We start from the raw sequence: 114,021 nt of genomic DNA, 5'->3' as shown, positions 1-114,021 counted from the left end.
CGCACCCATGTCCAGCCACCGATCGCTCAGGAGGACGTCCTTCCCGTGCGCGAGTCCACGTTCGCCGAGGAAGCTCACATAGATGAGGTCGGCGTCGGCGTCGGTGAAGTTCTGATCGGTGACGGTGAACGAACCTTCCGAGCGCTGCGGCTCCGGACGTTGCACACCGATCGACGCCAGGATCTGCCCCGCGAAGCTGTCGGTGCCGGCGATCATCTCCGACTCGCCGGTGAACCGGACGAGTGACACCTGACTGTGCGCCGCGTCCATCCGGCGCCCGGTGCGTCGGGTCTCCGTGTCGAACTCCTCGAGCAGGCGCGCGCCGCTCGATGATCTGCCCAGCGCGTCCGCGACCGCCGTGAACTCCGACCGCCAGTCCCCGTCGCCGGAGATGGTCACGGCGCGGGTCTCGCCGAACGCCCCGGCCGACGCGGCGGAGCGTGGGGTGGAGAGAACGATGTCGGGAGCGGCCTCGGCCGCAGCTGCCGGGTCCGGCGTCGTCCCGATGGTCGGTACCGCGGCGAGCTGGGGCCCGAGGTAGGCGGGCACCGAGCCGGCGTCGGCGGCGACCGCGACCACTTTGGGTCCGATGCCGAGCGCGCAGATCGCGTCGAGCAGGGCGGGGTCGGTCACCACGATGCGCGCGACGTCGGACTGTCCGGGATCGGGTGCCGTCGGCGCCAGGCACGTGCGCGCCGGGTCCCGGTCGGCATTGACGATGTTCACCTCGGCGACGCGTGTGGTCACCGTGGAGATGGGGGAGCCGTCGGGGGTCGTCAGCGGTTGCTCGCCTGCGCACCCCGCCAGCGCGGCGAACGCCACGACCGATGCGACGGCACCTGCCGCCCGCCTTGCCCGCCGAGGGTTCGGGAGCCGGCGCCGGGCCGCCGGAACAGGGGTCACGCCGCTGCGTTGCACGCGATCACGCTAGCACCGGCGGCAGCGATGACCGCGCCGGGCGGGCAGCCCGCGGCGGCCACCGCTCGACGCCTCCCGCGAGCCCGTGCGCGTCGGTCCCCGCGAGGGTACTGAACTGCGGATTCATCGCAGTTCGCGAACCAATTACGACGGATCGTAGGACCCATGCGGCCACCGCCGGTATGAGGGTTTAGGATCAGTTACCAGCGCTCGTTTTGTTCATGTGGCGACCGTGGGGAAGTGGCAGGTGACCAGCCCCGGCGGTTGCGCAACGAGGAGGATCTGTGACCGCGGTTGACCAGCCCACCACGCAAGTGGCTCCAGAGCGTCCCTTTCCGGAGCGCTATCAGCCCAAGGGTTCGTTCATCTACAAGCTGATCACCACCACCGATCACAAGCTGATCGGCATGATGTACATCACCGCCTGCTTCGCCTTCTTCCTGATCGGCGGACTGATGGCGCTGCTGATGCGTGGCGAGCTCGCTCACCCGGGCATGCAGTTCCTGTCGACCGAGCAGTTCAACCAGCTGTTCACCATGCACGGCACGGTGATGCTGCTGTTCTACGCGACCCCGATCGTCATCGGCTTCGCCAACTTCGTACTCCCGCTGCAGATCGGATCGCCCGACGTCGCGTTCCCGCGGCTCAACGCATTCGGTTTCTGGCTGTTCGTCTTCGGCGCGTCCGTCGCACTGGCCGGGTTCCTGACCCCGGGCGGCGCCGCCGACTTCGGCTGGACGGCCTACACCCCGCTGACCGACGGCATCCACTCGCCCGGCATCGGCGCCGACCTCTGGATCATGGGTCTCGGCGTCTCCGGCCTCGGCACCATCCTCGGCGCCGTGAACATGGTGACGACGGTGGTCTGTCTGCGCGCCCCCGGCATGACCATGTTCCGGATGCCGATCTTCACCTGGAACATCCTGGTGACCAGCATCCTGATCCTGCTGGCGTTCCCGCTGCTGACCGCCGCGCTGATGGGTCTGGAGGTCGACCGGCAGTTCGGTGCCCACCTCTACGATCCCGCCAATGGCGGTGTGATCTTGTGGCAGCACCTGTTCTGGTTCTTCGGCCACCCCGAGGTCTACATCATCGCGCTGCCGTTCTTCGGCATCGTCTCCGAGGTGTTCCCGGTGTTCGCCCGTAAACCGATCTTCGGGTACTCCGGCCTCGTGTACGCGACGATGGCGATCGCCGCATTGTCTGTCGCGGTGTGGGCGCACCACATGTACGTGACCGGTGCCGTGCTGTTGCCCTTCTTCTCGTTCATGACCTTCCTCATCGCCGTACCGACCGGTGTGAAGTTCTTCAACTGGGTGGGAACGATGTGGAAGGGGAACATGACGTTCGAGACGCCGATGTTGTTCTCCGTCGGCTTCATCGTCACCTTCCTGTTCGGTGGCCTGACCGGTGTCCTGCTGGCCAGCCCGCCGCTGGACTTCCACCTGTCCGACAGCTACTTCGTGGTCGCGCACTTCCACTACGTGCTCTTCGGCACCATCGTGTTCGCCACCTACGCCGGCATCTACTTCTGGTTCCCCAAGATGACCGGACGCATGCTCGACGAACGGCTCGGCAAGATCCACTTCTGGCTGACGTTCATCGGCTTCCACACCACGTTCCTGGTGCAGCACTGGCTGGGCAACGAGGGCATGCCGCGTCGCTACGCCGACTACCTGCCGTCCGACGGGTTCACCACGCTGAACATCGTCTCCACGGTCGGTGCGTTCATCCTCGGCCTGTCGACGCTGCCGTTCCTGTGGAACGTCTTCCGCAGCTACCGCTACGGCGAGGTCGTGACCGTCGACGATCCGTGGGGCTTCGGCAACTCCCTGGAGTGGGCCACCAGCTGCCCGCCGCCGCGGCACAACTTCACCGAACTGCCCCGCATCCGCTCGGAGCGACCGGCGTTCGAGCTGCACTATCCGCACATGATCGAACGGATGCGTGCCGAGGCGCACGTGGGAGCCGGTCACAACTCGGGCAAGGACCGCCACATGGAAGACGCGCGGCGTAGTCCATTGACGGTCGGTGACCACGAGGGTTCGCCGGATCCGGATCCACGCTGACGCGCACGCACTCCGCGAAACACGTGGTCAACGAATCGAGCGACACCACAGTTCTGATCACCGTCACCGGGCCGGATAAACCCGGCGTCACCTCGGTGCTGATGGGTGCGCTGGCGGGCCAGCGCGTCAGTCTCCTCGACGTCGAGCAGGTGGTGATCCGCGGGCGACTCACCCTCGGGGTGCTGGTGTCCGCCTCGGGCGACGCGGAAGAACTGCAGGACGTCGTCGAACAGGCGATGGCATCGATAGGGATCGACGTGATCGTCGAGGTCGGTGCCGCGAGCGCCGGCCGCCGACCGTCCAGCCACGCGGTGGTGGTGCTCGGCAGTCCCGTGACCGCCCGCGCCTTCCGTGCCCTCGCTGGCCAGTTGGCGGGCCAGGGAGTCAACATCGACTCCATCCGCGGTGTCGCCGACTACCCGCTCACCGGGCTGGAACTGATGGTCAGTGTCGGCCGCGACGACGTTGCCGCCGACGCCGCGCTGCGGAAGGGGCTGGCCGTGGTGGCCGCCGACCACAGCGTGGACATCGCGGTGGAGCGGGGCGGACTGGCCAGGCGGGCCAAGCGGGTCATCGTCTTCGACGTCGACTCCACGCTGATCCAGGGCGAGGTCATCGAGATGCTCGCGGCCCGGGCCGGCCGTGAAGCCGAGGTCGCCGCGGTGACCGAGGCAGCAATGCGTGGCGAACTCGATTTCGCCGAATCGCTGAACCAGCGGGTGGCCGTGCTCGCCGGGCTGGATGCCGGGGTGCTCGACGACGTGGCGAGTTCGCTGCAACTGACACCGGGCGCACGCACCACCATCCGCACCCTGCATCGTCTCGGCTATCACTGTGGTGTCGTGTCCGGCGGCTTCCGGCAGGTGATCGACGGACTGGCGCACGAACTCGAACTCGACTTCGTCCGCGCCAACACCCTCGAGGTCGTCGACGGCAAACTGACCGGCCGGGTCGTCGGCGACGTCGTGGACCGGGCGGGGAAGGCAAAGGCGTTGCGTGCCTTCGCCGATCAGGTCGGCGTCCCGATGGAGCAGACCATCGCGGTCGGTGACGGCGCCAACGACATCGACATGCTCAGCGTCGCCGGGCTCGGCATCGCCTTCAACGCCAAGCCCGCCCTGCGCGAGGTCGCCGACGCAGCGCTGAGCCACCCGTTCCTCGACGCGGTCCTGTTCATCCTCGGTGTCACGCGTGACGAGATCGAGGCCGCCGACGCCGCGGACGGGGTGATGCGGCGAGTGCCGCTCAGCTGAAATGTCGCGTTCGTTCTAGTGTCCCGCGGTGGTAAGCGACGATGATCGGTGGATCAGATCGCACCGAGAGGACTCGACCGATGACCACTTCCACACCTGTCGCCAGCCTGGCGATGATGACACTCGATTGTGCTGACGCCCGTGTCTCGGCCGAGTTCTGGTCGGCCGTGCTGGGGTGGGAGATCGTCGGGGCCGGCGACGGCTACGCGATGCTCAAAGGACCCGAGGGAGCCGCGCTGGGCTTCGGGTCGGTTCCCGGCCACCGACCACCGGCATGGCCGAACGCGAACGGGTCCAAGCAGTTCCACTTCGATCTGGCGGTCGACGACCTCGCGGCCGCGGAAGGCCGCTGCGTCGAACTCGGCGCGACGGTACCGTCGGAGCAGCCGGGGGAGACCTGGCGGGTGCTGCTCGATCCGGCGGGGCACCCGTTCTGCCTGACGAAGGCCGAGAACTGGGGGTGATGCGATGTGACCGGCCGGTCACCTCATCCGATCGACGGTTTCTCCGGGGCGGCCGACGCCGACCTAGACACCGACGCCCAGCGGACGTTCGAGGATGCGTACCGGCGCCTGGTCGCCTATCGCGGTGGTGGCGGCGATCCCGCGGATCCCGGTGACGTGCTGGCGATGCAGATGGTGATCCGGATCGAGAAGTCACAGCCACCCGCGCGGGCGGACGCGTTGACCGCTGCAGCCCGTGCGGTCGCGCTGCTCTGTCTCGACGATCGCGCGGGCGGCGCAGGGCCGTGGGTGTCGGACCTGGACGCGTGGTGCGGGGCCCGCATCCGCAAGATCGCCCGCCGTGCGCGGGGCGCGCAGTGGGCTGCGGCGCAGGAGGTCTGGGGTCTGACCGTCGACACCGGCTCGGCGCAGGCACGTGCACTGGTGCCCGGCCGCGTCGGCGACGTCGACCGTCGGATCGCCCGGCTGCAGATCGGCGGTACGGACCTCGACGGTTCCCTGTCGACCCAGGCGCCCGACGGTGGTGTCTGTCTCTGGGTGAATCCGGATCTGCCGATGACGGTGGGCAAGGCCGCCGCCCAGGTGGGTCACGCCTCGATGCTGGCGGTGAAGTCGATGACTCTCGAGCAGGCGTGGGAATGGCGTTCTGCCGGTTGTCCTCTCGTTGTCCGCGAAGCGTCGGGGCCGCGATGGGTGGATCTCGTGAAGGCGGACGCCCGGGGCGCGGCTATCGCCGTGCGCGACGCCGGGTTCACCGAGATCGCTCCGGGCTCGGTCACGGTGATCGCCGAGGTGACGGACAGATGACCGACGACCGGCTCCCGGACTGGGCGCGTGACCTCCACCTGACGCCGCACCCGGAGGGCGGTTGGTACTCGGAGACCTGGCGGAGCGCCGTGACGATACCCGGGGCAGCGCTGCCGCCGGACTTCTCCGGCGATCGTGTCGCCGCCACCGCGATCTACTTCCTGTTATTGCCCGGCGAGCAGTCGGCGTGGCACACCGTGCGAGGCGCCGAACTGTGGCTGTTCCATCGTGGCGCCCCGGTCATGCTCGAACTCGGCGGCGACGGACCGGAACCTCGAGCGCCCGCGGCGGTGACAGTCGGCCCCGACGTGGAGGCCGGTCACCGACCGCAGGCCCTGGTACCGCCGAAGACGTGGCAGCGAGCGCGACCTGCCGGAGACGAACCGTCACTGGTCAGCTGCATCGTCGCCCCCGGCTTCGACTTCGCCGACTTCCGCCTCGCGCCTGAGGTGGGGACTCACGGCCGTCACACCGGTTGACGGGCCACCGCCGCGAGCGCGGGCGCGGGAAACCGCACAACGCCATCGGTTCCCGCGAAGACCGCCAGTTCGCGCGCGGCCGCCCGCAGCAGGTGCTCGTACTGGTCGTCGTCGATCAGATCCCCGAGGGTCCAGCCCTTGACATCGGTCCGGACCCAGGCCTCGACCGACGGGAAACAGGCCTCTCCGTCGAGCCGGACGATCTCCACCTCGGAGAACGCGTCCGCGAGTTCGTCGCGGAGCAGCTCAGGTGTGCCGATCACGAAGGGCGCAAGGAGTGCATCGGCCTGCACGTCGCCGAACAGCCGGCGCACCAGTGTCGCCATCGCGTCGTAGCCCGGGTTCTCCGCCACCTGCGCCCACGTGAGGATGCCGAGGGTGCCGCCCGGACGGAGAACCCGGGCCATCTGTGCCACCGCCCGCCGACGGTCGGTGCAGAACATCAACACGAACTGACTCACCACCCGGTCGAACGAGTCGTCGGCGAACGGAAGGTCTTCTGCGACACCGGCATGGAGCAAGGCCCCGGGGCACATGCGCCCCGCGACGGCCCGCATCCCGTCGTTCGGATCGAGGGCCGCAACCGACCCCACGGCGCCGACCCATGCCAGCGCCTCGCGGGTCAGCGCGCCGGTGCCGCAGCCCACGTCCAATACCTGCTCGCCCCGGCGTACCCCCGTCTTGTCCAGGAGTCGTGGTGGCCACTGGTCGAACAGCGCGGGCACGAAGAACTCCTCGTAGATCTCGGCGGCGGCATCACCGATCTGACCGGTACGGGCCTTGCTCATGGGACCAGCGTCCCCCTCGAACACCGCAGACCCAAGACCGAGAATCGAACTCCGGCACCCCTCGGGCTTGCCTGCACCCGCATCGCCTCGCGACGATGGAGGGGTGCGCAGCTACGGCCAGTACTGTCCGATCGCGCGGGCGTCCGAGATCCTCGCGGAGCGCTGGACGCCGCTGGTCATCCGCAATGTGATGATGGGCGCCGACACCTTCACCGACATCGCGCACGGTGTCCCGCAGATGTCGCGGTCGGTACTGGCCACCCGGCTCGCACAACTCGAACGGTTCGGCGTGCTGGCCCGAACACCGAAACAGGTGGGACGGGGATCGACGTATACGTTGACCGACGCCGGCCGCGACCTCGCGACGGTACTCGACGAGTTCGGGCGGTGGGGAGAGCGTTGGGTGGAGATCGGTCCGGAGATGACCGATCCCGGGTTCGCGTTGTGGGCCTGGTGCCACGCCCAGCTCGACACCACACAGTTGCCCCGTGCGCGCACCGTGGTCGCGTTCTGCTTCCCCGACCAGCCGATGGGAAATCGCTACTACTGGTTGCTCGTCGACGCCGGTGATGCGGAAGTGTGTTACTCCGACCCCGGAGGGGATCCGGCCGCCGAGGTAATCGCCGACTCGGCGGCGTTCATCGCCTGGCACCGTGGGCAGTTGCCGTGGTCACGCGCACTGTCGACCGGGCGGATTCGGGTCATGGGGGACCGGTCGGTGACGGCTGTTCTCCCGAGGTGGAACCGGCGTACCGACGTGCCGTTCAGTCCGCAGACGACAGCGACCGCGCCGGCGCGATGAGACCCAGGGTGTTCAGCCACACGTCCCGGTCGGGTGCGATCGACGCGACGATCAGCTCGTCCGCCTGCGCATGCCCGGCGAACCACTGGAGATAGTCGTCGACCTGAGTCGGTGTCCCGATCCCCGCGTAGGTCATCATCGCGTCGATCTGGCGGCCCTGCGGCATGTCCAGGATCATGTCGGCCTCCTCGTCGGTGAAGCGACGATCACGGGCGAACAGTGCATTGACCCGAGCGCGCTTGGCCTTGCGGAGTTGCTCCTGCGCGACCTCCTCGTCGTCGTCGGCGATGGCGCACACACCTGCGATCACATACGGGGAATCCAGCTGCTGTGACGGCTGGAACTCCCTGCGGTACAGCGCAACAGCTTCTTCCAGGGCCTGCGGGGCGAAGTGCGAGGCAAACGCGTAGGGCAGTCCGAGTGCCGCGGCCAGCTGGGCGCCGAACAAGGACGAGCCGAGGATGTAGAGCGGGATGTCGGTGCCCGCTCCGGGGGTCGCGCTGACACCCTCGACGCGCGATGCGCCACGCAGGTAACCCTGGAGTTCGAGCACGTCGGAGGGGAATCGATCCGCCGACGCCATCGTCCGGCGCAGGGCCGCGAAGGTGTTCTGGTCGCCGCCGGGTGCCCGGCCGAGGCCGAGGTCGATCCGGCCCGGGTGCAACTCGGCGAGGGTGCCGAACTGTTCGGCGATGGCCAGCGGCGAGTGATTGGGCAGCATCACCCCGCCGGCACCGAGCCGGATGGAGTCGGTGTGGGCGGCGACGTGGGCGATCAGCACCGCCGGAGCCGCCGACGCGATGCTCGACATGTTGTGGTGCTCGGCGTACCAGATGCGCCGGTAACCCCACTTCTCGGCATGCTGCGCCATGTCGACGCTCGCGGCGAAGCTCTCGCCGACCGTCTCGCCGGAACCGACCTGCGCCAGATCGAGAATGGACAACTCAACACTCATGTTCTCCTCAAGGCGCGTGGTGCGCAGCGTATTCCCTTCTCCCTGAGCACGTGTCGTCCCGGTTGGCGCGCGGGCCCGCTTCGTGGTGCACGATAGGGGGGTGACGAACGCGAGTGATCCGGCCGGTGCAGACGAGTACGAATCCGATCCCGACCTCCTGGTCGACTTCCGCGACGTCACGCTCGTGCGTGGGGGGAACACCCTGGTGGGCCCCGTGTCCTGGCAGGTCGAACTCGACGAACGCTGGGTGGTCATCGGACCGAACGGCGCCGGCAAGACGTCCTTGATGCGGCTGGCATCGGCGCAGGAGCATCCGACGGCAGGCGCCGCGTTCATCCTCAACGAACGCCTGGGCAAGGTCGAGGTGCGGGAACTCTCCACGCGGATCGGGGTGGCGAGTTCGGCGCTCGTGGAGCGGGTGCCGCCGGACGAGATCGTCACCGACGTGGTGATCTCGGCCGGATACTCGGTGATGGGACGCTGGCGGGAGAGTTACGACGAGGTCGACCGCGAGCAGGCGGTCGACTCGCTGGAGTCGATGGGTGCCGAGCATCTCGCCGACCGGACCTTCGGCACCCTGTCGGAGGGTGAACGCAAGCGGGTGATGGTGGCGCGGGCCCTGATGACCGATCCCGAACTGCTCCTGCTCGACGAGCCGGCCGCCGGCCTCGACCTCGGCGGTCGCGAGGAACTCGTCGACCGGCTCGGTCGCCTCGCCACGGACCCGGAGTCGCCGGCGATGGTGCTGGTGACCCATCACGTCGAGGAGATCCCGGACGGCTTCACCCACGCGATGCTGCTGTCCGAGGGTGAGGTGGTCGCGCAAGGGCTGCTCGACGACGTGCTGACCAGCGAGAACCTGTCGACGGCGTTCCGGCAGCGGATCACCCTCAGCCGGCCGGGCGGTCGGTACTTCGCCCGACGGGTGCGACGGCCGGGTGGGCATCGCCGCGCAGCGGGGTGACCGACGAGCGTTACCCTCGGTGGGATCGCCGTCGGACAGGAGACCCATGAGCACATCGCAGACCGAGCCCGCCCCGCTGCGCGACGCGGCCACCGTGGTGCTGGTCCGGGACACGCCCGACGGGATCGAGGTGTTCTTGCAGCGCCGGGTGCGTCAGATGGCGTTCGCCGGTGGTGTCACGGTGTTTCCCGGCGGCGGGGTCGACCGGCGCGACGCCGACGCCGACATCGCCTGGACCGGGCCGCCTCCCGCCTGGTGGGCCGAGGCCTTCCACACCGACGAGCACACCGCGCAGGCGCTCGTTTGTGCCGCGGTGCGCGAGACCTTCGAGGAATGCGGCGTCCTGCTGGCCACCCGATCGGACGGTTCGTTCCCGGACCCGGGCGTCTACACGACCGAGCGTGACCAACTCGTCGACAAGTCGTTGTCCTTCGCGCGGTTCCTGCGTGACGCCGGCTTGAGTCTGCGGGCAGATCTGTTGCGCCCGTTGGCGCACTGGATCACCCCGATCTTCGAGAAGCGCCGCTACGACACCCGGTTCTTCCTCGCCGCCCTGCCGGACGGGCAGGCCGCCGACGACAAGACCACCGAAGCCGAGGTGGCCCGCTGGGACACACCGGCGGCAGCCCTGGAGGCCTGGGCCGCCGACCAGCACGCGCTGCTCCCGCCCACGTGGTCGCAGTTGACTCATCTCGCCGACTTCGACACCGCCGCCGCGGCGCTGGCGGCCGAACGCCACGTCGAGACGATCGAACCCTCCGTGACGCCCGGAGCGGGCCTCGCGGGACTCAAGTTCGACGGATCGGATCGATACTTCGCCGTCATCGCCGACCGTGAGGTTCCCGGTCTGAGTCGTTGAGCGGTCTGAGTCGTTGCTCGTCTTTCGGTCTGTGGCGTCGAGCACCGAACGTCAACGCGGTGACGAATCCAGGTGCGCGAGGACTCCGGCCGCGGCCGCGCGGCCCGCGAAGAGCATGACGATGTCGCGAATCGGGGCTTCGACGGGCCGCCCCGCTCCGAACTCGAGGTCGGCGTCGGTGGCGATGAAACGTACGCCCTCGTGGTCGCGCCGGGGACGAAACGGAAATCGCATCGACCACAGTCGCTGCGCGACCGCGCCTGCCGCGTCGGATGGCATCGGCCGGCTGATCCCCACGGGGACCGCGATGTCCTGACCGTGGATCAGTACATCGAGCAGCGGTTCCATCTCGGTGGTGCCCAGCGCGTGACGTCGCGACCCGACCATGGCGCGGAGCTTGTCGGCGGCTTCGCGCGCCGGGGTCGGGTCGTCGACCGCACAGCGATGCACCATGGTGTTGAACCGAAATCCCGAACGCGCCATCGCACCCAGCACGCGCGTCGGCGGCATGTGCGCCTGTGTCAGGTGAACCGCGACGTCGCGCACCGACCAACCGACACACAGTGATCCGGTGGCGAACTGGTCATCGGTGAGGGTGTCGAGGAGATCGGCGACGTCGAGTCGTTGCTCGTCCACGTGGCGCCAGATCGTGTCGGAATCCATGGCGTGCCTCCGTGTGCTCGGCGTGGCGACGCCAGTCTGCGTGGCGGCCGACCGGCCCGACCCGATTGGTCAGGATAGCTGACTATTTTAGTCAGGGAGACGTACTAAAGTCAACGAGATGACCGACGATCAGCCGCCGACCGGGGTCCTGATGTTCATCGCGCATCGGGCCACAGAGCAGCGGGTGATGTCGCGGATGGCCGAGGTGGGCGCCGGTGACATCACGCTCGCGCAGGCGCGACTCCTGCAGCGTCTGGCGCCCGAGCCGATGCGGCTGACCGACCTGGCCGAACAGACCGGCGTCACCAAGCAGACGGCCGGCGGGCTCGTCGACCAGCTGGAGGCGGCCGGGTATCTGCGGCGGGTGCCCGATCCGTCCGACGGCCGAGCACGGCTGGTGACGTTGAGCGATCGCGCGGTCGCGTTGTGCGCCCTGGCCGCGCGCGAGGTCGAGGTCGTGGAATCGGAGTGGCGGGAGTACTTGGGCGCGAGTCGGTTCGACGACATGCGTGCGGCCCTGATCAGCTTGCGCGAGATCACTGATCCATATCGATGACGTCCTCGGCGTCCTCGGCGTCCTCCGCGCCGATGTCGTCGCGATCGGCCCAGTCCAGCAACGTGTCCAGGCGGTAGGCGACATCGTCGATCTCCGCGTGCAGATCACCGACCTCGGCGAACCGGGCGGGCATCGTCGCGATGGTGAAATCGTCCGGTGCGATGTCGTCGATCTCGGACCACCGGATGGGTGCGGACACCGTGCCACGCGGATTGCCCCGGACCGAGTACGCCGACGCCATGGTGTGGTCGCGGGTGTTCTGGTTGTAGTCGACGAACACGGCTGCCGGATCTCGGTCCTTGCGCCACCACGTGGTGGTGACGTCGTCAGGCGCGCGACGTTCGACCTCGCGGGCGAACGCATGCGCCGCGCGGCGCACCTGGGGGAATCCCCACTCGGGTTCGATCCGGACGTAGATGTGCAGGCCGCGGCCACCGGAGGTCTTCGGGAAGCCGCGGATACCGAGTTCGTCGAGGACCTCGTCGACCACGTGCGCGACGCGCTGGATGCGCGAGAACGGGCAGTCGGGCATCGGATCGAGGTCGATGCGCCACTCGTCGGGTGACTCCGGATCGTCGCGGCGGGAGTTCCAGGGATGGAACTCGACGGTCGACATCTGGACCGCCCAGATCACACTGCCGAGTTCGGTGACACACAGTTCGTCGGCGGTCCGGCCGAAGCGTGGGAACCACAGTTCGACGGTCTCGAGCCAGTCCGGCGCCCCCGCCGGGATGCGCTTCTGGTGCACCTTCTTCCCGTCGACACCCTTGGGAAAGCGATGCAACATGCACGGCCGGTCGCGCAGCGCGCGGACGATCCCGTCACCGACCGCCAGGTAGTACTCGGCGAGGTCGCGTTTGGTCTCGCCGCGTTCGGAGAAGTAGACGCGGTCGGGACTGGACAGTCGGATCGCTCGATCGCCGACCTGCAGTTCGATCGGCTCACCCGCATCGTTCGAGGCCTGGGCCATGCCACAACTGTATGGCCTGGACAGCCGGGCGGGCCGGGCAAACGGTAGCCTTCGCACCATGGCTGAGTTCGTCACGCTCGAGACATCCGATGATCATCCCGGGGTCGGCACGATCCTGCTGAACCGCCCGCCGATGAACGCGCTGAACCGGCAGGTGCAGACCGAGCTGGCTGCCGCGGCCGACGAGGCGACCGTGCGCGACGACATCAAGGCCGTCGTGATCTACGGCGGCCCGAAGGTGCTGGCCGCGGGTGCCGACATCAAAGAGATGAACGACATGACCTACGCCGAGATGAGCAAGGTCGCAGGCCGGCTGCAGTCGGCGCTCGGCGCCATCTCGGAGATTCCCAAGCCGACCGTCGCCGCGATCACGGGCTACGCGCTCGGCGGCGGGCTCGAGGTCGCCCTGGGTGCCGACCGACGCATCGCCGGCGACAACGCGAAACTGGGTGTGCCCGAGATCCTGCTCGGTGTCATCCCCGGCGGTGGCGGCACGCAGCGTCTCGCCCGGCTGGTGGGTCCGGCGAAGGCGAAGGACCTGATCTTCACCGGGCGTTTCGTCGCTGCAGCCGAGGCGCTGGAGATCGGGCTCGTCGACGAGGTCGTCGCACCCGACGACGTCTACGACACGGCGGTCGCCTGGGCCGACCAGTTCGCCAACGCGGCGTCGATCGCGCTGGCGGCCGGCAAGAAAGCCGTCGATCAGGGTCTCGGTGTGGACCTCGCCACCGGCCTCAAGATCGAGGAACAGCTGTTCGCCGCCCTGTTCGCCACCGAGGATCGGGCGATCGGCATGACGTCGTTCGTCGAGAACGGACCCGGCAAGGCGCAGTTCACCGGCAAGTGAACGCACGCCATCGCCCAGTACCGACCATCAGGAAGTAGCCGCAGATGACGACGAACATGACTCCGGGTAACACGACACCGGGTGACACGACGCCGGGAAGCGATCCCGAACCCAACCCGCATGCCACCGAAGAGCAGGTGAAGGCGGCGTTGGCGGACTCCAAGCTGGCGCAGGTGCTGTACCACGACTGGGAGGCCGAGACCTATGACGACAAATGGTCGATCTCCTATGACGAGCGCTGCATCGACTACGCCCGTGGTCGTTTCGACGCCGTCGCCGCCGATCAGCCGCTCCCGTACGAGCGTGCGATGGAACTCGGTTGCGGCACCGGCTTCTTCCTGCTGAACCTCATGCAGTCGGGCGTCGCGAAGAAGGGGTCGGTCACCGATCTGTCGCCGGGCATGGTGAAGGTCGCGCTCCGCAACGCCGAGAATCTCGGACTCGATGTCGACGGTCGCGTCGCCGACGCCGAGAAGATCCCATACGACGACAACACCTTCGACCTGGTCGTCGGACATGCTGTGCTGCACCATATCCCGGACGTCGAGCAGGCGCTGCGCGAGGTGCTCCGCGTGCTCAAGCCGGGCGGACGTTTCGTGTTCGCCGGCGAGCCGACCACGATCGGCGACTTCTATGCACGGTGGATGAGCCGGGCGACCTGGGCGGCGACGACCAAGGTCACCAAGGTCGGCCCGTTGCAGTCCTGGCGGCGGCCGCAGGAGGAACTCGACGAGTCGTCGCGGGCGGCGGCATTGGAGGCCGTTGTCGACATCCACACCTTCGATCCCGCAGAACTGGAGCGGATGGCGCGCAGTGCCGGCGCCACCCAGGTGGGGACTGCGACAGAGGAACTCGCCGCCGCCATGCTCGGATGGCCGGTGCGGACCTTCGAGGCGGCCGTCCCGCCCGAGAAGCTCGGGTGGGGCTGGGCGATGTTCGCGTTCAACGGCTGGAAGCGGCTGTCCTGGCTCGACGAGAAGGTGCTGCGGAAAGTGGTGCCGCCCAAGTTCTTCTACAACGCGATCGTCACCGGGATCAAGCCGGGCGCCTGAGGATGAAACGAACCCCACGTGCGGTGCGCACGTGGGGTTCGGTTGGGCGAGTTCAGTTCTCGACGGGGTTGAACGTCGAGGTCGCGACCGGGATGCCGAGTACCGAGTTGATGGCCTTGTACCCGTCGTCGGTCTTGATCAGCGTGATCCGGCTGACCGGTTCGATGTCGGCGTACCCACCGGTCGGGGTGTCGACCAGCGTCAGCGGTGTCCCGGCTGAGCCGATGAGCAAATCTCCCTCGACCCGGTATTCCCCGCAACGCTCCTCCACGGAGCTCCCATAGCGGGTCTGGATGCAGAGGTTGTATGTCCCGTCCTCGACCTCGGCGTGGGCATGCCCCGCCCCGGCGGCGAGTCCGGCTCCGGCGCATCCGGCGCCGATCAATAGTGCGATCGCTGTTCTCTTCACAGCCCGAGATATTGCCTTAGGCTAACCTAACTCGTCAACTCGTCGACTGTGCGCTACTTTCCTTCGACTGTGCCCTGTATCTGGTCGACTGGGCGTCGAATGTGGTCGAGTGGGTGCCGAATGTGGTCGAGTGGGTGTGCGTCGGTTCGCGCGCGTCGAGATCGTGAGCCTGTCGTCGACGTCGTGGCGCCCAGTCAACGAGAATCAGCGCCCAGTCGACGGGATACGGGACCCAGTCGACGGGATCGGTGACGCATGAGCAAGATGGACCGCGATGGGATACCGATTCACGCTCGACGACGTCACCTTCCTGCGGACTCCGCAGGGGCTCGACGCGCTCGACGACGCGGCGCGGCTGGACTTCAGCGCGTCGTCGATACTCGCCGACATCGGCCACGTCCGGAGCCGATGCGCGCCGCACGACGGTGCGGTGGTCGAGACGATCCTCTGTCGTCGTCGTGGGCGAGCGAAACTCCGTGCGGCCGACGACATGCTGTTCACCGACGACGCGCTGCAGCAGGCCACGCCGTCGGCTGTGGCGCGGCGCCGGGCCGAGGAGATCAGCGCACGTCTCCCGGGCGCCGTCGTCCACGACCTCACCTGCTCGATCGGCGCCGAGCTGATGGAACTGTCTCGCCAGGAGGGAATTTCGGGCGTCATCGGCAGCGACGTGGATCGGGTGCGGCTCGCGATGGCCCGGCACAACACCGCACTCGACGGAGGTCGGGCGACGTTGCTGGCCGCCGACGCACTCACGTCCACGTCGAGCGCCGACATCGTCCTCGCCGACCCCGGGCGCCGGGCGGGATCGTCACGAGTGTTCCGCCTCGATCAGCTGACGCCGCCCCTCCTCGATCTCCTCGACGTGTGCTCCGGTCGGCCCGCAGCGGTGAAATGCGCTCCGGGACTGGACTATCGGATGTTCCGTGATACTTACGGGTTCGTCGGACAAGTGCAGATCACCTCGCTCGACGGGGCGGTTCGCGAGGCCTGTCTGTGGACCGAACGCGACGGCGAGCCGGCACAGCGCGCGACGGTCCTGCGCACCGACGCCGACGGCTCGGTCCGGTCCTTCGATGTCACCGACCACGAGCCCGACGATGTCGCCGTCGGCGAGGTCGGGGAGTGGATCATCGACCCGGACGGTGCCATCGTCCGCGCCGGGCTGGTCCGCAACTTTGCCCACCGGCACGGGTTGTGGCAACTCGATCCGCGGATCGCCTACCTCACCGGCGACACGGTGCCGCCCGGTGAGCGGGGGTTTCGCGTCCTCGAGGTCGCCGGTGTCGCCGACAAGGAGTTGCGCAAGCGTCTGACCGCGCTGGACTGCGGTTCGCTGGAGATCTTGGTCCGGGGCCTGGACATCGATCCCGATCGGCTCCGGAAACGCCTGAAACCCAAGGGCTCACGTCCGCTCGCGCTGGTCCTGACCAGGATCGGCCGCAAGGGGGTCGCCCTGATCTGCGAACCCGGGGTCCGGGTGCCGTAGCGCCCGGGATCCCCCGGCGGGCCGGCGTCAAGGTGGCCTTGACAGGAACGTGTTGTCAATGCATCCTTTACACATGACCGAGGTGGACGATCTGGCGAACCAGGTGCAGCAGTTCGCGCGCAGCATCGCCGCCGGGGGTGCCGACTCCCGCGACGCCGCATTGACGAAGGTGTACGACGCCCTGCAACTCGGGCGGCGGGCCGAGGAGTTGCTCAGCGCGACGGCACGCCACGCACGAGAGTGGGGCTGCACGTGGCAGGAGATCGGCGACGTCGTCGGCACCACGCGACAGGCGGCGTTCCAACGCTTCGGCAAACCCATCGACCCGAGAACAGGAGAACCGATGACCAGAACACCGATCCCCAGCGCCGAGATCATGGCCGACGATCTGCTGGACAAGTTGCGGACAGGACAATGGTCAACTGTCGCATCGAGATTCAACCCGACGATGGCGCGTGCGCTCGACGACTCCGGCCTTGCCGATGCGTGGGCCTCGGTGATCGCCCTCGGTGGTGAGGTCGAGTCCAGCGGCACGCCGTTCGTACGACTGCACGGGCTGCACACGGTGGTCGACGTGCCGATCGAGCAGGAGGCGGGAGCGACCACGATGCGGGTCGCCTACGACACCGACGGCCTGATCGCCGGACTGTTCCTGCTCACGCCGGAGGCCGCGCAGGAACCCCTGTGAGGCGGCTACCTGCTCTCGATCGCTTCTCTGCTGTCGAAGAAGTACACCTTGCCGATGTTGGTCGCGGTGGCGACCTGCCCGGACGGTGAGACGGCGACACCGGTGGCGAAGCCGACGGACTCCGGCAGCGGCAACGTCCGCGTGGTCGCGCCGTCCTCGGTCGACACCTCGGTGAGCGACAACGTGTCCGCCCCGGCGTCGCGCACCACCGTCCACGCGGTTCCGGCGTCGGTGAGGGTGGAGAGGCTGACGACCGCGAGATCGTCGCGCTGCCACACCTGTTCGGCGCGGTCACCGGCATCGCGCAGCAAGGTCAGCGGCGCGCCGAGAACCCCGGTCGGGATGATCAGCCCGTCCGGTGACACGCTCATCGTCGCGAATCCGTGCCCGCCGTTGTCGTAGGTCCATCGGGTGTCGCCCGACTCGGCGTCCAGCGCCACGATCTGGCCGAGACGGGTGAACGCGTACACCGTCGAACCGTCCGCGGACAAGGTCGGCGCACCGATCACGCCTCCGGGCAGATCGGCGTGCCAGATCTCACGCATCGTGCGGTTTCCGTCGTCCGCCGCGTAACTCATCGCCCGGACCTGTGACGCGATCGCGCCCTGCGGCCAGAAATTCAGGAAGAACCGCTCGTTGTCGACGTCGACCGCGGGCGGGGCCGGGATCGCGCAGCGTGGGCCGTTGGTCACACACTCGCCGAACCCGAAGGTCGGGTCGTCGGGGTTCGCGTCGGCGCGCAGCCGGACCTCGGGGGCGGTGAATTCGCTGGTCTGTGAGTTCAGCAGCAGCAGCTGTCCCTGCGTGGTCGCCACGAGCACCTCACCGGGAGCAGCGAACTTCGCCGACAGCGGGACGCCGATCACCGGCATCCGCCAACGGATCGCCCCACCGGCGTTGAACGCCAGGAACATCGTCTCCTCGCCGACGTAGGGCTGATCGAACTGGTCCACGAGCATCGCGTTGACCTCGATGCCGGGACGCATCCGTTTGCAGAAGTTCTTGCGGCCGTTGCGCGGGTCGAGGACCAGCAGGTTACATCCGTTCGCGGGGTTCGACGTGACACCCACGTTGGCGTTCCCGGAGATCGTGACCGGCGCCGTGACGGGTCCACCCGTCGGGCGCGTCCAGCTCAGCTCGAGGTCGTCGGGCACCGTGGGATAGGCGAAGTTCGAGTTGGCGGCGTTGCCGCCGAAGCTCGACCAGCCCGCGCTCGCCACCGAACGGACGTCGACCTGGCCGTCCGAGCAGGCGGCCACCAGTACGGCCAGCACACTCAGCAGAACTGTCGCGGGCAGTCGACGGCGGGTTCCTCGTCGCCGGCCTGCTGCAGCCATCGGCGCTCCTGTTCTGGTCGCGGTGCACCCCGTCGGTCGACGTGCCAGTCTCAGAGCCTAACGTGGGGGCGAATTCGACTCGATTAGGGTTTGTCGTCATGACCACGATGTGGAACGCCTCGTACCGCTCCCGATGGCGTGCGGGCCGTCGACGCGATCCGGCGCAGGCCCGGTTCCTCACCCGTGACTCGCTGCGGTGGGTACTGCGCAATCGGGCATACACCCCGTGGTATCTGGTGCGTTATTACCGGCTGGCCCGATTCCGGATGGCGAACCCGCACATCGTGTTGCGTGGCATGGTCTTCCTCGGACGCAACGTCGAGATCCACGCGACGCCGCAGATGTCGCGGCTCGAGATCGGCCGGTGGGTCCACATCGGCGACGGGAACTCGATCCGCTGTCACGAGGGCAGCCTGCGGATCGGCGACAAGACCGTGTTCGGGTGCAACAACGTCGTGAACTCCTACCTCGACCTCGAGATCGGCGGATCGACGCTCGTCGCCGACTGGTGCTACATCTGCGACTTCGACCACAAGATGGACGACATCACGCTGCCGATCAAGGACCAGGGCATCGTCAAGGGGCCCGTGCGCATCGGCCCGGACACCTGGATCGCGGCCAAGGTGTCGGTGTTGCGCAACACGATCGTCGGACGCGGCTGCGTGCTCGGCTCGCATGCGGTGGTGCGTGGCGTGATCCCGGATTACTCGATCGCGGTGGGCGCACCCGCCCGGGTCGTCAAGAACCGCAAGGACGACTGGGCGCACAACGCGGAAGAGCGCGCCGAACTCGAACGTGCCCTCGCCGACATCGAGCGCAAGAAGGCCGAATCGCGCAGGGGCACCGGGCCGCGCGAACCCTGACTCGCGCGATCCCCGGTCAGCGGGTCGCCGCGGCGGCGACTCCCTCGCTCGGTTGTACGACGACGAATCCCGGACCGTGGAACGCCAGTTGGAACGACTCGCCCGAACCGCGGCCGATGAGGGATCCCATCTTGAAATCGTTCTTGACCCCCGGGGTGAGGTTGGCCGACCAGCACACGGCCGCCTGGGGGTCGACGAAGGTGGGTTGCACCGAGCAGTCCAGGATCATCGGCGGGCCGTCGCTGGCGATCCCGACGGTGCCCTGGCCGGACAGGGTCAGGTTGAACAGCCCGCCGGCGAGCATCCCGGCGTTGCCGATCGAGGTGATCTTCCAGTCGAGCGAGGCGTCGAAGGCCAGCAGGCTGGCCGTGTTGATGGTGATCGCGTCGCCTTCCAGGTCGATCGTGAACACGTCGCTGTTGGCCTTGGCGAAGAACACCTCACCCTGCCCGCGGACCCGCATCAACTGGCCGCCCTCGTTGGTGACCGCCTTCTTCAGGAAGTTCGAGACCGAGCCGGAGCCTTCGTGGGCGAAGTCGAACTGCCCCTGATAGGCGACCATCGCCCCCTTCGCCGCGAGGGCTTCGGGACCGAATCCGACGCGCAGCATCTTGCTCGACTGCATCGTCCACCGCGCGGAGCTCTGCTTCTCCTGGTTGACCTGATCGAAGATGGGGCTGCGCACAACGTCTCCTCTGCTCGGCTTCCGGCCTGTTCGGTTTCTGGCCTGTTCGGTTTCTCGGGCGCTACACCGATTGTGCCGGATCCCGCTCGGGCAACGGGCGTTCCGGAATCTGCGGTCGGCCGACGGGATGACGGACCCGCCGTTTGGCAGCGAGGTACACGGCCGCGGTGCGGTCGGCGACCTCCGTCCACGAGAAGTCGACCGTGAGTCGCTCCCGGGCGCGTCGGGCGCGGACGGCGGCGGCCGCCGGGTCGCCCAGTCCGGTTCGGACGGCGTCGGCGAGTCCGGCGACGTCGCCGGGGGAGAAGGTGAGGCCGGTCGTCGGGTCGGACACCGCCTCACCGAGGCCGCCCGCGGTGGACACGATCAGCGGGATGCCGGTCGCGGCCGCTTCCAGTGCGACGATGCCGAAGGGTTCGTAGCGGCTGGGGAGCACGATCGCGTCGCAGCGATGCATGAGCGCCACCAGGTCGTCGTGGCCGAGGGCGCCGAGGAACCGGACGGATTTCGCGACCCGATGGCGGCGGGCCTCGTCGAGCAACCACTCCTGCTGGGTGCCGTCACCCGCGATGGTGAGCGTCGTTCCGGGGTGGCTGCGGCGGATGCGTGGGAGGGCGGCGATCAGATCCTGGATGCCCTTCTCGTACTCGAGCCGGCCGGCGAACAGCAGTTCGGGTGGTCGGCCCGATCTCGCGGGGCGGGGGGCGAACGGCCACGTGCGGATGTCGATGCCGTTGTGGATGACCGACACGTCGGAGATCTCCGGGCCGAAGAGCTGGGTGACCTCGTCGCGCATCGATGCCGAACACGTGATGAGCGAATCGGATTCGTGCGCCAGCCACCATTCCACCGAGTGCACCTGCCGGTTGGTGGGACCGCTGACCCAGCCGCTGTGCCGGCCTGCCTCGGTGGCGTGGATGGTGGACACGAGGGGTACGTCGAAGAACTCCGCGAGTGCGATCGCCGGGTGGGCGACGAGCCAGTCGTGGGCGTGGACCACATCGGGTTCCCACGGCGGCCCCGATGCCGGGTCACGTTGTCCGCCCAATGATCTCAGCGCCGACCGGATCAACGAGTGGCCCATCGCCAGTGTCCATGCCATCATGTCGCGGCCGAACTCGAACTCGGGTGGATCCTCGGCGGCGGCGATGATCCGGACGCCCTCGCGCCGCGTGTCCGTGGTCGGATGGCTGACAGCGTCGGTACCCGTCGCCCGCCGGGTGAGGACGACGATGTCGTGGCCCTGCGCGGCGAGTTCGGTGGTCAGGTGATGGACGTGTCGGCCCAGGCCGCCGACCACCACCGGTGGGTACTCCCACGAGACGATCAGCACCCTCATCAGCCATCCCCCATCGCGCTCAACTGCCGGTGTCGCTCGGTAGGGCGGCGGTGTGGAGCCGCCGCGCGTCCAGACCTGCGAACAGGTTGTCGGCCTGTGACCAGTTGTGGGCCAGCCTCTCGGCCGGTCCCACCCGACCGCGCAGTGCAGCGTCGCAGATCTCGCGGGTCGCATGCGCATGTTTGTGCGCACGCTCGACAGCGTAGTGCGCCGCGGTGTCCTTGGAGACCATGAACGGCCAGTCCGACGACACCGTCAGGAGTGTTTCCCGGACGATCTGGTCGGCGACGCGATTGCGCCCGCCGCGATATCCGCTGGGGTGGCGCGGACCGGCCGGTTCGATCAGTTTGTTGACCGCCTCGAGCGCCGTCTCGGTGACCTCGGCGTTCAGCCGCACCAGGTGCTCGACCTGCGGCCCGTTCCAGACCCGCCAGTCCTTGCCGGAACCCCACGACGACGCGGGGAGGTCGACAGGGGAGCCGACGTACCCGTCGCGCCGGGCGGTTGCGAGTGTTCCGACGCGGATCCCGGCCTCGGGCAGCCGGCGCAGCACCCGCTCCAGCCATATCGGACCCTCGTGCCACCAGTGGCCGAACAACTCGGTGTCGAACGCGGCCACCACGAGTGCCGGCCGGCCGATCCGCTCCGACTCGCCGACGAGTCGTCGTCGCACGTGGTCGACGAAATCGTCCACGTGCCTGTCGATCACGCGGTCCGCGCGCTCCGGGTCATAGGGCTTCTTGTCCGCCGACGAGACGGATCGGCCGGTGACGCGTGCCGGTTTGAGGCCGGTGAGGTGGTCGTAGGTGTGGAAATCGCGGTACATCGGGTGCCCCGGGTAGCCGGACTTCGGAGACCACACCCGGTAGCTGATGGTCAGATCCCGCCCGAACGCGACGACATCGGTGTCGCCGACCGGTCGGCCGAGCGCGGTGTCGCCGCGCAGTGTCGGGCCGTCGACCATGAAGTGCTCGACGCCGTTCGTCGCATAGTCGAGTTCCATCCCCGGCGCGAAAGCGCACTCGGGTGCCCAGATGCCCGTCGGCTTTCGCGCCCACCGGTCCCGAGCGTCGGCGAGGCCTTCGCGCAGGGAGAACTGCCGCAGCCTCGGGTCGAGCAGGGGCGCGAACGGGTGGGCGAGCGGACCGCCCAGGATCTCCATCACCCCGTCCGACGCGAGGCTCCGGATCTGCGGGCTCGCGCCGTGACGCCAATGCATCTCGAAGTCGGCGATCGCCGCCGCCGCGTTCCGGAACTCACGAACTCCCAGCTCGCGGCGCGTCGGGTCCGGCGCGGCAGCCGCGTCGGTCGCGCGAAGCTGCCAGTCCGCGAGCCATTCGTACATCGACGCGGCGCAGTGGGGGTCGTCGAGTTGGGCGGCCAGCACGGGGGTGACCCCGAGGGAGAGCTGATCTTTGGCGCCGTCCTCGGCGAGGCGCCGCAGCATCGCGACGACGCGGAGATACGAGTCGGCCCACGATTGGTAGAGCCACTCTTCGCCGACCGGCCACCGCCCGTGGTTGGCCAGCCACGGCAGATGGGAGTGCAGGACGATGGTGAACTGGCCGGGCACCGTCGGTGTCGGGGTGTTCACGGTCGGCGGGCGAAGGTGAGGAGGTCCAGGCTCGCGTCGATGTCGGTGTCCGCCTCCTGTGCGTCACGGATCTCGAAGTCGCCGACCGCGATTCGGGCCACATCGGCGGCGAGGTCGGTCGGCCACGGTTCACCGGCGAGGGCTCGCACGATCTGCGCGTCGATGATCGATCCGCCCCACTTGGCATCGAGCGCCTGCAGGCTCTCGGCGTGGTAGATGCCGCACGTCGATTCCACGTGCAACCCGCCGTCGGTGAGCAGCTCGCTCAGCTCGCCGGCGTCGAGTTCACGCGTGTGGAAGGGGTTGAGCGGGGTGTCGCGGCCAGGCGAGAAGGTGATGCGGTTGGGCGTCGAGATCAGGAGCCTGCCGCCGGGGCGCATTACGCGTCGGCATTCGGCGATGAATCCTGATTGATCCCAGAGGTGTTCGATCACCTGAAAATTCACGACCACGTCCACCGATTCGTCCTCGAGCGGGAGATCGATGAGGTTGGCCCGGTGCACGATCAGCTCCGGATAGCGGCGACGGGTGTGCTCCACCGCCGACTCGTCGTAGTCCACGCAGACGACCGACCGCGCCACCTCGGCGAGCATCGCGGCACCGTATCCCTCACCCGAGCCGGCCTCGAGTACCTCCCGCCCGGCACACCGGTCGAGAATGTGGGCGTAGGCGACCTCGTGGCGGCGGAACCAGTAGTTCTCCTCCGGAAGTCCGGGGACGGTTCGTTCGCCGGTCAGCGCCAGGGTCTCGTGGGACTCGGTCATCCCCACGACAGTAGTGGGTCGGGTCGGACGCCGATCCGCGATGTTCGCGCGGACCGCTCGTCGCCGGCGACCGCGACGATCGATCGGCGTGCCCGTTATGTGAGGTAGTCGATGTTCAGAGCCGACCGAGCAAGCGCTAAAGTAGGGGAGACCGAATCCAACTTACTGGGCAGTAAGGTGGGAGAAACCGACGCAGGAGGTCGACGCAGACCCATGACAAACATTGTCGTTCTGATCAAGCAGGTTCCTGACACGTGGTCCGAGCGCAAGCTGACCGAGGGTGACTACACCCTGGACCGCGAGGCCGCCGACGCCGTTCTCGACGAGATCAACGAGCGCGCGGTCGAGGAGGCCCTGAAGATCAAGGAGGCCGAGGGCGGCGAGGTCACCGTGCTGACCGCCGGGCCCGAGCGGGCCACCGAGGCCATCCGCAAGGCGCTGTCGATGGGCGCCGACAAGGCCATCCACATCAAGGACGACCAGATGCACGGCTCCGACGCCGTTCAGACCGCCTACGTGCTCGCCCGCGCGCTGGGCACGGTCGAGGGCGTCGAGCTGGTGATCGCCGGCAACGAGGCCACCGACGGCCGCGTCGGCGCGATCCCGGCGATGATCGCCGAGTACCTGGAACTCCCGCACCTCACCCATCTGCGCAAGCTGACACTGGAGGGCGAGACCCTCAAGGGCGAGCGCGAGACCGACGACGGCATCTTCCACATCGAGGCGCAGCTGCCGGCCATCGTGAGCGTCAACGAGAAGATCAACGAGCCGCGCTTCCCGTCCTTCAAGGGCATCATGGCCGCGAAGAAGAAGGAAGTTCAGGTCGTCACCCTGGCCGAGATCGACGTCGAGGCCAGTGACGTGGGCCTCGAGAACGCCGGCAGCCAGGTGACCTCCTCGGCGCCCAAGCCGCCGAAGACCGCAGGTGAGCGTGTCAGCGACGAGGGCGACGGCGGTACCAAGGTCGCCGAGTACCTGGTCTCGCAGAAGATCATCTAGTCCGCGGGCACTGACTGACCACTGGCGAAGATAGACATTCAGGAGATAGAAGAACATGGCTGAAGTACTTGTGCTCACCGAACAGGACGCCGAAGGCGCCCTGAAGAAGGTCACCAGCGAACTGATCACCGCCGCCCGCGCTCTCGGCACCCCGTCGGCGGTCGTCGTCGGCAAGCCGGGAACTGCCGACGGCATCATCGACGGCCTCAAGGAGGCCGGCGCGGAGAAGATCTACGTCGCCGAGTCCGACGACGCCGGGTCCTACCTGGTCACTCCCCAGGTCGACGTGCTGTCGTCGATCGCCGAGCAGGCCTCGCCGGCCGGAATCCTGGTCGCCGCGACCGCCGACGGCAAGGAGATCGCGGGCCGTCTGGGCGTGCGTCTCGGCTCGGGCGTGCTCGCCGACGTCGTCGACGTCCAGGAGGGTGGGGTCGGCATCCACTCCATCTTCGGTGGCGCCTTCACCGTCGATGCCCAGGCCAAGGGCGACGTCCCGATCTTCTCGGTGCGACCGGGTGGCGTCGAGGCGGCTCCCCAGGCCGGCGCCGGCGAGCGCGTCGACGTCGAGGTCCCGGCCGCGGCCGAGGGTGCGGTGAAGATCACCAAGGTCGAGCCGAACGTCGGTGGCGACCGCCCCGAACTCACCGAGGCGTCGATCGTCGTGTCCGGTGGGCGTGGCGTCGGCAGCGCCGACAAGTTCTCCGTCGTCGAGGAACTCGCCGACTCGCTGGGCGCGGCCGTCGGTGCCTCCCGCGCGGCGGTCGACTCCGGCTACTACCCGGGCCAGTTCCAGGTCGGCCAGACCGGCAAGACCGTGTCGCCGCAGCTCTACGTGGCGCTCGGCATCTCCGGTGCCATCCAGCACCGCGCCGGCATGCAGACCTCGAAGACGATCGTCGCCGTCAACAAGGACGAAGAGGCGCCGATCTTCGAGATCGCCGACTACGGCGTCGTCGGCGACCTGTTCAACGTCGCACCGCAGCTGACCGAAGAGGTCAAGAAGCGCAAGTGACACGCGCCTGATCACCACCGATGACCCCGGGTGTCTCGCGACACCCGGGGTCATCGGCGTCTGCGGGGGCGGTGCGGCGATCACCGACGTTCACCGCATGAGAACCGACACGTCACGTCGTCGTGGCTGTCGTGTCGAGCTGGGCAGATGTCATCGGGGCATGACAGTCACCGCCCTCGCCACACCGGGATACGCGCCGCCCACGGTCCCACCCGCGGTGGCGCGGCCTCTGGCTCCGGCTCCCGATCCGCTGCCGGCGGCGGAGCATCTCGCAGATCCGCCACAGCACCCCTGGTATCCCCGCAGCGGTTGCGACAGCCGTTGTCGAGCGGCCGACGACGTTGCGAGCACGTGGCGAGCGTCCGCGCTCGTGGCCCGGCGGGCGATCGGCCTGCTGGCGACGGTCGCGTTCATCGCCCTTTCCGGGCCGCTCGTCGCGGTGATGCCGCGGGTGGCCCGTCGTCGGTATCTGGGCCGGATGGCGCGTGCTCTGCTGGCCTCTGTGGGGCTCCGGGTCCGCATCGAGGATCGGCGACCGTTCGCCGGCAGCACACGCGGACTCATCGTCGCCAACCACATCTCGTTCCTCGACATCTTCGCGCTGGCGGTGGTCAGCCCGGCCCACATGGTGGCAAAGGACGACGTCGCCACGATGCCGGTCATCTCGGGCCTGGCGCGACGCCTCGGCGTCATCACGATCGACCGTTCGGCACTGCGCGCACTCCCCGGAACCGTCGAGCGCGCGGTGGCCCGCCTGCATCAGGACAGTTCGGTCGCGGTGTTCCCCGAGGGCACCACCTGGTGCGGTCGCGACGCAGGCCGATTCCGGCCGGCGTTCTTCCAGGCGGCCATCGACGCCGGCGTCCCGGTCATCCCGGTCCGGCTGACGTTCACCGCGGCGGACGGATCCGTGTCCGCCGCACCGAGTCTGATCGGCGACGACTCGCCGTTGGACACCTTGCGGCGGGTGATGGGCGCGCGCGGGCTGACCCTGCACATCAGGGTGCACGAGGTGCAGCTCCCCGATGTCGACCGGCGCGAGCTGGCCGCCCGCTGTGAACAGCTGGTCGCGGCCTGACCGAGCGTGCACGGGACTGCAGCACAGACCTGAGACACTTTCGGCGCCGCGTTTCATCGCCCGGGATATCTCATATATGTTGTGAGGGACCGAGCAATCGCTCGGCGGCGAGATCCGATCCACAGGAGGCGTCCCCGACATGACCACCGCACACGGCCTGTCCCGGACCGAGGCCAAGGCCAGGTTCGCTGAGTTGCGCGCTGCCACCGGCCGCGTCGACGACGCCGAACTCGATGCCGTCTGGGCGGCGCTGGAGACATTGCGGCCCGAGGAGATGTTCGGCCCGTGGAAGGGCGGCGAGTTCACCACCGGTCATCCGGTGAACGGGATGCTGGAGAAGGCCGGCTGGTACGGCAAGACCTTCACCTCGCGCAGCGATGTCCAGCCGCTCGTGTGCCGGGGCGAGGACGGAAAACTGTTCTCCGACAAGAAGCTCGGCAAAGGCGAGGCGAGCCTGTGGGCCATCGAGTTCCGGGGTGAGGTCACCGCCTCGATGGTCTACGACGGGCAACCGGTCATCGACCACTTCAAGCGGGTGGACGACACGACCGTGATGGGCATCATGAACGGCAAGGGCGGCGTTGTCGACGGCCGCCACCTGTACTTCTACCTCGAACGGGTCTGACGCCCGTGCAGATCGACGCCGCCGTCGTCACCGCGCCGGGCGGTCCCTTCGAGGTGCAGGGCGTCGAGATCGACGAGCCCCGCGCGGGCGAGGTGCTCGTCAGGATGCGGGCGGTCGGCATCTGCCACACCGATCTCGGTATGAAGGCGACCTGGTCGAAGCGACGGCTACCGCAGGTGTTCGGGCATGAGGGGGCCGGCGTGGTCGAGGCGGTCGGGGACGGTGTCACCGGGCTCTCGCCGGGGCAGTCGGTCTGCCTGACGTTCCGCAGCTGTGGGCGGTGCGGCCAGTGCGGCTCCGGCCACCCCGCGTACTGCACCTCGGGCCTCAACACCGCGGGTCGATCCGACGGCACACCGACGCTCACGCGTGACGGCGCCCCGGTGTTCGGCGGTTTCTTCGGACAATCCAGCTTCGCCACCTTCGCACTTGCCCACGCGGACAATGCGATCCCGATTCCTGCCGAGCTGGCTCCGGCGATGGCCGCGCCGCTGGGGTGTGGCGTGCAGACCGGTTACGGGACCGTCACCCGCGTGCTCCGGCCGGCACCCGGCTCGACCATGACCGTCTACGGCGCCGGCAGCGTGGGACTCTGCGCGGTGTCGGCGGCGGTGCGGGCGGGCGCAGCCGTGGTGGCCGTCGATCCGATCGCTGCTCGACGTGAGCTGGCGATGAAGTTCGGCGCGGTCGGCGCGGTCGATCCGACGGCCGTCGACGACGTGGCCCGGGCGGTGTGCGGCGTCCACGGGCGAGGCACCGATCACGCCATCGACACGACGGCCCGCCAGGACGTGTTCGCCGCGGCCGTCGACGCCGCCGAACCGCGCGGCGACATCGCGCTCGTCGGCATCGGACGCACTCTCGAGTTCGACGTCATGCGCGTCCTGTACAAGGGTCTGTCGATCCACGGCGTGATCGAGGGCGACGTGGTCCCGCGTGAGACCATTCCCGAACTCGCTTCGCTCTACCTTGCCGGTGGGCTTCCCCTGGACGATCTGGTGACCGTCTACCCGTTCGCCGACATCGAGCGGGCCGCGGCCGATTCGCTCGCCGGCACCGCGATCAAGCCGGTTCTGGTGTTCGACGACTGACCCGCGCTGCGACCGGTCGGCGTGTCGATCGTGTCACCGCGCGACGCGCGGGAATTGGTAGGCCGTCGGTGCGCGTTTATCCTTGCAAAGACATGTCCACGCCCTCCCGAGCCCCGATCTACCTCGACCACGCCGCGTCGACGGCCATGCTGCCGGACGCCGTCGAGGCGATGACCGCTGTCTTCGCCCAGCCGGGAAACGCCTCGTCGTTGCACGGTTCCGGGCGTTGGGCCCGGCGTCGGCTCGAGGAGGCGCGTGAGTCCGTGGCCGCGTCGGTCGGCGCACGCCCCTCCGAGGTCATCTTCACCGGCGGTGGCACCGAGTCCGACAACCTCGCCCTGAAGGGGATCTACTGTGCGCGCCGCCGAGCCGACGCGCGCAGAAGGCGGGTGATCGTCTCCGCGGTAGAACACCACGCGATCCTCGATCCGGCGATCTGGCTGGCCGATGCCGACGACGCCGAACTCGTGATCGCGCCGGTCGATGAACAGGGCTTCGTGTCGCCGTCCTGGCTTCGCGCGGAACTCGCCGAGCACGCCAACGACACGGCCGTGATCTCGGTGATGTGGGCGAACAACGAGGTCGGGACCATCCAGCCGATCACCGAACTCGCGGCCATCGGCGCCGAGTTCGGGGTCCCGGTCCATTCGGATGCCATCCAGGCCGTCGGGCACATCCCGGTCGACTTCGGCGCGAGCGGACTGTCCGCACTGAGTCTCGCGGCCCACAAGTTCGGCGGTCCGCAAGGCGTCGGCGCACTGTTGTTGCGCCGCGACGTCGACTGCGTACCGCTGCTGCACGGCGGTGGTCACGAACGCGACGTGCGGTCGGGGACACAGGATGTCGCAGGCGCGGCGGGTATGGCGGCAGCCCTGCGCTGGTCGATCGACCACATGGACGCCAATCTCGACGCGGTGACCGCGCTGCGCGAACAGCTCTTCGCCGCCCTCCTCGCCGTCGGTGGCACCACGGCCAACGGGCCGCGCGACGCCCGCCGGTTGCCGGGCAACGTGCACGTCTCGTTCGATGGATGCGAGGGTGATTCGCTGCTCATGCTGCTCGACGCCAACGGCGTCGAATGCTCGACCGGTTCCGCGTGTACCGCGGGCGTCGCGCAGGCCAGTCACGTGTTGTTGGCGATGGGCCTCGACGTCCCGACCGCCCGCGGATCGCTGAGATTCTCGCTCGCACCGACCTCGACGACGGCCGACGTCGAGGCGGTCGCCGATGTCATCGGTCAGATCGTCGATCGGGCTCGTGCCGCGGGCCTGGTCTCGTCACCGAGTGGGGAGGTGCGCTGATGCGGGTACTCGCAGCGATGAGCGGGGGCGTCGACTCCTCGGTCGCGGCCGCCCGGGCCGTGGACGCCGGACATGATGTGGTGGGCGTGCACCTGGCGCTGTCGACAGCGCCGGGAGCGCTGCGCAGCGGATCACGAGGGTGCTGCTCGCGGGAGGATGCCTCGGATGCCCGGCGTGTGGCCGACGTGCTCGGCATCCCGTTCTACGTCTGGGATTTCGCGGACCGTTTCAAGGACGACGTCATCGACGAGTTCGTCGACGCCTACGCCGCCGGGCAGACCCCGAATCCTTGTTTGACCTGCAACGAGAAGATCAAGTTCGCCGCGCTCGCGCAGAAGGCCGTCGCGCTCGGTTTCGACGCGCTCGCCACCGGGCACTACGCGCGTCTCACCGACGGTGAACTGCGCCGCGCGGTCGACGAGGACAAGGACCAGTCCTACGTGCTGGCCGTCCTCACCGCCGAACAGCTCGGCCGGGCGATGTTCCCGGTGGGCGACACCCCGAAGGGTGAGATCCGGGAGGAGGCGGCCCGACGCGGTCTGGCCGTCGCGGAGAAGCCCGATTCCCATGACATCTGCTTCATCCCGACCGGCGACACCCGCGCGTTCCTCGGTGCCCGCATCGGCATCCGACCGGGAGCCGTCGTCGACGCCGACACCGGGGATCGGCTCGCCGATCACGAAGGCGTGCACGGATTCACCATCGGCCAGCGCAAGGGCCTCGGCATCGAGGCCCCGGCCGCCGACGGCCGGCCGCGCTACGTGACCGACATCGATCCCGCATCGGGCACCGTGACGGTCGGCTCCGCGGCCCACCTCGATGTCTGGTCGATCACCGCGCACCGCGCGGTCTGGACGTCCGGCGAGGTGCCCGATGGGCCAGTGGACGCGATGGTGCAGGTCCGGGCCCACGGCGGCCTGGCGCCGGCGCGTGCGACACCGGTGACCCGCGACGGTGAGCCGATGATCGAGATCGCCCTGGCCGAACCGCTGACAGGTGTGGCCCGCGGTCAGGCGGCAGTGCTCTACGCGCCCGACGCACGACACGGAGACCTGGTGCTCGGGTCCGGTCGGATCGCCACGACGGATTCCGATCCCGCCACCGGTGTGCCGGGAATGCGGGCCTCGGCAGGCTCCCACCAGTGACCCGCGCCGACGTCGCCGACGGTGCCCTGGTCACCGGCGGTACCGGGACGGGTGTCGGCTCCATGCCCGGCACCGACCCGCGTGAGGCGGCGGCCGTGGTCAACGGCGAGCTCGACCTCGCGCATCTCGTGGAACTGCCGGCGCGCGGCATCGGCGCCGACATGGTCGGACGGATGGCGGCGATCCTCGTCGATCTGCCGATGGACGCCGACACCTGGGGATATCGCCTCGCGGCCCGTGGCTCGGGCGCCGCCCGCCGCGCCCGCGACATGCTGCGGGTCGACCTCGACGCCGTTGAAGAGCTCTGGGACAGAGCTGGTTTCGTCGGAACCTCGCGACCCTTCAAGATCCAGGTGGCCGGGCCATTCACCTTGTCGGCGTCGGTCGAACTGCCGACCGGGCACAAAGTGCTCCGGGACCGCGGCGCCGTGCGCGACGTCGTCGCCTCGACCGCCGAGGGCATCGGAGAACTGGTGGCCGACGTGACCCGCCGGCTCGGTGCCGAGGTCATCGTCCAGATCGACGAACCGATGATCGGCCAGGTGATCGACGGGACCGTGCCGCCGCTGACCCGCTTCGACACCATCCCCGCCGTGCCGGTCGCCGAGGTCGCCGACGCTCTGCGCGGACTCGTCGAGCAGGTCGGGCGCCCCGCCCTCGTGCACAGTTGTGCGCCGGTGCGGTGGGACCTGATCCAGCGCCTGCGGGGTGTCGGGTGGTCGCTCGACCTGAGCACGACGACGACGGAGGACCTCGACGGCCTCGGGAATCTGCTGGACCGCGGCGACCTGCTCGTGGCGGGTGTGGTCCCCGCGGTCGCCGCCGATCGCCGAGTGCGCGCCGAGTCGGTGGCGCAGCGGTTGGCGGGCTTGATCGACCGCATCGGACTCGATCGGAAAGTGTTGTCGCAGAGCGTCATCGTCAGCCCCACGTGTGGGCTCGCCGGAGCAGACCCCGGATGGGCGAAGGCCGCTCTGGCGGTCTGTGCGGCGGCCGGGGAACTGCTCGGCACCGACCCCGACGCGCTCTGAGCGGGCCGATTCGGGAATCGCCTACTGAGCTTCGAGTTTCGCGATCGACTTCTTGGGTGCGATCTGCCGATAACTCGCGTCGAGCAACTCCGACACCTCGGTCCAGTCGGTGTCGTCGTCGAGCAGGATGCCCAGCCAGCCGTACGCCCCGAGGTAGGCGGGCAGATAGAACCGGGAATCCGCGAGCAGCGCCTCCCGCTCCGATGTGTCCGGGATGAAGAGCAGCGACTGGTCGTGGCGGTCCTGGCTGCCCTTGACGCTGCCCCCGTAGTTGCCGAACATCTTGCCGCAGCGGAATGTCGGCCGCCCGTGCGCGACGACCTCGGTGGTATCGGGCAGGGCCAGCGCGATCTCGCGGACCCGCAGCAGATAGGGGTCGTCGTCGGAGAACATGATCGGGTGCGGCATGCGGGGGCCTCGCTCGGTCGTGATCGGATTCAGAAGTCCGCGCTGACAGTTCGTCGGCGGCGGATCACCGCCCATACAACCCCCGCGATCAGCACCGTGTAAAGGACGATCGTGATCGGGCTGCTGATCAGCACCATCGGATCGTTGCCGGAGTTGACCATGGCGTCGCGCAGCGAGTACTCCGCCAGCGGCCCGAGGATGACGGCGATGAGCACCGGGGCGATCGGGACGTCGTAGCGTCGCATCACGAATCCGAGCAGGCCCAGCGCCAGCATGATCAACAGGTCGGTGACGCTCGACGCCGCCACGTACACGCCGAAGGCCGCCAGCAGGGCGATGCCGGCGTACAGGTAGGCCTTGGGCACCTTGAGGAGGTTCGCCCACAGCGGGGCCATCGGCAGGTTCAGGATCAGCAGCACGACCATCGCGATGAACAGGCTGGCCAGCAATGCCCACACGATCTCCCCGTTGCGTTCGAACAGCAGCGGCCCGGGCTGCATGCCGTACTGGCGGAACGCGATCAGCAGTACCGCAGCGGTGGCCGAGGTCGGCAGACCCAAGGCGAGCAGAGCACCCATCGCCGTGCCCGCGGTCGCGTTGCCGGCCGCCTCCGGCCCCGCCACGCCCTCGATGGCGCCCTTGCCGAACTGTGAGTCCTTGCGCCTGCGCGCCAGGGTGCGCTCGGCGCCGTAGGACAGGAAGGTCGGTACTTCGGCGCCGCCGGCGGGTATCACGCCGAACGGCACACCGAAGCCGGTCCCGCGCAGCCAGGCGGGAAGCGCCTGACGGAACTCCCCGCGACTGAGGAAGGGCCGGCCGCCGCTGGAGAGCAGTTGGGCCTCATCGGGTCGACCGATGCGCGAGGCCTGGTAGATCACCTCGCCCAGGGCGAGCAACGCGACGGTGATCACGACGATGTCGATCCCGTCGAAGAGTGTGCGGACACCGAAGGTGAGCCGCTCGGTACCGGTCGGCTGGTCGATGCCGACCATGGCGATGGCCAGACCGATCGCCAGTCCCGCGAGGCCGCGAACCGCCGAGTCCGACACCACGGTCGAGATCGCCACGAACGCGAAGACGGCGAGCGCGAAGAACTCGGCCGGGCCGAACCTGGTCGCCGCATCCGCCATGGCGGGCGCGAAGAACACGACCAGCACGGTCGCGAGGATGCCTCCGAGAAACGCTCCGATCGCGGCGGTCGCAAGCGCTTGCGGGGCCCGCCCCGACCGGGCCATCCGGTGGCCCTCCAACGACGACGCGATCGCCGTACTGTTCCCCGGCGTGTTCATCAGGATGCCGGCGATGGAGTCGCCGAACAGGCCACCGAAATAGACGCCGGCGAACATCGCGAGGGCGCCCAACGGATTCAGGCTCGCGGTCAACGGCAGCAGCAGCGCGACCGCCATCGCCGACCCGAGCCCGGGCAGCACGCCGACAGCCGTCCCCAGCAGCGCGCCGACGAGGACGAACAGCAAGTTGTTGAGCGTGAAGACGTCGCCGAAGCCGGTGATCAGATTGCTCAGTTGATCCATGGCGTGCTCACCCCAGGATGCCCGGTGGGATGTAGATCCCCAGCAGACCGCTGAACGCCAGTTGGATCACCGAGGCGATACCGAGTCCGCCGAGCACGCTCGCGATGTGGTTGCGGGCACCCAGGCCGACAGCGACGATGGCGAACAGAAGGGTCCCCGAGATCAGCCACCCGATCGGCTCCAGTATCAGGATGAACAGCAGGACGCCACCGACGACGATGACGACCGACCGCCAGTTGCTGGCCTCTGCCGGTGCGTGCCCGTGATCGAGGATCAGATCGGCCTCGTCGCCGGGGTCGGCCGACTGCGGCCGAGGCGTCGGCCGGAACACGGAGACGGCCATGAGGATCGCCACCACGTAGCAGAGCCCAGCGACGATCCACGGGAATGCCTTGGCCCCGAACAGTCCGCCGTCGCCTGCCTCGTCCATCGTGACGATCCCGGCGATCACCACCGTGCCGACCAGGACGAGCACGGCCGGAATGATCAGTTCTCCGTAGTCGCGCCGCGGTGATGCGCTCGGGGTCGCGGTGCCTGAGTCGCCGGTCATACCAACCCCAACTCCTTTGTCAGATCGGTGATCCGTTGCTGTTCGGCGTCGATGAACTCCGCGAACACCTCGCCCTGGGCGAAGCTCTCCACCCAGCGATTGATCTCGATCGCCTCCTGCCAGCTCTCGGTCTTGATCATCTCCTCGACGATCGCGATGAGTTCGCTGCGCTCGGCGTTGCTGATCCCCGGGGGTGCGACGAATCCGCGCCAGTTCACCAGGTCGACCTGCGGATACCCGAGGTCGATCATCGTCGGGACATCCACTCCCGGTAGGGGTTCCGGTGCGACGACGGCCAGCGCACGCAATCGTCCACCGTCGATGAGGTCGCGGAAGTCGTTGTAGCCGCTGATCCCGACGTTGACGGTGCCGGCCGCCGTCGAGGTGAGCGACAGGGTGAGCTCACCGCCGCCACTGTGCGGGGTGTACACGAGGTCGTTGGGGGCGAGTCCGACCGCCTGCGCCAACTGGGCGGCCACGAGATGGTCGATGCCGCCGGCTGAGCCGCCGCCGATCGGGATCGCTGCCGGGTCGCGACGCCACGCCTCGATGAAATCGTCGAGAGTCTCGTACGGCGACGAATCGGGTACCGCGATGACCTCGAAATCCTCTGCCAGGCGGGTGATCGCGGTGGTGTCGTCGAGGGTGGTGGAGCTGCCGGCCTGGGCGATCCCGCCCAGCATCACCGTTCCCGTGACCATGAGTGTCTGGCCGTCTCCCTCCAGCCCCACGAGCTGCGACAGGCCGATCGTGCCACCGGCGCCGGGGATGTTGACCACGTTGACGGTGTTGACGATGCCGTCGCTGCGCAGCGCCTGCTGGGATTCTCGTGCGACCAGATCCCACCCACCGCCGACGGCAGCCGGGGCGATCAGGGTCAGCTTCGAGCGCGCACCACCCTCGCCCGACGCCCCGCGGGCCTCGATCACCGCCAGCGTGGCCACGATGACGACGATCACCACGCCCACCGCCTGCAGGGCCCGCCGTCGCGTGGCCGTCGACCCGGAAGTCACCAGCACCACCAACCTCTTGTTCCGCCCACCCGTCCGCCGATCCTGTCACAAGTGTGATGCTTGTCACATCCGCTTCGTCGCATTACTGTGAGCCGCGTGACGATCGGCGTGGCGTTCAGCAGAACCCCGGCCGGTCGTGCCGCATTGCGGGTCGCTGCCCGCGAGGCGTCGATCCACCACACGGAGCTGGTGGTGCTCAACGTGACCGACACCGCGGAGCATGCCGAGGACCGTTCCGCGACAGCGATTGTCGAAGACGAGGTCTCCCGGCAGCTCGCGGCGGGAACGGCTCCGGCGCCCGACTGGAGGGTGGTCAACGAGGCGACTCTCGGGAATCTCGCGGACGTGATCGTGGATCTGGCCACACGCGTCGACGCCGAGTTCCTGGTCATCGGCAGCAAGGAGCGTTCGGCGGTGGGCAAGTTGGTGATGGGTTCGACGGTGCGCCAAGTGGTGATGAAGGCGCCGATGCCGGTGCTGGTGGTGAAAACCTGAGCCGGACTTGTGTGGTGGACGATCACACGATCTGTCGGGAGCCTTCGATACCCTCATGACGTGGCAGAACCAGGTGACGTATCGGATGTGAGCAGCGAGCTGCGCGAGAAGTGGACCGCGCTGGCCGAGGAGATCCGCGACCACCAGTTCCGCTATTACGTCAAGGACGCGCCGATCATCACCGACGGCGAGTTCGACCGGCTGCTGCGCGAGCTGCAGGAGTTGGAGGACGCCCACCCCGAACTCGCGACGCCGGATTCCCCGACGAAGCTGGTCGGTGGCGGGTTCTCGACCGCCTTCACCCCGGTCGACCACCTCGAGCGGATGCTGTCCCTGGACAACGTGTTCGACGCCGACGAGATGCGCGCCTGGGTCGACCGTGTCCATGTCGAGACCGGCCCGGAGGCCGACTTCCTGTGCGAGCTCAAGATCGACGGCGTGGCGCTCTCGCTGGTCTACACCGACGGCACTCTCACCCGCGCGGTCACCCGCGGAGACGGGCGTACCGGGGAGGACGTCACCCTCAACGCGCGCACCATCGACGACGTCCCGCAACGGTTGACCGAGAACGCCGACTTCCCGATACCCCATGAGCTCGAGGTCCGCGGCGAGGTCTTCTTCCGGGTCGAGGATTTCGAGGCACTCAACGCCTCCCTCGTCGCCGACGGCAAGCCCCCGTTCGCCAATCCCCGGAACTCCGCGGCCGGATCATTGCGTCAGAAGAATCCGCAGGTGACCGCTCGCCGTCGGCTCCGGATGATCTGTCACGGCATCGGCCACACCGAGGGGTGGCGACCGAAGTCGCTGCACGACGCCTACCTCGCCCTCGGTGCCTGGGGACTTCCGGTGTCCGACCACACCACCAAAGTGGGCGGCGCGCAAGAGATCCTGGACAAGGTCGGGTACTGGGGCGAGCATCGGCACGACGTCGAACACGAGATCGACGGCATCGTGGTGAAGCTCGACGACGTCACGCTGCAGCGGCGCCTGGGCTCCACGTCTCGTGCGCCCCGCTGGGCCATCGCCTACAAGTATCCGCCGGAAGAGGCGACCACCGAGCTCCTCGACATCAAGGTCGGCGTCGGGAGAACCGGTCGCGTCACGCCGTTCGCGTTCATGGAGCCGGTCCTCGTCGCGGGTTCGACGGTGTCGCGGGCGACCCTGCACAACGAATCCGAGGTCCGCCGCAAGGGCGTGCTGATCGGTGACACCGTCACCATCCGCAAGGCCGGCGATGTCATCCCCGAGGTCCTCGGCCCAGTCGTGGATGTCCGTGACGGCAGCGAGCGCGAGTTCGTGATGCCGACGCACTGCCCGGAATGCGGCACCTCGCTGCGACCCGAGAAGGACAGCGACGCCGACATCCGTTGCCCCAACGCGCAATCCTGCCCGGCGCAGCTCCGTGAACGACTCTTCCACCTCGCCGGCCGCGGTTCGTTCGACATCGAGGCGCTCGGCTACGAGGCCGCCACCGCGTTGTTGACGTCGGGTGTGCTGACCAACGAGGGGGACCTGTTCTCGCTCACGGCCGACGATCTGACCACGACCGACCTGTTCCGCACGAAGGCGGGTGCCCTGTCCGCCAACGGGAAACGGCTGCTGGCCAATCTCGAAGGTGCCAAGAAGGTTCCGTTGTGGCGGGTGCTCGTCGGACTGTCCATCCGACACGTCGGGCCGACCGCGGCGCGTGCGCTCGCAACAGAATTCGGCTCGCTACAGGCCATCGAGGACGCGACAGCCGAAGAGCTCGCCGAGGTCGAGGGACTCGGGATGACCCTCGCACAGAGCATCCGGGACTGGTTCACCGTCGATTGGCATCGGGATGTCGTCGAGAAGTGGCGTGCCGCCGGGGTTTCCATGGAGGACGAGCGGGACGAATCAATCGCCCGGACACTGGAGGGCAAGACCGTCGTGGTGACCGGCTCATTGCAGGACTTCTCCCGCGACGGCGCCAAGGAGGCGATCCTGCAGCGCGGCGGCAAGGCGTCGGGGTCTGTCTCGAAGAAAACCGACTACGTCGTCGTCGGCGACTCACCGGGCACCAAGGCCGCCAAGGCCGAGCAGTTGGGGGTGCCGATCCTCGACGAGGACGGATTCAAACAGCTGCTGGAGACCGGCGAGGCGACCACGGGGGCCTGACCCAGACGGGGCCTGACGAGGCGGATGAATGACTCAGCTGTCCGCGCGCAACACCGTGCTGACGATTCCGGCGAGATAGCCCAGGCGCGCGATCTCCGACGGGCGGAAGTCGGGCCCGCCGATGCGACCGAGCAGAACCGCCTTCGCGCCGTCGCCCAGTGGTGCGGCCGCCAGTCGGGTGTCCATGTCCTGCCACGCCTCGGGCACCCACGCAGCCGTTTCGTCGAGCTGGGTGGCGCGTCCGATCGGCAGCCAGTCCGCCCGGGTGAGCGGGGTCTCCGGGGCGCCGGAACTGCCGAACAGCTGCAGCACGCCACCGCTGGCGCTGGTGATGACCATCGCCCACGACACCCGCAGAACGCGCGGCGCGTTGTCCACCAGCACCTGGAGCCGGTCGTTGTCGGCCGTGGCCACCTGGTCCACCAGCTCCAGCTCGCGGTGGGTGTCCAGCACCCCGGCGTACGGGCGGATCGAGTCGACCCGAACACCCTTCAGCTTCTCGGCCGCGGTGATGAGGCCGTCGGGTAGGGAACCGGGTGCGATGTCGACCACCAGATCGTCGACCGCATAGCCCTCACCACGTTCGACGACCTCCAGGGAGAGGATGTCGGCGCCGACCGAGCCGAGCTGGACGGCGAGCAGACCGAGGCTGCCCGGTCGATCCTCGAGGTAGACGCGCAGCAGGTACGACACGCGGGCCATTGTCGCACTGCGCTGTGACCGTCGTGTGACGAGAGGGTCGCGGATGGAGCCGGGGTGCCGATCGGTTGCCGCGATACTGCTGGTGGCCGTGATCCCGGCCGACTACGGTGATCGGCGTGACCGGAACACCGCCGCTGCACGGACTGCACCACGCCGCACTGACGGTGAGCGAACTGGACGTGTCGATCGAGTGGTACGCGCGAGTCCTCGGGTTCGCCGAGGTGGCACGCTGGACGGCCGGCGGGCTGGACAAGGCGCTCCTCAACCGGCCCGACACGCCGCCGATCAGCCTTGTCGCCCACAATGATTCGGCTGTGAAGGGGACGTTCGACGAGCATCGGGCAGGTCTGGACCACCTGTCGTTCGCCGTCGCCGACCTCGCCGAACTCCAGTTGTGGGTCGCCGTTCTGGACCAACACTCGATCCCGCACGGCGAGATCGTCGAGGGCCGGACCGGGTCGCTCGTGGCATTCCGCGATCCCGACGACATCGCGCTGGAGTTCTACACCCTCGTCTGATCTCCGCGATCGAGATGCGCCACTTCCATCCGCTGATCGAGTAGCCGCGGGCGACCCCACCCCCGCTGATTGAGTAGCCGCGGGCGAGCTTGCGAGTCCGCGGCGTATCGAGATCTCGGTGACGGAGGTCTCGATCAGCTCCTCACTCCGTCCGTCGCACTCGACCAGCGGCTGGAGCCCGACGTCCGCGCGGGCACGGTGTGCGCACGACGCCCGCGACGGCCACCATGGGGCCATGGCAATCGACGACGACCCGCCGTCCACCGACCCGCTGGAGGCCTCCACACAGGTCACCGCGTCGGTGGCACGCCGGATAGCTCCCGGGCGCGAGCACGACTTCGTGAGCTGGACCGACGCGGGAATCGCCCTCGCCCGGACCTTCCCGGGCTTTCTCGGCGGCGGGTGGTTGCGGAACTCCCGCATCGACAACGAGTACTACGTGGTCTATCGGTTCGCCGACGAGCAGACGATGGACGACTGGGTGTCGTCGCCGGTACGCAAGGCGTGGCTCTCCCGCGGTGAGGGTGTCGCGGTCGACTATGCGACGCATCGGCTGTCGGGCATCGAGGGGTGGTTCGAGCCGCAGCAGCATCTGACCCAGGCAGTTCGTGTCCACGGTGCGCCACCGCCACGCTGGAAGCAGGCGATCACCATCTGGCTCGGTTTCTTCCCGTTGTCGGTGCTCATCAACGTGCTGGTCATCGGTCATCTGGACGCCTTGCCCGTGGTGGTCACCACACTCATCGCGACCCTCATCAACACGCCGCTCATGGTCTATCTGGTGCTGCCCTGGCTGACGGCTCGACTGAAACGATGGCTGCACTGACCTCCGCGTCACGGCACCCGGCACGGCTCCCATAGGCTGGTGGGGATTGCCCAGACACGGCAAGAAATCAGTCACGGCAAGAAATCAGACACGGCGAGAAAGGACGCGGCATGTCCAGCGGATCAGAGTCGGCGATCTCCCGGGAGGAGGTCGCGCATCTGGCTCGGCTGTCCCGGTTGGCGCTGACCGAGGACGAACTCGATCAGTACGCCCAGCAGCTCGACTCGATCCTGGCGCACGTCGCGCAGGTCGCCGAGGTGGCAGCCGACGACGTCCCCGGCACCGCCCACCCCGCCGAACTGGCCAATGTGCTGCGCCCCGACGTCGTGGTCCCCGGCTTGACCACCGACCAGGCGCTGTCCGGTGCCCCGCGGGTCGAACAGGACAGGTTCGCCGTCCCACAGATCCTGGGGGAGGAACAATGACAGCGTCTTCCGCTCGCACCGCCGGTGACCTCACCGGGATGACCGCCGCCGATCTGGCCGACAAGATCGCGAACCGAGAGTTGTCGTCGGTCGAGGTCACCCAGGCGCACCTGGACCGGATCGCCGAGATCGACGGGGAACTGGGCGCTTTCCTCCACGTCAGCGGCGCCGAGGCGCTCGTCGCGGCCAAGGCCGCCGACGACGCGATCGCAGCGGGCGAGCAACTCTCGCCGCTCGCCGGCGTCCCGATCGCGCTGAAGGACGTCTTCACCACCGTCGACGCGCCGACGACATGCGGGTCACGCATCCTGGAGGGCTGGGTGCCGCCGTACGACGCGGCGGTCACCGAACGATTGCGCGCCGCCGGCATCCCGATCCTCGGCAAGACGAACATGGACGAGTTCGCCATGGGGAGCTCGACGGAGAACTCGGCCTACCAGGTGACCCGTAATCCTTGGGACACCAACAGGATTCCGGGTGGATCAGGCGGCGGCAGCGCGGCCGCTCTCGCCTCGTATCAGGCCCCGCTCGCCATCGGCACCGACACCGGCGGCTCCATCCGGCAGCCGGCGGCGGTCACCGCGACCGTCGGCGTCAAACCCACCTACGGCACGGTGTCGCGGTACGGGCTGGTGGCCTGCGCGTCCTCGCTGGACCAGGGCGGCCCGTGTGGCCGCACAGTTCTCGACACCGCGATGCTGCACACCGTGATCGCCGGCCACGATCAGCGCGACTCGACCTCCATCGATGCGCCCGTCCCCGACGTCGTCGGCGCCGCACGCTTCGGGGCGGAACAGGATCTGTCCGGGGTGAAGATCGGCGTCGTGAAAGAGCTGCAGGGCGAGGGATATCAGTCGGGCGTGCTCGACTCGTTCCGCGCGGCATTGGCGGTACTCACCGAACGCGGTGCGGAGGTCGTCGAGGTCTCGTGCCCGCACTTCAGCTACGCACTGGGCGCCTACTACCTGATCCTGCCGTCGGAGGTGTCGTCGAACCTCGCGCGATTCGACGCGATGCGCTACGGCCTGCGTGTCGGCGACGACGGCACCCACAGTGCCGAAGAGGTGATGGCCCTGACCCGCGACGCCGGGTTCGGCCCCGAGGTCAAGCGCCGCATCATGATCGGCACCTACGCACTGTCATCCGGCTACTACGACGCGTACTACGGACAGGCGCAGAAGGTGCGGACCCTGATCGCCCGCGACTTCGCCGCCGCGTACGAGAAAGTCGACGTCCTCGTGTCACCCACCACGCCGACAACGGCTTTCGCGCTGGGGGAGAAGGTCGACGATCCGCTGGCGATGTACCTGTTCGACCTGTGCACACTGCCGGTCAACCTGGCCGGAGTGGGTGCGATGTCGGTGCCGTCGGGGCTGTCGGCCGACGACGGCATGCCGGTCGGTCTGCAGATCATGGCGCCCGCCCTCGCCGACGACCGGCTGTACCGGGTCGGCGCGGCCTACGAGGCGGCCCGCGGACCGATCGCATGACAACTCAGCCGGCGTCGGACAGGCTCGACGTCTGACTCGCGCCGTAACGGTGCCCGACGCCGGCATCCCCGTCGAGTGAGCCCAGGAGATCGGCGGAGGTCTGCAGGAACCCGATGACCGGAAGCCACGGTGGCTGACGTGCCGGGCGGCCGACGATCCGGGCGTCGTGTGGTTGCCGCGCCGGTCGCCAGATCGACGCCAGGGACCACCGCGGTATCGGATCGGAGGCGTTCGCGAGGATCACGCGATCCGAATCGGGGCTGCTCTGACGAGCCACGCTGTCGCCGGGCACCCCGGACAGCACCGTCTCGGTGACCGCGCCCGGTCGTTCGGCAACCGCCCACACCCGCGCGGCCTCCGCGCCGACCGCCCCGAGGCTCTGTCCGTACACGTGGACGGCCGGACGTTCGCCCGGAGTCCGCTCGGCGACCGTGTCGAGGACGGCACGGAGGAGGACGATCGCGCTGTGACCCGCCGCAGACCGGTCCGCGACGAACGTCTGCCACGACGGACGAGCCGAGTACTGCAACGCCAGCACATCGACATCCCCGCCGAAGCGGTCGACATAGCCCCGCACCGCGGACGGGTCCACCCACCCCGAACCGGTCGGTACCGCGATCACCACGGCCTCCCGGTCGAGACCACCTTCGTCGACCCACCGGGCGACGAGCTCGGTGGCGCGTCCGTCGGCGGAGCCCGCGTCGACCGGCCCGTACAGCACACCGGCCGGCGGCGGTGGGGGCTCGGCGGGGCCGTCGTCGGCGTCGGCGGGCAACGCACCGGCGACGAGCGCGGCGATCATCGCGGATCCCACCGCAGTGGTACGGGGGAGCCACACGATCAGTCCGAACACGACCATCGCCGCCAGTGCGGACATCACGATCCACTCGGCTCCCACCGGCGCCGCCCCGAGGTCCGACCGCAGAACGTTCTGCCACGACCCACTGATCAGGGCCGCGATCCAGGTCGTGCCGATCCCGCCCGCGGCGGCGGCGACCGCACCCACCGGGGGCACCGGGCGCCGTCGGGCCAGCAGCAGCCCCGTGATGGTCGCCACCGCGACGCATCCGGCCACCAGCGCAGCCGACACCAGCGAAGAGCGTGGCAGCCCGGACGGCCACAGTGCCGCCACCGCACCGAACGCCGCCAGGCAGCTGACCAGCGGATGCGGCAGACCGACGGATGCCCGTCGCGGAAAACGCAGACTGTCGACAGACATGTCGGGCTGGGTGATCATCGTGGCTGCTCCGCTCCGCGATCCACGAACGCGGCCCAGCCACGGCCCAGCCCGGACGACATGATCTCGGCGGCCGACTCCGGCGAGCCCGGAGGACCGTCGAACTGACGCCACGTGTTCAGCCGCAGGCCGAGATCTGCGGCGGTTGCGGCGATGTGGCAGATGGGGGAGGTGCACGACGCGTGCATGCGCTCGACGAGCATCCGATCCAGCCTCAGTCGCGCCCAGCCGCCCAGCCGCATCCCGGACCGGTCGGCGAACCGCAGCACATCGTAGCCGAAGTCGTGTGTGCGGCAGAGGATCTCGAATCGATCGGGCAGAGGTACGGGTGACGAGCAGCCGCCGCCGGGATTGATGGGGTAGCCCCGATCCACCTCGGGTCGATAGCCGAACTCCGCCGCGAACCCGGCGGGCAAGTGCTCCGCCGCCCGATCGTGTCGGTCGGTGGTGAGATCCCAGACGATGCGTCCCGCCGGGGTTGCGAGATCAGCTGAGTCCGGGGCGAACTCGATCAGCCCATCGTGACCGGCGAGTGCGGGCTGCGCCTGCGACGTCGCGACGGTCGCCCCGAGAAGTGTTGTGACCGAAAGCAGGAGAACGAGAGTCAGACGCAGACGGCGGTTTCGACGCCGGGGGATGCGGTGCTGTGTCATGGACATGAAGGTGTCAATCGGGAGCGCCCGTCCACATCGGCCGGGGCAGTGAACCGGGGGGAGTCCGCTGGGTGCGGTCGGACCGGCCGATCTCACCCTGGCGGTGACAGCGGAATCCCCCGAAAGTATGAGGACGGGCGGTGGTCGGGCGACCTACGGTGTGGGCGAGGTGATGACGATGTTCCGACGTATGCGGGCCCTGGCGGCGACGGCAGGTGCGGCGACGATACGTGGCGTCCGGGAGATGCCGGCGGCGCAGGACCCGGGTGTGCAGCGGTATGTGAGTTCGCCGGTCAACTGGTTCTTCCTGCTGGTCGCGCTGATCCTGTTCGCGGTTTCCTGGCCGACGCTGGTGATGACGCATTCGATGCCGGACTACGCCCTGCCGGTCGCGGCGGCATTCGCGTCGCTACCGGTCGCACTGGCCTGGGCCGCACCGGTCACCGGCTGGGCCATCTCGGTGGTCTCCGCGCAGCTGATCGGACTGCTGGTGCCGACGGTCAACGGGTGGCCGTGGTCGATCCAGGTGACCCACATCATCTCGTTGCTCGTCCTGACCTTCTTCGCCTACCTGCGCTGCTCGTTGCGATGGGTTCCGGTCGTGTGGGTCAGCACCGTCATCGTGTTCGTACTCGCCGCGCCGGCCGAGGCCCGCGCCGGGTGGGCGTTCGGTCTCACCGTTCTGGCCGTGGTGGTGGCGTTGTTGCGGATCTTGCTCAACTCCCGACGACAACTCGCCGAGAGCGCGGAGCAGACCCAGTTGGTCGAATCGCAGAAAGCGATCCTGCAGGAGCGAGCGCGCATCGCCCGTGACCTGCATGACGTTGTCGCGCACCGGATGTCGGTGGTTGTGGTGATGGCGCAGACTGCTCGCTACCGACTCGGCGACGTCAGCGACGAGGCGGCTGCCGAGTTCGACGCGATTGCGGTCTCGGCTCGCGCATCACTCGACGAGGTGCGCCAGTTGCTCGGTGTACTACGCACCGACGGTGAGGCGTCCGCCGCACCGAACCCCGGTCTCGACGATGTTCCGGCGCTGGTGACACAGACCCGGATGACCGGCGCCGCCGTCGACCTCTCCGATCTGGTCGATCACGAGAAGGTCGGCGCGGCAGCGGGTCTGGTGATCTACCGCATCGTGCAGGAGAGCCTCGCGAACGCCACGCGCCACGCGCCGGGCGCCCGGGTCGACATCACGATCAGTCCGACTGCCGATGGCGCGGTCGAGGTGTGCGCGCGCAATTCTGCGCCCACGGGCGAGCCGGTCCGGCTTCCCGGACCCGGCACGGGTATTCCGGGGATGGTCGAGCGCGCGGCCGCGGTCGGCGGGGTGCTGACCACCGAGCCGACCGCCGACGGCGGCTTCGTGGTCCGTGCCGTCATCCCACCTCACCACGTCGGCGCGCTGGGCGCCGTCGGGTCGGTGCCGATCGTCGGCGAATAGGCTGTCGGTGTGGCTGTGACGGTGGTGGTCGTCGACGATCAGGCAATGGTCCGGCAGGGATTCTCGGCATTGCTCGGGGCCCAACCCGACATCTCGGTGCTCGGCGATGCGGCCGACGGGGTCGACGCCGTCGACCTCTGCGCCCGGGTCCGGCCCGATGTGGTGCTGATGGATGTGCGCATGCCGCGCAAGGACGGACTGCGGGCGGCCGAGGAGATCCTGCGCTCGGCCTCCGGCCGATCCGACCCGACGCGCGTGCTGATGTTGACCACTTTCGACATCGACGATTACGTCTACGAGGCATTGCGCATCGGCGCGTCCGGGTTCATGTTGAAGGATGCCCCCGCGGACGAACTCGTCCGTGCCGTGCGCGTCGTCGCCGCCGGCGAAGCGTTGCTCGCGCCGTCGGTGACCCGGCGGTTGATCGCGGAGGTCACCTCGCGCCGATCCCGCACACCGCGCAGTCGGGCCGCCGAACACCTCACCCCACGTGAACGTGAGGTACTCGACCTGGTGTCCGACGGCAGGTCCAATGGCGAGATCGCCGAGCAGTTGTTCGTGTCCGAGCAGACCGTCAAGACCCACGTCAGCAGCGTGCTCGGGAAACTGGGCCTGCGGGATCGGGCCCAGGCTGTCGTCTTCGCCTACGAGAACGGACTCAAGTGACCCCACTCGCCGACACCGAACGTTCACCTGGCAAACGAGCCAGGTGATGGCGACACCCGGCGCAGCGACGCCCCGCCAACTAGATTGATTGGGAACGTTGCACAGGTGGTCGACAGGGAGGTTCCACGGCGATGGCCAAGAGGTTCGGCATTCTCACCAGCGGCGGTGATTGCCCTGGACTGAACGCGGTGATCCGCGGAGCGGTACTCAAGGGCGGAACCGTCTATGGACATGAGTTCGTCGGCTTCAAGGACGGCTGGCACGGCCTGGTGTACGGCGACATCGTCGAACTCAACCGCGCATCCGTGCGCGGCCTGTCGCACGAGGGCGGAACCATCCTGGGTACCAGTCGATTCGGGCCCTACCAGGAGCCGGACGGTGGTCCGGACAACATCAAGAAGGTCCTGAAGAATCTCGGCATCGACGGGGTCATCGCGCTCGGCGGCGAGGGGACGGCGTCGGCGTCCAAGCGCCTGTTCGAGGACGGGATCAACATCGTCGGCGTGCCAAAGACGATCGACAACGACATCGATGCCACCGACTACACCTTCGGTTTCAACACGGCGGTGGAGATCGCCACCGAGGCCATCGACCGGTTGCGCACCACCGGCAACTCGCACAAGCGGTGCATGGTGCTCGAGGTGATGGGCCGCCACGCCGGCTGGATCGCACTGCATTCCGGGATCGCCGGCGGTGCCCACGCGATCCTCATCCCCGAGCAGCCCGAGAGCCTCGACCAGATCTGTGCGTGGGTGACCGGGGTGCGCTCCCGTGGTCGTTCCCCGATGGTGGTCGTGGCCGAGGGTTTCAAACTCCCGGACATGAAGGAGGAGTACTCGGTCAAGGGCCTCGACGGTTTCAACCGTCCGCGACTCGGCGGCATCGGCGAAGTGCTCGCCCCGCTCATCGAGGAGCGCACCGGTATCGAGACCCGCTCCACCGTGCTCGGCCACATCCAGCGCGGCGGCGTCCCGAGCGCCTACGACCGCGTGCTGGCCACCCGGTTCGGGATGGCGGTCGCCGACCTGGTCGCGGACCGGGCGTGGGGCAAGATGGTCGCGCTGCGCGGTACCGACATCGTTCGGATCACCTTCGACGAAGCTCTCGCCAATCCGAAGCAGGTGCCCGCGGACCAGTACCAGGAGATCCGTGTCATCTTCGGATGACGGCGCGGATCAGACGGCGTTCGGCGGGTACGCGGTCGGGTAGGTCGTCGACAGGGTCGGCTTCGGCTCGCGCGGAATGATCAGCCACAACACCAGATAGAGCAGCAACTGGGGTCCCGGCAACAGGATCGACGCCACGAACAGGACCCGGATCACGGTCGCGTCCCACCCGAACCGCTTGGCGATGCCGCCGCAGACACCGCCCAGCCAGGCGTCGTCGCGGGAGCGCATCAATCGTGTGGGTGCGGGAGCAGTGCTGGTCATGGTCGGTTCCTTTCTTCTGTATCCGACGCTACGCATCGCCACGTGCGAGGGCATCGGGGATGACCCTGATCTCCTCCCCGGTTTCCGGCGGGAGGAGTCGGCGACCCGCGCCGCCACGCTTCCGGCGGCCCCATAAGATGGCAACCATGACTGCCGCTGCCACCGAACTGCTCGATTACGACCAGGTCATCGCAGAATTCGATCCGGTCCTCGGTCTCGAGGTGCACGTCGAACTCGGCACCGCGACCAAGATGTTCTGCGGCTGCCCGACCGCATTCGGCGCCGAGCCGAACACGCAGGTCTGTCCGGTGTGCATCGGATTGCCGGGTTCGCTGCCGGTCGCCAACGTGAAGGCGATCGAGTCCGCGATTCGGATCGGCCTGGCGCTCAACTGCTCGATCCGGCCGTCGAGCGTGTTCGCGCGCAAGAACTACTTCTATCCCGATCAGCCGAAGAACTATCAGATCTCCCAGTACGACGAACCGATCGCCTACGACGGGTTCCTCGAGCTGCTGCTGCCCGACGGCACGCCGTGGCGGGTGGAGATCGAGCGCGCCCACATGGAGGAGGACACGGGCAAGTCGCTGCACATCGGCGGGTCCGGACGAATCCACGGTGCCAGCCACTCGCTGCTCGACTACAACCGCGCCGGTGTACCGCTGGTGGAGATCGTGACCAAGCCGATCGTCGGGGCCGGCGAGCGCGCGCCGGAGGTGGCGCGGGCCTACGTCACCGCCCTGCGGGATCTGTTGAAGGCGCTCGACGTGTCCGATGTCCGGATGGATCAGGGTTCCCTGCGGTGTGACGCCAATGTCTCGTTGATGCCCACGGGCGCATCGGAATTCGGCACACGCACGGAGACGAAGAACGTCAACTCCCTCAAGAGCGTCGAGGTCGCGGTGCGCTATGAGATGCGCCGACAGGCCGCGGTGCTCACCGCCGGCGGTGAGGTCATCCAGGAGACACGGCACTTCCACGAGGCCGACGGCACCACATCGCCGGGTCGGCGCAAGGAGACCGCCGAGGACTATCGCTACTTCCCGGAGCCCGACCTGCCGCCGGTGCAGCCGGACAAGTCCTGGATCGACGAGTTGGGCACGACGTTGCCGGAGATGCCCTGGGTGCGGCGCGCGCGTATCCAAGGCGACTGGGGCGTCTCCGACGAGGTGATGCGCGACCTGGTCAACGTCGGCGCCCTCGACCTCGTCATCGCCACCGTCGACGCCGGTGCCGGGGTGGAGGCGGCACGTGGTTGGTGGGTGTCGTTCCTCGCCCAGCAGGCCAACAGTCGCGAGACCGAACTCGCCGACCTGCCGATCACTCCCGCGCAGGTGGCGACGATCATCGGTCTCGTCGACGAGGGCAAGCTGACCACCAAACTGGCCCAGCAGGTGGCCGTCGGTGTGCTCGACGGGGAGGGCGAACCCGAACAGGTCGTCGCCGACCGCGGTCTCGAGGTGGTCCGCGACGACTCGGCACTGCAGAAGGCCGTCGACGAAGCGCTCGCCAACAACCCCGACATCGCCGACAAGATCCGCGGTGGCAAGGTCGCTGCGGCCGGCAAGATCGTCGGCGACGTGATGAAGGCGACGCGCGGACAGGCCGACCCCGCCCGGGTCAAGGAACTGGTTCTCGCCGCCTGTTCCTGAGCAATTCTGTTCCTGAGGAACCCTAGGTGCGGTCCTCCGACGATGAGGGTGGCAGCCACCGGACCACCCGGTCGTCGGTGCTGACCGGCCGGCCCGCCGTGCGGTTGACCGTGGCGAACTGGAGGACGCCGTTCTCCAGTGCGACCATGCGGCCCAGCGCGCCGTAGCGTTTCTCCAGCACGACCGTCGGCGGGGTGATGGCGGGCTGTTCTCGGGTCGGTTCGCTGAGCGCCTCGATGCGCTGGGTGCGGGTCGTGGACACGAAGATGGCCCCGGAGGTGACCGCGCACCCGGCGATCTGCGGGCGATCGGGCCAGGTCCAGAGGACCTTGGGACCCGACTGCTCCAGGACCTGGACCCGATCCTCCGTGGCGGTCTGGTCGGCGAGGTACACGGTCCCCGTGGTGGCGCTCGGACAGAGCGACACCGCGGAGCCGAGACCGGATGCCAGTACCCGCGGCGGCGGGTTGACGCCCGAGCGGAACGACGTCACCGCGAGGACCTTGCCCGCGAGCGACGACGGATCGGTGGCCGCGGCGGGGCTGCCGGCGTTGCCCGTCGCCACGATCAGTTCGCCCGGAGTCCGGAAGTACATCGAACCCATGTTGCCGGTGGCGCCCTTCGGGATGCCGACCAGAATCGGCTTGGGGACGTCGTTGGGCGCCAGACGCACGATGCGGTTGTCCGCCGGAGTGGTGATCAGGGCGTAGATGAGGCGATCCTGGTCGTACGTGGGGGAGAAGGCGAAATCGATCAACCCGCCGTCGCCGGATGCATCCACCGGTGCTGTCGCCAGAACCCGGTGCGGCCCATACCGTTTGGTGGTGATGATCTTGCCGGTGGTGCGTTCGGCGACCACCGTGACCTCGCCGCGGTCGTCACCGGGCATCACGGCCCCCGTCGACTGCAGGCAGGTGGCGATCACGGCCGGGTCCGGGTCGACGCACGGACCCGGCGGAGGTGGTGCAGGCGGTTCGGTGGGCGACGGGCGCGGCTGTTCCTGACGGGCCGGCGACTCGTTGTTGGCGCTCCACGCGCCCGCGTCCTGCGCCCGGTCCTGCTCGGTGAAATCCGCGCAGCCGGTGGCGGCGATCACCAGCAGACCCACTGCCGCCCCGACCAGCACACGAGTCGTGCGGGTGCGGCGCGTCGATGCCGACCGTTGACGGTCGCCCCCTGACCTCGGCCACCCCATGCGCATGCCACCCAGGGTAGGCGATCGTTTCCGACTCACCGCGCGCTGCTCGGCCCGCCTCGCGGGCACTGCGCCTACAGTCGGAGGCGTGAGCGAACGTGACCCGGCCGCGGGCGGCGGCTCCAGTCCGTACGACGAACCCACGGGTGAGATCGACCTCGGTGAGGCCGGGGCGCAACGACGGCGGCGGATACCCACCGAGGAGCGCGACACCTTCTACGCCCGGCACGCGAACCCGGGGCCCGGGGGCGCCTCCCGGGTCGACGACCTCGACGACATAGGACCCGACGAGGTGGCGACCCGGTCGATGACGGCGGACTCGAACGGGCCGGCAACCCCGACTCCGCCGCCGAAGCCGCCGACTGCTCCGCCCGAGGCCGACCCGACCCCGCCGACCGAGGCGATGATCGACCGGCGTCCGCCCGGTGCGGTCGAGGGACGTGAACCGGCCGCCGACGATCCGACCGCCCGATTCGCGGTACCCGCCGCGGATGCCCGAACGACCCGGTTCGCCGCCGCTGACGAACATGACCCGTTGCCGCCGACGCCGACCCCGACCGAGGCGTATCTGCCGCCGACCGAGGGCTATCGGGACGCGTCCGAACCGTATCCGGCCGCCGAGGCATATGCGGCCGTGCCGTCCGACGACCCCGCCGGCTACGAACAGCGCGACGCACCGGTCGGCGACGAGCGACTGCGGTCGGTCGAGGAGGACCTCGCGGACGCCGAGCGCCGCGCCCGGCGCGGGACCATCGATCTGGGCCTGCTCCTGCTGCGCTGTGCGGTCGGGGTGATCGCGATGGCGCACGGTGCGCAGAAGTTGTTCGGCTGGTGGAACGGGCCGCGTCTCTCCGGCTTCGAGGACATGCTCGTCAACGATGCGAACCCGGCGATCGGGTTCCAGGCGGATGCCGCGCGGCCGCTGGCGATCGTCGGCGCACTGTCGGAGACGCTGGGCGGACTGCTGCTGGTGATCGGGCTCTTCACGCCACTGGCCGCGTCCGCGGTGCTCGGGGTGATGCTGGTCGCGGCGGCCTACAAGGCCACACTCGCCGGCGGCGTGTGGTTCTTCGCCACCGGCGGCGGTGGCCCGGGCATCGAATACGAGTTGCTGCTGGCGGTCTGCGCGGCGGCCATCATCCTGACCGGCCCCGGCCGGATCTCCATCGACGCCCCCCGCGGCTGGTCCCGGCGCCCGGCCTGGGGCTCCGCAGCGATGCTGCTGGTGGGGATCGGTGCCGCTGTCGCGGTGTGGCTGATCTTCAACGGGACCAACCCGTTCGAGTCGCCGGGCAACCCGACCGGCTGACGGCGGTTTGGGAGAGCGTCCCTCAGTCGACGGATCGGACGGCGCCGCGGTCGGCCGAGGTGGCCAGCTTCGCGTACGCCCGCAGCGCCGTGGTGACCGGACGCTGACGCTCCTTCGGCTGCCACGGGCGCTCCGAGGCCTCCATCTTGGCTCGACGCTCGGCGAGGACGTCGTCGTCGATCAGCACCTCGAGCCGACGCGTCGCGACGTCGATCAGCACCGGGTCGCCGTCCTCGATCAGGCCGATCGCGCCGCCGGAGGCGGCCTCGGGCGACATGTGCCCCACCGAAAGACCCGACGAGCCGCCCGAGAAGCGGCCGTCGGTGATGAGCGCACACTTGCGGCCCATCCCGGTGCCCTTCATGAAGGCGGTCGGATGGAGCATCTCCTGCATTCCCGGTCCGCCGGACGGGCCCTCGTACCGCACGACCAGGACCTCGCCGGCCTGGATGGTCTTCGACAGGATCACCTGGACCGCTTCCTCCTGGCTCTCGACGACACGCGCCGGCCCCTCGAAGTGCCACAGATCCTCGTCGATGCCGGCCGTCTTGAGGACCGCGCCATCAGGTGCCAGGTTGCCGCGCAACACACACAGACCACCTTCGACGGTGTAGGCGTGCTCGAGGTCGCGGATACACCCGCCCGCCGCGTCGGTGTCCAACGACTTCCACCGGTTGGCGGTGGAGAACGGCGTGGTCGTGCGGACTCCGCCGGGCGCCGCGTGGAAGAGTTCGAACGCTTCGGGAACGGCCGAGCCGCCGCGGATGTCCCAGTCGTCGAGGAACTGTGCGATCGACGGACTGTGCACGGTGGAGGCGGTGTCGTCGATCAATCCGGCACGCCGTAGTTCGCCGAGGATCGCCGGGATGCCGCCGGCACGGTGCACGTCCTCCATGTGATAGTCGGAGTTCGGCGACACCTTCGACAGACACGGCACATTGCGGCTGATCTGGTCGATGACCGACAGATCGAAATCTGCCACCTCGCCCTCCTGTGCGGCGGCGAGGATGTGCAACACCGTGTTGGTGGAGCCGCCCATCGCGACGTCGAGCGCCATGGCATTCCGAAACGCCGTGGCCGATGCGATGTTCCGGGGCAGCACGGACTCGTCGTCGTCGCGGTACCAGCGGGTGGCCGCCTCGACGACGACGCGGCCCGCACGTTCGAAGAGCGCTCGGCGCGCCTCGTGCGTGGCGAGGGTGGATCCGTTGCCCGGCAGCGCCAGTCCGAGGGCCTCGGTGAGGCAGTTCATCGAGTTCGCGGTGAACATGCCCGAACACGAGCCACAGGTGGGGCAGGCCGACCGCTCGACCTCGCTGAGTCCCGCGTCGTCGACGGCGCTGTTGGCCGATGCCGAGATGGTGGTGATGAGGTCAGACGAGGGATGGGCGACGTCACCGACGACGACGGCCTTGCCTGCCTCCATCGGGCCACCCGACACGAAGACGGTGGGGATGTCGAGCCGCATCGCGGCGTTGAGCATGCCGGGAGTGATCTTGTCGCAGTTGGAGATACACACCAGTGCGTCCGCGGTGTGGGCGTTGACCATGTATTCGACCGAGTCGGCGATGATCTCGCGGCTCGGCAACGAGTACAGCATCCCGCCGTGACCCATGGCGATGCCGTCGTCGACCGCGATCGTGTGGAACTCCCGCGGGACACCGCCGGCCGCACGCACCGCGTCGGCGACGATCTCGCCGACATCCTTGAGGTGCACGTGTCCCGGCACGAACTGGGTGTAGGAGTTCGCGATCGCGATGATCGGCTTACCGAAGTCGTCGTCGGTCATACCGGTGGCGCGCCAGAGTGAGCGCGCGCCCGCGGCTTCGCGTCCGACGGTGGTGGTCCGGGACCTCAGAGCTGGCATCGCGATGTACCTCGATCGATTCGATCATCCCGAACGCGCGGGACAGTGGGACTGGTCGTGACGTCGACGACCACCTGCCGGTGCGTCGCCACCACGCCGATCGAGGCTACTCCGCCGTGACCTGCGCGAACAAACCGGTATTCGGCGAATCGCAGGTCGCGAGACGTCCCGGGTCGATCACTCGTCGGGGATGGCGAACGGGTCCGGGATCCGGCCGCGGCTGGCCGCCGAGAGTTGCGGGAGGTCGTCGAATCCGATCGCGGGCAGTTTGACCCGCGCGCCCGAGACGGTGACCGCCCGCACCGCGCTCCACCGGGGGAACTGCAGACCTTCGAGGTCGGTCCAGGCCACATCGCGCGTCCCGAAGGTATGGACCGCATGCAGGCCGTTCTCGGTCACCACGGTGCGTACGTGGCGAATCCACCACGCCAGGATGAACGGGATCACGAGCGTCCAGCCGAGCCAGACCAGCGACGTACCCGCGAGGATGATCGCGATGACGGCGACCATCGGGACCGTGAAGTACGCGACCCCGTTGATGCGGAAGACGACGGGAAGCGGCACTGCGGCTTCGTCGGACCCGGTATGCGGGTTCGTCGCGTCAGGCTCGGAAGGATCGGCGTTGGCATCGTCGGCGGGGTCGGTTGGCACGTCGCCATTGTGCCAATGACATCATCGGGCTCCGCCCACGGGGACGCCTTCCGGCTCCGCCCACCGGGCGACATCACCTGTACTTTCTCACAATGTGGGACGGCGAGGTCCGGAGTTTGACTCTGCTCAGGGCGCGGTCTTACCGTGAGCACGTGATGCAGCACGAGATTCTCGTAGTACTCGGCCGGCGCGTCGTCGCCTGACCGGTCACTTCGTAGACCCTCAAGCATCGACGCGCCACCCTCGAACAGCCCAGCTGTCGGGGGTTTTTTCTTGTCAACTCAACGAAACACAGAACAAAAGGACCGTGCAGTGAGCGCACCAACAGCACGTACCGACGGCACGCGGACACCCGCGCACCAGGCGGGGCCGCGTCAACAATCGCCAGCGGGTCAGAACCTGCGGGCGGTAGGGCAGCACACGGTGGCACCCGAGCGTGTCAGCGGTGCGCAGTCGGTGGTCCGTTCGCTCGAGGAGCTCGGCGTCGAGATCGTCTTCGGCATCCCCGGTGGCGCGGTCCTGCCGGTGTACGACCCGCTCCTCGACTCGCCGAAGGTCCGTCACGTCCTCGTTCGTCACGAGCAGGGCGCAGGCCATGCCGCCACCGGCTACGCGCAGGTGACCGGCCGGGCCGGCGTGATGATGGCGACGTCGGGACCCGGCGCCACCAACCTGGTGACCCCGCTCGCCGACGCCCAGATGGACTCCGTCCCGGTGGTTGCCATCACCGGCCAGGTCGGCCGCGCCCTGATCGGCACCGACGGGTTCCAGGAGGCCGACATCTCCGGCATCACGATGCCGATCACCAAGCACAACTTCCTGGTGAACAATGCCGCCGACATCCCGCGGGTCATCGCCGAGGCGTTCCACATCGCCGAGAGCGGCCGTCCCGGTGCGGTTCTCGTCGACATCCCCAAGGACATCCTGCAGAGCCAGACCACCTTCTCGTGGCCGCCGCAGATCGACCTGCCCGGCTATCGTCCGGTCACCAAGCCGCACGGCAAGCAGGTGCGCGAGGCGGCGCGACTGATCCAGTCGGCGAAGTCGCCGGTGCTGTACGTGGGTGGCGGCGTCATCAAGGCCAACGCGTCCGAGGAACTGCGCGAACTGGCCGAGCTGACCGGAATCCCGGTGGTCACCACACTGATGGCGCGCGGGGCGTTCCCGGACAGCCATCAGCAGCACCTGGGCATGCCGGGTATGCACGGCACCGTCGCCGCGGTCGCAGCCCTGCAGCGCAGCGATCTGCTGATCACGCTCGGTGCGCGGTTCGACGACCGTGTCACCGGCCAGCTGTCGTCGTTCGCGCCGGATGCCAAGGTCATCCACGCCGACATCGATCCGGCGGAGATCGGCAAGAACCGGCATGTGGACGTCCCGATCGTCGGTGACTGCCTCGCGGTGATCAGCGATCTCATCGAGACCATCCGCAACGAGCGGGCGACCACCACGGCGGCACCGGATCTCACCGCATGGTGGCGGTATCTCGACGGCATCCGCCGCACCTACCCGCTGAGCTATGACCGCCAGGCCGACGGCTCGATGTCGCCGGAGTTCGTCATCTCGGCCATCGGCAAGGCGGCCGGCCCGGACGCGGTCTACTGTGCCGGCGTCGGCCAGCACCAGATGTGGGCGGCGCAGTTCATCTCGTACGAGAAGCCCCGGACCTGGCTCAACTCCGGTGGTCTCGGCACGATGGGCTACGCGGTTCCGGCCGCGATGGGCGCCAAGATGGCCGCGCCGGACACCGAGGTGTGGGCGATCGACGGCGACGGCTGCTTCCAGATGACCAACCAGGAACTGGCCACCTGTGCGATCGAGGGCATCCCGATCAAGGTCGCCCTGATCAACAACGGCAACCTCGGCATGGTCCGTCAGTGGCAGACCCTCTTCTATGAGGAGCGCTACTCCAACACCGACCTGTCCACCCACTCCCGCCGCATCCCGGACTTCGTCAAGCTGGCGGAAGCGTTGGGATGCGCGGCCTTCCGGGTCGAGCAGGAGTCCGACGTGGACGACGTGATCGCCAAGGCCCGCGAGATCAACGACCGCCCGGTGGTGATCGACTTCATCGTCGGCGCCGACGCGCAGGTGTGGCCGATGGTCGCCGCCGGCACCGGCAACGACGAGATCATGGCCGCCCGCGACATCCGGCCGCTGTTCGACGACGACGAATCCGCGTCGGACACACCTGACATCCACGACGCGATGGGCCGCACGGACGCGGCCGTGCTGGCAGAGAAGGACGAGAAGTGAGTACCACCCACACCCTCAGTGTCCTGGTCGAGGACCGTCCGGGCGTGCTCGCCCGTGTCTCGGGCCTGTTCTCCCGGCGTGGATTCAACATCGAATCGCTCGCGGTGGGGCCGACCGAGCTCAAGGGGATCTCGCGGATGACCATCATGGTGACCGTCGACGACTTCCCCCTCGAGCAGGTGACCAAGCAGCTGAACAAGCTGATCAACGTGATCAAGATCGTCGAGCAGGACCCGGAGAGCTCCGTCTCCCGAGAACTGATGATGATCAAGGTCCGGTCGGACTCCGCCGTGCGGTCCGAGGTCATCGAGGTGGTGAACCTGTTCCGCGCCAAGGTCATCGACGTCTCCCCGGAGTCGCTGACCATCGAGGCGACCGGAACGAGCGAGAAGCTCGAGGCGCTGCTGCGGATGCTCGACCCGTACGGCATCCGGGAGATCGCCCAGTCGGGCGCGGTGACACTCGGACGGGGACCCAAGAGCATGTCGGCGAACCGCTGACACGTTCTGAGAACACATCCCTTGGGTGACAAGCGATCCCGAGGGCAACGAAAATCGAAGGGAAGCAACTGTGGCGATCGAACTGTTCTACGATGACGACGCCGATCTGTCGATCATCCAGGGTCGCAAGGTCGCGGTGATCGGCTACGGCAGCCAGGGCCATGCCCACTCACTGTCGCTGCGCGACTCCGGAGTCGAGGTCGCGGTCGGTCTGCGTGAGGGCAGCAAGTCGCGCGAGAAGGCGGCCGAGCAGGGCCTCAAGGTCCTGTCGGCGGCCGAGGCCGCCGAGTGGGCCGACGTCATCATGATCCTGGCGCCGGACACCTCGCAGGCCAAGATCTTCACCGAGGAGATCGAGCCGCACCTGAAGGACGGCGACGCCATCTTCTTCGGGCACGGTCTGAACATCCACTTCGACCTGATCACGCCGGCCGAGAACATCACCGTCGGCATGGTCGCGCCGAAGGGCCCCGGCCACCTGGTGCGTCGGCAGTTCGTCGACGGCAAGGGTGTGCCGTGCCTGATCGCGGTCGACCAGGACCCGAAGGGCGAGGGCCAGGCGCTCGCACTGAGCTACGCCTCCGCGATCGGTGGCGGCCGTGCCGGCATCATCAAGACCACGTTCAAGGAAGAGACCGAGACCGACCTGTTCGGTGAGCAGGCCGTGCTGTGCGGTGGCACCGAGGAACTGGTCAAGACCGGCTTCGAGGTCATGGTCGAGGCCGGATATGCCCCGGAGATGGCCTACTTCGAGGTGCTGCACGAGCTCAAGCTGATCGTCGACCTCATGTACGAGGGCGGCATCGCGCGGATGAATTACTCGGTGAGCGACACCGCGGAGTTCGGCGGCTACCTGTCCGGGCCGCGTGTCATCGACTCCGACACCAAGGAGAGGATGCGCGGCATCCTGCGTGACATCCAGGACGGCACCTTCGTCAAGCGCCTCGTCGCCAACGTCGAGGGCGGCAACAAGGAACTCGAGGACCTCCGCAAACGCAACGCCGAGCACCCGATCGAGGTCACCGGCAAGAAGCTGCGCGACCTGATGAGCTGGGTGGATCGGCCGATCACCGAAACCGCCTGAGCCGGATAGCTCACCGAGGCCGTGGGCCCCACGTCACCGTGACGTGGGGCCCACGCTCGTCTGATCCAGGAGAGCCGGCGCCCGCCGATCGACGAGCCGCAACAGCGCGGCCAGTACCGCGCCGAGGATCAGCACCATGACCGCGTTGAGAAGGGCTCGCGCGTAGCCGATCTCGGTCACATCGAGGAACGGGTACGGGTACCAGTCGACGAACGCGCCCCGGACGAAGGTGTACAGCAGCCAGGCGACCGGCCATGCGAACGCCCAGGCGATGACGGCCGGACCGAACTGTCGACGCGGACCGAACAGCAGCCAGGCGAGCAGGGTGGCCCACGGCGAGATGTAGTGGAATCCGATCGTCGCGACCAGGGCCGCGCCGGTGAGGTGGACCTGCGGCGCGAGCACGATCGCGAACACCAGGCCGGTGACGGTGATGCCGAGCAGGGCGTCGAACCGGCCGACGGCGAATCGGGTGCCGGCGCGAAGAGGGTTGATCGCCAACAGGATCGACACGGCCAGGACGATGAGGTTGCTCTGGATCGTGAAGTAGCTGAGTAATCGGACGAGCCGGGTGGCCACGCCGACGTCGGCATCGGTGTCACGGGAATTGGCGTCGGCGCCGCCGGTGAACAGCAGTGCCAGTTGGATGATCAGGCTGCCGGCGACCACCGCGGCGATCATGGCGTGGATCGTCCGGAACGCGATCAACCGGTTCGATGTCATGCCCACCTCGGTTGTCCCGGAGATGGTGACGGCCCCGAGGCGGACCTCGGGGCCGTCACCGATGTCTCATCGGTCGGTCGGATTCTTCTCGATCAGATCGGCCGGAAACCTCCATAGGCCGGAAGAGAACCGACGCGCCGCAGGATCGGAGCGATGTTGGTGCCGGTCTCGGGTCCCAGGCAGGCGAGGAAGTAGTACGCGTTGACCATGCCGACCAGACGGTCACCGACCACGACCGGGCTCCCGGAGTCGCCTTCGACGACGCACATCTGGCTGAAGTGCACGTCACCATCGGAGAACCAGCTGATACCGCAGGTGTTGCCGGTGGTGCGGCCCTGCTTGCAGGCGATGGCCGGGAAGGTCAGCGGCCGGGGATCGATGCTCCGGATGGTCAGGCCGCGCACCGAACGCAATGGCACGACCTTGGCCGGGTTGAACTCGATCACCGCGATGTCCAGGTCGCTGGTGGAGTAGGTGATCGTGCCGGCCTGCCCGCGGTCCTGGAAGGTCTCCGAGTACACCTTCTGGCCCCGGGTACCGCAGTGTCCGGCGGTGATGCCGATCAACTTGCCGGTGTTCGACCGGCCGATGGTGGTCAGTGTGCAGGCGGCCGCCGAGCTCCCGCCCTTGAGCACCAGGATGCCCGACCCACCGCCGAGGTAGATCTTCGCCGGCGCGGCATCGACTGAGCCTGCCCCCAAGCCCACCAGCACCGTTGCAGCCAGAACAGCCAACAGTGCTGTCAGCTTCCTCATCATCACACTCCGCTCATTCGATGCGCACAAGAAAACGTCGGCCACGGGTGAGCCCGGGCCAAGCACACGGTACCGGGCGGTCACCGCGTCGTGCCCGATGCGGAATCCTCCCGGGGTCGGTTTGCAACCTATCCGTAATGCCGATCACAATCTACCGTTGATTTCGGGTCGGTTGACCAGACCGACGGATACCGGCTGTAAATCTGACATTCGGTCACGACTAAGCTGTCCGCGGAAGTCCCACGGTCGATCGCCCGTGGCGATCTCCACATCCTCAACAGACTTTGGCCCCAAAACCATGGAGAATATCGTGACCTCAGCTGGCCGTCCGGTCGTTCTGATCGCCGACAAACTGGCTCCCTCGACCGTCGAAGCGCTGGGCGACGACGTCGAGGTCCGATGGGTGGACGGCCCGGACCGGCCGAAGCTGCTCGAAGCGGCCGCCGGGGCGGATGCGATCCTCGTACGGTCGGCGACCACCGTCGACGCCGAAGTGCTCGATGCCGCACCCGGCCTGAAGATCATCGCCCGTGCCGGCGTCGGCCTCGACAACGTCGACGTCCCGGCCGCGACCAAGCGTGGCGTGATGGTCGTGAACGCGCCGACATCCAACATCCACACCGCCGCCGAGCATGCTGTCGCGCTGCTGATGTCGGCTGCCCGTCAGATCCCCGCGGCCGACGCGACGCTGCGCGAGCACACCTGGAAGCGTTCGGCGTTCAACGGCGTGGAGATCTTCGACAAGACCGTCGGCGTGGTGGGTCTGGGTCGGATCGGCCAACTGGTCGCTGCTCGGATGGCCGCGTTCGAAACATCGATCATCGCCTTCGACCCGTATGTGTCGCCGGCACGTGCCGCCCAGCTGGGCATCGAGCTCGTGAGTCTCGACGAACTTCTCGAGCGCGCGGACTTCGTCACCGTGCACCTGCCGAAGACCCCCGAGACGCTCGGGTTGATCGGCAAGGATCAGTTGGCGCGCACGAAGAAGGGCGTTGTCATCGTCAACGCCGCCCGCGGCGGGCTCGTCGACGAGCAGGCGCTCGCCGATGCGATCAACTCCGGCCACGTGCGTGCGGCCGGGCTCGACGTCTACGCCACCGAGCCGTGCACGGATTCGCCGCTGTTCGAACTGCCCCAGGTCGTGGTGACCCCGCACCTCGGCGCGTCCACCAGTGAGGCGCAGGACCGCGCCGGCACCGACGTCGCGAAGAGTGTCCGGCTGGCCTTGGCCGGCCACTTCGTGCCCGACGCCGTCAACATCACCGGCGGTGCCGTCGACGAAGAGGTCGCGCCGTGGCTCGAGGTCGCCCGCAAGCTCGGCGTGCTGGTCGGCGCGATCAGCGCCGAGCCGCCGACGTCGCTCGTCGTCGATGTGCGTGGCGAGTTGGCCGCCAACAGCGTCGAGGTGCTCGGGCTGTCCGCGCTGCGTGGCCTGTTCTCGGCTGTGCTCGACGAACCGGTCACCTTCGTCAACGCCCCCGCGGTCGCCGCGGACCGCGGAGTCACCAGTGAGGTCACCACCGCCTCGGAGAGCCCGAACCACCGCAGTGTGGTGGACGTGAAGGCCGTGTTCGCCGACGGCTCGGTGCACAACGTGTCGGGCACCCTGACCGAGCCCCGGCTCGTCGAGAAGATCGTGAACATCAACGGCCGCAACTTCGATCTGCGCGCCGAGGGCCACAACCTGATCGTCAGCTATGCCGATCAGCCCGGTTCGCTCGGCCGGATCGGCACGCTCTTGGGCAACGCCGGCATCGACATCCAGGCAGCCGGCCTCTCCCAGGATGCCGACGGCCCGGGTGCGACGGTGGTGCTCCGGGTGAGTGAGCCCCTGGCCGACGATCTCGTCGCCGCCATCGGTGAATCCGTCGGCGCAACCCTCATCGAACAGGTGGACCTGGCATGAAGCTGGCCGTGATCGCCGGCGACGGCATCGGCCCCGAGGTCATCGGGGAGGCCGTCGGCGTACTGGAATCGGTTGTCGCCGACGTGTCGACGACCGAATTCGACCTCGGTGCCCGTCGCTATCACCGCAACGGCGAACTGCTGACCGACGACGATCTCACGTCCCTGCGTGCCCACGACGCGATCCTGTTGGGCGCCATCGGCGACCCGTCGGTGCCGTCGGGCGTCTTGGAACGCGGTCTGCTGCTGAACATGCGGTTCGCGCTCGACCATCATGTGAATCTTCGTCCGGCGCGCAAACTCCCGGGGGTCGCGTCACCGCTGGCCGGTGACCCCGACATCGATTTCGTGGTCGTCCGGGAGGGCACCGAGGGCCCCTATACGGGCAACGGTGGCGCCATCCGGGTCGGCACCCCGAACGAGGTCGCGACCGAGGTGAGCGTCAACACCCGGTTCGGTGTCGAACGGGTGGTGCGCAACGCCTTCGAGCGGGCGCGTGCGCGGCGCAAGAAGTTGACGCTGGTGCACAAGACGAATGTGCTGACGTTCGCCGGCTCGATGTGGAGCCGTGCCGTCTCCGAGATCGGCGCCGAGTACCCCGACGTGACGACCGACTACTGCCACGTGGATGCGGCGACGATCTATCTCGTCACCGATCCGGGGCGTTTCGACGTGATCGTCACCGACAATCTGTTCGGCGACATCATCACCGACATCGCCGCCGCGGTCACCGGTGGGATCGGTCTCGCGGCGTCCGGCAACATCGACGCCACCCGGACGAACCCATCGATGTTCGAACCGGTGCACGGCAGCGCCCCCGACATCGCGGGGCAGAGCAAGGCGGATCCCACCGCGGCCATCCTGTCCGTCGCACTCCTGCTGTCGCATCTCGGCGAGACCGACGCGGCCGAGCGGGTCGAAAAGGCCGTCGCTGCGGATCTCGCCGACCGGGGTTCGGAGACCTTGAGCACCAGCGAGATCGGACGTCGCATCCGCGATCGCGTCTAGTCGGTACGCCAGTCGAGACACCGCATGGGCCCCGCCCGGTCTGCCCGGGCGGGGCTCATGCGTTCCGGGTCCGATCTCCACTCTCCGGCGGTGCCGTAGTTGTTCTATTTTGAATAGAACTATATGATTTTTCTGTGTTGATCCGCATCGATCCGAACTCGCGCATGCCGCTCTTCGAGCAGGTCGCGGCATCGGTGCGGGGAGCGATCGCACACGGCGAGGTCGCGCCCGGTGAACGGCTGCCGCCGGCACGCGAACTGTCGGCTTCCCTCGATATCAATCTCCACACCGTTCTGCGTGCCTATCAACTCCTGCGTGATGAGGGAGCCGTCGAATTGCGGCGGGGCCGCGGAGCGATCGTGACGGGGTCCGCGCCGGATCGTGCCGAGCTCGTGGACGCGATCGATCGGCTCGTGGCGCTCGCCCGCAGGCTCGACATCCCGCCGGCCGTACTGACAACCGAGATCGAGGAGAGGTGGACACGATGACGGATGGACCCGGAGGGTATCCGGCCACACCCGGTGGGCCGACGGGCCGAACGCGAGCCGTGGTGTTTCTTCTCGCCACGGTCCCGTCGCTCGTGGCGGGGATCGTGGGCACGCTGCTGGTCGCTTCGTGGCGCGCCGAGTTGCCGAACCCGGTCGCCACCCATTGGTCCATCGACGGTGCCGACGGATTCTCCGGCCACACCTTCGTGATCGCCGCACCCATCGTCGTCGGCGCGATCGGTGCCGTGCTCGGCTGCCTCGTCTTTGCCGCCACACGTGACCGCAACCTCGTCCAGTCCGCCACGGGTCTCGTTGCCGGAGTGTCGATCTCGATCATCGCGGTCGTCGTGCTCACCACCGCCGACCAGCGTGACGTCACGGACGCATCCGCGGTGCCGACACCGCAGTGGCAGATCCTGTGTGCGCTCGGGCTCGGCATCGTGTGCGGCATCGGGGTCGCGGCCGCGACGCCGCGCTGGTCGCAGGCTGTCGCCGACCGGGACATCGGTGAGCGTCCCGAGCTGTTCCTGAACTCCGCGGAGCGGTTCGTCTGGACACGCGCCGTGTCGATGTCAGCCACCGCGTCGGTGATCCTGTCGGCCGCGCTGGTGGTGCTCGCGACCGTGTCGTTCGTGCTCGGATCGTGGATCGTCGTCGCGATCCTGGCGGTGGTGGTGATCCTGACGGCGCTGCTGTGGGGAGTGCGCGTCACGGTGAACCGGTCCGGGGTCACCACACGCGGGCTGCTCGGATGGCCGCGCACCACCGTCCCGATCGCCGAAATCGACCATGCCGAGGTGGTGCCCGTCCGCGCGATGCGCGACTTCGGCGGCTACGGCTACCGAATCGCTGCCCACGGAGACCTGAAGGGCGCGAAAGGTTTCGTGCTCCGGTCCGGTTCGGCGCTACTCGTCGTCCGCCGAGACGGACGGCGCGACATCGTCGTCGTCGACGACGCCGCGAAGGCCGCGGGACTGATCAATCACGTTGCGCGTCACGGGGGACCAGCGGCACCGCGATGAGCGGGGTGATCGCCGTCAAGGCGAACGCGACCGGGAAGCCGACACCACCGATGATCGCACCCAACACCGGTGTGCTGGCTGCCGTCGCGAGGTACTGAGCGGTGTTCTGGATCGCCAACCCGCGGCCACTCCACGTCGGTCCGGCGAACTCCGCGATCGCGGTGAACGCCAGTCCGTTGTCCGCCACCGACGCCACGGCCGCGGCGGCCATGACGATCGGCGCGACCGGGCTGTCGAGCCAGTCCGTCAGCGCCAGCACGGCGACGGAGACCGAGGCCGCGACCGCGATGACACGGATGGGCCGCATCCGCGAGCCCCAGGCATCGGAGATCCGCCCGGCGACGATGCGGCCGATCGCGCCCACGACCTGTGTGGCCGTGACCAGAACGCCCGCAGCGGCCGGGGCCCACTCGTGTGCCACGATCAACCACGTGGGGACGAAGGTCCACAGCATGGACTGCGGAATCACCAGCAGCGCACTGACACCGTGCACGCGGGCGAGGAAACCACCTGTGCGATAGGGGTTGTCAGTGCCTGCCGGTCGGGCGCTGCTCGACGGTGCCGTCGGCGGATCGATGATTCCCACCACGGCCACCACCAGCCCCAGTCCGGTCACCGCCGCGGGGATGACCAGGGCCGCCGTCACCCCGAGGGATGCGGCGGTCAGTGGCATGGTGAGCGCACAGACCGCTATCCCCAGGGGTTGGGCCATCTGCCGCACTCCCATCGCGGTGCCTCGTTGATTCGCCGGGAACCAACCGACCACGATCCGGCCGCTGGCACCGTTGGCGGCGCCCGATCCGAGGCCGCCGATGAACAGCGCGACCGCGAGGGCCCAGTACGGCGCGTCGGTCGCCGACATCACGACGGCCCCGATGGTGCCGACCGACGTCACGCACAGAGAGATGATCAGGACGTGGCGTTCGCCATAGCGATCGAGTAGGACGCCCCACGGGATGATCAGGATCATCAGCCCGACTGTGGGGATGGTGGCGAGGATCGATGCCGCGGACAGTGGCACACCGTGCTCGGTGTGCAGGGCGGGGATCAGGTAGGCGACACCGCTGACCGCGCAGGTCGTCGTCATCGCGGCGATCAGGGCGCAGCCGAGCATCGCCCATTTCCGCCGCGCCGACAACGTCATCGACTCCACCTTGTCTCCCATCTCACATTCTGATACAAACTGTCCATATCCTAGAATCGATCGCGTTCGTGCCCAAGTCGAGTCCCGCAGGTTGGGAATCGGTGGTGCGATAGTGTCGTGGCCATGCGATTAGGACGAGTTGCCAGCCCCGACGGAGTCGCGTTCGTCGCCATCGAGGACGCCGAAGACGGTCAGCGGGCGCGCGAGATCGCCGAACATCCCTTCGGTACCCCGTCCTTCACCGGTCGGTCCTGGGCGCTCGCCGACGTGCGACTTCTGGCGCCGATCCTGGCGTCGAAGGTGATCTGCATCGGCAAGAACTACGCCGCCCATGCCACGGAGATGGGCGGGGAGGCGCCGCCGGAGCCGGTGATCTTCATCAAGCCGAACACCTCGATCATCGGCCCCGAGGTGCCCATCGTGCGTCCGCCGAGTTCCGAGCGGGTCGACTACGAGGGTGAGCTGGCCGTGGTGATCGGTCAGCCCTGCAAGGACGTCCCGGCCGCCAAGGCAGCCGACGTCATCCTCGGGTACACCGTGGCCAACGACGTCACTGCCCGTGATCAGCAGAAGGCCGATGGTCAGTGGACACGTGGCAAGAGCTACGACAGCTTCTGCCCGCTCGGGCCGTGGATCGAGACGCAGTTCGATCCGGCCGACGCCGAAGTGCTCACCGAGCTCGACGGTGATGTCAAGCAGCGCTCTCGGACCTCGCTGATGCTCCACGACGTCGGCGCGATCGTGGAGTGGATCTCGCGGATCATGACCCTCCTGCCGGGCGACGTCATCCTCACCGGTACGCCCGAGGGTGTCGGCCCGATGGTGGCTGGGCAGCGTGTCGCCGTCACCGTGGAGGGCATCGGGACGCTCGCCAACCCCGTGGTGGACAAACCGTGAAGGGTCCGAAGACGGCCCGGGTCAACGGAATCGACATCTCCTACGACGACGCGGGCACCGGTCCGCTGGTCGTGATGGTGATGGGCACCGGCAGCCCCGGCCGGGTGTGGCAGGCCCACCAACAGCCGGCGTTGATCAAGGCCGGCTACCGGGTCGTCACCTTCGACAACCGCGGTATCGCCCCGTCCTCGGAATGTGCCGAGGGCTTCACGCACGACGACATGGTCGCCGACACGGCGGGATTGATCGAACATCTCGGTGCGGGGCCGGCATTCGTCGTGGGGACGTCGTTGGGCGCGCGGATCACCCAGGAACTGGCGTTGTCCCGCCCTGATTTGGTCAAGGCAGCCGTGATGATCGCCACCTATGGACGCAACACCCCTGTCCAGCAGGCGATCTCGGCAGGAGAGCGCGCCCTCTACGACAACAAGATCACGTTGCCGCCGGATTATGCCGCGGCGATCACCGCGCACCTGAACCTGTCGCCGCACACCCTCGACGACGACCGCGCGGCCAAGGACTGGCTCGACGTCATCGGGTTCTCGCCACAGACGGTCACCGCCGGCGTTCGGGCGCAGCTGGGCTTGCACGACCGGGAGGCCGACCGGCTCGGTGCCTACCGGGGCATCTCCCGGCCCGCCCTGGTGATCGGATTCGCCGACGACCGCACGCTTCCGCCGAAACTCGCGCGCGAGGTCGCCGACGCGATTCCCGGCGCGCGCTACGAGGAGATCAGCAAGGCCGGCCACTTCGGTTACCTCGAGCAGCCCGGCGAGGTGAACAGGCTGCTGATCGAGTTCCTCGACGCGCATCGCTGACCTCGGGCGGCCGCCGGGGCGGTTGCCGACGATTCGATACTCGGCCGATTCGATACGCTGACCACCATGAGTGGCTCCGATGTGCGCGTTCGTTTCTGTCCGTCCCCGACCGGTACTCCGCACGTCGGGCTGGCGCGGACGGCCCTGTTCAACTTCGCGCAGGCGCGCCACGACAAGGGCACGTTCGTCTTCCGGATCGAGGACACCGATGCGGCTCGCGACACCCAGGAGTCCTACGACGCGATCCTCGACGCCCTGCGCTGGCTGGGCCTGGACTGGGACGAGGGGCCCGAGGTCGGCGGACCGTACGGGCCCTACCGGCAATCGGAGCGCCGCGACATCCACCTCGACGTGGTCGCGCGGTTGGTCGAGGCGGGGGAGGCCTACGAGGCGTTCTCGACCCCCGAGGAGGTCGAGGCCCGTCACCGCGCCGCCGGCCGCGACCCGAAACTCGGCTACGACAACTTCGACCGCCAGCTCACCGAACAGCAGCGCGCCGAGTATCGCGCCGAGGGTCGTAAACCCGTTGTCCGCCTTCGCATGCCGGACCACGACATCTCGTGGGACGACCTCGTCCGCGGCACCACCACCATCAAGGCCGGCACGGTGCCCGATTTCGCGCTCACCCGGGCGTCCGGAGATCCGCTCTACACCCTGGTGAACCCGGTCGACGACGCACTGATGAAGATCACCCATGTGCTGCGCGGCGAGGATCTCTTCTCCTCGACGCCCCGGCAGATCGCGCTCTACGACGCACTGATCCGGCTGGGGATCGCCGATCGGGTACCCGAGTTCGGCCATCTGCCGTTCGTGATGGGCGAGGGCAACAAAAAGCTGTCCAAGCGGGACCCGCAGTCGAATCTGTTCCATCACCGGGATCGTGGCTTCATCCCCGAGGGACTGCTGAACTACCTCGCGTTGCTCGGATGGGGTTTCTCGGGTGACAACGACGTGTTCACGCTCGATGAGATGATCGGCGCTTTCGATGTGCGGCAGGTGAATTCGAATCCGGCCCGGTTCGATCAGAAGAAGGCGGACGCCATCAACGCCGAGCACATCCGGCGACTCGAGGTCGGTGATTTCGCCTCCCGTCTCAAGAGCTACCTGATCGATCGGGGACACCTCACCGACGCGGTCGACGACTCGTCCTTCACCGCCCTCGCCGAGCTGGTGCAGACCCGGATCCAGGTGCTCGAGGATGCCTGGGGGCTCATGTCCTTCCTCTACGTTTCCGACGCCGACTTCGTCATCGACGAGAAGTCCGCGGCGAAGAACCTGGGTGCGGATGCGGGTGAGGTGCTCGATGCCGCGACGGCGGCGCTGACCCCGCTGTCGGGGTGGACCGGACCCGACATCGAGGAGGCGCTGAAGGGGGCTCTCGTCGACGGTCTGGGACTCAAACCGCGCAAGGCGTTCGGTCCGGTCCGCGTGGCCGTCACCGGATCGCAGATCAGTCCGCCCCTGTACGAGTCGATGGAATTGCTCGGTCGCGAGAAGAGTCTGGCCCGACTGGCCGCAGCACGCGAACAAATCCCGAACTAGCGGTTTGACCTGCCGATTTGTGGTCTTGGGGGTACCCTTTGGTACTCTTCTCCTCGGTCCTTTTCCGAGCGGGACGCCGATCGGACGAGGGAAAACCTTGGGGTATGGTGTAATTGGCAACACAGCGGTTTCTGGTACCGCCATTCTAGGTTCGAGTCCTGGTACCCCAGCGGACAGCCGGTGACGGGTCTCCAACCGAGACGCCCACCCGGTCGTTCCAACTGAATAGCGTGTCCATGGCCCCGTCGTCTAGCGGCCTAGGACGCCGCCCTCTCAAGGCGGTAGCGCGGGTTCGAATCCCGTCGGGGCTACAGAAGGAAACCCCTCACCAGCGCAGGCAGGTGGGGGGTTTCTTCTTGTCGTCAAAAAGGACTAATCAGACTCTCTGACCAAGCCACTGCGGTTCTTTGCTGAATATTCTCGGCGAGTGCGAAATCTTGTGATGGTCGTCTCACTGGTTCTGACAGTCCTCGGAGCAGGCGTCGCGACCGCTGCCGACGACCCGTACTACGTGGCACTCGGGGACTCACGGGCAACCGGTGTCACGTGGACGTCGGTACTCTTCGGCGACCACTGCGGCCGCACAGCGGACGCATACCCGCCGAAGGTCGCTGCCGCGCTCGGTGTCTCCTACCGCTCGGTCGCATGTGTCGCCGCCACGACGACCGACGTGCTGGAGGGGCAGCGGGTCCTGCTGGTCAATTCGGTTCCCCCACAGGTCGATGCGTTGTCGGAGAGAACAAGGCTCGTCACGCTGTCGATCGGCGGCAACGACATCGGATGGTCATCGCTCATCTCGCCGTGTTTCCCGCTGATCGGGGACGGCCGGTGCCGTACGGACAGCGCCATGCAGGCTCGGATCACGAGCGCGTTGACCGACCTGTCCCCAAAGCTGGATCGCGTACTCGCGGAGATCCATCGAAGGTCGCCGGCCGCGCGCATCGTGGTCGTCGGTCACGGAGGCTACTTCGGCGCGCAGCGCTGCTTCCCGGACGCACGGATGAGCGAAGCCGACGCCCCGACGGTGGCAGCGTTCTTTGCGGACTTCAACCGAACCCTGGCGGAGGCCGCCGAACGGGCGGCCGCCGACTATGTCGATATCGCTGGTCCCGCCGTCGGCCACGACACCTGTGCCGGTTCGGCTCGATGGTTTCTCGGTGACTGGCCGCGGGGCGACACCCAGACCCGCCATCCGACGCCGCTCGGTGCGACAAACATGGCCAGGCTCGTCGTCGATCAGTTGGCAAGCTGACGGGGAATCTGACCGGGGCGGGTAGGGGCGGCTCTACGCCGACGGTGCCGTGCTGCCCGCCTTCGGCATCGGATCGAGCCCGAGCTTGCGGTGATCCCAGGACCGCACGCGCTCGGTGACGAGGCGCACGGCCACACGCTTGTGCATCATCTGGTCGACGAACGGGCGCATCTCGTCGGTGTAGGGGCCGGTGTAGCGTTCCCACACGCTCACGCCGATCTTGAGGCAGGAGTCGGGATCGTCGAGGATCTCGGCGGTGCCTTCGAAGGCGACCCCACGCAGGGTGTCGTAGGTGTCGCCGTCCTCGATGAGCACCGAGCAGCGGCTGTTGCGCCGCAGGTTGACCGCCTTCTGTGATTTCGCCTTCGTCTCGAACCAGATCTCCCCGTCGATGATGCCGTACCACATGGCGACGAGATGGATGCTGCCGTCGGCACCCGTGGTCGCCAGCGTCGCGGTGCGGCTGGTGGCGACGAAGTCGTCGATCTCGGCCTCGGACATCACGATCTGACTGCGTTGTTTGACTCCCATGGAACTGACGCTAGCCGACCGCCTCGGCGTCGGGGTGGCAGTCTCCTCAGCCGCGGGTGGGATGGAGGCGCTTGTGGATGGCATCGGCGGCGGCCAGCAGGTCGGCGGCCCACCGGGAACCCGGCCGGCGGCCCATCCGGTCGATCGGCCCCGAGACCGAGATGGCGGCGACGACCTCTCCGGAGCCGTCCCGGACCGGCGCCGACACACTCGCCACGCCCGCGGCTCGCTCACCGGCGCTCTGTGCCCAGCCACGCCGTCGTATCTCGTACAGCGCACGTTCGCTGAAGACACTGTCGTGCAGCAGGGCGCGCTGGGTGCTCGGGTCCGTCCAGGCGAGCAGAACCTTCGCCGCAGAACCGGCGCTCATCGGAAAGCGGGTCCCGACGGGCACCGTGTCGCGCAATCCGGTCGGCGGTTCCATCGCCGCGATGCACACCCGCTCGGCGCCCTCGCGTCGATAGACCTGAACCGACTCGCCGGTGATCTCACGCAGTCGGGGGAGGACCATGAGTGCGGCTTCGCGGATCGGGTCGTGGGCGGAAGCGGCGAGTTCGCCGAGCGCCGGACCAGGGCACCATCGCCCCGATGCGTTGCGCGCCAACAGGCGGTGGGTTTCCAGGCCGACCGCGAGACGGTGTGCCGTGGCGCGTGGCAGTCCCGTCCGATCACAGAGTTCGGTGAGGTTGCACGGCGAGTCGGCGATGGCCTGGAGTACGACGACGGATTTGTCGAGCACGCCGATTCCGCTCGTCGTCGGCGATGCGCTATCCTTTCCCATAGGACGATATTAGCGTCCCAGATAATGAGATGCCACCATTGGTGGGCCACAGCCAACGAGATGCGAGAAGTGCCATGAGTTCCAGCCCCGCCGCACCGCGTACTCTTGCCGAGAAGGTGTGGGACGACCATGTCGTCGCACGCGGCGATGAGGATGCCGCCGGAAACCGCAATCCCGACCTGATCTACATCGACCTCCACCTCGTCCACGAGGTGACCAGTCCCCAGGCCTTCGACGGACTCCGCATGGCCGGCCGACCGGTTCGACGTCCTGACCTGACGATCGCCACCGAAGATCACAACGTGCCCACGGTGGACATCTTCAAACCGATCGCCGACGAGGTCTCACGGACCCAGGTCGACACACTGCGCCGTAACTGCGAGGAGTTCGGAATCCGTCTGCATCCCATGGGGGATGCCGAACAGGGCATCGTCCATGTCGTCGGGCCGCAGTTGGGACTCACCCAGCCCGGCATGACCGTGGTCTGCGGTGACAGCCATACCTCGACGCACGGCGCCTTCGGCTCGATCGCGATGGGGATCGGCACGTCGGAGGTCGAGCACGTCCTGGCCACACAGACGCTGTCGTTGCGCCCCTTCAAGACGATGGCCATCACCGTCGACGGTGAACTGCCTCCCGGTGTCACGAGCAAGGACCTCATTCTCGCCGTCATCGCCAAGATCGGCACCGGCGGCGGACAGGGCCACATCCTCGAATACCGCGGCGCCGCCATCGAAAAGCTGTCCATGGAAGCCCGCATGACCATCTGCAACATGTCGATCGAGGCGGGCGCGCGCGCCGGCATGATCGCCCCGGATCAGGTCACCTACGACTTCCTGAAGGGCCGCCCGCACGCGCCGACCGGTGCGGACTGGGATGCCGCGGTGGCCTATTGGGACAGTCTGCGAACCGATCCCGGAGCGGAGTTCGATGCGGAGGTCCACATCGACGCCTCCGCGCTGACTCCGTTCGTCACCTGGGGAACGAACCCCGGACAGGGGCTCCCACTCGGATCCCGTGTGCCCGACCCCGAACAGATCGCCGACGAGACGGCGGCGACCGCGGCCCGTCGAGCGCTGGAGTACATGGACCTGCAACCGGGGACCCCGCTGCGCGACGTGAAGGTGGACACGGTTTTCGTCGGTTCGTGCACCAACGGGCGCATCGAGGATCTGCGTGCGGTCGCCGACATCCTCAAGGGCCGCACGGTCGCCGACGGAATGCGGATGCTCATCGTGCCGGGATCGATGCGCGTCCGTGCGCAGGCAGAAGAGGAAGGTCTGGGCGCGATCTTCGAGGCCGCCGGCGCGGAATGGCGCCAGGCCGGGTGCTCGATGTGCCTTGGGATGAACCCCGACCAGCTGTCGCCAGGTGAACGCTGCGCGTCGACGTCGAACCGCAACTTCGAAGGGCGGCAGGGCAAGGGCGGCCGGACCCACCTCGTCTCGCCGGGTGTGGCGGCGGCCACCGCCGTCCGCGGCACCCTCTCGGCTCCCGCGGATCTCGGCTGACGCGAGACCTCACTCACAATCCTCCAGACGATCGGATCGAGGCCATGGAACCCTTCATCACCCACACCGGCATCGGCGTGCCGCTGCGCCGCAGCAATGTCGACACCGACCAGATCATCCCCGCGGTCTACCTGAAGCGCGTGACCCGCACCGGCTTTGAGGACGGGCTGTTCGCCAGTTGGCGCAGCGACCCGGACTTCATCCTGAACAACGAACCCTGGAGCCGAGGCTCGGTTCTCGTCGCGGGCCCCGACTTCGGAACGGGGTCGTCTCGCGAGCACGCCGTCTGGGCGCTGTCGGACTTCGGCTTTCGGGTCGTCATCTCGTCCCGTTTCGCCGACATCTTCCGCGGCAACGCCGGCAAGGCCGGTCTGGTCGCCGCCGAGGTCGAGCAGTCCGACGTCGAATTGCTCTGGAAGCGTCTCGAGGAACAGCCCGGACTGGAACTGACGGTCAGTCTTGCCGATCGGACGGTCACCGCCGGAGACCTCGTGGTGCCGTTGGCAATTGATGACTACACACGCTGGCGTCTGATGGAGGGTCTCGACGACATCGGACTGACATTACGGCAGGTAGAAGCGATTTCTGAGTTCGAGCGCAGCCGTCCGGGCTTCAAGCCGGCGACCCTTCCGGGCTGATCTGCGAGCACCTCCGCGGCCCGTTGGACGCCGTCCCCGGAAACCGATTCCTGCTTTCGATTTCGCAACATGCCTGGTTAATTGGCGTGGAAGATGGACGTTTTCGAATTCGGCGTTTACCGTGTGGAGTTAGCTGGCCTACCGATGGGTCAGAACAGCTTGCGGAGGTTTCGATGAACAAAGCAGAGCTCATTGATGAGCTGACCAAAAAGCTCGATGCGGATCGCAAGACTGCGACAGCCGCCGTCGAGCTCGTCGTGGACACGATCGTCCGGGCAGTCAACAAGGGCGAGAGCGTGACCATCACCGGTTTCGGTGTCTTCGAGAAGCGCAAGCGCGCTCCTCGTGTGGCTCGCAACCCTCGCACCGGTGAGACCGTGAAGGTGCGCGCCACTTCGGTTCCCGCGTTCCGTCCGGGTGCCCAGTTCAAGGCCGTCGTCGCGGGCAAGCAGAAGCTGTCCGCCAGCGGCCCGGCGGTGAAGCGCGGAAGCGGCACCACCGCGGCCCCGGCGAAGAAGACGGCTGCTGCCAAGAAGACAGCCGCCAAGAAGACCGCAGCCAAGAAGGCTCCGGCCAAGAAGACGACCGCGGCCAAGAAGACCACGGCGGCCAAGAAGGCTCCGGCCAAGAAGACGACGGCAGCCAAGAAGACCACGGCGGCCAAGAAGGCTCCGGCCAAGAAGACCGCAGCCAAGAAGGCTCCGGCCAAGAAGACCGCGGCCAAGAAGGCTCCGGCGAAGAAGACAGCCGCCAAGAAGACAACCGGTCGGCGCTGAGGCACCGCACCGCTTTTCACCCGATCACCCCTTCGGCCCCCGACGGTCTTCCCCCGTCTGGGGCCGAAGTGGTGTGAACGCAGTCCTCGGTGTCAGTCCTCGCGGTCGGTGTGCGGCAGCGGACTGTCGATGTGGTCGGCCGCAAGCAACCGCCCCTCGAAGGTCGACAGCACCCAGACGCTGGCCTTGCGATTGCGCTTGGCGGGCAGCGATAGTTTGTCCTCGTCGGCCCACCACCGCATCAGCGGTGGGATGACCTTGCCCTGACTACATACCGCATGGATCGCGGACGTGTCGGTCGCGATCTCGCGGATACGGCGGTGCGCGGCATCCGGATTCTCCCGATAGGCCTCCTCCGCCAACGCCGGCTCGGAGACGATCGCCACGCCCAGCCGGTCGGCGGTGGGGGCCAATGTCTGCTCGCACCGCACCCGGTCGGCGGCGTGCAGGCGCTCGGCGCCGAAGCTGCCGAGGAGCGAGGCGAGTTCGCGTGCCTGCGACCGTCCGAGCCGGTCGAGCGGCCGGAGTCGGTCGTCGCCCTTGAACCGGGAGCGCGAACCGGCGCGGGCATGCCGCACCAGCAGCAGGGTGTGCAGATCGGCCGGTAGCCGTTCGAACTCCTTGAGAACCTTGCGGTCCAGGGGGTAACTCAGCAGCGACGCCGCCGACGACGGTTCGAGCCACCGCAGATCGTCGATCTCGTGGTTGGGCCAGAAGTCGCCGCCGAGCGCACGCGCCGCCCAGTAACGCACCCGCTTACGGCCGCTGGGGACGTCGTAGGAGACATCGAGGAGATGACGGCCGAGCTTGCTGAGTTGCCCGGTCTCCTCCCGCAGTTCGCGGACCGCGGTGGTGATCAACGTCTCCCCGTCATCGATCTTGCCCTTGGGCAGCGTCCAGTCGTCGTAGTCGGGCCGGTGGACGAGACAGATCTCGACGCCGCCGCCGCGGGTCGGCCGCCAGAGCACGCCACCCGCGGCCCACACCGTCTTCGTTGCCTTGGACATCGAAGCGAATCCTAGGTGTTCGAGATTGCGGACAGGTTCACGAGTTCGGGTCGGGCCGTCGGCGATTGCGCCGAATCATCTGCCGCTGGTGATCGCGGACCTCCTCGCCTGCCGCCGGTGACGCGACCCAACTGCCATCCGACTGCAGCTCCCAGCATCGCGTGCGCGGATCGAGTGCCGAGGCGAACACGTCGTTCAGCTCGCTGGTCAGGCGATGATCGCGCACCTGCACCATCACCTCGACCCGGCGGTCGAGATTGCGGTGCATCATGTCGGCGCTACCGATCCAGTACTCGTCCTGCGCCCCGAAGTACAGAACCCGCGAATGTTCCAGGAACTGGCCGAGAATGGATCGCACCACGATGTTCTCGCTGATGCCGGGCATCCCCGGACGCAGGGCACAGATCCCACGGACCACGATGTCCACCGGTACGCCGCTCTGCGACGCGCGATAGAGCGCGTCGATGACCTGCTCGTCGACGAGCGCGTTCGCCTTGACCTGGACCCGCGCCCGCGTATCACCCTGGAGATGCCGATCGATCTCGCCGTTGATCCGCTCGATGATGCCCGACCGGATCCCGTGCGGTGCCACGAGAATGTTGCGGTACTCCTTCTTCCGTGAGTACCCGGTCAACGTGTTGAACAGATCGGTGAGGTCGGCACCGATGTCGGGTGCAGCGGTGAACAGGCCGACGTCCTCGTAGAGCCGGGCCGTCTTCGGGTTGTAGTTTCCGGTTCCGATGTGGCAGTAGCGCCGGATGGACGAGCCCTCGCGTCGCACCACGAGGCACGTCTTACAGTGCGTCTTCAGGCCGACGAGACCGTAGACGACGTGCACACCTGCTTGCTCGAGTTGCCTGGCCCACTTGATGTTCGCCTGCTCATCGAACCTCGCCTTGATCTCCACCAGTGCGACGACCTGCTTGCCGGCGGCGGCTGCGTCGATGAGTGCGTTGACGATCGGGGAGTCGCCCGAGGTGCGGTAGAGCGTCTGTTTGATCGCGAGGACCTGCGGATCCGCGGCCGCCTGCTCGATGAAGCGCTGCACGCTGGTGGAGAACGAGTCGTACGGGTGATGGACGAGCACATCACCCTCGCGGAGGGTCGAGAACACACTCTTGGGAGTCTCGCGCTCGCCGAAGGCGGGATGGGTCGCGGGGACGAACGGCCGGTCCTTGAGCTGCGGACGGTCGAGTCCGTGAACCTCGAAGAGGCAGGAGAGGTCGAGCAGGCCGGGAACCTGGATGACGTCGTCGGGGTTCACGTCGAGTTCGCGCAGCAGGAGTTCGAGCATGTGCTCACTCATGTCGTCGGCGACCTCGAGGCGGACCGGGGAGCCGAACCGCCGGCGGGCGAGCTCGCGTTCGAGCGCCTGCAGCAGATCCTCGTCGCGGTCCTCCTCGACCTCGAAATCGGCATTTCGGGTGATCCGGAATGCGTGGTGCTCAACGATTTCCATACCCGGGAACAAATGCTCGAGATTCGCCGCGATCAGTGTCTCGAGTGGAAGCAAGATCGTCTGTTGGTCGTCCTTCTTGGACGGGTCGGAACGGCGCATCAGACTGTCGACCCGGATCAGTCGGCTGACGTTGTCGGGAACCTTGATGCGTGCGAAATGTTCGCCGCCCTCGTTGGCATCTCTCACCGTCACAGCCAGGTTCAACGACAGTCCGCTGATGTACGGGAACGGGTGCGCCGGGTCCACAGCCAGCGGGGTGAGAACCGGGAAGACATCCTCGTGGAAGTAATCGACCAGCCGTGCCTTCTGTTCCTGCGACAACTCGGCCCACGTGACCACATGTATGTCGTTGTCGGCCAAGGCCGGGTCGACCGAATCGAGGAACACCCGCGCGTGCCGGTCGGCGATGGTCTGGGTGCGGGCCGCGATTCGTCGCAACTGCTCGCGTGGGGACAGGCCGTCGGCCGAGCGCACCGACAGTCCCGTCTCGTCGCGTCGTTTGAGACCGGCCACGCGCACCATGAAGAACTCGTCGAGGTTGGACGCGAAGATGGCCAGGAACTTCGCGCGCTCCAGCAACGCGATGGAGGTGTCCTCGGCGAGCGCGAGAACGCGGGAATTGAAGTCCAGCCAGCTCAGTTCGCGATTGAGGTAGCGATCGTCGGGCAGGTCGGCGGACTCGTCCGGGACGAGTGTCGCCGCGGGCGGCGCACCGGGAATCGAGGTGACCGGCTGGGTGGCGATGTCGTCGGCAGGGCTCACCGTTCAATCATGACGCATCCCGCGCGGGCCTGAAGCGTTTGGTCACCGACATCGGTTCCGATGCCATCGCGGGTGCTCGCTCCGGCGCAGGATGTCGCTTCCCCAGCGCGGCCGCGGTGTGATGGCCCACACCCAATGCCAGGGCGGCGTCGAGGTCCTCGGCGGTGTCGACATCGGTCCGCAGGTCGGCCCACCGAAGGTGCTCGGGATCGAGTTCCACGGCGCCCGCCTCCCGGTGAGCGGCAGCCGAATCCGGGCCGAAGTGTGGCGGCTCCAAGATGTCGGATCGGCGCAACAGCAGCGTCGTCCCGGCGCCGTCGCGATCGGCGAGTACCGCCTGACGCATCCCGCGGGCCTGGATCACCACCGACCGGAAGCTGTCCGGGGTCGCGGCGGGCAGGTCTGCCTGCACGAGCATCACGGTCCGCGCCGTCGGCCAGCGCCGCCGGGCGACGGTGGCCGCGTCGGCATACGCCTGGTTGAGTCGGTCGAGCCCCGCACCGCGTCCCGCCGACTCCCGCACACTCGCCGCGCCGACTCTGTGCGCGGCAGCGAGGACCCCGTCGTCGGGGCTGATCACGACCGAGTGGTCGATGCCGGAGCGCCGCAGCGCGTCCATGGTGTCCAGCAACATCGCCAACACCAGTTCGCGGTGCAGTCCGTCGGATGCGGACGCCCGGCTCGCCGCCAGTCGTGTCTTCGCCTCACCGAGGCGCTTCACCGCCAGGACCGCGACGACGTCACCGAGGCGCGGCACGCCCGGGTCGGTCGGTGAGGTCGACGTCATGATGACCATGATGCCGATCCGCACCGGACGCGGTCACCCACACCCGCCGATCGGCCCTTGCACGGCTGTTCTTTCTTGCACCGTGAGACCACGCATTAGGGTGAGGTGCGAGGTCGGTCGGCGAAGGAGTTGCTCGTGCGTGCGGTGGTGATGGGTGCGGGATCGTGGGGAACCGCGATGGCGAAGGTCCTCGTGGACGCGGGTACGGATACCACCCTGTGGGCTCGACGACCCGAGTTGGCGGAGCGCATCACCCGCGACCACACCAATGCCGACTACCTGCCGGGTATCACCCTTCCGGACGGACTCTCGGCGACGAGTTCGGTCGGCGAGGCGATGTCGGGGGCCGATGTGGTGGTGTGTGCCGTGCCGTCGCAGTCGTTGCGCGCGAATCTCACCGACTGGATGCCCTACGTGGGCACCGACACGACCTTCGTGTCTCTCGCCAAAGGGGTGGAGACCAGCACGCTGCTGCGGATGACCGAGGTCATCTCCGAGGTGTCCGGGGCGCCCCGAGAGCGGATCGCGGCGCTGTCGGGCCCCAATCTCGCGCGGGAGATCGCGGAGGGGCAGCCGGCGGCGACGGTCATCGCCTGCGCGGACGAGGACCGCGCGCGCGATCTACAGGACGCATTCAAGACCCGCTACTTCCGGCCGTACACCAACACCGATGTGATCGGATGCGAGATCGGCGGTGCCGTCAAGAACGTCATCGCCCTCGCGTGCGGGATCGCCAGCGGTGTGGGGTTCGGCCAGAACACCCTGGCGACCATCATCACCCGTGGACTCGCGGAGACGATCCGGCTCGGTGTCGCGGTCGGTGCCCAGATCGAGACGATGGCCGGGTTGGCCGGGGTCGGCGATCTGGTCGCCACATGCTCGTCGCCGCTGTCCCGCAACCGGACGTTCGGCGCACACCTCGGCGAGGGCGCGACGATGCAGGAGGCGCAGGACGCCACCCACGGTCAGGTCGCCGAGGGGGTCAAGTCCTGCACGTCGGTTCGTGCACTCGCCGACAAGTACGACGTCGAGATGCCGCTGACCGACGCCGTGCATCAGGTGTGCCACTCCGGCCTGACCGTGGCGGATGCGGTGAGTTCACTCCTGGGCCGTCGTGCCAAGCCGGAGATCTACGACTGACCTTCCCGCCCTGCGAACGTTTTCTCATCCGAAGTCGAGCGGGCCGCGCGGCAGGGTCTCGTCGATCACGGCGGAGACGTCGGTGATCGGCCCGTTGCCGGCGTTCTCGGGAATCCACATCGCCACGTACGGGCGATGGTCGACACACACATAGGCCTGACCTGAGCCCTCGACGGTGTCGGTGATGAACCACTGCACGGGATGGATCACCTGCAGGTTGCTCGTCGGTGACAGCTCGTCGGGGCGGGAGATGCCGCAACGCAGTGTCACCGGATCGCCGTCGGACTCCGACGGCCACGTCACCGTGGTGCCCGCGACCTGCTTGTCGCCGAACCCGTCGAAGGTCTGGGGCACGGCGTCGATGAGCTTGGCACACTCGGCCGGAGCCGCCTCACCGGACACGTACGACTCGATGGGCGTGGTCGGTTCGGGTCGCAACGCGGCGAAGGTGATGAACCCGACGATCACCATCACCGGTATCGCCACGAGAGTCGCGATCAGCGCCGGGCTCAGTCGCGGACCGGTGCCGTAGCGAGATTGCTGGTCGTCCTCGGTCACGACGAACAGCGTAGGGCATCTCTCCCAATTCCCTTTGCGGGTCTAGGCGGCTCGTTGGCCCTCTGGCGGCGTTGTCGTCGGTCACGATAGCTGCCGCTATCGCTCCCTCCTCCGCCTTGCCAGAGAACCAACGACTCCGCCAATACCTCGCAGAGGAATTGGGAGACACGCCCTAATCCTCCGGGATTTGTCAGTGCTGGGGGCTCTGTACCACGGGGCAGGTCAGGGTACGGGTGATCCCGTCCACCTTCTGGATCTGCGGGACGACGTTCTCGGTGAGGTGTGTCGCGTCGGCGGCATCGACGCGGACGATGACGTCGTAGGGCCCGCTGACCTCTTCGGATGTGGCGACACCGGAGATCTCCGCGATCGTCGCCGCTGCCAGCGCGGCCCGTCCGACCTCGGTCTGGATCAGAATGTATGCCTGAACCACGCCCATCCTCTCGTCTGCGCCCGGGGTCCGGCTGTCGACCCGGTTTCAGTATTGTCGCTGACAACCCCATCCATGCGCGACTGGAACAGGATCGAGGAGATGTCGTGTCCGTCGGAGACACCGGGGAATCGGTTGACCGGTCGCGTTCGGTCGGCGAGGTCGGGGAGCGCCGCCTCATCGCCGAACTGACCAGGGCCGCCGTCGCTCTCGACTCGGCCGGCAGTCCGCCCGACATCGTGATCGGCTCCGGCGACGACGCCGCAGTGATCGACACCGCAGGTCCCACGGTCATCAGTACCGACACCGCGGTGCAGGATCGTCACTTCCGATTCGACTGGTCAGACGCACGCACGGTCGGCGCGCGGGCCGTGGTGCAGAGTGCGGCCGACATCGCCGCGATGGGCGGACGGGTGACCGGCACGGTCGTGTCGATCGGCTGCCCGCCGTCCACGACCGTCGGGACGGTGCTCGACCTCAATGCCGGGATCGTCGAGGCCACTCACCGGCTCGGCGGACGCGTGCTCGGCGGCGACCTGGTGGCCGCCGAGCAGGTGGTGTTGACGGTGACGACGATCGGCGCGCTCGACGGGGCGGAGCCGATCGTCGTGGGCGGGGCCCGGCCGGGTGACGTGCTCGCGGTCACGGGTGGTGCGTTGGGTGCCAGCGCCGCCGGGCTCGCGCTCCTCCTCGATGCTGAGGCTCGGGGCGCAGACGATCTCCTCACCGAGTATCCCGACCTGGTCCGGGCACATCGTCTGCCCGACCCCGACCTCACACAGGGTGCAGCCGCGGCCCGAGCTGGCGCCCACGCGATGACCGACATCTCCGACGGACTCGTCGAGGAACTGATCACGATGGCGGCTGCGTCGGGCGTGCAGTTGGCGGTCGCCAGCGACCTCATCCCCGCCGGGCCGGACATGCGTGCGGCCGCCGACCGACTCGGGGCCGATGACCGGGAGTGGGCGGTCGCGGGCGGCGAGGACCACGAGTTGCTGGCTGCTTTTCCCGACGGCGCGGTCCCGACGGGCTGGACACGGATCGGCGAGGTCTGCGAGGGGAACGGTGTGCTGGTGGACGGTCGGCCCGTCGAGGTACAGGGCTGGCAGTCGTTCGACTCCTGACACGTTGCACGAGGATCGCTCCCACGCGATGGCTCGAATGTGTCCGTCTGGATCACCGTGGAGCGCAGTCGGCCGGATTATCCAGTTCGCACCCGTCTCCGGTGACGTCCGTGGACGGATCGCCAGCATGCCCGTCATCGTCGGTTCGAGCGGGGTGTCTAGATTCGGTGCATGGCAATCTACGCACTCGGTGACCGTGAACCGACCATCGCCGACGATGTCTACATCCATCCGGACGCCGTCGTGATCGGCGATGTGGTCCTGGCCGAAGGGGTGTCGGTGTGGCCGACCGCGGTGTTGCGGGGCGATGCCGGGACCATCACCGTCGGACGCCGGACCAACATCCAGGACGGCACCATCATCCACTGCACACCGATGGACGCGACGGTCATCGGAGAGGAGTGCGTGGTCGGACACAACGCTCACATCGAGGGGGCGACGATCGGCGACCACTGCCTCATCGCCTCCGGATCGGTGGTGCTCAACGGGTCGACGATCGGCCGTGGTGCCATCGTCGGTGCCGGTGCGGTGGTGCCGTTCAAGTTCGACGTGCCGGAACGGACGATGGCGCTCGGGGTGCCGGCCAAGGTCCGCGAGGGCTACCAGGTGCCGGAAGGGCACATCGACCTCAATGTCGAGGTGTATCACCAGAACGCGAAGTACTTCCGCGAGTCGTTGCGGAGGATCGGATGACCGAACCGATGTCGGATTCGGTACCCCCGGCACCCAAGCCACTCGCCGAGTTGATCGACCCGGGGTGGGCCGAGGCGCTCGAGCCGGTCGCACCGGGCATCACCACGATGGGCCGGTTTCTGCGTGAGGAGAACACGGCCGGACGGGGCTACCTGCCGGCCGGTCAGAACGTGCTGCGCGCATTCACCAACCCGTTCGACGAGGTCCGGGTGCTCATCGTGGGCCAGGATCCGTACCCGACGCCCGGTCACGCCGTGGGCCTGAGTTTCTCGGTGGCGCCGGAGGTTTCGCCGATTCCGCGATCGCTGGCCAACATCTATCGCGAGTACTGCGATGACCTCGGGTACCCGATGCCGGCCAACGGCGACCTCACTCCGTGGGCGAGATCCGGTGTCCTGCTGCTGAACAGAGTGCTCACGGTCTCACCCGGGGCGCCGGCGTCGCACCGCGGCAAAGGCTGGGAACAGGTCACCGAGTGCGCGATCAAGGCACTGGTCGCCCGCAACGCCGAACCGCTCGTGGCGATCCTGTGGGGACGTGACGCGGCCGGCCTCAAGCAGTGGTTGCCCGACGTGCCGGTGATCGAGTCGGCCCATCCGTCACCGCTGTCCGCGAGCCGCGGCTTCTTCGGATCGCGGCCCTTCAGCCGGGCCAACGACGCCCTCGAGGATCTGGGCGCAGACCCGGTGGACTGGCGGCTACCCTCCTGAGCCTTTTCCCGACCTCCGCTCCCTGAGGAGCGAGCTTGCGAGCGTCTCCTGCTCCCTGAGGAGCGAGCTTCACGAAGGGGCGGCCCTTCGTGACGCACGCTCACTCCGTTCGCGGGCTCCTCAGGGACCGGGAGGGCGTTTCGGTCGCTCACGCCTTCCGGGCAGTTGCGAAATCAGGCTTGCGTTTGGCGACGAACGCGTCGACGCCCTCGATGCCCTCCGCAGAGGCCGACAGCGCCGAGATGGACTGGGCCTCGACGGCGAGCTGGTCGCCCAGGGTGGATGTCGCGGATCGGGTCAACAGCTCACGCGCGGCGCTGTCGGCGCGCCACGGTCCTGCGGCGATCTTCTCCGCTGCCGACCGGGCCGCGGATTCGACATCGCCATCGTCCACCACATCGGACAACAGGCCCCACGCGAGCGCCTTCTTGGCGTCGATGACGGGGTCGGTCAGGATGATGTGGCGCGCACGCGCGGCACCGACGAGGCGAGGGAGCGTCCACGTCATACCGCCGTCGGGCGACAACCCGATCCCGCGGTAGGCGGGCCGCATCTTGGTGGCGGACCCGCCGATCGCGACGTCGGCGTGAGTGACGATGCTCATCCCGGCGCCCGCAGCCCACCCCTTGACCGCGGCGACGACCGGCCGGTCGGCCTCATGGAGGGCATTGATGAACGCATGGAAGCAGTCGGCGATCTCGCGGAGGAAGGTCGGTCGGTGCTCCGCGGCCGCGAAATCGCGGACGTTGCCACCTGCACAGAAGTTGGCGCCGGGTCCCCGCAGGAGGATCGCACCGACCTCCCGCTCACCGCGGGCGACCTCCCGTAGCGCGGCAGCGCCGGCGAGCATGGCCGGGTCGGACAGCGGATTTCCGGGGCCGGCTGTGGAGACGTTGATCGTCAGCACGGCGTCGTCCTGGGTGACGAGTTCGGCGGGGGCGGTGACAGGATCGGCGGTCATGCTCTGCACACTAGCCGCAACGCACAAAGACCCGACTCCCAGGGCCGAGCGGTTGTTCGCTCGGGGGAGTCGGGTTCGGTGTGGTGTCGGGTTCGACGGGGTGCGGCTGATCACCGCACCGCATCAGACGCGAGCGGTCTTGCCGGCCTTCAGGCAGGAGGTGCACACGTTCTTGCGCTTGCGGTTCCCCGGCGCGACCTCGACGCGCACCGACTGAATGTTCGGGTTCCACCGGCGGTTCGTGCGCCGGTGCGAGTGCGAAACCGACTTGCCGAAGCCCGGTCCCTTGCCGCAGATGTCGCAGACGGCAGCCATCGTCGAACTCCCTTGTGTTGATGAAAAGTGGTCGTTGTTCTGCCTGCGAGTTCCGCGTTCGACGGCGGACGCCGACGGGTACAGTCGCAAGGCAACCCTGCAAGAATAGCCGCCCGGTGGCGACCCGGCCAAATCCGGGCCGTCGGTGGTGACCCCGTGGCTGTCGTCGCCCCCGAGTAACCTCGAGCACAGCGGGCGAGTGGCCGTCGCCCCTGCCAGTCACCACTGCCAACGGTAAGGGGTTTCATGGAGTCGGTGTTCGACGGTGGTCTCATCCGCACGATGAACCCGGATCTCCTGCGGGATTGGGCGCACACCGCAGTCGACGGACTCGAGACGTTGCGCGGCGAGATCAACGACCTGAACGTCTTCCCGATTCCCGATTCCGACACCGGCAGCAACATGCTGTTCACCATGCAGGCGGCGGCCGACGCTCTCGGTTCCCTCCCGGCGGATGCCTCGACGGCTGCGGTCGCCCGTGCGATGGCGGATGCGGCGGTCGCCCAGGCGCGCGGCAACTCCGGCATCATCCTGTCGCAGGTGCTGATGGGCCTGGCCGACGCGGCAGAGCTGATGTCGGACGAAGCGCAGCTCACCTTCAATCACCTGTGGTCGGCCGGTCTCCGACTCGGATCGCTCGCCGCGGTCCGCGCGGTGAGCGATCCGCGTGAGGGGACCGTCCTGACCCTCATCCGTACCGCCGCCGTAACCGCGGGCGCCCATGTGTCCGAATCTGCCGGTGACCTCGCCCGGGCCGTCGCCGATGACTGTGCCGACGCCCTGGAACGGACACCCGAGCAGTTGCCGGAGCTCGCGGAAGCCGGTGTCGTCGACGCCGGCGGCCGCGGCTTCCTCGCGCTGGCGGACGCGATGGTCGCGGTGTTGACCGGTGTCGCGCAGCGGCGCCGTCGGTATCGCGGGATTCTCATCGGCGGCGGCGAGCCCGGCCATCAGGACAACGACACGTGCAGCGGCGGCAGCGACATGGATTTCGAGGTCATGTATGTCCTCGACGGTGCCGCGGGCGAGAAGGTCGGTTCGCTGCGCAAAACCCTGAACGACATCGGTGACTCGGTGGTGATCGTGGGTGACAGCTCGTCCGGTGGCGAGCGGTTCTCCGTCCACGTGCACACCAGCGATCCCGGGAAGGCCGTCGAGGCGGGCGTGGTCCGCGGCCCGATCTCGGAGGTCCGGATCAGTTGCTTCGCGCTCGATGCGCTGCGGGCGCAGGCCGACTCCGCCGAGCCCCCGCCGCGGCACAAGCGCGCCGTCATCGCGGCGGTGACCGGTGAGGGCGCCGACGAGTTGTTCACCGAGGCGGGTGCGGCGGTGGTGCGGGCCGACGACGGACTCACCCCGGATGCGCTCACCGCCGCCATCCGGGCCGCCGACAGCGCACACGTCGTCGTCATGGCCAACGGCAAGCTCAGCTCCCAGGACCTGGTGTCCGTGACTGCCGCCACCCGTTCCGCACAGCGCTCGGTCGTCTTCCTGCCGACGTCGTCGATGGTGCAGTGCCTGTCGGCGCTCGCCGTCCACGACCCCACCGAGGCGCCCGATCCCGACACCTATGCCATGGCCGAGGCGGCTGCGGGTACCCGATGGGGTTCGCTGGTGCGGGCCGACAGCCGCATCATGACCTTGGCCGGGACCAGTGAGGTGGGCGACGTCTTGGGCATGATCGGCTCCGACGTCCTGGTGATCGCCCCCGATCAGACGGGCGCCGCCACGGCACTGGTCGACCTGATGCTCGCCACCGGCGGCGAGATGGTCACCGTGATGGCCGGTGCCGGCGTCGACGACTCGGCGCTGGACGCGCTGACCGAGCAGATGCGGCGCAGCTACGCCGGGGTGGAACTCGCGATCTACCGGACCGGCCAGGCCGACCAACTGATGCAGGTGGGTGTTGAGTAATGGTCGCGATGGCCGACGGGCTCGATGCGGTCCTCGAGGCGAAGGTCGTGTCGAAGATCGAGACGCTCGGGATATCCACGGTCGGCGAGTTGCTGCGGTATGCCCCGCGCCGCTACGTGCGGCAAGGCCAGCTCTCCAACGAGAACGACCTTCCGGTGGAAGAGGATTGGCTCACGGTCGTCGGTCGGGTCACCGGCTCGAAGATGGTCCCGATGCGCAAACGTTCGGGATCGTTCCTGAAGGTCACCGTCACCGACGACAGCTATACGTACCAGGCCAACTTCTTCAATGCGCGGTTCATCCAACACCGGATCAAACCCGGAGCGCGGGTGATGATGGCGGGCAAGGTCAAGATCTTCCGTGGGCAGATACAGCTATCCCACCCCGAGTGGGCGGTGTTGCCCGACGGCGAGCCCGAGGTGGATCGCGTGGTCGGGTCGGCGATGCTCGCGGAGATGCTGGGCGCCGAGGCCGAGGAGTTGGCGAACTCGGGTGGTGTCGAACTGATGGACCGACCCATCATCCCGATCTACCCGGCCACCAAGGACATCCAGACGTGGACGATCGGAACCGCGATCGCGCGCACGTTGGTCGCCGTCGAGTCCGGTGGCGAGATACCGCCGGACGCGCTCACGCCGGAGCAGCGCGATGCCCGCGGGCTCGTGAGCACCGAAGCGGCGCTGCGCGGAATCCACCTCCCCGACACCGACGACGACATCGAGTCGGCCCGCGCCCGGTTGAAGTTCGATGAGGCGATGGCCATCCAGACCGTGCTGGCGCAACGACGGATCGCCGGCCGCACCGAGAACGGGCCGTCCTGCCCGCACGTCGAAAACGGGCTCGAGGACCGGCTGCTCGCGCGTCTCCCGTTCACCCTGACCGACGGACAGCAGGCGGTGGTGGCCGAGATCGCCGACGACCTGGGCCGTGACACCCCGATGAGTCGTCTCCTGCAGGGCGAGGTCGGTTCGGGTAAGACCCTGATCTCGCTGCTGGCGATGCTGCGTGTCGTCGACAACGGACATCAGTGCGCGATGCTGGCGCCCACCGAAGTCCTCGCCGCGCAGCACTTCCGCACGATGACCACGATGCTGGGCGATCTCGCCCAGGCGGGCGAGCTGACGGCCGCCGACCGCGCGACCAAGATCGCCCTGCTCACCGGTTCGATGAAGACCGCGGGCCGGCGGCAGACGTTGCTCGACGTGGTGACCGGCGAAGCCGGCATCGTGGTGGGCACCCACGCGCTGCTCGAGGAGAACGTGGACTTCTTCGATCTCGGCATGGTGGTGGTCGACGAACAGCACCGGTTCGGGGTGGAGCAGCGGGACACGTTGCGCACCAAGCGGAAAGACTCCGGGATGCCGCACTTTCTGGTGATGACCGCGACGCCTATCCCGCGGACCGTGGCGATGACGGTGTTCGGTGACCTCGACACCTCGGTGCTCACCGAGTTGCCCCGCGGGCGGCAACCGATCAAGACCTCGGTGGTCCCGATGCGCAACGCGTCGTGGGTGGATCGCGCGTGGGCACGGGCCGCCGAGGAGATCGCGCAGGGCCGTCAGGTCTATGTGGTCTGTTCTCGGATCGGCGATGACCCCGGTGGCAAGAAGTCCAAGCGGGCCGCCGAGGGGCCGGAACAGACGAGCGTCTCGGTGCTCGACCAGTACCAGGAATTGCTGACCGGACCGCTCGGTGAACACCGCATCGAAATGCTGCACGGAAGATTGCCCGCCGACGAGAAGAACGCGGTGATGGACGCATTCGGTCGCGGCGAGATCGACGTCCTCGTCTCCACCACCGTCATCGAGGTGGGCGTCGACGTGCCGAATGCCACGATGATGGTCATCGTCGATGCCGATCGCTTCGGGGTCAGTCAGCTGCACCAGCTGCGTGGTCGTGTCGGCCGTGGCGGTCATCCTGGTCTCTGTCTGCTGATGACGACCGCGCCGCCGGTCTCGCAGGCGATGCAGCGGCTGAAGGCGGTCGAAGGATCCACGGATGGATTCGAACTCGCCCGCATCGACCTCGAACAGCGCCGAGAAGGTGATGTGCTCGGTTCGATTCAGTCGGGCGGGGTCTCGTCGCTGCACTTCCTGTCGTTGCTGTCGGACGCCGACGTCATCGCCGACGCCCGTGAACTCGCCGACGAGATCGTCGGTGTGGATCTGCCGCTGGCCGATCACCGACCTCTTGCCGATCTCGTCGACGCGGTGCTCGTGCCCACCAAGGTCAAATACCTGGACAAGTCGTAGCCGGAGAACGGAACGCCGAGCGGCCCGGCGACGTCCAAGAAGTATGGAGTCGACTGCAGTCTGGCCGGTGCGCTGGTGGCTGGTGCTCATTGCAGGCGTGGCGACGACGGTGATCGTCGCGGCGGGCGTGATCGTCGCGGACCGCGACGGTCCGAGCGATCCGGCGGTGGCGTCCCAGGCGCGTCAGGCGATGTCCGCGCTGGCCCGGGTGGCTGTGGTCGGGGAGCGGGCCCCGCGGTCGGACTACCAGCGTGAGGCATTCGGCACCGCGTGGACCGACGCCGTCACGGTCGCCGGCGGTGCCAACGGCTGTGACACCCGAAACGATGTCCTGACAAGAGATCTCGTCGACGTGCAGCTCTCGGTCATCGACTCGTGCCCGCGGGCGGTGATGTCCGGCGAGTTTCGCAGCCCGTACACGGGCGAGTTCGTCGTCTTTCGCCGCGACCGACGTGCAGGTGCGGTCCAGATCGACCACATCGTGCCGCTCGCCTATGCGTGGGACATGGGTGCGTGGGCCTGGCCGTGGGCGGCGCGAGCCAATTTCGCGAATGACACGGCGAATCTGGTTGCGGTGGATGCGGCGTCGAACCTGGCCAAGTCCGACCATGAACCGGCTCGCTGGCTGCCGCCGAATCGGACTTTCCACTGCCAGTATGCGATTCAGTTCATCGCGGTGACCGTGTCGTATCGGCTGCAGGTCGATTCGCCGTCCGTCGACACCCTGGCAGCCGTTCTCCGGCGATGCGGCGGGTAGTGACGCGCCGCGGGCACAAGAGAATGAGGTAGTGCGCTACGCGTGTGGCCGACGGGCAATGTGGCGATGGTCGGTAGACCACAGCCACTACTCGCCGGAAGGCTCCCTATGTCCATCATCGAAGAACCCACCACAGTGTCCTCCATCGCCGACATCGACAAACGCACTGTCGAGATCGCCCGACCCGGTGACCCCGACCTCGGGCAGCTCGCCGAGCTGCCCGGAACGTGGGCGAACGAGCCCAACCTCGTCGGACGCGGGTGGAATCTCATCGCGCTGCCGTTCGCGACCCCGCCGGGGGAGGGCTTCAATTACCGCGTGCTCATGAACCAGTACAACGAGGTTCTGAAGTTCAGCCTCGTCGACAAGAACGTCCCGAATCGGGGGATCTCCCGCAACGGGACGACAGTCGAGGCCGATCAGGAAGTCGGTGCGCTCGACTACGAGCAGGCGATCAAACAGATTGCGGCGGCGGACTTCCCGGTGAGCGGCCTCGCGGGCAACCCCGATGCCGGTATCCACCACGAGCCGGGTCTGTTCCTGTTCATGCAGGATCAGACGAACGGCGGACCCACCATCGGTCGCCTGGCGACCGTCCCGCACGGTGATTCGGTACTGGCCCTGGGCAACGCCGAGACCACGCCGGGGCCGCCGCGGATCGATCCGGTGAACGCCCTGCCGATCGGGGTGGACGACGACCTGGACTCGCCCTATCTCGCGCCGTACAAGCACTTCGTCGACACCCACTTCCAAGGCATCTTCGATCCGCTCGACTCCTCGGGGCTGCTGGCCGACGCGAACAACGGAGTGAACATCATCGAGACGACCACCATCGAACTCGACACCACAACCGCCACCGGCGGGATCTCCAACATCCCCTTCATCGTCGCCCAGGCGAACGCGACCGAGATGAAGTCGACGTTCTGGATTCAGAAGGTCGACGACAACGGCACGATCAAGTGGCGGCTCCAGTACATGCAGGTGGTCATGCTCGACTTCTTCGAACGTCGCGACGGCGGACCGGGACTCATCAAGTGGCCGCACATCAGTTTCAACACCATGGAGAAGGTCAGCGACGACACCTCGTCGAGCTCGCCGGCCGTGGAGTTCATGCGGCACTGAGGAAGCGTGCCGAGAACCACGTGTCAGGCATCGCCCTCGCGAAGAGGACGACCGCGTTGGGCGGAGACGAATCGCGCACACAGGAGCGCCACCGCGACGATCGCCGAGCACATGGCGATGAACGCGCCGGCGTATCCCAACGTGCCGACGAACCAACCGAATCCGACGGCACCGAGGCCGAGACCCCCGTCGTAGGCGATGTTCCAGATGATGCTTGCCGTCCCACTGCGGCCGGTGCCGAGCCGCTGCATGGTCAGGACGAACGAGTCGTTCTGGCTGGAGCCGAAACCGAGACCGAGGAGGCCTGCGCCGAGGACGAGCAGCCAGGTAGGCCCGTCCAGCGACAAGGAGATGAGAAGGCAGCCGAGCGCACCGATGAGGGCCGACGGCACCAGTAGGCGCCCGGCGCCGCGCCGGTCTCCGACGAAGCCGGCGAGCAGTCGACCGGCAACCAGTGCCGCCGATGCGGCGAGGAGAGCGAACGCGACCGTCGCCGCGGTCGGGCCGGCGAGTGGAAGGAAGGTCGTCGCGGCGCCGAACGCGCCGGCGATCATCAGGAACACGATGATGGGGATTGCGATCGGGCGCACATCTCCGGCCGAGGGGACCGCGAATCGTCCGCGTAACCGCCCGGGCAGCCAACAGGCCACGAAGGCGCCGCAGAGGCTTGCCGCGCCCGCGACGGCGAAGACCGCGGTGTAGCCGAAGACATCTGCGGCCCACACGCCACCGGCCAGCGCACCGACGTTCGGCAGTGCTGCGGCCGCTCCGTAGTAGGCGGAATACGAGGACAGCTTCCCGGGGCCGGCGATCTCGGCTGCGACGATCGCGCCCGCGATCACGACGAACGCGAATCCGATGCCACGGATCACGGTGATGGCCAGGATCGCGGACGTCTCCGCCGACAATGCGTACAGCGGGGTGGGCGCACCCAGAAGTGCCGAACCGGCCACCACCATCGTGCGCAGTGAAAGATGGCGAAACAGCCACGGCATCGACAGTTGGGTGAGCACGGTGGCCGTCATCATCGCGCCGGTGACCGATCCCACCACGACGCTGCCGGCACCACCGTCGGCCGCCCACATCGGTACCACCGGTAGGAGCGCGGCGTAGTTGACGAAGGCCAGGAACGTCGCGATCAACAAGGCCGCCAGCGTTGGCGGTCGGGACTGTCCGGCAGCACCGTCGCCGGCATCCTCGGTGCTGCGCGTTGTCATGTGGACCAGCGTCGGTGCCGGGCGGCCGTCGCGTCAAATACGGCCGGCGGCTGTTCAGGCCGCGTTGAGCATTGCGCGTAGCCGGGTTTCTACGACGCTGACAGTGTCCGGCACATGGCCGATCGCGGGTGGTGCGACCGATTCGTGCACGGCACCGGTGGGTGTCTGGATCTCGATGCGATGCCCACCTGGCGCATCGATCACCGCATACCGCCAACCGTCGGCTTCTTTCGCCCTGTTGTGCGTCCGGCAGGCTCCGTCACCGTTGGCCCCGGTGGTCGCGCCGCCGTCGCGATGCGGATGCGCGTGATCGATCTCGGCGATCGGAGCGCCGCAATACGGTGTGCGGCAACATCGGTCACGCATCGCGACGAAATGCGCCAGGGACTTCGGGAACGTCCGTGAGCGAGCGTCCATGGACACCAGTGTCCCGTCGGCGGGCCTCGCGAAGAGTCGTCGGATCGTTGACAGGGTCTCGTTGTCGTCGGCGGTGCCGTCGGCGATCATCTGCCGCGCAAGATGGCCCGGGATCGGGCCGAATCCGGGGACCTCGGCGGCCTCGTCGCTGTCGGTGAGCAGTGTGCGTTCCGACATCACGACGTTGACCGCGACCGGCACCTTCTCGGCCGACGACTGGCCTGTCACGCGCTCGACGAGGGTGTCGGCCATGATCTGCGGGTGGGTGCGGTCATCGGCACCGACGATCGAATCCGCGTGCTGCTTGAGCGAGGCATAGACTGCGACCCCCTGTTTCATCGGAAGCAGCGCCGACAGCGTTGTCATCAGGTCCGGTGCCGGCCGGACACCGACCCGACGGTCCTTCTCTGCGCGCGCCGATCGTGCGACCACCGCGTGGGGGTCGAGTTCATAGGCGTGCTTCTTGGCCAATGCGTCGAGTGCGCGATCGCTGACCCCGTCGAGAGTGGAGCTGTCAGCACAGATTCGCCGGTCCATCTCCTCGCGGGTCTCCCGGGTGAGATATGCGGTCTCCCGGACCAGGATGGTCGCGCGCCATTCGGTCAGCTCACCGGACGTCAGTGCCCGCATCGTGTGCGGCATCTCGTCGGTGAGGGCCCGGGCGAATCCGAGGAACTGCGCGCCTTTGCGGGGTGACGCCTTGCGCGCCAAGCCGATCTCCGCGGACAGGCCACGGCCTCGGCGCTTCATCGGGACGTTCCGGAGGTCCTCGTCGGATGCCCGGAGTTCGATGACCCGCGCGGTCTCCCGCACCTGGGCCGCGGCGCAGGCCGATTTCAGTTCCTCCAGAACGGTCAGACGCGACATCGCATCGGCTTCGGATTCGCCAACGGTCATCGCGGCCAGCGCGTCGACGAACAATCGCAGGTCGTCGGTGGACATGTCCGAATGCAGGTCGCCGGCAGCAGGCGGTGCGGGCAGAGTTGCCGTCATGCTGATCCCCCCGAACCATCGACGCATCGAACGTATGTTCTAATGTACGCGGTCCGGCCGCCGTCCGCAACCGTCGGGATTGGGCGGCCTCCGGACGCACCGCTACTCTGGTGGGCGACATGTTTCCGCAGGCGAAGTCGAGGATTCCATGAGTGCACCCACCGCCGATTCCGGCGTGGTCGCGACCGATGTCGAGCAGGTTGTCACCGACCTGGCGAAGGCCGCGCGGACCGCGTCGCGTGTCCTGGGCGGGATGACGACGGCGGCGAAGAACGATGTCCTGCTCGCCGCGGCCGATGCCATCGAGGCCGCCGAGGACAGCATCCTCGCCGCGAACGCCGCCGACGTGACGCGCGCCGAGAACGACGACACCGAGGCGAGTCTGATCGATCGCCTGCGTCTGACGCCCGAGCGCATCACCGGTATCGCCGACGGTCTCCGGCAGGTGGCGGTGCTGCCCGATCCGATCGGCACCGTGGTGTCCGGTAAAACACTGCCCAACGGCATGGAACTGCGGCAGGTGCGGGTGCCGCTCGGAGTCGTCGGGATGGTCTACGAGGCCCGACCCAACGTGACCGTCGATGCCTTCGGCATCGCGTTCAAGTCGGGTAACGCCGTCTTGTTGCGTGGGTCGTCGTCGGCTGCCGACTCAAACGCAGAGCTCGTCCGGATTCTGCGTGAGGTGTTGCGCGACAAGGGCGTCAATGCCGACGCGGTGGCGTTGCTGCCGAGTGCGGATCGCTCGAGCGTCACCGCTCTGATCCGGGCCAGAGGGCTCGTCGACGTCGTGATCCCGCGCGGCGGTGCGGGCCTGATCAACGCCGTCGTCGCGGGCGCCACGGTCCCGACCATCGAGACGGGCACCGGAAACTGCCACGTCTACGTCCACGCGCTCGCCGACCTGGATGTCGCGACGCGGATCATCCTGAACTCCAAGACCCGGCGGCCGAGTGTGTGCAACACGGCGGAGACGGTCCTCGTCGACAAGGCCGTCGCCGCCGACGCGTTGCCGAAGATCTCGCAGGCGTTGCAGGCCCAGGGTGTGGTCATCCACGGCGATGAGCCCGGCATGGAACCGGCCACCGAGCAGGACTGGGCCGAGGAGTACCTGTCGATGGACATCGCGATGAAGGTCGTCGACGATCTCGACGCCGCGGTATCGCACATCGACACCTACGGCACCGGACACACGGAGGCGATCGTCACGACCGATCTCGCCGCCGCACGCGAGTTCACCTCCCGTGTCGACGCGGCCGCGGTGATGGTCAACGCCTCCACCGCGTTCACCGACGGCGAGCAGTTCGGTTTCGGAGCCGAGATCGGCATCTCCACTCAGAAACTCCATGCCCGTGGACCGATGGGGCTGCCCGAACTGACATCGACCAAGTGGACCGTCTGGGGCGACGGACACATCCGGCCCGCGTGATGGCGGAAGCCAGCATCGTGGCCGGCGGTCCCAGCACCGTTCCGTCCTTCGCCGATGTCCCCGACGTCGTCGCGCGCCTGCGTGAGACGGGTTATCTCGCCGACGACGCCACCGCCACCTCCACCTACCTGGCCGACCGTCTCGGCAAGCCGCTGCTCGTCGAAGGTCCGGCCGGTGTCGGCAAAACCGAACTGGCCCGCGCGATCTCGCAGGCAACCGACGCCGAGTTCATCCGCCTGCAGTGCTACGAGGGGATCGACGAGGCGCGGGCACTTTACGAGTGGAACCACGCCAAGCAGATCCTGCACATCCAGGCCACCGGCACCCGTGACTGGGACGAGGCGAAGAGCGACATCTTCTCCGACGAGTTCCTGCTGCCCCGTCCGCTCCTGCGTGCGATCTCCCGCTCCGAGCCCACCGTGCTGCTCATCGACGAGGTCGACAAGGCCGACGTGGACGTCGAAGGTCTACTGCTGGAGGTGCTCAGCGATTTCGCGGTGACCATCCCCGAAATGGGCACGGTCGCCGCCACCCGGCGCCCGGTGGTCATTCTCACCTCGAATGCGACCCGAGACCTCTCCGAGGCGCTCAAGCGTCGCTGCCTGTACCTCTACATCGACTTCCCCGACGCCCCACGTGAGCGGGAGATCCTCGCGTCGAGGGTCCCGGGGTTGCCCGACGCGCTCGCCGCCGAACTGGTGCGGGTCGTCGGGGTGCTGCGGACCCTCGACATCCGCAAGAAGCCGTCGGTGGCCGAGACGATCGACTGGGGCAACACGCTGTTGGCCCTCGGCGTCGGAGAATCCGGTGGCGGTGCCACCGGCGCACTCGACGACGGCCTGATCGCCCGCACCCTGGGGGTGGTGCTCAAGCACCGTCCGGATCTCAAGACGGCGTTCCGAGAACTCAAGTTGGGCTGATGGCCGGGCCTCCGGAAGCGTCTGTCGCCCAAGATATTCCACTCATCGGGCACCTCACCGGGTTCATCGACGAACTGCGGGCCCGGGGCATCGTCGTGGGTCCGTCGTCCCTGATCGACGCAGCGCAGGCGATGGAGGTGCTCGACCTCCTCGACCGCCGCTCGCTGCGGGAGGGCCTCGCGGCCACCCTGATCAGCGATCAGATGCACCGCAGGGTGTTCGACTCCGTCTTCGATCTCTGGTTCCCGCTGGGAACCGGTGCGCGGACCGCCGTCACCGACCTGCCGCGCACCTCCGACGGCGAGGTCGACGTCGAGGCGATGCGCGAGATGGTGGCCGATCTGCTGGCCGATGACTCCGCGGACGCCGAGGGGCGCCTCGCGCAGATGGTCGCGCTGATCGTCGATCAACTGGGGCGTTACGAGTCGACCCGGGGCGAGGCATACTCCGCCTATCAGGCACTGTCCCAGGTCAATCCGCAGACGCTCATCGCGCGGATCGCCGCCGCGATGGCCGGCGGCGACGACGATGATGTTCTCGGAGACCGGCCGGGAACCGAACCGCGCTATCGGCGTGCCGCCCGCGCCCGGTCGATGGAGTTGCGCGCCGCCATCGAGGCGGAGACGCAGCGGCGGATGGCAGGCGCCAAGGGGCGCGATCGGGTCGCCGACTACGCGGTGCCCCACCTGCCGGAGAACATCAACTTCCTGTCCGCGGGCGCCAACGACCTCGCCGAGATCCGCCGCACGATCGCACCGCTCGCCCGGCTGCTCGCGGCGAAACTGGAGATCCGTCGTCGCCGCTCGCATCGGGGGAGTGTCGATGTCCGCAAGACCCTGCGGGCGTCGATGTCGACGGGTGGTGTGCCCATCGAACTGTCCCATCGCAAGCCGCGGCCGGGACGCCCGGAACTGACGATCATCTGCGACGTGTCCGGCTCCGTCGCCGGGTTCTCACAGTTCACGCTGCGCCTCGTGTACGCACTGCGTCAGCAGTTCTCCAAGGTCCGGGTGTTCGCCTTCGTCGACACCGTGGACGAGGTCACCGACTTCTTCGACCGGGGCAACGACGACGAGGATTTCGGTGCCAACATGCACCGGATGATCAGTACGGCCCGGATCAGCACGCGTGATGGTCATTCCGACTACGGCAACATGCTGAAGGGATTCGTCGAGGAGTACGGCGACTCGCTGACCCACCGGGGAGCGCTGTTGATCCTCGGTGACGGTCGCACGAACTACCACGACCCCCGCCTCGACTCACTGCGCGACCTCGTCGACCGCGCCCGCCACGCATATTGGCTCAACCCGGAGGCTCGCCGGAACTGGGGCGTCGGCGACTCCGCCGCCACCGAATACGCCGAGGTCATCGAGATGTTCGAATGCCGCAACGCCACGCAGCTGGGGCGGGCCATCGCGGACCTGCTGCCGGTGTGATGCGGTGCGGGTCGCCCGGTGGCGTGTCGCCGACCGCGTAAACTCACACGTCATGGCCACCGACCGGGAGTCGTCCACCCAACCGCGCGCTCGCCGCATCGGCATCATGGGTGGCACCTTCGACCCGATCCACAACGGCCATCTCGTCGCTGCGAGCGAGGTCGCGCACCGGTTCTCTCTCGACGAGGTCATCTTTGTCCCGACCGGTCGGCCGTGGCAGAAGCTGGGCGAGGACGAGTACGGCCGGGTGGTCGATGCGACCCGCGCGGTGAGTCCGGCCGAGGACCGATATCTGATGACGGTGATCGCGACCGCATCCAATCCGCGGTTCAGTGTCAGCCGCGTGGACATCGAACGCGATGGGGACACCTACACCGTCGACACGCTGCGTGACCTGCGCGCGCACCACCCGGAAGCGGAGCTCTACTTCATCACCGGCGCCGATGCGCTCGAGTCGATCCTGTCCTGGCAGGACTGGGAGGGCCTGTTCGACCTGGCACATTTCATCGGCGTGAGCCGACCCGGCTACGAACTGCATGCGAAGCACCTCGCCCAACACCTCGAGGCGCTGCCCCCGGACACCCTGCAGATGCTGGAGATCCCAGCCCTCGCCATCTCCTCCACCGAATGCCGCGCCCGTGCGGCACGCGGACGTCCCGTCTGGTACCTGGTTCCCGACGGTGTTGTTCAGTACATCGCCAAACGGAAGCTGTACCGTGCGCCCAAGGCATCCTCGCCCGGCGTTTCCGCCCCCTGACCACTACTCACATTCCACGACGGAAGGACCCCAGTGACTGCCTCGGCCGAAGCGCTGCAGATGGCCACCGTGGCGGCACTCGCCGCCGCCGACAAACTAGCCCACGACGTCACCGTCATCGACGTGTCCGAACAACTCGTCATCACCGACCTGTTCGTGATCGCCTCCGCCGACAACGAACGCCAGGTGACCGCGATCGTCGACGAAGTCGAGGACAAGCTCCGTGAGGCGGGATACAAACCGGTCCGCCGGGAGGGAACTCGCGAGGGCCGGTGGGCCCTGATCGACTACGCCGACATCGTCGTGCACATCCAGCACACCGACGAACGCCAGTTCTACGCGTTGGAACGACTCTGGAAAGACTGCCCGGTGGTCGACGTGGAAGGCCTGCAATGAGCGGTGGACCGGACAGTCACGACACGTCCGTGGAACGTCTCACGCCGGTGGTCCGGCGCCTGATCCTGTTGCGGCACGGGCAGACCGGGTACAACGCGACCAGTCGGATGCAGGGCCAGCTCGACACCGAGCTGTCCGAACTCGGCCGCCGGCAGGCCGAAGACGCCGCCGGTGCGCTCGCCGGGCGGATGCCGATGGTCATCATGTCCTCCGACCTCATGCGGGCTCGCGACACCGCCGAGGCTCTGGCGCGAAAGACGGGACTGACCGTCACCGACGACGTCCGCCTGCGCGAGACGCACCTGGGTGACTGGCAGGGGATGACCCACCTCGAGGTGGACGCTGCGATGCCCGGCGCACGCCGCATCTGGCGGGACGACGCAACCTGGTCGCCGCCGCGCGGTGAGAGCCGGGTCGATGTCGCCCGCCGCGCCGTTCCGGTCGTCGAGGAACTCGTCGACAAGCTCGATGACTGGGGTAGCGGCGAGCGCCCGGAAGCGCCGGTCGTGCTGGTGGCGCATGGCGGCGTGATCGCTGCGATGACCGCGGCTCTGCTCGATCTGGACCAGGGGTCGTGGCCGGTGTTCGGTGGACTGGCCAACACCAGTTGGGTGCAACTGTCCGGTCACGGCGTCCCGGGTAGCCCTCCGCGCTGGCGGCTCGACGTCTGGAACGCGTCCGCCGAGGTCGCCGACGCAGGCGTGCAGTGACGATTCTCGTCCTGTCGGACTCGTTGGCCTACTACGGTCCGAACGGAGGACTGCCCGCCGACGATCCCCACATCTGGCCGAACCTGGTCGGAGCCGGCTGCGATCGTGAGGTTCGACTGTTCGGGCGGATCGGCTGGACCAGCCGCGACGTCTGGTGGGCGCTGACCCAGGACCCGAACATCTGGGCGGCGGTGCCCACCGCCGAGGTGGTGGTGCTGGCGTTCGGCGGGATGGACAGCCTGCCGTCGCCGCTGCCGACCGCGCTGCGCGAGCAGATCCGCTACGTCCGCCCCGCACGGCTGCGTCAGGTGGTGCGCGACGGCTACCAGTGGCTGCAGCCGCGGCTGTCCAAAACCGGGTGGCCGGTGGCATTGCCACCCAAGGTGACCGTGGAGTACCTAAACAAGATCGGCTCGGCACTCACCCAGTTGCGGCCGGACCTGCCCATCGTGCTGTGTCTGCCGCCCACCCATCGCAGCCCCTACTACGGATACGTACACAGTGGCCGCATCCCGACCACCGCGGCGATGGATCAGTGGGCACGGCGCCGCGGCCTGCCCGTCGCGGACTTCTATCCGGCCACCCGTGAGGCGTTTGCGTCGGCCCCCGGGTCGATGAACCCCGATGGCATCCACTGGGGTTTCGACTGCCACCGCGAGATCGCCGACGAGGTGATCCCCATCGTCCGACACGCGCTCGGCGAAGCCGCTCCTGCGCCGGCCGGGCGGGCGTCGGGCCGCCACGGAACCGACCAGCTAACGTAGACGCGTGCCTGTCGTCGTCGTCACCGATTCATCGTCTCGGTTACCGGCCGAGGTCGCCGATCACTACGGCATCCGTCAGGTGCCGCTGCACCTGACGTTGGACGACAACGACTATCGCGAGGGTGTCGACGACATCCCGGCCGATATCGTGTCCCGCCCCGGCGTCACCACCTCGGGGGCGAATCCGCACGAACTCGGCGCGGTCTACGAGCAGGCCCTCGCCGACAGTGACGGCGACGGGGTCGTCGCCGTGCACATGTCGCGTCGGCTGTCGGGGACGTGGGGGGCCGGGCGTGTGGCGGCAGAGAAGTTCTCCGGTCAGGTCCGCATCGTCGACTCCCGATCCGTCGGTCTCGCGGTCGGTTTCACCGCCGTCGGCGCGGCGCAGGCGGCCAACGCCGGAGCCGACCGCGACCGGGTGTACGAATCGGCGATCCGGCAGGCCGCGACCATCGACTCGTTGCTGTGCGTGCACCAGCTGGAGAACCTGCGTCAGAGCGGCCGGATCAGCGCGGCCAGCAAGATGCTGGGTTCGGCCTTGTCCATCAAGCCGATCCTGCACATGGTCGACGGCGTGCTGAGCCTCAAGGAGCGGCACCGCACCTTCTCCAAGGCACTGGCCAAGATGGCCGACGCAGCCGTCGAGTCCGCCGACGGACGGCCGGTCGTCCTCGGTATCCAGCACTGTGACTCAGCTGATCTGGCAACGGAATTCGCCGACGATCTGGCGGGGCGACTACGGGATGTGAAGTCTCGGATGATCGTCGACCTCGGGCCGGTGCTGGGCTGCCATGTCGGGCCCGGCGCCATCGGGGTCACCCTCGCCACCCACCTCGAGCCGATCGAATCCTGACGCCAGGTGGGTGGGTAGCGCTGTCCACAGCGCACAAGTCCATCCACAGATCGGCTGAGCAGCGCCGCTTCTCGACCGCATCCACTCGGCGAATCCATAGGCTCGACGGGCATGAGCACATCAGCGTCTCGTCGGCGTTCCGGTCTCGACCGGCTCGATACGCGCCCGCCCGCGCGCACCGTGTCGGGCGATGAAACCGTTGCGGGGGAATCGAATTCGGATCGCGCGCCAGGCACCCGCGGCGTGACCGAGGACAGCCCCTGGGGCGTGACTGCGGTACCGACGTGGCTCGAACCAGTCGGCGCACGTGACCGCGCAGCCACGCGGATGACCGTTGGTGATCATTTCGGTCTCCCCGACGAAGACGACGAGGACGAACCCCCGCGCCGGCGACTGCTCGTCGCACCGCCCGCGGCGATCGCCCTGATCCTCGTCGGCGTCGCCGCCTGTGCTGTTGCCGGCTTCTCGTTGCTGCGCGGAGGAGGAGCGGAATCGGCGACGCCGGTCGCGTTCCCCGCCACCGCGGGACCGACCTCCGCCGCCGTCGACACGACCGCCGAGGCGCCCGCACCAGCCGAAGAGTTGGTGGTGAGCGTGGTGGGACTGGTGCACAGGCCCGGCCTGGTGCGACTGTCCGGCGCCGCCCGTGTCGCCGATGCGATCGCGCGGGCGGGCGGTGCGCGCAAGGGGGCAGACATGTTGTCGCTCAATCTCGCCCAACGACTCAACGACGGCGACCAGATCCTCGTCGGCTATGCCGGTGACGGGGGCCGGATGGCGATACGCAGTGCGGTCGTTGGTGCCGGTGGCGCGGCGAGCGTGCCGTCGAACGGATCGGCCGGAGCGGGCGCACCGTCGGGCGGCGCGAATTCCAGCGGTACACAGTCGGCGAAGGTCGATCTCAACACCGCTACCGAGGCGCAGCTCGACGAACTGCCCGGCGTCGGCCCGGTGACCGCCCGCGCCATCATTGCGTGGCGCGAGGCCAACGGGAGATTCGGCTCTGTCGAGCAACTCGCCGAGGTGGACGGGATCGGCCCGACACGCCTCTCCCGGTTGCGCGACCTGGTCACCGTGTGACGAGACCACGAGTGCCGGTGAGCATCCTGCCGCCCGGGGACTACCGGCTCACGGTTCCGGCGGCCGTCACATGGACGGTCAGTCTGCTGATCCTCCTCGGTCCGCCGCTGCCGGCGTGGGCACTTCCGGTCGTCGGTGGTGTCACCGTCGCAGCGGGCGCGATCGCGGTCAGGTGTGGGTGGGTCGCGTGGGCGGCGGTGTCACTGGTGGTGGTGGCCGGCGGGATGGTGGCGGTGACCGCCGCCGCGCTCGCCGTACGAGACGAGGTGCGGTCGTCGCACCCGCTGAGTTCCGTCGACGGCAAGGCACGCATCAGCGGGGTGATCCGCGACGACGCGGTGGCGTTGGGCCCGGCGTCCGCGTCGCGCGTGGCAGTCCGGGTGGACGTCGACGTGGTATCGGGGCGCGATGCGGTATCCGGCGCCGCCGAGTTGACGGGCCCAATGTCCCACTGGGCGGAACTCGTTCCCGGTCAACGCTTCTCGGTGGTCGCCCGGGTGAGTCCGCCACGCCGAGGTGAGTTGCTGGTCGCGCGGCTGTCCGCGGTGTCGCAGCCCGACCTGCACGGCCGACCACCACCGCACCAGCGGATCGCCACTGTCGTCCGTGAACGGTTGCAGTATCTCTCGGCACGGGGCCTCGGCCCCGACGCCGCGGGGTTGCTTCCTGGTCTGGTGATCGGGGATACGAGTGGGCTGGGTTCGGAGGTCCGCGAGGACTTCCGCGCAGCCGGACTGACACACCTGGTCGCGGTGTCGGGCAGCAACTTCGCAATCGTGATCGGTGCCGCGGTGATGGCGGTCCGGATGCTGGGGGCGACACCACGGGTGACCGTCGTCGTCGGGATGGTGATGGTCGTATGTTTCGTGATCCTGGTCCGACCGTCGCCGAGTGTGCTGCGAGCGGCGATGATGGGGATGATCGCCCTGCTGGCGCTGTGGGGATCGAGACGCGCACAGGCGCTTCCGGCGCTCGGCGCCGCGACCGTCGTCGGACTGCTGTGGTGGCCCGAGTTGGCCACCGAACCCGGCTTCGCGCTGTCGGTGATCGCGACCGGCGGGTTGGTGCTGTGGTCGGCGGCCATGCGGGACCGGCTGCGAGGTTGGCGAGTGCCACCGGGTATCGCCGAGCTGGTTGCCATGGCGCTGACGGCCCAACTCGTCACCGCGCCCGTCGTCGCGTTGCTGAGTGGGCGATTCACCATCGTCGGCGTGCTGGCCAATGTCGCAGTGGCGCCGGTCGTCGGCCTGATCGGGATCGTTGGTACCGCCGCCGCGATCGTCGGGGCACTGGGACCGCCGGACGGGATCGGGGCGATGTGCGCCGAACTCATGATCCGGGCGCTGGCCCCAGAGTTGTGGTGGATGCTGGGCTGCGCACGCGTCCTCGGCGGGCAGTCATGGTCCACGGTGCCGGTGCCTTCCGGCGTGGCAGGCGCGGCGATGGTGGCCGCGGTGACGATGTTCTTCCTGCTGGCGATCACCGTGTTCACGCGAGCCATCGGCGATGCCTGCGGCGGTGGGGGATCTGTCGCAGGGTTCTGGCACCATGGTCGCCGTGACTGATCGCCTGCATCTGCTGCTCGGGGATGACGACTTCCTGACCGGGCGGGTGATCTCGACCGTCGCGGCGCAGCAGTCGGCGGCGAGCGGGGAAGACGTACCGGTGACACGGGTCCGCGCGGGCGACGTGACCGAGCACGAACTGGCGGGGCTGCTGAGTCCTTCCTTGTTCGCCGAGGAGCGGATCGTCGTGGTGGAATCGGCGGCCGACGCGGGCAAGGAACCTGCCGCGTTGGTCGCGCAGGCGGCCGGTGAACTGCCCGAGGGCATCACGTTGATGGTGATCCATACCGGCGGGGGCCGGGCGAAGTCGATGGTCCCGGCACTGAAGAAGGCAGGCGCGACCGAACACGACTGCACGGCTCCGAGATGGCCGTCGGAGCGCATGGATTTCGTGCGCAAGGAGTTCCGCACACTCGGCGCACGGGTGAGCAACGACGTGGTCGAGCAGGTCGTCGAGGGCGTCGGAGCGGAGTTGAGGGAACTGGCCGCGGCGTGCGCCCAGCTCATCGCCGACACCGACGGCAAGGTCACCGTCGACGCCGTCCGGCTCTACTACCAGGGCCGCCCGGAGATCACCGGGTTCGAGGTCGCCGACAAGGCCGTGACGGGCGATCGGCCGGGCGCGCTCGAGTCGCTGGCGTGGGCCGAGCACCACGGGGTGCCGCGGGTGTTGCTCGCGGACGCGCTGGCTGAGGCGGTGCATGCCATCGCCCGTGTGCGTGCGATCGGTTCGATGGACCAGTACGCGGCCGCCTCGGAACTGGGAATGCCCCCACGCCGGGTCAAGAAGGTGCAGGGACAGGCTCGCGCATGGGACTCGGTCTCGATCGCCGCGGCAGTGCAGGTCGTCGCCCGTCTCAACGGTGATGTCAAAGGGCAGGCCGCCGATCCTGACTTCAGCCTGGAGAACGCCGTCGGGACGGTCGCCGACCTACGCCCGGCCCCCGGACGTAATCGCGCGCACTGACCGCGAGAACCGTGCCACACGCCGGAACCGCAGACGCGGGAACGGCAGAAAGTATGACGCAACCCACCCCGGTGACCGCGTGGATGTCACCGGGGTGGGTTGTGAAGGCTATGTGAGGGCGCGCTCGGAGAAGATCAGAGCTTGTTGACGGCGAGGTCCATCGCCGACTTCTTGTTGGCAGCCTGGTTGGCGTGGATGACGCCCTTCGAGGCGGCCTTGTCGAGCTGGCGGCCCGCGGAACGGGAGAGCTCGGTGGCCTTGTCCTTGTCGCCGGCCGCGACGGCCTCGCGGAAGTTCCGGATGGCGGTACGCAGCGACGACTTCACCGACTGGTTGCGCTGACGGCGTTCTTCGTTGGTGCGGTTGCGCTTCATCTGCGACTTGATGTTGGCCACGCGTGTAGTCCTCTTGCTCTGGTAGGTACTTGTTGTTCTGAGCAGGTCGGATATCGTGAATCGAACTGTTCACGTCGACGCTGCGACAGCGATCGACTTTACCAGCAGGCAACCACCCGACCCAAATCGCTGCTGCGGGACATTAGGCTTGCCCCCATCATGTCAGTCGTCTTCATTCACATCGGCCTGCCCAAAACCGGAACGACCCACCTCCAGGACCGCCTGTGGCGGAACCGTGACCTGGCCTTGGAGTCGTCGGGTCTGTTGTACCCGGGCAACCGCATGACCGATCACTTCCACGCCGCCACCCATCTCCAGCCCGAGCGCTATCTGGACTGGGTGAACCCGGACTTCGCCGACGCCTGGCCGAACCTCGTCGCACAGATGAAGGCGTGGCCGGGGAAGTCGCTGGTGTCGCACGAGCTGCTGGCCACGGCCAAGCCGGAGCACATCGCGACCCTCCTGTCCGATCTCTCGTTCGCCGACGAGATCCACGTCATCGCCACCGTGCGTGACCTGGCGCGGCAGTTGCCGTCGGTGTGGCAGGAGAACATCAAGAATCAGCGTCGCGCGGATTTCGCCGAGTTCCTGGCATCGGTGCGCGAGCACGGTCCCGCGGTGCCCGGATTCGTGCCGCCGGTGGGCGGAGATGAGGAAGAGCCCTTCTGGGAATTCCAGGACTACGTGCGGATCCTCTCCGACTGGGCCGATGCGGTGGGGCCGCAGCGGGTGCACCTGGTGACGGTCTCGCCCAGCCGCGACACGCCCGGGGAGTCGATCTGGGAGAGATTCCTGCGGGTGCTCGACGTCGATCCTGCGCCCCTGACGCTGGACGTCCCCACCACCAACTCGTCATTGCCGGCGGCGCAGGCCGAATACCTGCGGCGGCTCAATCATCACCTGCAGCCCTCCGACGTCCACTGGAGCAGGTACGACGGCGTGGTCAAGGGTCAGGTGATCCAGATACTCAAGCGCGCGAAGGGTGCGCCGCTCGGCCTCACCGCCGAGCAGCGTGTCTGGGCCGCTGAAGCCGCAGACGACATGGTCGAGGCGATGCGCACGCGGGGCTACCAGGTCACCGGAGACCTCGCCGACCTCGCCGTCAGCACGACCGCCGGGGCCGATGCCGAACCCCCGACGGACGAGCAGGTGCTCGACGTCGCGGTCGAGACGATGGCCGAGATGGTCAAACAAGCGCCGATTCGGGACAACCGTCCTCGACTGCGGACCCGCGGCATGAACGTGGTCCGCCGGGTCCGTCGACGGGTGCTGGGGTGGCGCCGATCGAAGTGACCGGCGGATCGCGGGCCTGACCGACCGCCATGCCGAATCCCCGATTTTGGGGCAACATGTCAAGTTATGAGTCCCGCGCCGACGACCTCCGCCAGCAAGCGAGCCGCCAGCAAGTCGAAAGCGACGAGTGCCGCCAAGACGACCAAGTCGACATCGAGCCGCAAAGCCGAACCGAAGGCCGCGGGCGGTAAGGGACGCACACGGGATCAGGCCAAACGGGCCAAGGCGGTTGTCCGCGAGCCCAAGGCGATCGACAACACGATCTTCGCCGGGTACTCGAAGGGGCCGTACGGCAAGGCCTTCGACGAGATGTTCGATGCCGACGGCGAGGTGCGCGCGCCCTATCGCGGCATCTACAAGGCGATGTCGGAATACGAGCGTGCCGACCTCGACGTCCGCGTGGACGCACTCGGCCGCGCATTCATCGATCAGGGCGTGACCTTCTCCCTCTCGGGCAAAGAGCGACCGTTTCCGCTCGACGTTGTGCCGCGGGTCATCTCGGCGAGCGAGTGGAGCAAGCTCGAAGCCGGTATCACCCAACGGGTACAGGCGCTCGAACTGTTCCTCGACGACATCTACGGCGAGCAGGAGATCCTGCGCGACGGCGTGCTCCCGAAGCGACTTGTCCACTCCTGCGAGCACTTTCACCGACAAGCCGCAAACATCCGACCCCCCAACGGTGTTCGTATCCACGTAGCGGGTATCGATCTCATCCGGGACGAGAACGGCGACTTCCGCGTCCTCGAGGACAACCTGCGTTCGCCGTCCGGTGTGTCCTACGTGATGGAGAACCGCCGAACGATGGCGCGTGTCTTCCCCGACCTGTTCTCGTCGCATCGGGTCCGGGCGGTCGGCGACTACCCGAGTCATCTCCTCCGCGCGCTGCGTGCGTCGGCAGCCTTCAACGAGGCAGACCCCAACATCGTCGTCCTGACGCCGGGTGTCGCCAACTCGGCGTACTTCGAGCACTCGCTGTTGGCCCGACTGATGGGTGTCGAACTCGTCGAGGGCCGAGATCTCTTCTGCCGCGACAACATCGTCTACATGCGCACCACGGAGGGGGAGCAGCGTGTCGATGTGATCTACCGCCGCATCGACGACGACTTCCTCGATCCCATGCAGTTCCGGCCGGACTCGATGCTCGGCGTGGCCGGCCTCCTCAACGCCGCCCGGGCCGGCAACGTCGTCATCTCCAGCGCCGTCGGCAACGGAGTCGGAGACGACAAACTCATCTACACCTACGTGCCGGACATCATCGAGTACTACCTCGGTGAGAAGCCGTCGTTGATGAACGTCGACACACTGCGGTGCTGGCTCGACGACGAACGTGAGGAAGTCCTCGACCGGATCGACGAACTCGTCGTCAAACCCGTCGAGGGGTCCGGTGGTTACGGCATCGTCTTCGGCCCCGACGCGACCAAGGCGGAACTGAACACGTTGGCGCGCAAGGTCCGCAACGATCCGCGCGGTTGGATCGCCCAGCCCGTCGTCCAACTGTCGACGGTGCCGACCAAGATCGACGGCGAGGTCCGGCCGCGGCACGTCGACCTGCGGCCGTTCGCGGTCAACGACGGCGACTCGGTGTGGGTGCTGCCCGGTGGTCTCACCAGGGTCGCCCTGCCCGAGGGGTCGCTGGTGGTGAACTCGAGTCAGGGCGGCGGCTCGAAGGACACCTGGGTGCTCGCCTCGGCGCGGTCGTCGGAGGACCGCGAACTGTCCGGCGCCAAGGTCGTCAATGCGAGCAGTGTCGCGGCGGCCAGGCCCGCGGAGAGCGCGCCTGACCCGCTGCACGCCCAGACCCAGCAACAACAGCAGGCCTGCGAGGACCAGGGCGGTGACCGTCGATGATGTTGGCCCGCAACGCCGAATCGCTGTACTGGATCGGCCGATATGTGGAACGTGCCGACGACATGGCACGCATCCTCGACGTCGCCATCCACCAGTTGCTCGAGGACGCGACCGTCGACGTGGACCGGCAGGCGCGCCTGGTGATCCAGGTCCTGGGGCTGGAACCGCCGAGCAACGCCGAGCCGATCGACGTCTGGGCCCTGACCGAGCGGGTCGCCTACGACAAGGATGCGATCGGATCCATCGTCGATCTGATCCGGTCGGCCCGCGAGAACGCGCGTGGCGCCCGCGAGGTCACGTCCAGCGAGATGTGGGAGTGCCTCAACACCACCTACAACGGGCTCAATGACGCAGAGCGACGGGCCCGACGCCTCGGCCCGCACGAGTTCCTCTCCTATGTGAAGAATCGTGCCGCGATGTTCTCCGGACTCGCCGACGCCACCCTCAGCCACGACGACGGCTACCGGTATCTGGTGCTGGGTCGATCAGTGGAACGCGTCGACATGACCATCCGAATGCTGTTGTCACGGGCCGGGGATCGCGTGACCTCGCCGTCGTGGGTCAGCGTGCTGGTGTCCGCCGGCGCGCACGACACCTTCCTCCGCACCTACCGCGGCCGCCTCGACGCGGAGAACATCGTGGAGTTCATGCTGGTGGACCGGTTGTTCCCGCGATCGGTGTTCCACGCGCTGCGGGTGGCCGAGCACAACCTGACCGAGCTGGAGAAGCGGCCCAGCCGCGTCGGTACCCAGGCGGCCGCGCTGCTGTTGCTCGGCCGGGCCCGCAGCTCGCTGGAGTTCGCCGAACCCGGCAATCTCCTCGACGATCTGCAGGACCGTCTGCTCGACCTCCAGGACACCTGCCGGTCGATCAACGAGGCCGTGACCGCGGAGTATTTCCATGTGTCGCCGTATGTGTCGTGGGCCGATGCCCGGGTGAGCGATTCCGAGGACCACGTCATCGAGGAGAGTGAACTGTGAGCTGGCGTCTGCGCGTCGTCCATTCCACCGGGTTCGCCTACAAGAGTCCGGTGACGTCGTCGTACAACGAGGCCCGGCTCACCCCGCGCAGCGACAACCGGCAGAACGTCATCGTCAACCGGGTGGAGACCGTCCCGGCGACGAGGTCCTACCGCTACACCGACTACTGGGGCACCGCGGTCACCGCCTTCGATCTGCACGCACCGCACGAGGAACTCGAGGTCTCCGGGATGTCGGTGGTCGAGACCGAGCGGGGCGGGCGGGTACCCCTCGACGAGCAGGTCGGGTGGGACGAGGTGCGCAGCGCCTACGTCGACGACCGCTACGACGAGATGCTGTCCTACACCGGCTACGTACCGAAGAACCGGCAGCTGGCCTCGACCGCGACGCGGCTGGCCAAGGGGCTGGAACCGGACTTCGCCGTCGAGGCGATCTGTCGGTTCGTGCACGAGGAAATGAAGTACGTTCCCGGCACCACCGGGGTCCACACCACCGCGGTGGACGCCTGGAACGAACGCAAAGGTGTCTGCCAGGACTATGCACATCTGTCGCTGCTGATGCTGCGCAGTCTCGGTATCCCTGCCCGCTACGTCTCCGGCTATCTGCATCCGAACTCCGACGCGAAGATCGACGAGACGGTCGAAGGGCAGAGCCACGCCTGGATCGAGGTGTGGACCGGGGGCTGGTGGGGCTACGACCCGACCAACGACACCAGGATCACCGAACAACACGTGTCGGTCGGCGTCGGACGCGACTACTCCGACGTCTCGCCCCTCAAGGGCATCTACACCGGTGGTGGCGCAACGGATCTCGATGTGGTGGTGGAGATCACGCGGTTGGCGTGAGGTTTCGATACGCCCTCGCCTAGCGGCTCGGGCTACTCAACCAGCAAAAGGAACGCCCCTTTCGCCGCCGTATCGAGATCACGGCGAAACGAGCAGGAAATCCATCACCGCGTCGGCGGTCAGTTGTGCGGTCGGCTTCCGATCGGGGTTCAGGTTGTGCCCGACCTTTTCGATCTCGACGATCCTGGTCGGGGCCGGGATCAGCTCGACGGCGTCGGCGAGTTCGGTCGTGCTGGCGAAGGGATCGGTGCTGCCGTGCACGATCACGGTCGGAACACGCACCGACGGGAGGTGTTCGGTACGTAGCCGGTCCGGCTTACCCGGCGGATGCAGCGGGTACGAGGTCAGCAACAGCCCGTCGGCGAGTTCCGGGTCCTCGGCCACGGCCATCGATGCCTGCCGGCCGCCGTACGAGTGACCGCCGACGATGAGCGGACCGCCCCCGGCCTCGTCGCGGAAGGTGGCGCAGGCGGCGACGATGCCGGCACGATCGGCGGCCGCGGTCGACGGACTCGGCGGCCCTTTCGGACGGCGACGACGATAGGGCAGGTCGATCCGGGCGACGACCAGACCCTGCGCACAGAGTGCCTCGGCCACCGACCTGAGGATCACCGCGTGGCGGTTTCCGCCCGCGCCGTGGGCGAGGACCACCACCCCGCGCGGATCGGTGGTGGGTCGGGAGACCTCGGCCAGCACCGTCTCGTCCTCATGGGTGGTGGTCTCACACGTTGCGTTCGGGGGCTCGGCAGCCATGTGTCAACCGTAGCGGCGAGCGTCGGCGACGACGTCGGGCCCGGACATGAGAAACTGGAAGGACCGACGCGGGCCGACCCGCCGCGTCACCATGCCGCACGCCCGAGGAGCAGTTCGATTCCCACCTTCGCCGACACCACCTTCACCGACCCCGCGCGGATCCGGAACTTCTGCATCATCGCCCACATCGACCACGGGAAGTCCACCCTGGCCGACCGGATGTTGCAGCTCACCGGCGTGGTCGAGGAGCGACAGATGCGCGCGCAGTACCTCGACCGGATGGACATCGAACGCGAACGCGGCATCACCATCAAGGCGCAGAACGTGCGGCTGCCCTGGCAGGTCACCGACGACGACGGCACCACCGACTACGTCATCCATCTCATCGACACCCCCGGCCACGTCGACTTCACCTACGAGGTCTCCCGTGCGCTCGAGGCGTGTGAGGGTGCCGTGTTGCTGGTCGACGCCGCTCAGGGCATCGAGGCGCAGACGCTGGCAAACCTCTACCTCGCGATGGACAAGGACCTGACGATCATCCCGGTCCTCAACAAGATCGACCTGCCGGCCGCCGACCCGGATCGGTACGCCGCAGAGATCGCGCACATCATCGGCTGCGAACCCGAGGAGGTGCTGCGGGTCTCCGGCAAGACCGGTGAGGGCGTCGCCGAGCTCCTCGACGAGGTGATCAAGCTGGTTCCGGCGCCGGTGGGCGATCAGGACGCGCCGGCCCGGGCGATGATCTTCGACTCCGTCTACGACACCTACCGCGGGGTCGTCACCTATGTGCGTGTGGTGGACGGACGCGTCCTGCCGCGCGAGAAGGTGCTGATGATGTCCACCGGGGCGACGCACGAACTGCTGGAGGTCGGCATCGTGTCGCCCGAGCCGAAGGCGTCGAAAGGACTCGGCGTCGGCGAGGTCGGATACCTGATCACCGGCGTCAAGGATGTGCGTCAGTCGAAGGTCGGTGACACCGTCACGACCGCGAAGAACGGGGCCGCCGAGCCACTCACCGGCTATCGGGAGCCGCGTCCGATGGTCTATTCGGGTCTGTACCCGGTGGACGGTTCCGACTATCCGGTGCTGCGTGACGCGCTGGACAAGCTGCAGCTCAACGATGCCGCCCTCACCTACGAGCCGGAGACGTCGGTCGCATTGGGATTCGGCTTCCGCTGCGGCTTCCTGGGCCTGTTGCACATGGAGATCACCCGCGAGCGCCTCGAACGCGAGTTCAACCTCAACCTGATCTCCACCGCACCCAACGTCGTCTACGAGGTCGTCATGGAGGACGGCACCGAGATCACCGTCACGAACCCATCGGACTGGCCGGCCGGCAAGGCCCGCAGCATCCATGAGCCGATCGTGAAGATGACCATCATCGCGCCGAGCGAGTTCGTCGGCGCGATCATGGAGCTCTGCCAGAGTCGTCGCGGCGATCTCGGCGGAATGGACTACCTGTCCGAGACCCGCGTCGAACTGCGTTACACCTTGCCGATGGCCGAGATCATCTTCGACTTCTTCGACGCGCTCAAGTCCAAGACGCGCGGGTATGCCAGCCTCGACTACGAGGAGGCCGGCGAGCAGGAGGCCGATCTGGTCAAGGTCGACATCCTGCTGCAGGGCGAGGCGGTCGATGCGTTCAGCGCGATCGTCCACCGGGACGCCGCCTACACGTACGGCAACAAGATGGCGACCAAGCTCAAGGAGCTGATCCCACGGCAGCAGTTCGAGGTTCCGGTGCAGGCCGCGATCGGCTCCAAAATCATTGCGCGCGAGAACATCCGCGCCATCCGCAAGGACGTGCTCGCCAAGTGCTACGGCGGCGACATCAGCCGTAAACGTAAGCTGCTGGAGAAGCAGAAGGAGGGCAAGAAGCGGATGAAGACGATCGGACGTGTCGACGTGCCGCAGGAAGCATTCGTCGCAGCCCTCTCCACCGACGCCGTCGGAGACAAGCCGAAGGGGAAATAGTCCGTTGGACAATCGCGCCGCCGTCAACCCGGTGCTCGCACAGAGTAACCTCCCGCATGGCCTGCCGGACTTCGCGTCGATCGACGACGACGACTTCCTGCCCGCATTCACCGTGGCGATGGAAACCCATCTCGCAGAGGTGGAGTCGATCGCATCCGATCCCCGGCCGGCGACGTTCGCCAACACTGTGGAGGCGCTCGAACTGTCGGGCCGCGACCTGGCCAGGGCGAGCGGGATCTTCTTCAACCTTGTCGGCCCGGACACCAATCCGAAGCGCAACGAGATCTCCCAGCAGTTGTCGACTCTGCTGACCGACCACGCAAACACGATCTCGATGGATCAGCGACTGTTCACGCGGATCGCGTCATTGCACGAACGTAAGAGCGAGCTCGACCTGACCGAGGCGCAGGATCGACTGCTGGCCAAGCGGTATCGCGATGCCGTGCGGTCGGGTGCCGGTCTGGCAGCCGACGACCAGGAGCAGATGCGACAGATATCGTCGCGGCTGGCGTATCTCACCACCACCTTCTCGCAGAAGGTCCTCGACGACACCAACGCGTCGGCCGTGTTCGTCGCCGATGTGGCGGAACTCGACGGGCTGTCGCCCGGCGAGATCGCAGCCGCGCGCCGGGCCGCGACCGACGCCGGCCACGACACAGGCCACCTGATCGCGTTGGAGCTCCCCACGAGTCAGTCGGTACTCACGTCGCTGACCGATCGCGATGTGCGGCAACGGGTTTTCGAGGCGTCGACCGCCCGGTGTACCCGGGGAAACGAACACGACACCCGCGAGCTGGTGCTCGAGATCGTGCGGCTGCGTGCCCGCCGTGCGCGGCTGCTGGGCTACACCGACCACGCCGAGTACGTGATCGCCGAAGAGACCGCCCCGAATCCGGCCGCGGTCGTCGAACTGTTGACGGACCTGGCTGCCTCGGCGCTGCGCGCGGGCGGACGCGAGTTGACCCGGTTGACCCGGCTCGCCGACGAGGAGATCGGCCCCGCCGACCTCACCTTCTGGCTCGAACGTGAACGCAGGGCGTCGGCGGAGGTCCCGCTCGACGACTTCGCCGACTATTGCGAGTTGGACAACGTCCTCACCAACGGCGTCTTCCACGCGGCCGGCAAGCTCTACGGCCTACGCTTCGTGGAGCGCGACGATCTCTCCGGTTATCACCCCGATGTGCGTGTGTGGGACGTCATCAACGAGGCGGGCCGCAGTATCGGTTTGTTCCTCGGCGACTACTTCGCGCGTCCGTCCAAGCGCGGCGGGGCATGGATGAACAACATCGTCGATCAGTCGCTGGCGTTGTCGGCCCAGCCGGTCGTGGTCAACGTCCTCAACCTGACCAAACCCGACGACGGCGAGCCGTGCCTGCTCACCATGAATCAGCTCACCACGCTGTTCCACGAGTTCGGGCACGCCCTACACGGCCTGTTGTCGGCGGTCGACTATCCGTCGCAGTCGGGGACCTCGGTGCCGCGCGACTTCGTCGAGTTCCCCTCGCAGGTCAACGAGATGTGGGCGCTGCACCCGGATGTGTTGTCGCAGTACGCCCGTCACCATGAGACCGGGGAGCCGATCCCGCCGGTCCTGGCGGATTCCGCGCGGGCGGCGGCGACAACGGAAAGCGCACACGCGACCATCGAATACCTCGCGGCCGCGCTGCTCGACCTCGCCTGGCATCGCATCACTGCCGACGATGTCGTCGACGACGTCGTGCGATTCGAGCGGGACGCCTTGGCAGCTGCCGGATTCACCGGCGACCTCATCCCGCCGCGGTACCGCAGCGCCTATTTCAACCACATCTTCGGCGGTGGATACTCCTCCGGTTACTACTCCTACATCTGGTCGGAGGTCCTCGACGCCGAGACCGAGCAGTGGTTCCTCGCCGAGGGCGGACTGCTGCGAGCCAACGGCCGGCGTTTCGCCGAGTCGACGCTCTCCCGCGGCGACAGCATTGATCCACTTGTGGCACACCGGGAATTGATCGGAAAGACGGCCGAGATCGGGCCATTGCTGGCGCGGCGTGGCTTGGCTGCGGCCCCTTCGTGAAGCTCGCTCGTCCCCTTTTGTTGGTCGAGTAGTCGCGAGCCGCTAGGCGAGTGGCGTATCGAGACCTGGTGCGCGGGATCTCGATACGTCTCCTCGCTGCCGCTCGTCGGCTACTCGATCAGCGGGTGGGTAACGCTCGCTCGACCCTTTCGTTGGTCAAGTGGCGTATCGAGACCTGGTGTGTGGGATCTCGATACGTCTCCTCGCTGTCGCTCGTCGGCTACTCGATCAGCGGGTGGGGGTGGCTCGCTCGACCCTTTTCGTTGGTCAAGTAGTCGCGAGCCGCTAGGCGAGTGGCGTATCGAGACCTGGTGTGCTCGATCTCGATACGCTTCCTCGCTGTCGCTCGTCGGCTACTCGATCAGCGGATGGGGTAACGCTCCTCGACCCTTTCGTTGGTGGAGTGGCGTATTGAGACCTGGTGTGTGGGATCTCGATACGCTTCCTCGCTGTCGCTCGTCGGCTACTCGATCAGCGGGTGGGTGGGTGGCCGTGAGGTTCGCTCGACCCTTTCGCTGGTCGAGTAGTCGCGAGCCGCTAGTGTCCTGCGCCGTTAATTCGTTGAATAAGTCTGCCGATGGAGCCGAGGATGTCTTCGGCGGTTTTGGTCCAGATGAATGGTTTGGGGTTGGCGTTCCATCCGGCGATCCAGTTCTTGATGT

General features: G+C 67.9%; 110 protein-coding genes and 2 tRNA genes (1 of these 112 only partly in view). 74 read left to right on the top strand and 38 right to left on the bottom strand.

The features are described from left to right. Positions 1-822, bottom strand: partial view of an ABC transporter substrate-binding protein gene (locus tag V1Y59_RS17060; protein ID WP_330506179.1) — the 5' portion only. The gene continues 117 nt to the left of window position 1, outside the view; the window shows 822 of its 939 coding nt (coding positions 1-822); the start codon lies at positions 820-822; its stop codon lies off the left edge, out of view. Between the two features lie 380 nt (positions 823-1,202). Between V1Y59_RS17060 and ctaD the strand changes: the two genes are divergently transcribed. The 5 genes from ctaD (at position 1,203) to V1Y59_RS17035 (ending at position 5,990) form a co-directional block, all read left to right on the top strand. Then, complete coding sequence (gene ctaD / locus V1Y59_RS17055) at positions 1,203-2,987, top strand: aa3-type cytochrome oxidase subunit I (RefSeq protein WP_330506137.1); 1,785 nt, start codon at positions 1,203-1,205, stop codon at positions 2,985-2,987. Positions 2,988-3,010: 23 nt separating this feature from the next. Next, complete coding sequence (gene serB, locus V1Y59_RS17050; protein ID WP_330506136.1) at positions 3,011-4,240, top strand: phosphoserine phosphatase SerB; 1,230 nt, start codon at positions 3,011-3,013, stop codon at positions 4,238-4,240. Between the two features lie 80 nt (positions 4,241-4,320). Continuing rightward, entirely contained in the window at positions 4,321-4,704 is a 384-nt protein-coding gene (locus V1Y59_RS17045; protein ID WP_330506135.1) for a VOC family protein, read from the top strand. Positions 4,705-4,710: 6 nt separating this feature from the next. Further along, positions 4,711-5,511 (top strand): peptidyl-tRNA hydrolase, encoded by an 801-nt coding sequence (locus V1Y59_RS17040; RefSeq protein WP_431309201.1) that lies wholly within the window; start codon positions 4,711-4,713, stop codon positions 5,509-5,511. Continuing rightward, entirely contained in the window at positions 5,508-5,990 is a 483-nt protein-coding gene (locus V1Y59_RS17035; RefSeq protein ID WP_330506134.1) for a cupin domain-containing protein, read from the top strand. Before V1Y59_RS17040 ends, V1Y59_RS17035 begins: the two co-directional genes overlap by 4 nt. Here the strand turns inward: V1Y59_RS17035 and V1Y59_RS17030 are convergent. After that, positions 5,978-6,778: a class I SAM-dependent methyltransferase gene (locus tag V1Y59_RS17030; protein WP_330506133.1), complete on the bottom strand. Its 801-nt coding sequence runs from the start codon at positions 6,776-6,778 to the stop codon at positions 5,978-5,980. The two genes, V1Y59_RS17035 and V1Y59_RS17030, sit on opposite strands and share 13 nt — an antisense overlap. 103 nt (positions 6,779-6,881) lie before the next feature. On the opposite strand from V1Y59_RS17030, the gene V1Y59_RS17025 reads away from it, so the two are divergent. Continuing rightward, positions 6,882-7,580: a winged helix-turn-helix transcriptional regulator gene (locus V1Y59_RS17025; protein ID WP_330506132.1), complete on the top strand. Its 699-nt coding sequence runs from the start codon at positions 6,882-6,884 to the stop codon at positions 7,578-7,580. On the opposite strand, the gene V1Y59_RS17020 is transcribed toward V1Y59_RS17025, so the two are convergent. Continuing rightward, positions 7,543-8,535, bottom strand: a complete 993-nt coding sequence (locus tag V1Y59_RS17020) for an LLM class flavin-dependent oxidoreductase (protein WP_330506131.1) — start codon at positions 8,533-8,535, stop codon at positions 7,543-7,545. The two genes, V1Y59_RS17025 and V1Y59_RS17020, sit on opposite strands and share 38 nt — an antisense overlap. 100 nt (positions 8,536-8,635) lie before the next feature. On the opposite strand from V1Y59_RS17020, the gene V1Y59_RS17015 reads away from it, so the two are divergent. Together V1Y59_RS17015 and V1Y59_RS17010 are read left to right on the top strand one after the other, a co-directional pair. Next, positions 8,636-9,499 (top strand): ABC transporter ATP-binding protein, encoded by an 864-nt coding sequence (locus V1Y59_RS17015; RefSeq protein ID WP_330506130.1) that lies wholly within the window; start codon positions 8,636-8,638, stop codon positions 9,497-9,499. Between the two features lie 46 nt (positions 9,500-9,545). Beyond that, entirely contained in the window at positions 9,546-10,358 is an 813-nt protein-coding gene (locus V1Y59_RS17010; protein WP_330506129.1) for an NUDIX hydrolase, read from the top strand. 51 nt (positions 10,359-10,409) lie between these two features. Here the strand turns inward: V1Y59_RS17010 and V1Y59_RS17005 are convergent, their stop codons facing one another. Beyond that, positions 10,410-11,021 (bottom strand): maleylpyruvate isomerase family mycothiol-dependent enzyme, encoded by a 612-nt coding sequence (locus tag V1Y59_RS17005; protein ID WP_330506128.1) that lies wholly within the window; start codon positions 11,019-11,021, stop codon positions 10,410-10,412. A 118-nt stretch (positions 11,022-11,139) separates the two neighbouring features. On the opposite strand from V1Y59_RS17005, the gene V1Y59_RS17000 reads away from it, so the two are divergent. Beyond that, a complete protein-coding gene (locus V1Y59_RS17000) occupies positions 11,140-11,577 on the top strand; it encodes a MarR family winged helix-turn-helix transcriptional regulator (RefSeq protein ID WP_330506127.1) in 438 nt (145 codons plus the stop codon). On the opposite strand, the gene ligD is transcribed toward V1Y59_RS17000, so the two are convergent. Beyond that, the gene (gene ligD / locus V1Y59_RS16995; protein WP_330506126.1) at positions 11,558-12,547 is read right to left on the bottom strand and encodes a non-homologous end-joining DNA ligase; all 990 of its coding nucleotides are present in this window, start codon (positions 12,545-12,547) and stop codon (positions 11,558-11,560) included. The two genes, V1Y59_RS17000 and ligD, sit on opposite strands and share 20 nt — an antisense overlap. A gap of 58 nt (positions 12,548-12,605) precedes the next feature. Here ligD and V1Y59_RS16990 point away from each other — a divergent pair, with 58 nt between their 5' ends. Then, positions 12,606-13,394, top strand: coding sequence for an enoyl-CoA hydratase/isomerase family protein (locus tag V1Y59_RS16990; protein WP_330506125.1), 789 nt, complete (start codon positions 12,606-12,608; stop codon positions 13,392-13,394). Positions 13,395-13,438: 44 nt separating this feature from the next. After that, on the top strand, positions 13,439-14,446 hold the full coding sequence (locus V1Y59_RS16985) for a class I SAM-dependent methyltransferase (RefSeq protein WP_330506124.1): 1,008 nt from the start codon (positions 13,439-13,441) through the stop codon (positions 14,444-14,446). 52 nt (positions 14,447-14,498) lie between these two features. Here the strand turns inward: V1Y59_RS16985 and V1Y59_RS16980 are convergent, their stop codons facing one another. Then, a complete protein-coding gene (locus tag V1Y59_RS16980; protein ID WP_330506123.1) occupies positions 14,499-14,855 on the bottom strand; it encodes a hypothetical protein in 357 nt (118 codons plus the stop codon). 274 nt (positions 14,856-15,129) lie between these two features. On the opposite strand from V1Y59_RS16980, the gene V1Y59_RS16975 reads away from it, so the two are divergent. Together V1Y59_RS16975 and V1Y59_RS16970 are read left to right on the top strand one after the other, a co-directional pair. Further along, a complete protein-coding gene (locus V1Y59_RS16975; protein ID WP_330506122.1) occupies positions 15,130-16,344 on the top strand; it encodes a THUMP-like domain-containing protein in 1,215 nt (404 codons plus the stop codon). 73 nt (positions 16,345-16,417) lie between these two features. Further along, on the top strand, positions 16,418-17,032 hold the full coding sequence (locus tag V1Y59_RS16970; protein WP_330506121.1) for a DUF3887 domain-containing protein: 615 nt from the start codon (positions 16,418-16,420) through the stop codon (positions 17,030-17,032). A 5-nt stretch (positions 17,033-17,037) separates the two neighbouring features. On the opposite strand, the gene V1Y59_RS16965 is transcribed toward V1Y59_RS16970, so the two are convergent. Then, positions 17,038-18,369 carry an outer membrane protein assembly factor BamB family protein gene (locus V1Y59_RS16965; RefSeq protein ID WP_330506120.1) on the bottom strand — a complete coding sequence of 444 codons (1,332 nt, stop codon included), beginning with the start codon at positions 18,367-18,369 and terminating at the stop codon, positions 17,038-17,040. A gap of 98 nt (positions 18,370-18,467) precedes the next feature. Between V1Y59_RS16965 and V1Y59_RS16960 the strand changes: the two genes are divergently transcribed. Continuing rightward, the gene (locus V1Y59_RS16960) at positions 18,468-19,232 is read left to right on the top strand and encodes an acyltransferase (protein WP_330506119.1); all 765 of its coding nucleotides are present in this window, start codon (positions 18,468-18,470) and stop codon (positions 19,230-19,232) included. 16 nt (positions 19,233-19,248) lie between these two features. Here V1Y59_RS16960 and V1Y59_RS16955 read toward each other — a convergent pair whose 3' ends face one another. The 4 genes from V1Y59_RS16955 to V1Y59_RS16940 form a co-directional block, all read right to left on the bottom strand. Further along, positions 19,249-19,917, bottom strand: coding sequence for an AIM24 family protein (locus V1Y59_RS16955; protein ID WP_330506118.1), 669 nt, complete (start codon positions 19,915-19,917; stop codon positions 19,249-19,251). A 61-nt stretch (positions 19,918-19,978) separates the two neighbouring features. Further along, on the bottom strand, positions 19,979-21,256 hold the full coding sequence (locus tag V1Y59_RS16950; RefSeq protein ID WP_330506117.1) for a glycosyltransferase family 4 protein: 1,278 nt from the start codon (positions 21,254-21,256) through the stop codon (positions 19,979-19,981). Between the two features lie 19 nt (positions 21,257-21,275). Then, positions 21,276-22,850, bottom strand: coding sequence for a glycoside hydrolase family 57 protein (locus tag V1Y59_RS16945; RefSeq protein ID WP_330506116.1), 1,575 nt, complete (start codon positions 22,848-22,850; stop codon positions 21,276-21,278). After that, positions 22,847-23,614, bottom strand: a complete 768-nt coding sequence (locus tag V1Y59_RS16940) for a class I SAM-dependent methyltransferase (RefSeq protein WP_330506115.1) — start codon at positions 23,612-23,614, stop codon at positions 22,847-22,849. The genes V1Y59_RS16945 and V1Y59_RS16940 overlap by 4 nt, the downstream gene beginning before the upstream one ends. A gap of 213 nt (positions 23,615-23,827) precedes the next feature. On the opposite strand from V1Y59_RS16940, the gene V1Y59_RS16935 reads away from it, so the two are divergent. From V1Y59_RS16935 to V1Y59_RS16900, 8 genes are all read left to right on the top strand, one after another. Further along, positions 23,828-24,613: an electron transfer flavoprotein subunit beta/FixA family protein gene (locus V1Y59_RS16935; RefSeq protein ID WP_330506114.1), complete on the top strand. Its 786-nt coding sequence runs from the start codon at positions 23,828-23,830 to the stop codon at positions 24,611-24,613. Positions 24,614-24,668: 55 nt separating this feature from the next. Further along, the gene (locus V1Y59_RS16930) at positions 24,669-25,625 is read left to right on the top strand and encodes an electron transfer flavoprotein subunit alpha/FixB family protein (RefSeq protein ID WP_330506113.1); all 957 of its coding nucleotides are present in this window, start codon (positions 24,669-24,671) and stop codon (positions 25,623-25,625) included. A gap of 160 nt (positions 25,626-25,785) precedes the next feature. After that, the gene (locus V1Y59_RS16925) at positions 25,786-26,703 is read left to right on the top strand and encodes a lysophospholipid acyltransferase family protein (RefSeq protein WP_330506112.1); all 918 of its coding nucleotides are present in this window, start codon (positions 25,786-25,788) and stop codon (positions 26,701-26,703) included. Positions 26,704-26,842: 139 nt separating this feature from the next. Next, the gene (locus tag V1Y59_RS16920; protein ID WP_330506111.1) at positions 26,843-27,328 is read left to right on the top strand and encodes a DUF4334 domain-containing protein; all 486 of its coding nucleotides are present in this window, start codon (positions 26,843-26,845) and stop codon (positions 27,326-27,328) included. 5 nt (positions 27,329-27,333) lie between these two features. After that, complete coding sequence (locus V1Y59_RS16915; protein ID WP_330506110.1) at positions 27,334-28,419, top strand: NAD(P)-dependent alcohol dehydrogenase; 1,086 nt, start codon at positions 27,334-27,336, stop codon at positions 28,417-28,419. 92 nt (positions 28,420-28,511) lie between these two features. Further along, positions 28,512-29,720, top strand: coding sequence for a cysteine desulfurase family protein (locus V1Y59_RS16910; RefSeq protein WP_330506109.1), 1,209 nt, complete (start codon positions 28,512-28,514; stop codon positions 29,718-29,720). After that, positions 29,720-30,865, top strand: coding sequence for a tRNA 2-thiouridine(34) synthase MnmA (gene mnmA / locus V1Y59_RS16905; RefSeq protein WP_330506108.1), 1,146 nt, complete (start codon positions 29,720-29,722; stop codon positions 30,863-30,865). Before V1Y59_RS16910 ends, mnmA begins: the two co-directional genes overlap by 1 nt. Further along, on the top strand, positions 30,862-31,896 hold the full coding sequence (locus V1Y59_RS16900) for a uroporphyrinogen decarboxylase/cobalamine-independent methonine synthase family protein (protein ID WP_330506107.1): 1,035 nt from the start codon (positions 30,862-30,864) through the stop codon (positions 31,894-31,896). The genes mnmA and V1Y59_RS16900 overlap by 4 nt, the downstream gene beginning before the upstream one ends. Positions 31,897-31,917: 21 nt before the next feature. On the opposite strand, the gene V1Y59_RS16895 is transcribed toward V1Y59_RS16900, so the two are convergent. Genes V1Y59_RS16895 through V1Y59_RS16880 form a run of 4 tightly spaced genes read right to left on the bottom strand, consistent with a single transcriptional unit; the run spans position 31,918 to position 35,399 of the window. Beyond that, the gene (locus V1Y59_RS16895) at positions 31,918-32,304 is read right to left on the bottom strand and encodes an MmcQ/YjbR family DNA-binding protein (protein ID WP_330506106.1); all 387 of its coding nucleotides are present in this window, start codon (positions 32,302-32,304) and stop codon (positions 31,918-31,920) included. Positions 32,305-32,333: 29 nt separating this feature from the next. Beyond that, entirely contained in the window at positions 32,334-33,836 is a 1,503-nt protein-coding gene (locus tag V1Y59_RS16890) for a tripartite tricarboxylate transporter permease (RefSeq protein WP_330506105.1), read from the bottom strand. A 7-nt stretch (positions 33,837-33,843) separates the two neighbouring features. Further along, positions 33,844-34,386: a tripartite tricarboxylate transporter TctB family protein gene (locus V1Y59_RS16885; protein WP_330506104.1), complete on the bottom strand. Its 543-nt coding sequence runs from the start codon at positions 34,384-34,386 to the stop codon at positions 33,844-33,846. After that, positions 34,383-35,399: a Bug family tripartite tricarboxylate transporter substrate binding protein gene (locus V1Y59_RS16880; protein ID WP_330506103.1), complete on the bottom strand. Its 1,017-nt coding sequence runs from the start codon at positions 35,397-35,399 to the stop codon at positions 34,383-34,385. Before V1Y59_RS16880 ends, V1Y59_RS16885 begins: the two co-directional genes overlap by 4 nt. A gap of 96 nt (positions 35,400-35,495) precedes the next feature. Here V1Y59_RS16880 and V1Y59_RS16875 point away from each other — a divergent pair, with 96 nt between their 5' ends. Continuing rightward, the gene (locus V1Y59_RS16875) at positions 35,496-35,894 is read left to right on the top strand and encodes a universal stress protein (protein ID WP_330506102.1); all 399 of its coding nucleotides are present in this window, start codon (positions 35,496-35,498) and stop codon (positions 35,892-35,894) included. A 60-nt stretch (positions 35,895-35,954) separates the two neighbouring features. Further along, on the top strand, positions 35,955-38,033 hold the full coding sequence (ligA, locus tag V1Y59_RS16870; RefSeq protein WP_330506101.1) for an NAD-dependent DNA ligase LigA: 2,079 nt from the start codon (positions 35,955-35,957) through the stop codon (positions 38,031-38,033). Positions 38,034-38,066: 33 nt separating this feature from the next. Here ligA and V1Y59_RS16865 read toward each other — a convergent pair whose 3' ends face one another. Further along, positions 38,067-38,735: an ACT domain-containing protein gene (locus V1Y59_RS16865; RefSeq protein WP_330506100.1), complete on the bottom strand. Its 669-nt coding sequence runs from the start codon at positions 38,733-38,735 to the stop codon at positions 38,067-38,069. Between the two features lie 116 nt (positions 38,736-38,851). Here V1Y59_RS16865 and V1Y59_RS16860 point away from each other — a divergent pair, with 116 nt between their 5' ends. From V1Y59_RS16860 to gatA, 4 genes are all read left to right on the top strand, one after another. Then, complete coding sequence (locus tag V1Y59_RS16860; protein ID WP_330506099.1) at positions 38,852-39,253, top strand: VOC family protein; 402 nt, start codon at positions 38,852-38,854, stop codon at positions 39,251-39,253. Between the two features lie 235 nt (positions 39,254-39,488). Beyond that, the gene (locus tag V1Y59_RS16855) at positions 39,489-40,079 is read left to right on the top strand and encodes an antibiotic biosynthesis monooxygenase (protein WP_330506098.1); all 591 of its coding nucleotides are present in this window, start codon (positions 39,489-39,491) and stop codon (positions 40,077-40,079) included. A gap of 110 nt (positions 40,080-40,189) precedes the next feature. Continuing rightward, positions 40,190-40,504 (top strand): Asp-tRNA(Asn)/Glu-tRNA(Gln) amidotransferase subunit GatC, encoded by a 315-nt coding sequence (gene gatC / locus V1Y59_RS16850; RefSeq protein WP_330435089.1) that lies wholly within the window; start codon positions 40,190-40,192, stop codon positions 40,502-40,504. Then, complete coding sequence (gene gatA / locus V1Y59_RS16845; protein ID WP_330506097.1) at positions 40,501-41,994, top strand: Asp-tRNA(Asn)/Glu-tRNA(Gln) amidotransferase subunit GatA; 1,494 nt, start codon at positions 40,501-40,503, stop codon at positions 41,992-41,994. Before gatC ends, gatA begins: the two co-directional genes overlap by 4 nt. Positions 41,995-41,998: 4 nt before the next feature. Here the strand turns inward: gatA and V1Y59_RS16840 are convergent, their stop codons facing one another. Then, positions 41,999-43,213 carry an alpha/beta-hydrolase family protein gene (locus V1Y59_RS16840; protein WP_330506096.1) on the bottom strand — a complete coding sequence of 405 codons (1,215 nt, stop codon included), beginning with the start codon at positions 43,211-43,213 and terminating at the stop codon, positions 41,999-42,001. 14 nt (positions 43,214-43,227) lie between these two features. Next, positions 43,228-43,884 (bottom strand): hypothetical protein, encoded by a 657-nt coding sequence (locus tag V1Y59_RS16835; protein WP_330506095.1) that lies wholly within the window; start codon positions 43,882-43,884, stop codon positions 43,228-43,230. 178 nt (positions 43,885-44,062) lie between these two features. On the opposite strand from V1Y59_RS16835, the gene V1Y59_RS16830 reads away from it, so the two are divergent. The 3 genes from V1Y59_RS16830 (at position 44,063) to V1Y59_RS16820 (ending at position 47,160) form a co-directional block, all read left to right on the top strand. Continuing rightward, positions 44,063-45,328, top strand: a complete 1,266-nt coding sequence (locus V1Y59_RS16830) for a sensor histidine kinase (RefSeq protein WP_330506094.1) — start codon at positions 44,063-44,065, stop codon at positions 45,326-45,328. A 9-nt stretch (positions 45,329-45,337) separates the two neighbouring features. After that, on the top strand, positions 45,338-45,994 hold the full coding sequence (locus tag V1Y59_RS16825; protein WP_330506093.1) for a response regulator transcription factor: 657 nt from the start codon (positions 45,338-45,340) through the stop codon (positions 45,992-45,994). A gap of 131 nt (positions 45,995-46,125) precedes the next feature. After that, the gene (locus V1Y59_RS16820; protein ID WP_330435078.1) at positions 46,126-47,160 is read left to right on the top strand and encodes a 6-phosphofructokinase; all 1,035 of its coding nucleotides are present in this window, start codon (positions 46,126-46,128) and stop codon (positions 47,158-47,160) included. Between the two features lie 9 nt (positions 47,161-47,169). Here V1Y59_RS16820 and V1Y59_RS16815 read toward each other — a convergent pair whose 3' ends face one another. After that, positions 47,170-47,424: a PspC domain-containing protein gene (locus V1Y59_RS16815; protein ID WP_330506092.1), complete on the bottom strand. Its 255-nt coding sequence runs from the start codon at positions 47,422-47,424 to the stop codon at positions 47,170-47,172. 146 nt (positions 47,425-47,570) lie between these two features. Here V1Y59_RS16815 and gatB point away from each other — a divergent pair, with 146 nt between their 5' ends. Further along, complete coding sequence (gatB, locus tag V1Y59_RS16810; protein WP_330506091.1) at positions 47,571-49,073, top strand: Asp-tRNA(Asn)/Glu-tRNA(Gln) amidotransferase subunit GatB; 1,503 nt, start codon at positions 47,571-47,573, stop codon at positions 49,071-49,073. A 22-nt stretch (positions 49,074-49,095) separates the two neighbouring features. On the opposite strand, the gene V1Y59_RS16805 is transcribed toward gatB, so the two are convergent. After that, complete coding sequence (locus tag V1Y59_RS16805; RefSeq protein ID WP_330506177.1) at positions 49,096-50,196, bottom strand: PQQ-dependent sugar dehydrogenase; 1,101 nt, start codon at positions 50,194-50,196, stop codon at positions 49,096-49,098. 160 nt (positions 50,197-50,356) lie between these two features. Here V1Y59_RS16805 and V1Y59_RS16800 point away from each other — a divergent pair, with 160 nt between their 5' ends. Next, positions 50,357-51,577, top strand: a complete 1,221-nt coding sequence (locus V1Y59_RS16800; protein ID WP_330506090.1) for a DoxX family membrane protein — start codon at positions 50,357-50,359, stop codon at positions 51,575-51,577. A 22-nt stretch (positions 51,578-51,599) separates the two neighbouring features. On the opposite strand, the gene ilvD is transcribed toward V1Y59_RS16800, so the two are convergent. Both ilvD and V1Y59_RS16790 read right to left on the bottom strand, forming a co-directional pair. Further along, positions 51,600-53,444 carry a dihydroxy-acid dehydratase gene (gene ilvD, locus V1Y59_RS16795; protein ID WP_330506089.1) on the bottom strand — a complete coding sequence of 615 codons (1,845 nt, stop codon included), beginning with the start codon at positions 53,442-53,444 and terminating at the stop codon, positions 51,600-51,602. 177 nt (positions 53,445-53,621) lie between these two features. Next, entirely contained in the window at positions 53,622-54,095 is a 474-nt protein-coding gene (locus V1Y59_RS16790) for a PH domain-containing protein (RefSeq protein ID WP_330506088.1), read from the bottom strand. A gap of 312 nt (positions 54,096-54,407) precedes the next feature. Between V1Y59_RS16790 and V1Y59_RS16785 the strand changes: the two genes are divergently transcribed. The 3 genes from V1Y59_RS16785 (at position 54,408) to ilvC (ending at position 57,935) form a co-directional block, all read left to right on the top strand. Beyond that, entirely contained in the window at positions 54,408-56,351 is a 1,944-nt protein-coding gene (locus V1Y59_RS16785) for an acetolactate synthase large subunit (protein WP_330506087.1), read from the top strand. Continuing rightward, a complete protein-coding gene (gene ilvN / locus V1Y59_RS16780) occupies positions 56,348-56,851 on the top strand; it encodes an acetolactate synthase small subunit (RefSeq protein WP_235722582.1) in 504 nt (167 codons plus the stop codon). Before V1Y59_RS16785 ends, ilvN begins: the two co-directional genes overlap by 4 nt. A 70-nt stretch (positions 56,852-56,921) precedes the next feature. Next, a complete protein-coding gene (gene ilvC / locus V1Y59_RS16775) occupies positions 56,922-57,935 on the top strand; it encodes a ketol-acid reductoisomerase (RefSeq protein ID WP_330506086.1) in 1,014 nt (337 codons plus the stop codon). A gap of 33 nt (positions 57,936-57,968) precedes the next feature. Here the strand turns inward: ilvC and V1Y59_RS16770 are convergent, their stop codons facing one another. Continuing rightward, a complete protein-coding gene (locus V1Y59_RS16770) occupies positions 57,969-58,658 on the bottom strand; it encodes a Pr6Pr family membrane protein (protein WP_330506085.1) in 690 nt (229 codons plus the stop codon). A gap of 92 nt (positions 58,659-58,750) precedes the next feature. Further along, a complete protein-coding gene (locus V1Y59_RS16765; RefSeq protein ID WP_330506176.1) occupies positions 58,751-59,416 on the bottom strand; it encodes a chymotrypsin family serine protease in 666 nt (221 codons plus the stop codon). A 307-nt stretch (positions 59,417-59,723) separates the two neighbouring features. Here V1Y59_RS16765 and serA point away from each other — a divergent pair, with 307 nt between their 5' ends. From serA to V1Y59_RS16745, 4 genes are all read left to right on the top strand, one after another. Next, the gene (gene serA, locus V1Y59_RS16760; RefSeq protein ID WP_330506084.1) at positions 59,724-61,319 is read left to right on the top strand and encodes a phosphoglycerate dehydrogenase; all 1,596 of its coding nucleotides are present in this window, start codon (positions 59,724-59,726) and stop codon (positions 61,317-61,319) included. Beyond that, positions 61,316-62,326, top strand: a complete 1,011-nt coding sequence (locus V1Y59_RS16755; RefSeq protein WP_330506083.1) for a 3-isopropylmalate dehydrogenase — start codon at positions 61,316-61,318, stop codon at positions 62,324-62,326. Before serA ends, V1Y59_RS16755 begins: the two co-directional genes overlap by 4 nt. Before the next feature lie 134 nt (positions 62,327-62,460). Then, entirely contained in the window at positions 62,461-62,814 is a 354-nt protein-coding gene (locus tag V1Y59_RS16750) for a GntR family transcriptional regulator (RefSeq protein ID WP_330506082.1), read from the top strand. Next, entirely contained in the window at positions 62,811-63,836 is a 1,026-nt protein-coding gene (locus V1Y59_RS16745) for a DUF1648 domain-containing protein (RefSeq protein ID WP_330506081.1), read from the top strand. Before V1Y59_RS16750 ends, V1Y59_RS16745 begins: the two co-directional genes overlap by 4 nt. On the opposite strand, the gene V1Y59_RS16740 is transcribed toward V1Y59_RS16745, so the two are convergent. Beyond that, a complete protein-coding gene (locus V1Y59_RS16740) occupies positions 63,793-65,001 on the bottom strand; it encodes an MFS transporter (RefSeq protein ID WP_431309198.1) in 1,209 nt (402 codons plus the stop codon). The two genes, V1Y59_RS16745 and V1Y59_RS16740, sit on opposite strands and share 44 nt — an antisense overlap. A gap of 102 nt (positions 65,002-65,103) precedes the next feature. Between V1Y59_RS16740 and V1Y59_RS16735 the strand changes: the two genes are divergently transcribed. The 6 genes from V1Y59_RS16735 (at position 65,104) to V1Y59_RS16710 (ending at position 69,489) form a co-directional block, all read left to right on the top strand. Further along, on the top strand, positions 65,104-65,877 hold the full coding sequence (locus tag V1Y59_RS16735; protein WP_330506080.1) for a fumarylacetoacetate hydrolase family protein: 774 nt from the start codon (positions 65,104-65,106) through the stop codon (positions 65,875-65,877). Continuing rightward, a complete protein-coding gene (locus V1Y59_RS16730) occupies positions 65,874-66,695 on the top strand; it encodes an alpha/beta fold hydrolase (RefSeq protein WP_330506079.1) in 822 nt (273 codons plus the stop codon). The genes V1Y59_RS16735 and V1Y59_RS16730 overlap by 4 nt, the downstream gene beginning before the upstream one ends. Before the next feature lie 66 nt (positions 66,696-66,761). Continuing rightward, positions 66,762-68,237 (top strand): glutamate--tRNA ligase, encoded by a 1,476-nt coding sequence (gltX, locus tag V1Y59_RS16725; protein WP_330506078.1) that lies wholly within the window; start codon positions 66,762-66,764, stop codon positions 68,235-68,237. A gap of 98 nt (positions 68,238-68,335) precedes the next feature. Continuing rightward, positions 68,336-68,407: transfer RNA gene (locus V1Y59_RS16720), tRNA-Gln, on the top strand. 68 nt (positions 68,408-68,475) lie between these two features. Then, positions 68,476-68,548, top strand: a tRNA-Glu gene (locus V1Y59_RS16715). Positions 68,549-68,664: 116 nt separating this feature from the next. Then, positions 68,665-69,489 (top strand): SGNH/GDSL hydrolase family protein, encoded by an 825-nt coding sequence (locus V1Y59_RS16710; RefSeq protein WP_330506077.1) that lies wholly within the window; start codon positions 68,665-68,667, stop codon positions 69,487-69,489. A 33-nt stretch (positions 69,490-69,522) separates the two neighbouring features. Here the strand turns inward: V1Y59_RS16710 and V1Y59_RS16705 are convergent, their stop codons facing one another. Continuing rightward, entirely contained in the window at positions 69,523-70,020 is a 498-nt protein-coding gene (locus V1Y59_RS16705; RefSeq protein WP_330506076.1) for a pyridoxamine 5'-phosphate oxidase family protein, read from the bottom strand. Between the two features lie 46 nt (positions 70,021-70,066). Beyond that, positions 70,067-70,801 (bottom strand): IclR family transcriptional regulator, encoded by a 735-nt coding sequence (locus V1Y59_RS16700; protein WP_330506075.1) that lies wholly within the window; start codon positions 70,799-70,801, stop codon positions 70,067-70,069. Positions 70,802-70,875: 74 nt separating this feature from the next. Here V1Y59_RS16700 and leuC point away from each other — a divergent pair, with 74 nt between their 5' ends. The 3 genes from leuC (at position 70,876) to V1Y59_RS16685 (ending at position 73,726) form a co-directional block, all read left to right on the top strand. Continuing rightward, positions 70,876-72,312: a 3-isopropylmalate dehydratase large subunit gene (leuC, locus tag V1Y59_RS16695; RefSeq protein ID WP_330506074.1), complete on the top strand. Its 1,437-nt coding sequence runs from the start codon at positions 70,876-70,878 to the stop codon at positions 72,310-72,312. A 44-nt stretch (positions 72,313-72,356) separates the two neighbouring features. Continuing rightward, positions 72,357-72,950: a 3-isopropylmalate dehydratase small subunit gene (leuD, locus tag V1Y59_RS16690; protein WP_330506073.1), complete on the top strand. Its 594-nt coding sequence runs from the start codon at positions 72,357-72,359 to the stop codon at positions 72,948-72,950. Positions 72,951-73,123: 173 nt separating this feature from the next. After that, positions 73,124-73,726 carry an HU family DNA-binding protein gene (locus V1Y59_RS16685; RefSeq protein WP_330506072.1) on the top strand — a complete coding sequence of 201 codons (603 nt, stop codon included), beginning with the start codon at positions 73,124-73,126 and terminating at the stop codon, positions 73,724-73,726. Positions 73,727-73,818: 92 nt separating this feature from the next. Here V1Y59_RS16685 and V1Y59_RS16680 read toward each other — a convergent pair whose 3' ends face one another. Genes V1Y59_RS16680 through cofC form a run of 3 tightly spaced genes read right to left on the bottom strand, consistent with a single transcriptional unit; the run spans position 73,819 to position 77,741 of the window. Beyond that, positions 73,819-74,733 carry an NUDIX hydrolase gene (locus tag V1Y59_RS16680; protein ID WP_330506071.1) on the bottom strand — a complete coding sequence of 305 codons (915 nt, stop codon included), beginning with the start codon at positions 74,731-74,733 and terminating at the stop codon, positions 73,819-73,821. Between the two features lie 37 nt (positions 74,734-74,770). Then, positions 74,771-76,954 carry an RNA degradosome polyphosphate kinase gene (locus V1Y59_RS16675; RefSeq protein WP_330506070.1) on the bottom strand — a complete coding sequence of 728 codons (2,184 nt, stop codon included), beginning with the start codon at positions 76,952-76,954 and terminating at the stop codon, positions 74,771-74,773. 7 nt (positions 76,955-76,961) lie between these two features. Continuing rightward, the gene (gene cofC / locus V1Y59_RS16670) at positions 76,962-77,741 is read right to left on the bottom strand and encodes a 2-phospho-L-lactate guanylyltransferase (RefSeq protein WP_330506069.1); all 780 of its coding nucleotides are present in this window, start codon (positions 77,739-77,741) and stop codon (positions 76,962-76,964) included. A gap of 135 nt (positions 77,742-77,876) precedes the next feature. Here cofC and V1Y59_RS16665 point away from each other — a divergent pair, with 135 nt between their 5' ends. Next, entirely contained in the window at positions 77,877-78,881 is a 1,005-nt protein-coding gene (locus V1Y59_RS16665; RefSeq protein ID WP_330506068.1) for an NAD(P)H-dependent glycerol-3-phosphate dehydrogenase, read from the top strand. A 24-nt stretch (positions 78,882-78,905) separates the two neighbouring features. On the opposite strand, the gene V1Y59_RS16660 is transcribed toward V1Y59_RS16665, so the two are convergent. Together V1Y59_RS16660 and V1Y59_RS16655 are read right to left on the bottom strand one after the other, a co-directional pair. Then, positions 78,906-79,448 carry a DUF3515 domain-containing protein gene (locus V1Y59_RS16660; RefSeq protein ID WP_431309206.1) on the bottom strand — a complete coding sequence of 181 codons (543 nt, stop codon included), beginning with the start codon at positions 79,446-79,448 and terminating at the stop codon, positions 78,906-78,908. A 181-nt stretch (positions 79,449-79,629) separates the two neighbouring features. After that, the gene (locus V1Y59_RS16655) at positions 79,630-79,878 is read right to left on the bottom strand and encodes an Lrp/AsnC ligand binding domain-containing protein (RefSeq protein WP_330435023.1); all 249 of its coding nucleotides are present in this window, start codon (positions 79,876-79,878) and stop codon (positions 79,630-79,632) included. 98 nt (positions 79,879-79,976) lie between these two features. Here V1Y59_RS16655 and thiL point away from each other — a divergent pair, with 98 nt between their 5' ends. From thiL to V1Y59_RS16640, 3 genes are all read left to right on the top strand, one after another. Further along, on the top strand, positions 79,977-80,993 hold the full coding sequence (thiL, locus tag V1Y59_RS16650; protein ID WP_330506066.1) for a thiamine-phosphate kinase: 1,017 nt from the start codon (positions 79,977-79,979) through the stop codon (positions 80,991-80,993). A gap of 171 nt (positions 80,994-81,164) precedes the next feature. After that, positions 81,165-81,686: a gamma carbonic anhydrase family protein gene (locus tag V1Y59_RS16645; RefSeq protein ID WP_330506065.1), complete on the top strand. Its 522-nt coding sequence runs from the start codon at positions 81,165-81,167 to the stop codon at positions 81,684-81,686. Then, positions 81,683-82,396: a uracil-DNA glycosylase gene (locus V1Y59_RS16640; RefSeq protein ID WP_330506064.1), complete on the top strand. Its 714-nt coding sequence runs from the start codon at positions 81,683-81,685 to the stop codon at positions 82,394-82,396. Before V1Y59_RS16645 ends, V1Y59_RS16640 begins: the two co-directional genes overlap by 4 nt. A 148-nt stretch (positions 82,397-82,544) precedes the next feature. On the opposite strand, the gene V1Y59_RS16635 is transcribed toward V1Y59_RS16640, so the two are convergent. Both V1Y59_RS16635 and rpmB read right to left on the bottom strand, forming a co-directional pair. Further along, positions 82,545-83,357 (bottom strand): enoyl-CoA hydratase/isomerase family protein, encoded by an 813-nt coding sequence (locus V1Y59_RS16635; protein WP_330506063.1) that lies wholly within the window; start codon positions 83,355-83,357, stop codon positions 82,545-82,547. A 123-nt stretch (positions 83,358-83,480) separates the two neighbouring features. Beyond that, positions 83,481-83,672: a 50S ribosomal protein L28 gene (gene rpmB, locus V1Y59_RS16630; RefSeq protein WP_124706538.1), complete on the bottom strand. Its 192-nt coding sequence runs from the start codon at positions 83,670-83,672 to the stop codon at positions 83,481-83,483. A gap of 246 nt (positions 83,673-83,918) precedes the next feature. Between rpmB and V1Y59_RS16625 the strand changes: the two genes are divergently transcribed. The 4 genes from V1Y59_RS16625 (at position 83,919) to V1Y59_RS16610 (ending at position 89,717) form a co-directional block, all read left to right on the top strand. Beyond that, the gene (locus V1Y59_RS16625; RefSeq protein ID WP_330506062.1) at positions 83,919-85,586 is read left to right on the top strand and encodes a DAK2 domain-containing protein; all 1,668 of its coding nucleotides are present in this window, start codon (positions 83,919-83,921) and stop codon (positions 85,584-85,586) included. Beyond that, on the top strand, positions 85,586-87,838 hold the full coding sequence (gene recG, locus V1Y59_RS16620) for an ATP-dependent DNA helicase RecG (RefSeq protein ID WP_330506061.1): 2,253 nt from the start codon (positions 85,586-85,588) through the stop codon (positions 87,836-87,838). The genes V1Y59_RS16625 and recG overlap by 1 nt, the downstream gene beginning before the upstream one ends. A 43-nt stretch (positions 87,839-87,881) precedes the next feature. Next, positions 87,882-88,595 (top strand): HNH endonuclease family protein, encoded by a 714-nt coding sequence (locus tag V1Y59_RS16615; RefSeq protein WP_330506060.1) that lies wholly within the window; start codon positions 87,882-87,884, stop codon positions 88,593-88,595. A gap of 108 nt (positions 88,596-88,703) precedes the next feature. Then, on the top strand, positions 88,704-89,717 hold the full coding sequence (locus V1Y59_RS16610) for a heme-binding protein (RefSeq protein WP_330506059.1): 1,014 nt from the start codon (positions 88,704-88,706) through the stop codon (positions 89,715-89,717). A gap of 23 nt (positions 89,718-89,740) precedes the next feature. Here V1Y59_RS16610 and V1Y59_RS16605 read toward each other — a convergent pair whose 3' ends face one another. Together V1Y59_RS16605 and V1Y59_RS16600 are read right to left on the bottom strand one after the other, a co-directional pair. Next, positions 89,741-90,934 carry an MFS transporter gene (locus tag V1Y59_RS16605; RefSeq protein ID WP_330506058.1) on the bottom strand — a complete coding sequence of 398 codons (1,194 nt, stop codon included), beginning with the start codon at positions 90,932-90,934 and terminating at the stop codon, positions 89,741-89,743. A gap of 54 nt (positions 90,935-90,988) precedes the next feature. After that, positions 90,989-92,248: an HNH endonuclease gene (locus V1Y59_RS16600; RefSeq protein WP_330506174.1), complete on the bottom strand. Its 1,260-nt coding sequence runs from the start codon at positions 92,246-92,248 to the stop codon at positions 90,989-90,991. A 244-nt stretch (positions 92,249-92,492) separates the two neighbouring features. Here V1Y59_RS16600 and V1Y59_RS16595 point away from each other — a divergent pair, with 244 nt between their 5' ends. The 11 genes from V1Y59_RS16595 (at position 92,493) to holA (ending at position 103,218) form a co-directional block, all read left to right on the top strand. Further along, positions 92,493-93,770 carry a glutamate-5-semialdehyde dehydrogenase gene (locus tag V1Y59_RS16595; RefSeq protein WP_330506057.1) on the top strand — a complete coding sequence of 426 codons (1,278 nt, stop codon included), beginning with the start codon at positions 92,493-92,495 and terminating at the stop codon, positions 93,768-93,770. Beyond that, a complete protein-coding gene (locus V1Y59_RS16590) occupies positions 93,770-94,690 on the top strand; it encodes an AAA family ATPase (RefSeq protein ID WP_330506056.1) in 921 nt (306 codons plus the stop codon). The genes V1Y59_RS16595 and V1Y59_RS16590 overlap by 1 nt, the downstream gene beginning before the upstream one ends. Then, a complete protein-coding gene (locus V1Y59_RS16585) occupies positions 94,690-96,126 on the top strand; it encodes a vWA domain-containing protein (protein ID WP_330506055.1) in 1,437 nt (478 codons plus the stop codon). The genes V1Y59_RS16590 and V1Y59_RS16585 overlap by 1 nt, the downstream gene beginning before the upstream one ends. A gap of 52 nt (positions 96,127-96,178) precedes the next feature. After that, a complete protein-coding gene (nadD, locus tag V1Y59_RS16580) occupies positions 96,179-96,883 on the top strand; it encodes a nicotinate-nucleotide adenylyltransferase (protein WP_330506054.1) in 705 nt (234 codons plus the stop codon). Between the two features lie 33 nt (positions 96,884-96,916). Continuing rightward, on the top strand, positions 96,917-97,279 hold the full coding sequence (gene rsfS / locus V1Y59_RS16575) for a ribosome silencing factor (RefSeq protein ID WP_330434996.1): 363 nt from the start codon (positions 96,917-96,919) through the stop codon (positions 97,277-97,279). Beyond that, positions 97,276-97,989 (top strand): histidine phosphatase family protein, encoded by a 714-nt coding sequence (locus V1Y59_RS16570; RefSeq protein WP_330434994.1) that lies wholly within the window; start codon positions 97,276-97,278, stop codon positions 97,987-97,989. The genes rsfS and V1Y59_RS16570 overlap by 4 nt, the downstream gene beginning before the upstream one ends. Continuing rightward, positions 97,986-98,753 carry a diglucosylglycerate octanoyltransferase gene (gene octT, locus V1Y59_RS16565; protein ID WP_330506053.1) on the top strand — a complete coding sequence of 256 codons (768 nt, stop codon included), beginning with the start codon at positions 97,986-97,988 and terminating at the stop codon, positions 98,751-98,753. Before V1Y59_RS16570 ends, octT begins: the two co-directional genes overlap by 4 nt. A gap of 4 nt (positions 98,754-98,757) precedes the next feature. Continuing rightward, positions 98,758-99,606 (top strand): DegV family protein, encoded by an 849-nt coding sequence (locus tag V1Y59_RS16560; protein ID WP_330434991.1) that lies wholly within the window; start codon positions 98,758-98,760, stop codon positions 99,604-99,606. A gap of 267 nt (positions 99,607-99,873) precedes the next feature. Beyond that, positions 99,874-100,686, top strand: a complete 813-nt coding sequence (locus tag V1Y59_RS16555) for a ComEA family DNA-binding protein (protein WP_330506052.1) — start codon at positions 99,874-99,876, stop codon at positions 100,684-100,686. Positions 100,687-100,703: 17 nt separating this feature from the next. Then, complete coding sequence (locus V1Y59_RS16550) at positions 100,704-102,251, top strand: ComEC/Rec2 family competence protein (protein ID WP_330506051.1); 1,548 nt, start codon at positions 100,704-100,706, stop codon at positions 102,249-102,251. Further along, entirely contained in the window at positions 102,235-103,218 is a 984-nt protein-coding gene (holA, locus tag V1Y59_RS16545) for a DNA polymerase III subunit delta (RefSeq protein WP_330506050.1), read from the top strand. The genes V1Y59_RS16550 and holA overlap by 17 nt, the downstream gene beginning before the upstream one ends. Positions 103,219-103,352: 134 nt before the next feature. Here the strand turns inward: holA and rpsT are convergent, their stop codons facing one another. Continuing rightward, entirely contained in the window at positions 103,353-103,613 is a 261-nt protein-coding gene (gene rpsT / locus V1Y59_RS16540; RefSeq protein WP_330436558.1) for a 30S ribosomal protein S20, read from the bottom strand. A 159-nt stretch (positions 103,614-103,772) separates the two neighbouring features. On the opposite strand from rpsT, the gene V1Y59_RS16535 reads away from it, so the two are divergent. The 4 genes from V1Y59_RS16535 to V1Y59_RS16520 all read left to right on the top strand — a co-directional run bounded on the left by V1Y59_RS16535 (position 103,773) and on the right by V1Y59_RS16520 (position 108,579). After that, complete coding sequence (locus tag V1Y59_RS16535) at positions 103,773-104,906, top strand: sulfotransferase family protein (protein WP_330506049.1); 1,134 nt, start codon at positions 103,773-103,775, stop codon at positions 104,904-104,906. A 66-nt stretch (positions 104,907-104,972) separates the two neighbouring features. Next, positions 104,973-106,754 carry a circularly permuted type 2 ATP-grasp protein gene (locus V1Y59_RS16530; RefSeq protein WP_330506048.1) on the top strand — a complete coding sequence of 594 codons (1,782 nt, stop codon included), beginning with the start codon at positions 104,973-104,975 and terminating at the stop codon, positions 106,752-106,754. Then, entirely contained in the window at positions 106,751-107,734 is a 984-nt protein-coding gene (locus tag V1Y59_RS16525) for an alpha-E domain-containing protein (protein WP_330506047.1), read from the top strand. The genes V1Y59_RS16530 and V1Y59_RS16525 overlap by 4 nt, the downstream gene beginning before the upstream one ends. After that, positions 107,731-108,579, top strand: a complete 849-nt coding sequence (locus tag V1Y59_RS16520) for a transglutaminase family protein (RefSeq protein ID WP_330506046.1) — start codon at positions 107,731-107,733, stop codon at positions 108,577-108,579. The genes V1Y59_RS16525 and V1Y59_RS16520 overlap by 4 nt, the downstream gene beginning before the upstream one ends. 78 nt (positions 108,580-108,657) lie before the next feature. Here V1Y59_RS16520 and V1Y59_RS16515 read toward each other — a convergent pair whose 3' ends face one another. Beyond that, positions 108,658-109,332, bottom strand: coding sequence for an alpha/beta hydrolase family protein (locus tag V1Y59_RS16515; protein ID WP_330506045.1), 675 nt, complete (start codon positions 109,330-109,332; stop codon positions 108,658-108,660). A 117-nt stretch (positions 109,333-109,449) separates the two neighbouring features. Between V1Y59_RS16515 and lepA the strand changes: the two genes are divergently transcribed. Both lepA and V1Y59_RS16505 read left to right on the top strand, forming a co-directional pair. Continuing rightward, positions 109,450-111,306, top strand: a complete 1,857-nt coding sequence (gene lepA, locus V1Y59_RS16510; RefSeq protein WP_330506173.1) for a translation elongation factor 4 — start codon at positions 109,450-109,452, stop codon at positions 111,304-111,306. 4 nt (positions 111,307-111,310) lie between these two features. After that, a complete protein-coding gene (locus tag V1Y59_RS16505; protein WP_330506044.1) occupies positions 111,311-113,359 on the top strand; it encodes a M3 family metallopeptidase in 2,049 nt (682 codons plus the stop codon). Positions 113,360-114,021 lie beyond the last annotated feature (662 nt).

This window comes from Gordonia prachuapensis, from assembly GCF_036350515.1.
In the GTDB taxonomy this organism is placed as follows: domain Bacteria; phylum Actinomycetota; class Actinomycetes; order Mycobacteriales; family Mycobacteriaceae; genus Gordonia; species Gordonia prachuapensis.
This window is presented reverse-complemented; position numbering and strand designations above follow the sequence as displayed.

Bases quoted from the DNA above. Each gene is read 5' to 3' on its own strand.
- V1Y59_RS16680 (WP_330506071.1), bottom strand. From the start codon at position 74,733: ATGTCCAAGGCAACGAAGACGGTGTGGGCCGCGGGTGGCGTGCTCTGG.
- V1Y59_RS16910 (WP_330506109.1), top strand. From the start codon at position 28,512: ATGTCCACGCCCTCCCGAGCCCCGATCTACCTCGACCACGCCGCGTCG.
- leuD (WP_330506073.1), top strand. From the start codon at position 72,357: ATGGAACCCTTCATCACCCACACCGGCATCGGCGTGCCGCTGCGCCGC.
- V1Y59_RS16920 (WP_330506111.1), top strand. From the start codon at position 26,843: ATGACCACCGCACACGGCCTGTCCCGGACCGAGGCCAAGGCCAGGTTC.
- mnmA (WP_330506108.1), top strand. From the start codon at position 29,720: ATGCGGGTACTCGCAGCGATGAGCGGGGGCGTCGACTCCTCGGTCGCG.
- V1Y59_RS16960 (WP_330506119.1), top strand. From the start codon at position 18,468: ATGACCACGATGTGGAACGCCTCGTACCGCTCCCGATGGCGTGCGGGC.
- V1Y59_RS16595 (WP_330506057.1), top strand. From the start codon at position 92,493: ATGAGTGCACCCACCGCCGATTCCGGCGTGGTCGCGACCGATGTCGAG.
- V1Y59_RS16740 (WP_431309198.1), bottom strand. From the start codon at position 65,001: ATGGGAGACAAGGTGGAGTCGATGACGTTGTCGGCGCGGCGGAAATGG.
- V1Y59_RS17000 (WP_330506127.1), top strand. From the start codon at position 11,140: ATGACCGACGATCAGCCGCCGACCGGGGTCCTGATGTTCATCGCGCAT.
- rpmB (WP_124706538.1), bottom strand. From the start codon at position 83,672: ATGGCTGCCGTCTGCGACATCTGCGGCAAGGGACCGGGCTTCGGCAAG.
- gatC (WP_330435089.1), top strand. From the start codon at position 40,190: ATGTCCAGCGGATCAGAGTCGGCGATCTCCCGGGAGGAGGTCGCGCAT.
- V1Y59_RS16985 (WP_330506124.1), top strand. From the start codon at position 13,439: ATGACGACGAACATGACTCCGGGTAACACGACACCGGGTGACACGACG.
- V1Y59_RS16635 (WP_330506063.1), bottom strand. From the start codon at position 83,357: ATGACCGCCGATCCTGTCACCGCCCCCGCCGAACTCGTCACCCAGGAC.
- V1Y59_RS16930 (WP_330506113.1), top strand. From the start codon at position 24,669: ATGGCTGAAGTACTTGTGCTCACCGAACAGGACGCCGAAGGCGCCCTG.
- ligD (WP_330506126.1), bottom strand. From the start codon at position 12,547: ATGGCCCAGGCCTCGAACGATGCGGGTGAGCCGATCGAACTGCAGGTC.
- V1Y59_RS16535 (WP_330506049.1), top strand. From the start codon at position 103,773: ATGTCAGTCGTCTTCATTCACATCGGCCTGCCCAAAACCGGAACGACC.
- V1Y59_RS16530 (WP_330506048.1), top strand. From the start codon at position 104,973: ATGAGTCCCGCGCCGACGACCTCCGCCAGCAAGCGAGCCGCCAGCAAG.
- V1Y59_RS16515 (WP_330506045.1), bottom strand. From the start codon at position 109,332: ATGGCTGCCGAGCCCCCGAACGCAACGTGTGAGACCACCACCCATGAG.
- V1Y59_RS16950 (WP_330506117.1), bottom strand. From the start codon at position 21,256: ATGAGGGTGCTGATCGTCTCGTGGGAGTACCCACCGGTGGTGGTCGGC.
- V1Y59_RS16885 (WP_330506104.1), bottom strand. From the start codon at position 34,386: ATGACCGGCGACTCAGGCACCGCGACCCCGAGCGCATCACCGCGGCGC.
- V1Y59_RS16640 (WP_330506064.1), top strand. From the start codon at position 81,683: ATGACCGAACCGATGTCGGATTCGGTACCCCCGGCACCCAAGCCACTC.
- holA (WP_330506050.1), top strand. From the start codon at position 102,235: ATGGTCGCCGTGACTGATCGCCTGCATCTGCTGCTCGGGGATGACGAC.
- V1Y59_RS16610 (WP_330506059.1), top strand. From the start codon at position 88,704: ATGTCCATCATCGAAGAACCCACCACAGTGTCCTCCATCGCCGACATC.
- V1Y59_RS16890 (WP_330506105.1), bottom strand. From the start codon at position 33,836: ATGGATCAACTGAGCAATCTGATCACCGGCTTCGGCGACGTCTTCACG.
- nadD (WP_330506054.1), top strand. From the start codon at position 96,179: ATGGCCACCGACCGGGAGTCGTCCACCCAACCGCGCGCTCGCCGCATC.
- V1Y59_RS16705 (WP_330506076.1), bottom strand. From the start codon at position 70,020: ATGGGAGTCAAACAACGCAGTCAGATCGTGATGTCCGAGGCCGAGATC.
- V1Y59_RS17005 (WP_330506128.1), bottom strand. From the start codon at position 11,021: ATGGATTCCGACACGATCTGGCGCCACGTGGACGAGCAACGACTCGAC.
- V1Y59_RS16820 (WP_330435078.1), top strand. From the start codon at position 46,126: ATGGCCAAGAGGTTCGGCATTCTCACCAGCGGCGGTGATTGCCCTGGA.
- V1Y59_RS16735 (WP_330506080.1), top strand. From the start codon at position 65,104: ATGCGATTAGGACGAGTTGCCAGCCCCGACGGAGTCGCGTTCGTCGCC.
- V1Y59_RS16990 (WP_330506125.1), top strand. From the start codon at position 12,606: ATGGCTGAGTTCGTCACGCTCGAGACATCCGATGATCATCCCGGGGTC.
- gatB (WP_330506091.1), top strand. From the start codon at position 47,571: ATGACTGCCGCTGCCACCGAACTGCTCGATTACGACCAGGTCATCGCA.
- V1Y59_RS16745 (WP_330506081.1), top strand. From the start codon at position 62,811: ATGACGGATGGACCCGGAGGGTATCCGGCCACACCCGGTGGGCCGACG.
- V1Y59_RS16895 (WP_330506106.1), bottom strand. From the start codon at position 32,304: ATGCCGCACCCGATCATGTTCTCCGACGACGACCCCTATCTGCTGCGG.
- V1Y59_RS16935 (WP_330506114.1), top strand. From the start codon at position 23,828: ATGACAAACATTGTCGTTCTGATCAAGCAGGTTCCTGACACGTGGTCC.
- cofC (WP_330506069.1), bottom strand. From the start codon at position 77,741: ATGACGTCGACCTCACCGACCGACCCGGGCGTGCCGCGCCTCGGTGAC.
- V1Y59_RS17030 (WP_330506133.1), bottom strand. From the start codon at position 6,778: ATGAGCAAGGCCCGTACCGGTCAGATCGGTGATGCCGCCGCCGAGATC.
- leuC (WP_330506074.1), top strand. From the start codon at position 70,876: ATGAGTTCCAGCCCCGCCGCACCGCGTACTCTTGCCGAGAAGGTGTGG.
- V1Y59_RS16605 (WP_330506058.1), bottom strand. From the start codon at position 90,934: ATGACAACGCGCAGCACCGAGGATGCCGGCGACGGTGCTGCCGGACAG.
- gatA (WP_330506097.1), top strand. From the start codon at position 40,501: ATGACAGCGTCTTCCGCTCGCACCGCCGGTGACCTCACCGGGATGACC.
- V1Y59_RS16585 (WP_330506055.1), top strand. From the start codon at position 94,690: ATGGCCGGGCCTCCGGAAGCGTCTGTCGCCCAAGATATTCCACTCATC.
- V1Y59_RS16685 (WP_330506072.1), top strand. From the start codon at position 73,124: ATGAACAAAGCAGAGCTCATTGATGAGCTGACCAAAAAGCTCGATGCG.
- V1Y59_RS16525 (WP_330506047.1), top strand. From the start codon at position 106,751: ATGATGTTGGCCCGCAACGCCGAATCGCTGTACTGGATCGGCCGATAT.
- V1Y59_RS16840 (WP_330506096.1), bottom strand. From the start codon at position 43,213: ATGTCTGTCGACAGTCTGCGTTTTCCGCGACGGGCATCCGTCGGTCTG.
- V1Y59_RS16625 (WP_330506062.1), top strand. From the start codon at position 83,919: ATGGAGTCGGTGTTCGACGGTGGTCTCATCCGCACGATGAACCCGGAT.
- gltX (WP_330506078.1), top strand. From the start codon at position 66,762: ATGAGTGGCTCCGATGTGCGCGTTCGTTTCTGTCCGTCCCCGACCGGT.
- V1Y59_RS16940 (WP_330506115.1), bottom strand. From the start codon at position 23,614: ATGACCGAGTCCCACGAGACCCTGGCGCTGACCGGCGAACGAACCGTC.
- V1Y59_RS16815 (WP_330506092.1), bottom strand. From the start codon at position 47,424: ATGACCAGCACTGCTCCCGCACCCACACGATTGATGCGCTCCCGCGAC.
- V1Y59_RS16755 (WP_330506083.1), top strand. From the start codon at position 61,316: ATGAAGCTGGCCGTGATCGCCGGCGACGGCATCGGCCCCGAGGTCATC.
- recG (WP_330506061.1), top strand. From the start codon at position 85,586: ATGGTCGCGATGGCCGACGGGCTCGATGCGGTCCTCGAGGCGAAGGTC.
- ilvD (WP_330506089.1), bottom strand. From the start codon at position 53,444: ATGCCAGCTCTGAGGTCCCGGACCACCACCGTCGGACGCGAAGCCGCG.
- V1Y59_RS16970 (WP_330506121.1), top strand. From the start codon at position 16,418: ATGACCGAGGTGGACGATCTGGCGAACCAGGTGCAGCAGTTCGCGCGC.
- V1Y59_RS16615 (WP_330506060.1), top strand. From the start codon at position 87,882: ATGGAGTCGACTGCAGTCTGGCCGGTGCGCTGGTGGCTGGTGCTCATT.
- V1Y59_RS16835 (WP_330506095.1), bottom strand. From the start codon at position 43,884: ATGACACAGCACCGCATCCCCCGGCGTCGAAACCGCCGTCTGCGTCTG.
- V1Y59_RS16925 (WP_330506112.1), top strand. From the start codon at position 25,786: ATGACAGTCACCGCCCTCGCCACACCGGGATACGCGCCGCCCACGGTC.
- V1Y59_RS16765 (WP_330506176.1), bottom strand. From the start codon at position 59,416: ATGATGAGGAAGCTGACAGCACTGTTGGCTGTTCTGGCTGCAACGGTG.
- V1Y59_RS16645 (WP_330506065.1), top strand. From the start codon at position 81,165: ATGGCAATCTACGCACTCGGTGACCGTGAACCGACCATCGCCGACGAT.
- V1Y59_RS16965 (WP_330506120.1), bottom strand. From the start codon at position 18,369: ATGGCTGCAGCAGGCCGGCGACGAGGAACCCGCCGTCGACTGCCCGCG.
- V1Y59_RS17010 (WP_330506129.1), top strand. From the start codon at position 9,546: ATGAGCACATCGCAGACCGAGCCCGCCCCGCTGCGCGACGCGGCCACC.
- V1Y59_RS16570 (WP_330434994.1), top strand. From the start codon at position 97,276: ATGAGCGGTGGACCGGACAGTCACGACACGTCCGTGGAACGTCTCACG.
- V1Y59_RS16700 (WP_330506075.1), bottom strand. From the start codon at position 70,801: ATGGGAAAGGATAGCGCATCGCCGACGACGAGCGGAATCGGCGTGCTC.
- V1Y59_RS16830 (WP_330506094.1), top strand. From the start codon at position 44,063: ATGTTCCGACGTATGCGGGCCCTGGCGGCGACGGCAGGTGCGGCGACG.
- V1Y59_RS16975 (WP_330506122.1), top strand. From the start codon at position 15,130: ATGGGATACCGATTCACGCTCGACGACGTCACCTTCCTGCGGACTCCG.
- V1Y59_RS17045 (WP_330506135.1), top strand. From the start codon at position 4,321: ATGACCACTTCCACACCTGTCGCCAGCCTGGCGATGATGACACTCGAT.
- V1Y59_RS17020 (WP_330506131.1), bottom strand. From the start codon at position 8,535: ATGAGTGTTGAGTTGTCCATTCTCGATCTGGCGCAGGTCGGTTCCGGC.
- V1Y59_RS16590 (WP_330506056.1), top strand. From the start codon at position 93,770: ATGGCGGAAGCCAGCATCGTGGCCGGCGGTCCCAGCACCGTTCCGTCC.
- V1Y59_RS16655 (WP_330435023.1), bottom strand. From the start codon at position 79,878: ATGGGCGTGGTTCAGGCATACATTCTGATCCAGACCGAGGTCGGACGG.
- V1Y59_RS16770 (WP_330506085.1), bottom strand. From the start codon at position 58,658: ATGACATCGAACCGGTTGATCGCGTTCCGGACGATCCACGCCATGATC.
- V1Y59_RS16865 (WP_330506100.1), bottom strand. From the start codon at position 38,735: ATGGCCCGCGTGTCGTACCTGCTGCGCGTCTACCTCGAGGATCGACCG.
- V1Y59_RS17035 (WP_330506134.1), top strand. From the start codon at position 5,508: ATGACCGACGACCGGCTCCCGGACTGGGCGCGTGACCTCCACCTGACG.
- V1Y59_RS16600 (WP_330506174.1), bottom strand. From the start codon at position 92,248: ATGACCGTTGGCGAATCCGAAGCCGATGCGATGTCGCGTCTGACCGTT.
- V1Y59_RS16855 (WP_330506098.1), top strand. From the start codon at position 39,489: ATGGCAATCGACGACGACCCGCCGTCCACCGACCCGCTGGAGGCCTCC.